110 protein-coding genes and 6 pseudogenes (1 of these 116 cut by a window edge) are annotated in these 114,103 nt (G+C 68.8%); 48 read left to right on the forward strand and 68 right to left on the reverse strand.

Annotated features, from left to right (window positions below):
• The coding region (locus tag ON21_RS16080; protein WP_245562626.1) for a heme o synthase at positions 1-788 on the reverse strand (788 nt) is incomplete at its 3' end.
• 907 nt (positions 789-1,695) lie between these two features.
• On the opposite strand from ON21_RS16080, the gene tkt reads away from it, so the two are divergent.
• The 7 genes from tkt to ON21_RS16115 all read left to right on the forward strand — a co-directional run bounded on the left by tkt (position 1,696) and on the right by ON21_RS16115 (position 11,164).
• Positions 1,696-3,837, forward strand: a complete 2,142-nt coding sequence (gene tkt, locus ON21_RS16085) for a transketolase (protein ID WP_039798836.1) — start codon at positions 1,696-1,698, stop codon at positions 3,835-3,837.
• 6 nt (positions 3,838-3,843) lie between these two features.
• Positions 3,844-4,980 carry a transaldolase gene (tal, locus tag ON21_RS16090; RefSeq protein ID WP_039798838.1) on the forward strand — a complete coding sequence of 379 codons (1,137 nt, stop codon included), beginning with the start codon at positions 3,844-3,846 and terminating at the stop codon, positions 4,978-4,980.
• A 3-nt stretch (positions 4,981-4,983) separates the two neighbouring features.
• Positions 4,984-6,558: a glucose-6-phosphate dehydrogenase gene (zwf, locus tag ON21_RS16095; protein ID WP_039798840.1), complete on the forward strand. Its 1,575-nt coding sequence runs from the start codon at positions 4,984-4,986 to the stop codon at positions 6,556-6,558.
• On the forward strand, positions 6,555-7,463 hold the full coding sequence (opcA, locus tag ON21_RS16100) for a glucose-6-phosphate dehydrogenase assembly protein OpcA (RefSeq protein ID WP_174372176.1): 909 nt from the start codon (positions 6,555-6,557) through the stop codon (positions 7,461-7,463). Before zwf ends, opcA begins: the two co-directional genes overlap by 4 nt.
• A complete protein-coding gene (gene pgl, locus ON21_RS16105) occupies positions 7,456-8,211 on the forward strand; it encodes a 6-phosphogluconolactonase (protein ID WP_039798844.1) in 756 nt (251 codons plus the stop codon). The genes opcA and pgl overlap by 8 nt, the downstream gene beginning before the upstream one ends.
• A 115-nt stretch (positions 8,212-8,326) precedes the next feature.
• Positions 8,327-10,636, forward strand: coding sequence for a thiamine pyrophosphate-dependent enzyme (locus ON21_RS16110; RefSeq protein WP_083880659.1), 2,310 nt, complete (start codon positions 8,327-8,329; stop codon positions 10,634-10,636).
• Positions 10,637-10,684: 48 nt separating this feature from the next.
• Positions 10,685-11,164 (forward strand): SRPBCC family protein, encoded by a 480-nt coding sequence (locus ON21_RS16115; RefSeq protein ID WP_039798846.1) that lies wholly within the window; start codon positions 10,685-10,687, stop codon positions 11,162-11,164.
• 9 nt (positions 11,165-11,173) lie between these two features.
• Here the strand turns inward: ON21_RS16115 and ON21_RS16120 are convergent, their stop codons facing one another.
• Together ON21_RS16120 and ON21_RS16125 are read right to left on the reverse strand one after the other, a co-directional pair.
• Positions 11,174-11,776 carry a DUF7691 family protein gene (locus ON21_RS16120; protein WP_039798849.1) on the reverse strand — a complete coding sequence of 201 codons (603 nt, stop codon included), beginning with the start codon at positions 11,774-11,776 and terminating at the stop codon, positions 11,174-11,176.
• 61 nt (positions 11,777-11,837) lie between these two features.
• Entirely contained in the window at positions 11,838-12,827 is a 990-nt protein-coding gene (locus tag ON21_RS16125) for an alpha/beta fold hydrolase (protein WP_039798851.1), read from the reverse strand.
• A gap of 54 nt (positions 12,828-12,881) precedes the next feature.
• Between ON21_RS16125 and ON21_RS16130 the strand changes: the two genes are divergently transcribed.
• Positions 12,882-13,730 carry an SDR family NAD(P)-dependent oxidoreductase gene (locus ON21_RS16130; protein WP_039798853.1) on the forward strand — a complete coding sequence of 283 codons (849 nt, stop codon included), beginning with the start codon at positions 12,882-12,884 and terminating at the stop codon, positions 13,728-13,730.
• 6 nt (positions 13,731-13,736) lie between these two features.
• On the opposite strand, the gene ON21_RS16135 is transcribed toward ON21_RS16130, so the two are convergent.
• Positions 13,737-14,570 (reverse strand): LysR family transcriptional regulator, encoded by an 834-nt coding sequence (locus ON21_RS16135; RefSeq protein WP_039798854.1) that lies wholly within the window; start codon positions 14,568-14,570, stop codon positions 13,737-13,739.
• Between the two features lie 69 nt (positions 14,571-14,639).
• Here ON21_RS16135 and ON21_RS16140 point away from each other — a divergent pair, with 69 nt between their 5' ends.
• Positions 14,640-15,776 (forward strand): YbfB/YjiJ family MFS transporter, encoded by a 1,137-nt coding sequence (locus ON21_RS16140; protein ID WP_051020856.1) that lies wholly within the window; start codon positions 14,640-14,642, stop codon positions 15,774-15,776.
• On the opposite strand, the gene secG is transcribed toward ON21_RS16140, so the two are convergent.
• Genes secG through ON21_RS16155 form a run of 3 tightly spaced genes read right to left on the reverse strand, consistent with a single transcriptional unit; the run spans position 15,763 to position 18,606 of the window.
• Entirely contained in the window at positions 15,763-15,996 is a 234-nt protein-coding gene (gene secG, locus ON21_RS16145; RefSeq protein ID WP_039798855.1) for a preprotein translocase subunit SecG, read from the reverse strand. The genes ON21_RS16140 and secG overlap by 14 nt on opposite strands.
• A 56-nt stretch (positions 15,997-16,052) precedes the next feature.
• Positions 16,053-17,651, reverse strand: coding sequence for an MFS transporter (locus ON21_RS16150; RefSeq protein WP_039798857.1), 1,599 nt, complete (start codon positions 17,649-17,651; stop codon positions 16,053-16,055).
• 10 nt (positions 17,652-17,661) lie between these two features.
• Entirely contained in the window at positions 17,662-18,606 is a 945-nt protein-coding gene (locus tag ON21_RS16155) for an EamA family transporter (RefSeq protein WP_039798859.1), read from the reverse strand.
• A 285-nt stretch (positions 18,607-18,891) separates the two neighbouring features.
• On the opposite strand from ON21_RS16155, the gene ON21_RS16160 reads away from it, so the two are divergent.
• Positions 18,892-19,674, forward strand: a complete 783-nt coding sequence (locus ON21_RS16160) for an META domain-containing protein (protein WP_039798861.1) — start codon at positions 18,892-18,894, stop codon at positions 19,672-19,674.
• Positions 19,675-19,683: 9 nt separating this feature from the next.
• Here the strand turns inward: ON21_RS16160 and ON21_RS16165 are convergent, their stop codons facing one another.
• From ON21_RS16165 to ON21_RS16210, 10 genes are all read right to left on the reverse strand, one after another.
• Positions 19,684-20,328 (reverse strand): DUF1579 family protein, encoded by a 645-nt coding sequence (locus ON21_RS16165; RefSeq protein WP_051020858.1) that lies wholly within the window; start codon positions 20,326-20,328, stop codon positions 19,684-19,686.
• 145 nt (positions 20,329-20,473) lie between these two features.
• Positions 20,474-21,259: a triose-phosphate isomerase gene (gene tpiA, locus ON21_RS16170; RefSeq protein WP_039798862.1), complete on the reverse strand. Its 786-nt coding sequence runs from the start codon at positions 21,257-21,259 to the stop codon at positions 20,474-20,476.
• A 2-nt stretch (positions 21,260-21,261) separates the two neighbouring features.
• On the reverse strand, positions 21,262-22,476 hold the full coding sequence (locus tag ON21_RS16175) for a phosphoglycerate kinase (protein WP_039798863.1): 1,215 nt from the start codon (positions 22,474-22,476) through the stop codon (positions 21,262-21,264).
• Positions 22,477-22,481: 5 nt separating this feature from the next.
• On the reverse strand, positions 22,482-23,501 hold the full coding sequence (gene gap / locus ON21_RS16180; protein WP_039798864.1) for a type I glyceraldehyde-3-phosphate dehydrogenase: 1,020 nt from the start codon (positions 23,499-23,501) through the stop codon (positions 22,482-22,484).
• A 199-nt stretch (positions 23,502-23,700) separates the two neighbouring features.
• The gene (gene whiA / locus ON21_RS16185) at positions 23,701-24,684 is read right to left on the reverse strand and encodes a DNA-binding protein WhiA (protein ID WP_039798865.1); all 984 of its coding nucleotides are present in this window, start codon (positions 24,682-24,684) and stop codon (positions 23,701-23,703) included.
• On the reverse strand, positions 24,675-25,721 hold the full coding sequence (locus tag ON21_RS16190; RefSeq protein ID WP_039798866.1) for a gluconeogenesis factor YvcK family protein: 1,047 nt from the start codon (positions 25,719-25,721) through the stop codon (positions 24,675-24,677). Before ON21_RS16190 ends, whiA begins: the two co-directional genes overlap by 10 nt.
• Entirely contained in the window at positions 25,718-26,698 is a 981-nt protein-coding gene (rapZ, locus tag ON21_RS16195; protein WP_039798867.1) for an RNase adapter RapZ, read from the reverse strand. The genes ON21_RS16190 and rapZ overlap by 4 nt, the downstream gene beginning before the upstream one ends.
• A gap of 110 nt (positions 26,699-26,808) precedes the next feature.
• Positions 26,809-28,818, reverse strand: coding sequence for an excinuclease ABC subunit UvrC (uvrC, locus tag ON21_RS16200; protein ID WP_039798868.1), 2,010 nt, complete (start codon positions 28,816-28,818; stop codon positions 26,809-26,811).
• A gap of 57 nt (positions 28,819-28,875) precedes the next feature.
• Positions 28,876-29,301, reverse strand: coding sequence for a hypothetical protein (locus ON21_RS16205; RefSeq protein ID WP_039798869.1), 426 nt, complete (start codon positions 29,299-29,301; stop codon positions 28,876-28,878).
• A gap of 128 nt (positions 29,302-29,429) precedes the next feature.
• The gene (locus ON21_RS16210; protein WP_039798870.1) at positions 29,430-30,119 is read right to left on the reverse strand and encodes an HAD family hydrolase; all 690 of its coding nucleotides are present in this window, start codon (positions 30,117-30,119) and stop codon (positions 29,430-29,432) included.
• Between the two features lie 152 nt (positions 30,120-30,271).
• On the opposite strand from ON21_RS16210, the gene ON21_RS16215 reads away from it, so the two are divergent.
• Positions 30,272-32,224: a gamma-glutamyltransferase family protein gene (locus ON21_RS16215; RefSeq protein WP_039798871.1), complete on the forward strand. Its 1,953-nt coding sequence runs from the start codon at positions 30,272-30,274 to the stop codon at positions 32,222-32,224.
• Between the two features lie 85 nt (positions 32,225-32,309).
• Here the strand turns inward: ON21_RS16215 and ON21_RS16220 are convergent, their stop codons facing one another.
• From ON21_RS16220 to ON21_RS16240, 5 genes are all read right to left on the reverse strand, one after another.
• A complete protein-coding gene (locus ON21_RS16220) occupies positions 32,310-32,849 on the reverse strand; it encodes a GNAT family N-acetyltransferase (RefSeq protein ID WP_039798872.1) in 540 nt (179 codons plus the stop codon).
• 64 nt (positions 32,850-32,913) lie between these two features.
• Positions 32,914-33,405 (reverse strand): PH domain-containing protein, encoded by a 492-nt coding sequence (locus tag ON21_RS16225; protein WP_051020859.1) that lies wholly within the window; start codon positions 33,403-33,405, stop codon positions 32,914-32,916.
• 2 nt (positions 33,406-33,407) lie between these two features.
• Positions 33,408-33,887: a 6,7-dimethyl-8-ribityllumazine synthase gene (gene ribH / locus ON21_RS16230; RefSeq protein ID WP_039798873.1), complete on the reverse strand. Its 480-nt coding sequence runs from the start codon at positions 33,885-33,887 to the stop codon at positions 33,408-33,410.
• Positions 33,888-33,918: 31 nt separating this feature from the next.
• A complete protein-coding gene (locus ON21_RS16235) occupies positions 33,919-35,163 on the reverse strand; it encodes a bifunctional 3,4-dihydroxy-2-butanone-4-phosphate synthase/GTP cyclohydrolase II (protein WP_039798874.1) in 1,245 nt (414 codons plus the stop codon).
• A gap of 279 nt (positions 35,164-35,442) precedes the next feature.
• A complete protein-coding gene (locus tag ON21_RS16240; protein ID WP_039798875.1) occupies positions 35,443-36,066 on the reverse strand; it encodes a riboflavin synthase in 624 nt (207 codons plus the stop codon).
• Positions 36,067-36,702: 636 nt separating this feature from the next.
• Between ON21_RS16240 and ON21_RS16245 the strand changes: the two genes are divergently transcribed.
• Entirely contained in the window at positions 36,703-37,098 is a 396-nt protein-coding gene (locus ON21_RS16245; protein ID WP_245562622.1) for a hypothetical protein, read from the forward strand.
• Between the two features lie 6 nt (positions 37,099-37,104).
• Here the strand turns inward: ON21_RS16245 and rpe are convergent, their stop codons facing one another.
• Positions 37,105-37,761 (reverse strand): ribulose-phosphate 3-epimerase, encoded by a 657-nt coding sequence (rpe, locus tag ON21_RS16250; protein WP_039798977.1) that lies wholly within the window; start codon positions 37,759-37,761, stop codon positions 37,105-37,107.
• Between the two features lie 96 nt (positions 37,762-37,857).
• Here rpe and ON21_RS16255 point away from each other — a divergent pair, with 96 nt between their 5' ends.
• Together ON21_RS16255 and ON21_RS16260 are read left to right on the forward strand one after the other, a co-directional pair.
• Positions 37,858-38,280: an ATP-binding protein gene (locus ON21_RS16255; RefSeq protein ID WP_039798878.1), complete on the forward strand. Its 423-nt coding sequence runs from the start codon at positions 37,858-37,860 to the stop codon at positions 38,278-38,280.
• Positions 38,280-39,143, forward strand: coding sequence for an RNA polymerase sigma factor SigF (locus ON21_RS16260; protein WP_039798879.1), 864 nt, complete (start codon positions 38,280-38,282; stop codon positions 39,141-39,143). Before ON21_RS16255 ends, ON21_RS16260 begins: the two co-directional genes overlap by 1 nt.
• A gap of 6 nt (positions 39,144-39,149) precedes the next feature.
• Here the strand turns inward: ON21_RS16260 and ON21_RS16265 are convergent.
• From ON21_RS16265 to ON21_RS41005, 5 genes and pseudogenes are all read right to left on the reverse strand, one after another.
• Positions 39,150-40,481 (reverse strand): annotated as a pseudogene (locus ON21_RS16265) (RsmB/NOP family class I SAM-dependent RNA methyltransferase); the annotation flags it as partial.
• Between the two features lie 332 nt (positions 40,482-40,813).
• Positions 40,814-41,737: a methionyl-tRNA formyltransferase gene (gene fmt / locus ON21_RS16270; protein WP_039798880.1), complete on the reverse strand. Its 924-nt coding sequence runs from the start codon at positions 41,735-41,737 to the stop codon at positions 40,814-40,816.
• Positions 41,737-42,303: a peptide deformylase gene (def, locus tag ON21_RS16275; RefSeq protein WP_039798881.1), complete on the reverse strand. Its 567-nt coding sequence runs from the start codon at positions 42,301-42,303 to the stop codon at positions 41,737-41,739. The genes fmt and def overlap by 1 nt, the downstream gene beginning before the upstream one ends.
• Before the next feature lie 531 nt (positions 42,304-42,834).
• Positions 42,835-43,629, reverse strand: coding sequence for an MFS transporter (locus tag ON21_RS39625; RefSeq protein WP_218004096.1), 795 nt, complete (start codon positions 43,627-43,629; stop codon positions 42,835-42,837).
• A 55-nt stretch (positions 43,630-43,684) separates the two neighbouring features.
• Positions 43,685-44,320 (reverse strand): annotated as a pseudogene (locus ON21_RS41005) (MFS transporter); the annotation flags it as partial.
• A gap of 67 nt (positions 44,321-44,387) precedes the next feature.
• Between ON21_RS41005 and ON21_RS16290 the strand changes: the two are divergent.
• Complete coding sequence (locus ON21_RS16290; RefSeq protein ID WP_051020861.1) at positions 44,388-45,047, forward strand: TetR/AcrR family transcriptional regulator; 660 nt, start codon at positions 44,388-44,390, stop codon at positions 45,045-45,047.
• A gap of 737 nt (positions 45,048-45,784) precedes the next feature.
• Here ON21_RS16290 and ON21_RS16295 read toward each other — a convergent pair.
• On the reverse strand, positions 45,785-46,540 hold the full coding sequence (locus ON21_RS16295; protein ID WP_051020862.1) for a class I SAM-dependent methyltransferase: 756 nt from the start codon (positions 46,538-46,540) through the stop codon (positions 45,785-45,787).
• A 483-nt stretch (positions 46,541-47,023) separates the two neighbouring features.
• Here ON21_RS16295 and ON21_RS16300 point away from each other — a divergent pair, with 483 nt between their 5' ends.
• From ON21_RS16300 to ON21_RS16315, 4 genes and pseudogenes are all read left to right on the forward strand, one after another.
• Positions 47,024-47,614: a VanZ family protein gene (locus ON21_RS16300; RefSeq protein ID WP_083880662.1), complete on the forward strand. Its 591-nt coding sequence runs from the start codon at positions 47,024-47,026 to the stop codon at positions 47,612-47,614.
• Positions 47,615-47,700: 86 nt separating this feature from the next.
• A pseudogene (locus ON21_RS16305) lies at positions 47,701-48,345 on the forward strand (alpha/beta fold hydrolase); the annotation flags it as partial.
• A gap of 55 nt (positions 48,346-48,400) precedes the next feature.
• Positions 48,401-48,952: a TetR-like C-terminal domain-containing protein gene (locus ON21_RS16310; protein WP_051020864.1), complete on the forward strand. Its 552-nt coding sequence runs from the start codon at positions 48,401-48,403 to the stop codon at positions 48,950-48,952.
• Positions 48,953-49,784: 832 nt separating this feature from the next.
• The gene (locus ON21_RS16315; RefSeq protein WP_039798884.1) at positions 49,785-50,159 is read left to right on the forward strand and encodes a MerR family transcriptional regulator; all 375 of its coding nucleotides are present in this window, start codon (positions 49,785-49,787) and stop codon (positions 50,157-50,159) included.
• 391 nt (positions 50,160-50,550) lie between these two features.
• Here ON21_RS16315 and ON21_RS16320 read toward each other — a convergent pair whose 3' ends face one another.
• Together ON21_RS16320 and ON21_RS16325 are read right to left on the reverse strand one after the other, a co-directional pair.
• Positions 50,551-50,967 carry a YkvA family protein gene (locus ON21_RS16320; RefSeq protein WP_039798885.1) on the reverse strand — a complete coding sequence of 139 codons (417 nt, stop codon included), beginning with the start codon at positions 50,965-50,967 and terminating at the stop codon, positions 50,551-50,553.
• A 255-nt stretch (positions 50,968-51,222) separates the two neighbouring features.
• Positions 51,223-51,945, reverse strand: a complete 723-nt coding sequence (locus ON21_RS16325; protein WP_039798886.1) for a nucleotidyltransferase domain-containing protein — start codon at positions 51,943-51,945, stop codon at positions 51,223-51,225.
• 326 nt (positions 51,946-52,271) lie between these two features.
• Here ON21_RS16325 and ON21_RS16330 point away from each other — a divergent pair, with 326 nt between their 5' ends.
• Entirely contained in the window at positions 52,272-53,228 is a 957-nt protein-coding gene (locus ON21_RS16330; RefSeq protein WP_039798887.1) for a hypothetical protein, read from the forward strand.
• 821 nt (positions 53,229-54,049) lie between these two features.
• On the forward strand, positions 54,050-54,295 hold the full coding sequence (locus tag ON21_RS40130) for a tyrosine-type recombinase/integrase (RefSeq protein ID WP_281032674.1): 246 nt from the start codon (positions 54,050-54,052) through the stop codon (positions 54,293-54,295).
• 1,036 nt (positions 54,296-55,331) lie between these two features.
• Here ON21_RS40130 and ON21_RS38450 read toward each other — a convergent pair.
• A complete protein-coding gene (locus ON21_RS38450) occupies positions 55,332-56,129 on the reverse strand; it encodes a hypothetical protein (protein ID WP_157170857.1) in 798 nt (265 codons plus the stop codon).
• Positions 56,130-56,183: 54 nt separating this feature from the next.
• Between ON21_RS38450 and ON21_RS38455 the strand changes: the two genes are divergently transcribed.
• Both ON21_RS38455 and ON21_RS16355 read left to right on the forward strand, forming a co-directional pair.
• Complete coding sequence (locus tag ON21_RS38455; protein WP_157170858.1) at positions 56,184-57,908, forward strand: tetratricopeptide repeat protein; 1,725 nt, start codon at positions 56,184-56,186, stop codon at positions 57,906-57,908.
• A gap of 304 nt (positions 57,909-58,212) precedes the next feature.
• Positions 58,213-58,893 carry a hypothetical protein gene (locus ON21_RS16355; protein ID WP_039798891.1) on the forward strand — a complete coding sequence of 227 codons (681 nt, stop codon included), beginning with the start codon at positions 58,213-58,215 and terminating at the stop codon, positions 58,891-58,893.
• A gap of 175 nt (positions 58,894-59,068) precedes the next feature.
• On the opposite strand, the gene ON21_RS16360 is transcribed toward ON21_RS16355, so the two are convergent.
• The gene (locus ON21_RS16360; RefSeq protein WP_039798892.1) at positions 59,069-59,944 is read right to left on the reverse strand and encodes a helix-turn-helix domain-containing protein; all 876 of its coding nucleotides are present in this window, start codon (positions 59,942-59,944) and stop codon (positions 59,069-59,071) included.
• 196 nt (positions 59,945-60,140) lie between these two features.
• Here ON21_RS16360 and ON21_RS16365 point away from each other — a divergent pair, with 196 nt between their 5' ends.
• From ON21_RS16365 to ON21_RS16380, 5 genes are all read left to right on the forward strand, one after another.
• Positions 60,141-61,163 (forward strand): zinc-dependent alcohol dehydrogenase family protein, encoded by a 1,023-nt coding sequence (locus ON21_RS16365; protein ID WP_039798893.1) that lies wholly within the window; start codon positions 60,141-60,143, stop codon positions 61,161-61,163.
• A gap of 84 nt (positions 61,164-61,247) precedes the next feature.
• Positions 61,248-61,643: a (R)-mandelonitrile lyase gene (locus tag ON21_RS16370; protein WP_039798894.1), complete on the forward strand. Its 396-nt coding sequence runs from the start codon at positions 61,248-61,250 to the stop codon at positions 61,641-61,643.
• A gap of 145 nt (positions 61,644-61,788) precedes the next feature.
• Positions 61,789-61,935 (forward strand): hypothetical protein, encoded by a 147-nt coding sequence (locus tag ON21_RS38460; protein WP_157170859.1) that lies wholly within the window; start codon positions 61,789-61,791, stop codon positions 61,933-61,935.
• Between the two features lie 39 nt (positions 61,936-61,974).
• Positions 61,975-62,952 (forward strand): NAD-dependent epimerase/dehydratase family protein, encoded by a 978-nt coding sequence (locus tag ON21_RS16375; protein WP_039798895.1) that lies wholly within the window; start codon positions 61,975-61,977, stop codon positions 62,950-62,952.
• Positions 62,953-63,016: 64 nt separating this feature from the next.
• Positions 63,017-63,364, forward strand: coding sequence for an ArsR/SmtB family transcription factor (locus ON21_RS16380; protein WP_039798896.1), 348 nt, complete (start codon positions 63,017-63,019; stop codon positions 63,362-63,364).
• A 38-nt stretch (positions 63,365-63,402) separates the two neighbouring features.
• Here ON21_RS16380 and ON21_RS16385 read toward each other — a convergent pair whose 3' ends face one another.
• Positions 63,403-64,335, reverse strand: coding sequence for an alpha/beta fold hydrolase (locus ON21_RS16385; RefSeq protein WP_218004097.1), 933 nt, complete (start codon positions 64,333-64,335; stop codon positions 63,403-63,405).
• 238 nt (positions 64,336-64,573) lie between these two features.
• Positions 64,574-64,966, reverse strand: coding sequence for a MerR family transcriptional regulator (locus ON21_RS16390; protein ID WP_039798898.1), 393 nt, complete (start codon positions 64,964-64,966; stop codon positions 64,574-64,576).
• Positions 64,967-65,033: 67 nt separating this feature from the next.
• Between ON21_RS16390 and ON21_RS16395 the strand changes: the two genes are divergently transcribed.
• Both ON21_RS16395 and ON21_RS16400 read left to right on the forward strand, forming a co-directional pair.
• Complete coding sequence (locus ON21_RS16395; RefSeq protein WP_039798899.1) at positions 65,034-65,864, forward strand: LLM class F420-dependent oxidoreductase; 831 nt, start codon at positions 65,034-65,036, stop codon at positions 65,862-65,864.
• 153 nt (positions 65,865-66,017) lie between these two features.
• Positions 66,018-66,884 carry a TIGR03619 family F420-dependent LLM class oxidoreductase gene (locus ON21_RS16400; RefSeq protein ID WP_051020865.1) on the forward strand — a complete coding sequence of 289 codons (867 nt, stop codon included), beginning with the start codon at positions 66,018-66,020 and terminating at the stop codon, positions 66,882-66,884.
• A 30-nt stretch (positions 66,885-66,914) separates the two neighbouring features.
• Here ON21_RS16400 and ON21_RS16405 read toward each other — a convergent pair whose 3' ends face one another.
• The gene (locus ON21_RS16405; protein WP_039798900.1) at positions 66,915-67,388 is read right to left on the reverse strand and encodes an RICIN domain-containing protein; all 474 of its coding nucleotides are present in this window, start codon (positions 67,386-67,388) and stop codon (positions 66,915-66,917) included.
• Between the two features lie 214 nt (positions 67,389-67,602).
• On the opposite strand from ON21_RS16405, the gene ON21_RS16410 reads away from it, so the two are divergent.
• From ON21_RS16410 to ON21_RS16420, 3 genes are all read left to right on the forward strand, one after another.
• Positions 67,603-67,959 carry a hypothetical protein gene (locus ON21_RS16410; RefSeq protein WP_039798901.1) on the forward strand — a complete coding sequence of 119 codons (357 nt, stop codon included), beginning with the start codon at positions 67,603-67,605 and terminating at the stop codon, positions 67,957-67,959.
• A gap of 136 nt (positions 67,960-68,095) precedes the next feature.
• Positions 68,096-69,553: a flavin-containing monooxygenase gene (locus tag ON21_RS16415; RefSeq protein WP_039798902.1), complete on the forward strand. Its 1,458-nt coding sequence runs from the start codon at positions 68,096-68,098 to the stop codon at positions 69,551-69,553.
• 47 nt (positions 69,554-69,600) lie between these two features.
• Positions 69,601-71,343: a GMC family oxidoreductase gene (locus tag ON21_RS16420; protein ID WP_039798903.1), complete on the forward strand. Its 1,743-nt coding sequence runs from the start codon at positions 69,601-69,603 to the stop codon at positions 71,341-71,343.
• A gap of 49 nt (positions 71,344-71,392) precedes the next feature.
• Here the strand turns inward: ON21_RS16420 and ON21_RS16425 are convergent, their stop codons facing one another.
• Positions 71,393-71,710, reverse strand: coding sequence for a maleylpyruvate isomerase N-terminal domain-containing protein (locus ON21_RS16425; protein WP_051020866.1), 318 nt, complete (start codon positions 71,708-71,710; stop codon positions 71,393-71,395).
• Between the two features lie 14 nt (positions 71,711-71,724).
• On the opposite strand from ON21_RS16425, the gene ON21_RS38465 reads away from it, so the two are divergent.
• Entirely contained in the window at positions 71,725-71,892 is a 168-nt protein-coding gene (locus tag ON21_RS38465) for a hypothetical protein (RefSeq protein ID WP_157170860.1), read from the forward strand.
• Between the two features lie 156 nt (positions 71,893-72,048).
• Complete coding sequence (locus ON21_RS16430) at positions 72,049-73,581, forward strand: acyl-CoA synthetase (RefSeq protein WP_039798904.1); 1,533 nt, start codon at positions 72,049-72,051, stop codon at positions 73,579-73,581.
• A 12-nt stretch (positions 73,582-73,593) separates the two neighbouring features.
• Here the strand turns inward: ON21_RS16430 and ON21_RS16435 are convergent, their stop codons facing one another.
• Positions 73,594-74,535 carry an alpha/beta fold hydrolase gene (locus ON21_RS16435; protein ID WP_051020867.1) on the reverse strand — a complete coding sequence of 314 codons (942 nt, stop codon included), beginning with the start codon at positions 74,533-74,535 and terminating at the stop codon, positions 73,594-73,596.
• A 185-nt stretch (positions 74,536-74,720) separates the two neighbouring features.
• Entirely contained in the window at positions 74,721-75,578 is an 858-nt protein-coding gene (locus tag ON21_RS16440) for a TetR-type transcription factor C-terminal domain-containing protein (protein ID WP_051020868.1), read from the reverse strand.
• A 158-nt stretch (positions 75,579-75,736) separates the two neighbouring features.
• Here ON21_RS16440 and ON21_RS16445 point away from each other — a divergent pair, with 158 nt between their 5' ends.
• Positions 75,737-76,951 (forward strand): acyl-CoA dehydrogenase family protein, encoded by a 1,215-nt coding sequence (locus ON21_RS16445; RefSeq protein WP_039798906.1) that lies wholly within the window; start codon positions 75,737-75,739, stop codon positions 76,949-76,951.
• Positions 76,952-77,160: 209 nt separating this feature from the next.
• Positions 77,161-77,388, forward strand: coding sequence for a hypothetical protein (locus ON21_RS16450; RefSeq protein WP_039798908.1), 228 nt, complete (start codon positions 77,161-77,163; stop codon positions 77,386-77,388).
• Between the two features lie 135 nt (positions 77,389-77,523).
• On the opposite strand, the gene mbp1 is transcribed toward ON21_RS16450, so the two are convergent.
• Positions 77,524-77,769 (reverse strand): microaggregate-binding protein 1, encoded by a 246-nt coding sequence (gene mbp1 / locus ON21_RS16455; RefSeq protein WP_039798909.1) that lies wholly within the window; start codon positions 77,767-77,769, stop codon positions 77,524-77,526.
• 137 nt (positions 77,770-77,906) lie between these two features.
• Here mbp1 and ON21_RS16460 point away from each other — a divergent pair.
• Both ON21_RS16460 and ON21_RS38470 read left to right on the forward strand, forming a co-directional pair.
• Positions 77,907-78,179 (forward strand): annotated as a pseudogene (locus ON21_RS16460) (DUF5134 domain-containing protein); the annotation flags it as partial.
• 260 nt (positions 78,180-78,439) lie between these two features.
• Complete coding sequence (locus tag ON21_RS38470; protein ID WP_157170861.1) at positions 78,440-78,721, forward strand: hypothetical protein; 282 nt, start codon at positions 78,440-78,442, stop codon at positions 78,719-78,721.
• Between the two features lie 62 nt (positions 78,722-78,783).
• Here the strand turns inward: ON21_RS38470 and ON21_RS16465 are convergent, their stop codons facing one another.
• The 5 genes from ON21_RS16465 to ON21_RS16485 form a co-directional block, all read right to left on the reverse strand.
• Positions 78,784-80,007 (reverse strand): NADH:flavin oxidoreductase, encoded by a 1,224-nt coding sequence (locus tag ON21_RS16465; RefSeq protein WP_039798911.1) that lies wholly within the window; start codon positions 80,005-80,007, stop codon positions 78,784-78,786.
• Positions 80,004-80,594 carry a TetR/AcrR family transcriptional regulator gene (locus ON21_RS16470; RefSeq protein ID WP_373281133.1) on the reverse strand — a complete coding sequence of 197 codons (591 nt, stop codon included), beginning with the start codon at positions 80,592-80,594 and terminating at the stop codon, positions 80,004-80,006. The genes ON21_RS16465 and ON21_RS16470 overlap by 4 nt, the downstream gene beginning before the upstream one ends.
• Positions 80,595-80,693: 99 nt before the next feature.
• A complete protein-coding gene (locus ON21_RS16475) occupies positions 80,694-81,632 on the reverse strand; it encodes an esterase/lipase family protein (protein ID WP_039798990.1) in 939 nt (312 codons plus the stop codon).
• A 129-nt stretch (positions 81,633-81,761) separates the two neighbouring features.
• Positions 81,762-82,403: a PadR family transcriptional regulator gene (locus ON21_RS16480; RefSeq protein ID WP_039798913.1), complete on the reverse strand. Its 642-nt coding sequence runs from the start codon at positions 82,401-82,403 to the stop codon at positions 81,762-81,764.
• A gap of 103 nt (positions 82,404-82,506) precedes the next feature.
• Positions 82,507-83,085, reverse strand: coding sequence for a TetR/AcrR family transcriptional regulator (locus ON21_RS16485; protein WP_039798914.1), 579 nt, complete (start codon positions 83,083-83,085; stop codon positions 82,507-82,509).
• Positions 83,086-83,159: 74 nt separating this feature from the next.
• Here ON21_RS16485 and ON21_RS16490 point away from each other — a divergent pair, with 74 nt between their 5' ends.
• A complete protein-coding gene (locus tag ON21_RS16490) occupies positions 83,160-84,002 on the forward strand; it encodes an SDR family oxidoreductase (RefSeq protein ID WP_039798915.1) in 843 nt (280 codons plus the stop codon).
• Between the two features lie 79 nt (positions 84,003-84,081).
• Here the strand turns inward: ON21_RS16490 and ON21_RS36530 are convergent.
• The 14 genes and pseudogenes from ON21_RS36530 to pyrR all read right to left on the reverse strand — a co-directional run.
• A pseudogene (locus ON21_RS36530) lies at positions 84,082-85,720 on the reverse strand (primosomal protein N'); the annotation flags it as partial.
• 606 nt (positions 85,721-86,326) lie between these two features.
• Positions 86,327-86,662 (reverse strand): annotated as a pseudogene (locus tag ON21_RS38475) (primosomal protein N' family DNA-binding protein); the annotation flags it as partial.
• An 88-nt stretch (positions 86,663-86,750) separates the two neighbouring features.
• Complete coding sequence (gene metK / locus ON21_RS16500; protein WP_039798916.1) at positions 86,751-87,962, reverse strand: methionine adenosyltransferase; 1,212 nt, start codon at positions 87,960-87,962, stop codon at positions 86,751-86,753.
• Between the two features lie 229 nt (positions 87,963-88,191).
• Positions 88,192-89,415 (reverse strand): bifunctional phosphopantothenoylcysteine decarboxylase/phosphopantothenate--cysteine ligase CoaBC, encoded by a 1,224-nt coding sequence (gene coaBC / locus ON21_RS16505; RefSeq protein WP_039798917.1) that lies wholly within the window; start codon positions 89,413-89,415, stop codon positions 88,192-88,194.
• 43 nt (positions 89,416-89,458) lie between these two features.
• Positions 89,459-89,740, reverse strand: coding sequence for a DNA-directed RNA polymerase subunit omega (gene rpoZ / locus ON21_RS16510; protein ID WP_039798918.1), 282 nt, complete (start codon positions 89,738-89,740; stop codon positions 89,459-89,461).
• Positions 89,741-89,876: 136 nt separating this feature from the next.
• Positions 89,877-90,461 (reverse strand): guanylate kinase, encoded by a 585-nt coding sequence (gene gmk / locus ON21_RS16515; RefSeq protein ID WP_039798920.1) that lies wholly within the window; start codon positions 90,459-90,461, stop codon positions 89,877-89,879.
• 8 nt (positions 90,462-90,469) lie between these two features.
• The gene (gene mihF / locus ON21_RS16520; protein WP_028476708.1) at positions 90,470-90,790 is read right to left on the reverse strand and encodes an integration host factor, actinobacterial type; all 321 of its coding nucleotides are present in this window, start codon (positions 90,788-90,790) and stop codon (positions 90,470-90,472) included.
• A 569-nt stretch (positions 90,791-91,359) separates the two neighbouring features.
• The gene (pyrF, locus tag ON21_RS16525; protein ID WP_039798991.1) at positions 91,360-92,184 is read right to left on the reverse strand and encodes an orotidine-5'-phosphate decarboxylase; all 825 of its coding nucleotides are present in this window, start codon (positions 92,182-92,184) and stop codon (positions 91,360-91,362) included.
• Between the two features lie 25 nt (positions 92,185-92,209).
• On the reverse strand, positions 92,210-95,518 hold the full coding sequence (gene carB / locus ON21_RS16530; RefSeq protein WP_039798921.1) for a carbamoyl-phosphate synthase large subunit: 3,309 nt from the start codon (positions 95,516-95,518) through the stop codon (positions 92,210-92,212).
• A complete protein-coding gene (carA, locus tag ON21_RS16535) occupies positions 95,518-96,630 on the reverse strand; it encodes a glutamine-hydrolyzing carbamoyl-phosphate synthase small subunit (RefSeq protein WP_039798922.1) in 1,113 nt (370 codons plus the stop codon). The genes carB and carA overlap by 1 nt, the downstream gene beginning before the upstream one ends.
• On the reverse strand, positions 96,627-97,148 hold the full coding sequence (locus ON21_RS16540) for a PH-like domain-containing protein (protein ID WP_039798923.1): 522 nt from the start codon (positions 97,146-97,148) through the stop codon (positions 96,627-96,629). The genes carA and ON21_RS16540 overlap by 4 nt, the downstream gene beginning before the upstream one ends.
• Positions 97,149-97,186: 38 nt before the next feature.
• Entirely contained in the window at positions 97,187-98,503 is a 1,317-nt protein-coding gene (locus ON21_RS16545; RefSeq protein ID WP_039798925.1) for a dihydroorotase, read from the reverse strand.
• A gap of 19 nt (positions 98,504-98,522) precedes the next feature.
• On the reverse strand, positions 98,523-99,482 hold the full coding sequence (locus ON21_RS16550; RefSeq protein ID WP_039798926.1) for an aspartate carbamoyltransferase catalytic subunit: 960 nt from the start codon (positions 99,480-99,482) through the stop codon (positions 98,523-98,525).
• Between the two features lie 43 nt (positions 99,483-99,525).
• Positions 99,526-100,158, reverse strand: coding sequence for a bifunctional pyr operon transcriptional regulator/uracil phosphoribosyltransferase PyrR (pyrR, locus tag ON21_RS16555; protein WP_039798927.1), 633 nt, complete (start codon positions 100,156-100,158; stop codon positions 99,526-99,528).
• Between the two features lie 362 nt (positions 100,159-100,520).
• Here pyrR and ON21_RS16560 point away from each other — a divergent pair, with 362 nt between their 5' ends.
• Genes ON21_RS16560 through ON21_RS16570 form a run of 3 tightly spaced genes read left to right on the forward strand, consistent with a single transcriptional unit; the run spans position 100,521 to position 102,411 of the window.
• Positions 100,521-101,147, forward strand: coding sequence for an alpha-ketoglutarate-dependent dioxygenase AlkB (locus ON21_RS16560; RefSeq protein ID WP_039798929.1), 627 nt, complete (start codon positions 100,521-100,523; stop codon positions 101,145-101,147).
• A gap of 57 nt (positions 101,148-101,204) precedes the next feature.
• Entirely contained in the window at positions 101,205-101,654 is a 450-nt protein-coding gene (locus ON21_RS16565; protein ID WP_051020871.1) for an SgcJ/EcaC family oxidoreductase, read from the forward strand.
• A 43-nt stretch (positions 101,655-101,697) separates the two neighbouring features.
• Positions 101,698-102,411, forward strand: a complete 714-nt coding sequence (locus tag ON21_RS16570) for an HD domain-containing protein (protein WP_039798932.1) — start codon at positions 101,698-101,700, stop codon at positions 102,409-102,411.
• Positions 102,412-102,599: 188 nt separating this feature from the next.
• On the opposite strand, the gene ON21_RS16575 is transcribed toward ON21_RS16570, so the two are convergent.
• Complete coding sequence (locus ON21_RS16575) at positions 102,600-103,175, reverse strand: TetR/AcrR family transcriptional regulator (protein ID WP_039798934.1); 576 nt, start codon at positions 103,173-103,175, stop codon at positions 102,600-102,602.
• A gap of 84 nt (positions 103,176-103,259) precedes the next feature.
• On the opposite strand from ON21_RS16575, the gene ON21_RS16580 reads away from it, so the two are divergent.
• Positions 103,260-104,246: a quinone oxidoreductase family protein gene (locus tag ON21_RS16580; RefSeq protein ID WP_039798992.1), complete on the forward strand. Its 987-nt coding sequence runs from the start codon at positions 103,260-103,262 to the stop codon at positions 104,244-104,246.
• A gap of 35 nt (positions 104,247-104,281) precedes the next feature.
• The gene (locus tag ON21_RS16585) at positions 104,282-105,448 is read left to right on the forward strand and encodes a serpin family protein (RefSeq protein ID WP_039798935.1); all 1,167 of its coding nucleotides are present in this window, start codon (positions 104,282-104,284) and stop codon (positions 105,446-105,448) included.
• 3 nt (positions 105,449-105,451) lie between these two features.
• On the opposite strand, the gene ON21_RS16590 is transcribed toward ON21_RS16585, so the two are convergent.
• From ON21_RS16590 to ON21_RS16605, 4 genes are all read right to left on the reverse strand, one after another.
• Positions 105,452-106,678: an FAD-dependent oxidoreductase gene (locus ON21_RS16590; RefSeq protein ID WP_039798936.1), complete on the reverse strand. Its 1,227-nt coding sequence runs from the start codon at positions 106,676-106,678 to the stop codon at positions 105,452-105,454.
• A 117-nt stretch (positions 106,679-106,795) separates the two neighbouring features.
• A complete protein-coding gene (locus ON21_RS16595) occupies positions 106,796-107,329 on the reverse strand; it encodes a DUF4334 domain-containing protein (RefSeq protein ID WP_051020872.1) in 534 nt (177 codons plus the stop codon).
• 89 nt (positions 107,330-107,418) lie between these two features.
• Positions 107,419-107,925 carry a DMT family transporter gene (locus ON21_RS16600; protein ID WP_039798937.1) on the reverse strand — a complete coding sequence of 169 codons (507 nt, stop codon included), beginning with the start codon at positions 107,923-107,925 and terminating at the stop codon, positions 107,419-107,421.
• 64 nt (positions 107,926-107,989) lie between these two features.
• Positions 107,990-108,478 (reverse strand): DMT family transporter, encoded by a 489-nt coding sequence (locus tag ON21_RS16605; RefSeq protein WP_039798938.1) that lies wholly within the window; start codon positions 108,476-108,478, stop codon positions 107,990-107,992.
• A gap of 210 nt (positions 108,479-108,688) precedes the next feature.
• On the opposite strand from ON21_RS16605, the gene ON21_RS16610 reads away from it, so the two are divergent.
• Positions 108,689-109,939, forward strand: a complete 1,251-nt coding sequence (locus tag ON21_RS16610; protein ID WP_083880670.1) for an ArsB/NhaD family transporter — start codon at positions 108,689-108,691, stop codon at positions 109,937-109,939.
• Positions 109,940-110,211: 272 nt separating this feature from the next.
• Here the strand turns inward: ON21_RS16610 and ON21_RS16615 are convergent, their stop codons facing one another.
• The 4 genes from ON21_RS16615 to ON21_RS16630 are packed head-to-tail and all read right to left on the reverse strand — an operon-like array spanning position 110,212 to position 112,754.
• The gene (locus tag ON21_RS16615) at positions 110,212-110,475 is read right to left on the reverse strand and encodes a YciI family protein (protein WP_218004098.1); all 264 of its coding nucleotides are present in this window, start codon (positions 110,473-110,475) and stop codon (positions 110,212-110,214) included.
• Complete coding sequence (gene nusB, locus ON21_RS16620; RefSeq protein ID WP_039798998.1) at positions 110,472-110,981, reverse strand: transcription antitermination factor NusB; 510 nt, start codon at positions 110,979-110,981, stop codon at positions 110,472-110,474. The genes ON21_RS16615 and nusB overlap by 4 nt, the downstream gene beginning before the upstream one ends.
• Before the next feature lie 33 nt (positions 110,982-111,014).
• Positions 111,015-111,578: an elongation factor P gene (gene efp / locus ON21_RS16625; protein ID WP_039798939.1), complete on the reverse strand. Its 564-nt coding sequence runs from the start codon at positions 111,576-111,578 to the stop codon at positions 111,015-111,017.
• 48 nt (positions 111,579-111,626) lie between these two features.
• Positions 111,627-112,754: a M24 family metallopeptidase gene (locus tag ON21_RS16630; RefSeq protein ID WP_051020873.1), complete on the reverse strand. Its 1,128-nt coding sequence runs from the start codon at positions 112,752-112,754 to the stop codon at positions 111,627-111,629.
• 223 nt (positions 112,755-112,977) lie between these two features.
• Between ON21_RS16630 and ON21_RS16635 the strand changes: the two genes are divergently transcribed.
• Positions 112,978-113,451, forward strand: coding sequence for a prepilin peptidase (locus tag ON21_RS16635; RefSeq protein ID WP_039798942.1), 474 nt, complete (start codon positions 112,978-112,980; stop codon positions 113,449-113,451).
• Positions 113,452-113,678: 227 nt separating this feature from the next.
• A protein-coding gene (locus ON21_RS16640) for a universal stress protein (protein ID WP_039798999.1) crosses the window boundary here: on the forward strand, positions 113,679-114,103 show its 5' portion. The gene runs 439 nt beyond the window's last position; 425 of the gene's 864 nt are visible here — the first part of the coding sequence; it begins with the start codon at positions 113,679-113,681; its stop codon lies beyond the right edge, outside the window.

Raw genomic sequence — 114,103 nt, forward strand, 5'->3', positions numbered from 1 at the left:
AGCGGCTTCACCGACTCGCCGCGCCGCACGCCCGCGTACAGCTGGTGCGCCATGAGCAGGAACCACGCTCCGGCCACCAGCGCCACGGCCGCGTAGATCACGCCGGTGGCGGGCACCAAGGCGAGCGTGGCGAGCACCGTCAGCCAGGTGTAGACGACGATCTGCTTGGTGACGGTCCGCTCGGTGGCGACCACCGGCAGCATCGGCACGCCCGCCGCGCGATAGTCCTCCTTGTAGCGCATGGCCAGCGCCCAGGTGTGCGGCGGCGTCCAGAAGAAGATGACGCCGAACAGCGCGATGGCGGGCCAGCCGATGCCGCCGGTCACCGCCGACCAGCCCACCAGCACGGGCATGCAGCCCGCCGCGCCGCCCCACACCACGTTCTGCGAGGTGCGTCGCTTGAGGCCGAGGGTGTAGACGAAGACGTAGAACAGGATCGTCGCGACGACGAGCAGGCCGCTGAGCAGGTTGGCCTGCCACCACAGCCAGGCGAACGAGCCGACGCCCAGCGCGACGCCGAACACGAAGGCGTTGCGGGTCGGCACCGCCTCCCGGGCCAGCGGCCGCTTGGCGGTGCGCTTCATGACCTTGTCGATATCGGCGTCCGCGACGCAGTTGAGGGTGTTCGCGCTCGCCGCGCCCATCCAGCCGCCGAACAGGGTCGCGAGGATCAGGCGGATGTCGACGGTGCCGCGGTCGGCCAGCAGCATGGTCGGGATGGTGGCGACGAGCAGCAGCTCGATGACCCTGGGCTTGGTCAGCGCGACATAGGCCAGCATCCGTCGCATCAGCCGGGACGGTAGGCCGGGACCCGTGAACCGGTCGGCCAGCGCCGTCGCGGAGGAGCCGTGCGCACCATCGCCACCCGGCTGTTGCCCAATCCGCACTGTCTCTCCTCGCACGCTGTGCATCGCATCCGGCATCGACCAGCAGTGCACTCGTCCCGGTGGTACGGGTGCGCCCGCGCCGGACTTCCGTCCGCCCCGGCGCCCCTTCCGACCGGTGCGGCGCGACTACTACTACAAAGGATGGTAGACCCCCGCCGCGCTCGCCCCTCCCGTCGCCCCCGCGCTACCGCACCGGAATGTGACGGGCCCTACGGCTCTTTTCACGCCGCCGCGGCAGCTTTCCCAGGAACATTCGACTCGTTCGCGCCATCCGCTCGCCCCTCCTCCTCGACGTCCACGACTCCCACGAGAGCCGTGGGCCGCTCGATACCGATCCGGTGCCATGAAAAATTTCGTCGACCCCGCCGAACCTGGCGAACCCACCGCGTGCACCGATCCGGGTTTCGTAGCAACTCTCCCGACCGCACCGGCGCATACCCAAAGCAGTCGCTTGCTCAGCAACGTCCCCCCGCACCGAAGGCGCGTCCTACGTGGGTGTTCGCGACCGGTCCGGCGTTCCGCGCGAGCGCGCCGCCAGCGCCGAAGACGCCCGCCCGACCCGCTTCGACACCCGACCTGCAAGGCCGCCAACACACCGCCGCCGCGGTCCCGGCCTGCGAAAAACCACCTGCGAACACGCAGCGCAATGGGCGCCGCGAAACCAACACAGGGTTAATGGTGTGCCGGTCAACGGGCACATCTAGGGTAGGTGGGTATACCCGGTTAGCACGCCGTAGCTGCCGCGCGATCATCGCCGTCAGAAACCCCACCCGCCGCCGACGAAACCAATGTCAGGAGAACCTCGGTCGTGTCGATCACAGACGACATCCGCGCCCTCACTCAGCCGAACCACCCGGACGACTGGACGGATCTGGACACCAAGGCTGTCGACACCATCCGGGTCCTGGCCGCCGAGGCGGTGCAGAACGCCGGCAACGGTCACCCCGGCACCGCGATGAGCCTGGCGCCGCTGGCGTACACGCTCTACCAGCGGACCATGCGCATCGACCCGAGCGATCCGAGCTGGGTCGGCCGGGACCGGTTCGTGCTGTCGGCCGGTCACTCCAGCCTGACCCAGTACATCCAGCTGTACCTGGCGGGTTACGGCCTGGAACTCGACGACCTGAAGAACCTGCGCAAGTGGGGTTCGCTCACCCCGGGCCACCCGGAATTCCGGCACACCGACGGCATCGAGATCACCACCGGCCCGCTCGGCCAGGGCCTGGCCTCGTCGGTCGGTATGGCGATGGCGGCGCGTCGCGAGCGCGGCCTGTTCGATCCCGCCGCCGCGCCGGGCACGAGCCCGTTCGACCACTTCATCTACGTCATCGCCTCCGACGGTGACCTCGAGGAAGGCGTCAGCTCCGAGGCGTCGTCGCTCGCGGGCACCCAGCAGCTGGGCAACCTCGTGGTGATCTACGACGACAACAAGATCTCCATCGAGGACGACACGACCATCGCGTTCACCGAGGACGTCGCCAAGCGCTACGAGGCCTACGGCTGGCACGTGCAGGTGGTCGAGGGCGGCGAGGACGTCGTCGCGATCGAGGCCGCGCTGGAAGCCGCCAAGGCCAAGACCGGCAAGCCCTCGATCATCGTGCTGCGCACCATCATCGGCTACCCCGCCCCCAGCAAGATGAACACCGGCACCGCCCACGGCGCGGCGCTGGGAGCCGACGAGGTGGCCGCCACCAAGAAGATCCTCGGCTTCGACCCGGACAAGAGCTTCGACGTGGACCCGGCCGTCATCGAGCACACCCGCAAGGCCATCGAGCGCGGCCGGAAGGCGCATGAGCAGTGGCAGCAGTCGTTCGACGCGTGGGCCGCAGCCAACCCGGAGAACAAGGCGCTGTTCGACCGCCTCTTCGCGCGGCGGCTGCCGGAGAACTGGACCGCGAATCTGCCCAGCTACGAACCGGATCCGAAGGGTATGGCCACCCGTAAGGCGTCCGGCAAGGTGCTCGCCGCGCTGGCGCCGGTGCTGCCGGAGCTGTGGGGCGGTTCGGCCGACCTGGCCGAATCCAACAACACCACCATGCCCGACCAGCGCAGCTTCGGGCCGGAGTCGATCTCCACCGGCATGTGGAAGGCCGATCCGTACGGCCGCACCCTGCACTTCGGTGTGCGCGAGCACGCCATGGGCGCGATCCTCAACGGCATCGCGCTGCACGGCCCGACCCGTCCCTACGGCGGCACGTTCCTGGTGTTCAGCGATTACATGCGCCCCTCGGTGCGCCTGGCCGCGCTGATGCGGGTGCCCGCGATCTACGTCTGGACCCACGACTCCATCGGTCTCGGCGAGGACGGCCCGACGCACCAGCCGATCGAGCACCTGGCCGCGCTGCGCGCCATCCCGGGCCTGAACGTGGTCCGTCCGGGTGACGCCAACGAGACCACCTACGCCTGGCGCACCATCCTGGAGCGCGACAGCAGCGAGCACAGCTCGCACTTCTCGGTGTCCGAGCCGCCGCACCAGGACGGCCCGTCCGGTCTGGCGCTGACCCGGCAGGATCTGCCGATTCTCGAGGGCACCAGCTACGAAGGCGTGAAGAAGGGCGGCTACATCCTGGCCGAGGCGTCCACGGGCACACCGCAAGTGATCCTGATCGCCACCGGCTCGGAGCTGCAGCTCGCCGTCGCCGCCCGCACTACGCTGGAGGAGCAGGGCATCGCCACCCGCGTGGTGTCGATGCCGTGCATGGAGTGGTTCGACGCGCAGGACAAGGCTTACCGGGACGAAGTGCTTCCGCCCGCGGTCGCCGCGCGCGTCGTCGTCGAAGCCGGTATCGCGATGCCGTGGCACCGGTTCGCCGGTGACGCGGGCGAGATCGTGTCGATCGAGCACTTCGGCGCCTCCGCCGACTACAAGACCCTGTTCCGCGAATTCGGTTTCACTCCGGAAGCCGTCGTTGCCGCCGCGCAGCGCACGCTCGAGAACGTGAAGGGATAAGCGCTCATGGCTCAGAACGAGAATCTCGCCGCCCTCTCGGCGGCGGGAGTGTCCGTATGGCTCGACGATCTGTCCAGGGACCGGATCCGCTCCGGCAACCTGCTCGAGCTGATCGAGACCCGGTCCGTCGTCGGGGTCACCACCAACCCGACGATCTTCCAGGGTGCGCTCAGCCAGGGTCACGCCTACGACGGCCAGCTGAAAGAGCTTGCCGCCCAAGGCGCCGACGCCGACGCCGCGATCCGCACCATCACCACCGATGACGTCCGCGCGGCCTGCGACGTGTTCGCTCCGGTCTTCGAGGCGACCGGCGGCGTGGACGGCCGGGTCTCCATCGAGGTCGACCCGCGCCTGGCGTTCGACGCCGACCGGACCATCGCGCAGGCGGTCGAACTGTGGAAGATCGTCGACCGCCCCAACCTGTTCATCAAGATCCCGGCCACCGAGGAGGGCCTGGCCGCGATCACCGCCGTGATCGCGGAGGGCATCAGCGTGAACGTCACGCTGATCTTCTCGGTGCAGCGCTACCGTGCGGTGATGGGCGCCTACCTGGAGGGCGTGAAGAAGGCCAAGATCGCCGGGCACGACCCCGCCAAGATCCACTCCGTCGCCTCCTTCTTCGTCTCCCGCGTGGACACCGAGATCGACAAGCGGTTGGAGGCGCTCGGCACCGAGGATGCGCTCGCGCTGCGCGGCAAGGCCGGCATCGCCAATGCCCGCTTGGCCTACGCCGAGTACCAGGACGTGTTCGACGGCGGCAAGCACACCTCCACGTTCCTGAACCTGGCCGCGTCGGGCGCGAACCGCCAGCGTCCGCTGTGGGCGTCGACCGGCGTGAAGAACCCGGAATACCCGGACACGATGTACGTCACCGAGTTGGTCGCCACCAACACCGTGAACACGCTGCCGGAGAAGACGCTCCAGGCGGTCGCCGATCACGGCGCGATCTCCGGCGACACGGTCAGCGGCAAGGCGCAGGAGGCCGAGGAGGTCTTCGATCGGCTCGCCGCGGTGGGTATCGACCTCGACGACGTGTTCGCGGTGCTCGAGCGCGAGGGCGTGGACAAGTTCGAGAAGTCCTGGGAGGAGCTGCTTTCCGCCACCGCCGACGAGCTGAAGTCGGCGTCGACCGGGAACGGCTGATCGATGGCCGGGACAGCGCCCGAGGATCGGCCCGACGCGGCCGAATGGCACAACCCGCTGCGGGACAAACGGGACAAACGGCTTCCGCGCATCGCCGGACCGTGCAGCATGGTCATCTTCGGCGTCACGGGTGACCTGTCTCGGAAGAAGCTGATGCCGGCCATCTACGACCTGGCGAACCGGGGGCTGCTGCCCCCGGCCTTCGGCCTGGTCGGCTTCGCGCGCCGCGACTACGCGGACGAGGACTTCGCGCGGGTGGTGCTGGAGGCGGTCAAGGCGCACGCGCGTACCCCCTTTCGCCAGGAGGTCTGGGATCAGCTTCTGGAGGGCATCCGGTTCGTCCAGGGCACCTTCGACGACGACGCGGCCTTCGATCGGCTCACCGACACCCTGACCACGCTGGACAAGGAGCGCGGCACCGGCGGCAATCACGCGTTCTATCTGTCGATTCCGCCGAACATGTTCCCGCTCGTGCTCGACAAGCTCTGCGCGCACGGTCTGGCCCAGACCACCGGGCCCGACGCCGCACGCAAGCCCTGGCGGCGGGTGGTGATCGAGAAGCCGTTCGGACACGATCTGAAGAGCGCGCAGGAACTCAACGCGCTGGTCAACGGGGTGTTCCCCGAGGAGCGGGTCTTCCGCATCGACCACTACCTGGGCAAGGAGACAGTGCAGAACATCCTCGCACTGCGCTTCGCCAACCAGCAGTACGAGCCGATCTGGAACGCCAACTTCGTCGACCACGTGCAGATCACCATGGCCGAGGACATCGGTCTCGGCGGACGCGCGGGCTACTACGACGGCATCGGGGCCGCGCGGGACGTGATCCAGAATCACCTGCTGCAACTGCTGGCCCTCACCGCCATGGAGGAGCCGATCAGCTTCGAGCCCAAGCAATTGCAGACCGAGAAGATCAAGGTGCTCTCGGCGACCAGGCTCATCGAACCGCTGGACGAGACCACCGCGCGCGGCCAGTACACCGAGGGCTGGCAGGGCAGCGAGCACGTGGTCGGGCTGTTGCAGGAAGAGGGCTTCGACCCGAACTCGAAGACCGAGACCTACGCCGCGATCCGACTGGAGATCGACACCCGCCGCTGGGCGGGTGTTCCCTTCTTCCTGCGCACCGGAAAGCGGCTCGGCCGCAGGGTCACCGAGATCGCGGTGATCTTCAAGCGGGCGCCGCACCTGCCGTTCGATCAGACCATGACCGAGGAACTCGGGCAGAACGCGCTGGTCATCCGGGTGCAGCCGGACGAGGGCATCACCACGCGTTTCGGCTCGAAGGTGCCTGGCTCCAGCATGGAGGTGCGCGACGTCAACATGGACTTCAGCTACGGCGAGGCGTTCACCGAGTCCTCCCCCGAGGCCTACGAACGCCTGATCCTCGACGTGCTGCTCGGGGAGCCGTCGTTGTTCCCGGTGAACGCGGAGGTCGAATTGTCCTGGCGCATCCTCGATCCGGTGCTCGACCACTGGGCAGGCGACGGTAGGCCGGAGCCGTACGAGGCGGGCACCTGGGGTCCGTCGTCCGCAGACGAGATGATCGCCCGCACCGGGCGGGAATGGCGGCGCCCGTGATCGTCGACATGCCCGACACCAAGACCAGCGAGGTCACCAAGCGCCTCGTGCAGTTGCGCGAGAGCAACGGCGTGATCACCATGGGCCGCGTGCTCACGCTGGTGGTATGCACGCTGGACAGCTCCGAGGCCGAGCACGCGATCGAGGCGGCGAACGAGGCCAGCCGTGAGCACCCGTGTCGGGTGGTGGTGCTCGCGCGCGGCGACCGGGAGGCCGCCACCCGGCTGGACGCGCAGATCCGGGTGGGCGGTGACGCGGGGGCGGCCGAGGTCATCGTGCTGCGGCTGCAAGGCGAGCTGGTCAGCCATGAGAGCAGCGTCGTCACTCCGTTCCTGCTGCCGGATACGCCGGTGGTGGCCTGGTGGCCGCGCGGCGCGCCGGAGTTCCCGTCCAAGGATTCGGTGGGCCGCCTTGCGGGCCGCCGCATCACCGACGCCACCTTCGCGGCCGATCCCCAGGCGACGATCAAGCGACGGCTGCAGTCGTATGCCAGCGGCGACACCGATCTGGCGTGGAGCCGGATCACGTACTGGCGGGCGCTGCTGGCGGCGGCCATGGACGAGCCGCCGTTCGAATCGGTGGACTCGGTGACGGTGTCCGGGCTGCGCGACGAGCCCGCCCTGGACATGCTGGCCGGTTGGCTGTCCGCTCGGCTGGGCTGCCCGGTATACCGGCGCACCGGCCCGCTGCGGGTGGAACTGCATCGTCCCACCGTCTCCATCGCGATCGAACGACCGCAGACCGGCCGCACCGCGACGCTGACCCGCACCGGCGAGCCGGTGCAGCGGATCGCGCTGGCGCGCAGGGAAACTCGTGACTGCCTCGCCGAAGACCTACGCAGGCTGGACGCCGACGAGATCTACGCGGAGGCGCTGGCCGGAATCGAGAAGGTGATCTATGAGTGAGCACACCGATTCACCGTTTCCCAGTGACACCGTCGAGGTACATCTCGACACCGAGTCGCTGTTGGCCGCCGCTGCGGCCCGCTTCGTCTCGATCGTCGTCGCCGCGCAGGCCGAGCGCGGGTCCGCGTCGGTGGTGCTGACCGGCGGCGGGACCGGCATCGCCTTGCTCGAACAGGTGCGCAAGTCGCCCGGCGGCATCGACTGGTCCAGAGTCGAGGTGTTCTGGGGTGACGAACGTTTCGTGCCCGCGAACGATCCCGAGCGCAACGACCTGCAAGCCAGGCAGGCGCTGCTCGACCATGTGCCGGTGGATCCGGCTCGGGTGCATCCGGTGGCCGTTTCCGACGGCGAGTACCCCGATCCCGTGGAAGCCGCCGCCGAGTACTCCGCGACGGTGCACGCCCACCTCGCCGAACACGGCGCGTTCGATCTGCACTTGCTCGGTATGGGCGGCGAGGGCCACGTGAATTCGCTGTTCCCGGATACCGACGCGGTGCGGGAAGCCCACGAACTCGTCGTCGCCGTGACGAATTCGCCGAAGCCGCCGCCGGTGCGGGTCACGTTGACCTTGCCCGCGGTCCGCCGCAGCAGGCACGTCGTGCTGGTGGTCAGCGGTGCCGGAAAGGCCGAAGCGGTCGCCGCGGCCATCGGCGGCGCGGATCCGGTGGACGTGCCCGCGGCCGGTGCGACCGGTACGGATTCCACCACCTGGTTGCTCGATCAGGAGGCCGCGTCCGCCTTGCGCTGAGCGGTCGCCGCCGTCACCGATCATCTCGTAAATTTGCCCGCCACCACACTAGTTTTTCGGAAGATCACCGTCGGATAATCCCGACGAACGGCGCAGTTTACGAGATGATCGGTCGGTGACCGATCAGGCAGTGGAGTTGGACGAGCGGTTTCGCACCGCCGTCGCCGCACTCGAACCGCGCCCCAGCCGTGCGGCGGATCAGCCGATCGCATCCGGCAGCGCGATCACCGGTGCGGCGTGCCTGGAGCTGTTCGAAGCACAAGCGACGAGCAGGCAGCTCGATCTCGCGGCACGCCGCCTCGGCCGCGCCCGGCGCGGTTACTACAGCATCGGATCGTCCGGTCACGAGGGCAATGCCGCCCTGGCGGCGGCCCTGCGGGTCACCGACCCCGCGCTGCTGCACTACCGTTCGGGGGCCTTCTTCGTGCACCGGGCCCGGCGCGTGCCGGGGCTCGACCCGATCCGAGACATCCTGCTCGGCGTGGTGGCCGCGGCGGCGGATCCGATCTCCGGCGGGCGGCACAAGGTGTTCGGCAGCGCCGCCGCCAACGTCATCCCGCAGACCTCGACCATCGCCTCACACCTTCCGCGCGCCGTCGGGTTGGCGTTCGCGATCGATCGCGCGGCCCGGTTGGGTGTGGCCGGTCCCTGGCCCGCCGACTCGGTGGTGGTGTGCAGTTTCGGCGACGCGTCGGCCAACCACTCCACCGCCACCGGGGCGATCAATGCCGCGATACACACCGCCCGCCAGGGGGTCGCGGTGCCGATCCTGTTCGTCTGCGAGGACAACGGCATCGGGATCAGCGTTCCCACGCCGCCGGATTGGATCCGGCAGGCGTACGGCAGCCGCCCGGGCCTGGCCTACTTCCACGCGGACGGATGCGCCGCCCTCGACGCGCTGACCACCGCGAACACCGCGGTGCGGTGGGTGCGGGAGCGCCGCGCGCCCGCCTTCCTGCGGCTGCGGACCGTGCGCCTGCTCGGTCACGCGGGATCCGACGTCGAAACCGCCTACCGTCGCCCGGCCGAGATCGCCGCCGACCTCGCCCGCGATCCGGTCCTGGCCACCGCACGGGTGCTGATCGAGTCCGGCGTGGCCACACCCGCCGACGTGCTCGGCCGCTATGCCGACATCGGCCGCCGCGTCGCCACGGCCGCCGAACTCGTCTCGGCGGAACCGAGACTCGCCTCGGCGGCGGCCGTGATCGCGCCGATCGCTCCCGCGCGCCCGGCGCTCGTGCGCGCCGACGCGCTGCGGACGGTCCCCATCCCGCGCGACGAGCGCGAACACGCCGACACCGGGAATGCCGTCGGTTCGCCGCACCGCCTCGACGGCACTGCGCGTACCGAGCCGATGACGCTGGCGCAGGCGATCAACGACACCCTCGCGAGCCTGCTGGCGCGCGACCGCGATGTCCTCGTCTTCGGCGAGGACGTCGGCCGCAAGGGCGGTGTGTACGGCGTGACGAAGGGTCTGCAGAAGACGTTCGGCGCCCGCCGGGTGTTCGACACCCTGCTGGACGAGCAGAGCGTCCTCGGCACGGCGCTGGGCTCGGCGTTGGCCGGCTTCGTGCCGATCCCGGAGATCCAGTACCTCGCCTACCTGCACAACGCCGCCGATCAGATCCGCGGCGAAGCCGCCACGCTGTCGTTCTTCTCCGACGGCCGCTACCGCAATCCGATGGTGGTGCGGATCGCCGGATACGCCTACCAGAAGGGCTTCGGCGGCCATTTCCACAACGACAACTCGGTGGCCGCGCTGCGTGACATCCCCGGTGTGGTGCTCGCCTCCCCGGCCCGGGCCGACGACGCCGCTGCGATGCTGCGCACGTGCGTGTCGGCGGCCCGCGTGGACGGCAGGGTGTGCCTGTATCTCGAGCCGATCGCGCTGTATCACACCCGCGACCTGCACCAGCCCGGCGACGACGCCTGGCTGGCGCATCCGTCTCCGGCCGAGCACGTCGAAATCGGACGCGCCCGCGTCTACGGCGACGGCGCAGACCTGACCCTGGTCGGCTTCGCCAACGGCGTGCCGATGAGCCTGCGCGCGGCGCGGCGCTTGGCCCGCCACGGAGTTCACGCGCGCGTACTCGACCTGCGCTGGCTCGCTCCCCTGCCGGTGGCGGATCTGCTGCGCCATGCGCGCGCGACCGGACGGGTGCTCGTCGCGGACGAGACCCGCCGCAGCGGTGGCGTGTCCGAGGCGGTGTGCGCCGCGCTGGTCGACGCCGGTTTCACCGGTCGCCTCGGGCGCGTCACCAGCGAGGACAGCTTCGTGCCGCTGGGTCCGGCCGCCGCGACGGTGCTACTCGACGAGGACCGGATCGAAGCCGCGGCCCTCCGCCTGGTGAGCGAGGCGACCGGCGCACCGCCGCGGCGCGCCGAGGCACGGTATTCCCCGGAATTCGATTCGGCCGGGGAATAGTGGAAATACAGTGACCACGACGGTGACCAGCAGCGGAAAGGACTCGCGATGACCACGGTGTCCATGCTCGGCGAGGTACGACCGGAGCACGAGCACACGGCAGACGGCGATCTCGTGCTCTTGCACTACCTGCGGTCGTTCCACAAGCCTGTGCTGGACGTGTGGTCGGCGGCCACCGAGCGGGGCCAGCTCGCCCGCTGGCTCGGCGCCGTCTCCGGCGGCAACGGCAATCTGACCATCGACCTGTTCGACGGTCCCGTCTCCGGCCCGGTCGCGGTGCGGGTCGACCACTGCCAGGCGCCGCACGAACTGGTCGTGCACATCGACGGCTGCCTGCTCGAAGTCCGGATGGCCCAGGTCGGCGTGGTCACCACCGTGGAACTGACCCGCCGCCACGTCTGCCCCGCCGACGCGGGCGCGATCGGCCCGCGCTGGCAGTACCTGCTCGACCGCCTCACCGCCTACCTCGACTACCAGCCGCTGCCGCGGTGGGCGGACTACCCGAAACTGGCCGGGGAATACCGCTAGGCCCGCGGCTCAGTAGAAGAACCCGGCGATACCCCAGCCGGGGCGAGCCTGCGCCTCCCGGATCCACTCGACGCAGGACTCGATGGCGGCGAGCACTTCGTGGTCGACCTCCTCGCGCTGCGGCGGCGTGGTCGACTCCCACTGCACGAGCGCTTCCGCGCACTGCTCCGGTGTCCATTCGCCGTAGCCGGGCAACTCGTCGGGCTGCGGCAGCGACGACGGCAGCGAGTGGTACATGAACGCGCGGACGCTCACCGCTTTGATGCCGAGCGTGGCCAGGCCGTCGTCGATGTGGTCCAGCCAGCGGCCGCGGAACGCCGAGAAGTAGCGGTTGTCCACGAACCGGCCGTAGAACTGGCAGATCGTCTGGTAGGCGTAGCCGTATTGGAAACCGTAGGCCGGGTCGAACGGGCCGCCCTCGATGACGGCGCGCACGGCCTCGTAGCGGGTGGGCGCGCCGGCCGCGATCTCGTCGGCGAACCAGTCGTCGTCGTGGGTGAGCTGGGCTTTGAATCGGCCGCCGATCATCCGCCGGAGCTTGTCGTCCTTGCAGCCGATGGCGCCCTTGATCCGGTCCAGCTCGACGACGTAGATGCTCAGGCTATAACTCATTCACCGAACATTAGCGGTGCCCACCGACACCGAACGCCGCTGAGCCCGAATACCTTTCGGCTCAGGCCGGAAGCCCGGCCGGATGCGCGGCCAGATGGGCGAGATGATCGGTGAGCAACGCGTTCACCTGCTCGGTCCGCTCCAACTGGACGAGGTGTCCGGCGCCGCCGATCTCGGTCACCGCGCGCAGGTCGGCGACGTGCCGACGCATGGTCGCCAACGGATCGCGGCCGCTGAAACCTTCCATGTCGGGATCCCGGTCGCCGTACAGGAAATACGTGGGCACAGTGACTTTCGCGTCCGCGAAGTCGGCGGTGAGCTCCCAGTTGCGATCCAGGTTGCGGTACCAGTTCAGTCCGCCGGTGAACCCCGTGTGTTCGAAATCCCTTGTCAGCACGTCCAACTCTTCCGCGCCGAGCCACCGCCACGGCAGCGCGGGCGCCTCCGGCAGCACGTCGAGGTAACCGGTGCCCTCGGCCGGGAAACGCCAGGTGTCCAGGTAGTGATAGTCGGCGCTCAGCGCGTGGTACACGCGGGCGAGGAATTCCCTGGGACGCGCACCGAGTTCCTCGTCCGCCACGCCGGGGGTCTGGAAGTAGTGCAGGTGCAGGAAGTGCCGAGCCGCCGCCTTGGCCCACAGCTGCGACGGAGCACGCGGCGGACGTGGGGCGAACGGGTTGTTCAGGACGATGACGCCACGCACCCGCTCCGGCGCGCGCAACGCCAGTTCCCACACCAGCGCCGCGCCGAAATCCAAGCCGACGAACACCGCCTGTTCGGCGCCGATGTCGTCGAGCAGAGCGAGCAGATCACCGCAGACCGCGCGATTGGTGTACGCCCGCGGATCGGCCGGGACATCGGTCTGTCCGTAACCGCGCAGATCCGGCGCGATGGCGCGGTACCCGGCCGCCGCGACCGCGGCAAGCTGGCGGTGCCAGATGTACCAGGTGTGCGGGAAGCCGTGGCAGAAGACCACCGGCTGCCCCGTTCCCTGCTCGGCGACGTGCATACGGACCTCGCCGGTCGTCACGAACCGGTGCGTCAGCTCCACTCGGGCCTCCAAAGCCTAGAACACGTTATCGTTTCACGGTAATGTTCCGGTTTCGTGAGCGGAATACCCGAAAGGCTCGAAGGCAAGGTAGCGGTGGTCACCGGCGCCAGCCGCGGCATCGGCAAGGGCATCGCGCTGGAGCTGGGCGCCGCGGGCGCCACGGTGTTCGTCACCGGCCGCTCGACGGCGCAGGGACGGCTACCCGGCACCGTACACGCCACGGCCGCGGAGATCGATGCCGCGGGCGGGATCGGGATACCGTTCGTGTGCGATCACCGCGACGACGACGCGGTGGAGCGGCTGTTCGAGCTGATCCGCACCGAGCACGGCAGGCTGGACGTGCTGGTGAACAACGTCTACAACTCCCCCGCCGCGGCCCGCTGGCTGGGCAAGCCGTTCTGGGAGGTCCCGCCGACGGCATGGGACGAGTCGTTCGACGTGGGCGTCCGGTCTCATTACGTGGCAAGCTATTTCGCCGCGCCGCTGTTGCTCGAGTCCGGCGGGCTGGTCGTCAACATCTCGTCGCCGGGCGCGCGCCGGTACATGCACAACGCGGTCTACGGCGTGGCGAAGACCGCCGTGGACCGGCTCACCGCCGACCTGGCGCACAATCTCGCGGGCACCGAGGTCACCGTGGTCTCGCTCTGGCCGGGCATCGTGGACACCGAACTGCTGCAATCGATTCCGGCCGACGCCGACGGCAGGCGGCTGGTCACGCTGCCCGGCGAGGGCACCTTCGACCTCGGCGACGCGCAGACGCCGCGCTTCACCGGCCGCGCCGTCGTCGCACTCGCCACCGACCCGGGGCGGCGCTCCCGCACCGGATTGCCCTGGCCGGTAGCGGATCTCGCCGAGTACTACGGGTTCACCGACATCGACGGGCGCGTTCATCGCCTCGACTGACTCCGATCAGAGCACACCGAGGAAGCGCTGCACCGAGCGTGGCGGGATCGGCCGGGAGCGCCACGCCACGTACACGTGCGACGGTGGCGCGTCGAGAATGTCCAGATAGACCACGCCGGGATGCGGCGCCCTGGTACGCGCCAGATCGGGAACCACCCCGATCCCGCGATCGGCCGCCACCAACTCGATCCATTCGTCGAAATTGGTGCAGCTGATGACGGGTCGGGTCGGGTCGACCGGCCGCCACGACGCCGCGTCGGTGGTGCCGGAAACGGTGTTGACCACCAGCGGCCGATCGGCCAGTTCCGACCATGACACGCGCGTCGCGCTCGCCAGCGGCGAGTGGGTGGCCACCGCGAGCACCCGCCGTTCGGTGGCGATGATCCGCGACGCCAGGTGACGCGGTAGCCGGGTCTCCTTGCGGTAGATCGCGATGTCGACCGTCCGCTCGCCGAGCGCGGCGAGCGGATCGTCCACGCGCCGCGGGGTGATCCGGCCACCCTGTTCCTCGTACCGACGACGGGTCGCGGCGAACCACGCGTCCGGCAGCAACCACGAGAATCCGACTTCCAGCGTGGCGCGCGAGCGCAGTTCCGCGGCGACCCCGTCGACATCGGCCAGGATGCGGCGGGTGTGGGCCAGCAATTCGGCGCCCTCGGAGGTGAGCGCGAACCGCCGCGACGTCCGCTCCACCAACCGGCAGTCGACCAGACGCTCCAGCTGCTGGATCGTCCTGGTCAGCGCGGGTTGGCTCAGGTGCAGCCTGCTCGCGGCACGGGTGTAGTTCGCCTCCTCGCACAATGCGAGGTAGGCCCGTAGGTGCCGCAGCTCCATATCCATGCGTCGAGCGTATACATCGTGCGTGGAAAGCATTTCCGGAGCGCTGCCCGGCACTCGTACGGTCGAACCGTGACCACTGTCGCCCTCGCCGCACCCCAGCGCCGCGGCCTCGCTCCCGCCGTGGCCGCGGCATCCGGCCTGGCCGCCGCGATGGGGGTCGGACGCTTCGTCTACACCCCCTTGCTGCCGCTCATGGTCGACGCGCACCGCATCACCGCGTACGACGGCGCCCTGATCGCGACCGCGAACTACGCCGGCTATCTGCTCGGCGCGCTGCTGCTCACCTGGCGTCCGGCGCTGCACGATCGCAGGGTCTTCCTGGCGTCGGCGGGACTGCTGATCGCGAGCGAGGCGTTGATGGCCGTGCCGGGGCCGATCCTGTTTCCCGCCGTCCTGCGCCTGGTCGCGGGCATCGCCAGCGCGGTGATCTTCGTCGCCTGCGCGAGTTTCGCGAGCCGTCCCGGCAGCGGCGGGCAGTCGGCGGGAATCGTCTTCGGTGGCATCGGGTTCGGCATCGCGTCGACCGGCTTGCTGGTGCTGGCGTTGCGACCGGTGCTGTCCTGGCAGCTGCTGTGGCTGGTCTCCGCGGCGCTCACCGCCGCCCTCTTGATTCCTGTGTGGCGTCTCGATATCCGCGCTGGGCACCGCGTCCCACGCGGCGCGGCGCGCGTCTCACGCTCCTGGCGTGCCCTGCTCGCCGCCTACTTCCTCGAAGGCCTCGGATACATCGTGATCGGAACCTTCTCGGTGGCGGCGGTGAGCGCGGAGCGCGGGCCGGTGACCGGCTCCGCGATGTGGATCGTCGTCGGCGCGGCGGCCGCGGTCTCGACCGTGCTGTGGGCGGCGGCCGCCCGGTGCTGGTCTCCGGCGGCGCTGCTGCCCGTCGCGTTGGGTGCGCAATGCGTCTCGGCGATGCTCCCGGCCGTGTCCGGTGCGCTCTGGGCCGCGGTGACGGCGGCGACGCTGTTCGGCGGGACGTTCGTCGGCATCGTCATGCTCGCGATGCGGGTCGGCGCCGAGTTGACCGATAGCGCCGCGGCGGCGCCGCTGACCGCCGGTTACGGCGCGGGACAGATCCTCGGCCCCGTGGTGGTGGCCCCGGTGCTCGGGACGAGTTACTCCGCCGCGTTCGTGATCGCCGCGGTGGTGCTCGGCGCGGCGGCGCTCACGGCGGGCGCGGTGACCGCCGGGATCAGGCGAACTTGATCTCCAGGCCGATGCCGAGGATGGCGATCAGCCAGATGACGCCGGTGAAGATGGTGACGCGATCGAGGTTCTTCTCCACGACGGTGGACCCGGACAGGCTGGACTGCACGCCGCCACCGAACAGGCTGGACAGACCTCCACCCTTGGCGCGGTGCAGCAGCACCAGCAGCACCAGCAGCACACTGGTGATGATCAGGAGGATATCCAGGAACATCCGCATGCCGGACAGTGTATGCGGTCGGTGCGACGGCACCGAATCAGGCACTCGGCCGGACCCTAGCGCCGATCGACCGCGACCAGATGGGTGACCTGTTCCGCTTCGTCGGCGCGGAACTTCGCGACGGCCTCTTCCCGTAGCTGATCCTGGGCGGTGAGCCGGACCTGATGCTGGTGCATGTGCTCGGCCCAGGACCGCACGACGAACGCCTCGACATAGCGGTCGATCACCCCGACGTCGCGATACAGGCGCCATTCCATCGCACCGGTGCGCTGCCGGGACCGCCCGACGAAGGCCATCGCGGCGAGGAACTCCTCGACGCACTCCTCCGAGACGTCGTAGTTGCGCAGGATCAGCACCGGACCGTCGTCCGGATCGGGTTCGACCACCAGCTCGGGTTCCGGCCAGAACGCCGACGGGGTGAGATCGAGCAGCTCGGGATCGTTGCGGATGGGCAGCCACACCGTGCTCACCGCGCAGAACGCCAACAGCGCGGCGGCCCACAGCAGCGCGGGCACCGAGCCGATCGCGTCGGCGACCAAGCCCCAGACCAGCGAGCCGATCGCCTGTCCGCCCATGAAGACCAGCAGGTACACCGACAGTCCTCGGGCACGCACCCAGGACGGCAGCAGCAACTGCATGGTCGAATTCATGGTGGACATCGCCAGCAGCCAGGCCAGGCCTGCGAACACCAGCAGGAGAAGCACCACCGGGACGACGCGCAGCAGCGCGGTGCCCGCCGACGCCAGTCCGAACAGGGTCGCGGCGGTGGTCAACCGCTGGGTGGGGGTCAGCCACGCGCGCAACCGCGACAGCGCCGCGGCTCCGAGCACCGCGCCGATGCCCAGCGCGCCGAGCATCAGACCGTACCCCGACGAGGACAGTCCGAGCCGATCCCGTGCGATCACCGGCAGCAGCGCCCACACCGCGCTGGCGGGTGCGATGAACAGGATCGAGCGCAGCAGCACCCGGCGGATGGCGGGCGCCGCGCGGATGAACCGGGTGCCCGCCTGCAAGGCCGCCAGCGGACGCTCGGTGGGCAGGCGCCGATCGGTCGCCGGGCGACGCCAGACCGTCAGCACCGCGACGATCCCGACGAACGACACCGCGTTCAGCGCGAACACCAGCGTCGGCCCGGACAGCGACACCAGCACCCCGGCCAGCGCCGGGCCCACCGCCCTTCCGATGTTGATGTTCATGCTGCCCAGCGCCGACGCCGCCGGGATCTGCTCGCGCGGAACGAGTTCCGGCTGGATCGCCTGCCACGCCGGCGCGGTCAGCGCCTGACCGCAGCCGAGCAGGAACAACAAGGTGAGCAGGACCGCGGGCGTGGTGTGCCCGGTCGCGGTCGAGACCGCGAGAACCATGGCCAGCACCGCCATCGTGGACTGCGCGCCGAGCAGCAACCTGCGCCGATCCAGCAGGTCGGCGATCACTCCGGACGGAATGGACAGCAGCATCACCGGAAGCGTGATCGCCGTCTGCACGAACGACACCAGCGCCGCCGCGTTCGGCTGATCGACCATGATCCATTGCGCGCCGACGGTCTGCATCCAGGTGCCCAGGTTCGACACCAGTTGTGCCACCCAGAGGGCTCGATAGACCGGCGAACGCAGCGGCGCCCAGGTGGAAATCGGGATCGTCGCGGCAGTGGTCACTCGGCGAAGCTTAGTCGCGGGACGAACACCGCCCGGACGCCACATCCGATGCCTGCGCCGCCGGTCGCGCCTGGGTCGCCGCGAGCAGCACCGCCGCGATGAGCAAGGCGGCGCCAGCCAGCCCCGCCGCGGTGAGGCGTTCACCGAGGACGATCGCCGCCAGCACCGCCCCGGTGAGCGGTTCGAGCAGGGCGAGCACCGCGGCGATTCCGGGACCGGCCGCCGTGAGCCCGCGGAAGTACAGGGTGTAGGCGACCGCGGTCGGCGCCAGCCCCAGCAGGAGAACCAGCGCGAGACTGCCGGGCGTCGGGTCGAACGCCACGCCGCTCGCGGCCGCGAGCGGAGCCAGCAGCAGAGCGCCTCCGGTGAAACCGAGGCCGGTGGTGGTCATCGCGTCGAGCCCTGGTACCGGCACCGCGTTGATCACGGTGACCGTCGCGAACGCCGCCGCGGCCGTCGAGGCGAGCACCGCACCCGCCAGTAGCCCGCCGGTACTCGTGCGGCCGGTCGGCACGCCGACCAGCAGAGCCAGTCCGCAGAGGGCGATGCCGATGGTCGCCGCCCGGCGCCGGTCCACCGCACGCCTTCCGGTGCAGTGCTCCAGCACGGCGACGACCACCGGCGACATGCCGATCGTGAGCAATGTGGCAAGGCTCACCGACGAGATCGTCACGGCGCCGAAATAGGCCGCCTGGAAGATCGCCGCGAGCACGGCCACCGCGCCGATCCGTTGCCAGGCCAATGGATCTCGCGGCCACGGCCGCCGCGTGCCCACGAGCAGGACCACCAGCAGCAGCCCGCCGATGGCCAGGCGGCAGGTGGCGACCGCGACGGGCGGGAGCCCGGTGGCCCGGTGCAGCAGTGTGCCGAGCAGACCGCCGGTGCCCCAGAGGATTCCGGCGCCGACGAGGTGGGCCAGCCCGGAACGGCCGGCCGAGGAGACAGATGAGGACATGAAAGATCGCGCTCCTGCGACGAGAGGGAGGGGGTCGCGGAAGCGAGGTGCGCAGCGATGCCGAAAAGGCGCGCTCACCGTCGGCGGCGCGCCGGATACCTACACCTCGCTCAGGAGGCGGGCGGCGGGGTGATGGGGAAGCATCGGTGCACGGCAACAGATACTAGTACGAGGCGCGGCGAGTCATCCCATGAGTTCCGTTTCCGCCTCGGTACGCTGCCGTCGCCGGGCCGCCGCGACGGGCGAAATCCGGGCGAGACGGCGCATCCTCGGTAGCATCGCCGCATGGTGGCACACTTGGCGCGGCTGGGGCCCGTCGTCCTGCTCGCCCTCTGCGCGATCACCGGGTGCTCGAGTGGCGAACCGAAGCGCGGCGCCGATGAACCGACCCCGGCGGGCCGCACCTTCATCTCGACCGAAGTCCAGGGCACTCCGATCCCCGGAGGCGGACCGCTCACGCTGGGCTTCACCGACAGCCGCATCTCCGCGGACGCGGGGTGCAACAAGTTCACCGGCGCGGTCTCCTTCGACGACCACGTCCTGCACGTCTCCGGGCTGGCCACCACCCTCATGGCCTGCGAGGACGATCGGCGCGGCGCCGACGAGTGGCTCAGCGGGCTGTTGAATTCCGAGCCGAGCTGGCGGCTCGACGACGCGCAGCTCGTGCTGCACAGCCCCGACCGCACCGTGACCTTGCTCGACAAGAAGATCGCCCGCCCGGACAAACCGGTCAAGGTCACGCCGTGGCTGGTCACGGCGCTCATCACGGACAACAGCCAGATCCGCTCACGCGCGCTCGACGAGGCGCAGCCCACGCTCGTCATCGCCGAGGACAACGGCGTCTCCGGTAACGCCGGATGCAACCGCATGACCGGCAGCGCCGAGGTGTCCGGCACCCGGATCACCTTCCGGATCGCCACCACGAAGATGATGTGCTCCCCGGAGGTGATGGAAGTCGAACAGGCCGTCCTGAAAACCCTGGACGGCAAAACCGCCGCCACGGTGGACGCCGACACGCTGACCCTGCGCAACGACAACGGCGCGGGCCTGGTCCTGCACGCGCAGTGAGCGCGCCCGCTACTTCTTCCGCGTGAGCACCACGCGATCGGCCACCCGTTCCGCCTCGCCGGGCGGCGCGAAGTAGATCTCCATGACCACCCGATCGGCCGACTCCGGCCGGATCACCGTGCGCATCGGGATGGTCTTACCCACGAACTGCGGGCCCAGGACACCCGGATCGGTGAATTCCCCGGCCATGACGATATCGGGATCGCCGCCACTGTTCTTCGCACCCTTGTAACTCATCGTCATCGGCGTGACGCTGTCGACGGTCGTCCATTCGTAGCGGTTGTCCGTCGGTGCGAATCCGAGCAGACCGAGCCGGTAGTACGGCTTGTCGCCGAAGGCTCCCTCCGCTTCCTCCCGCAGGAAATTGCCGCCGGTCTCGGCGATCCATCCCCACCGCGAGACGATCTCGCTCCTGATCGGATTCTCCGCCGTGCCACCCGCGATGTAGGTCGATTTCTCGCCCTTCCACTCCCCCACGAGCTGGTTCAGCCTGCGGTGCCCGGCGTCCTGCTGCTGCGGCTGCACCGCCGTCGCTGTGGCCGACGTCGCGTCGTGGTGGGTGTGCTCGTCAGCCGAGGTGTCCCCGGAACAACCGGAGAGGGTGGCCAGCGCGACGAGCGCGATCGGGAGTGCGGCGTACAGCTTGCGTGGCATCACGGAAGTCCTTGTCCGACTGAGAAATCGAGCCGCGTCATCATCGCACGGCCGGATCGCGTCCGTGGTTCACCGCTGGGAAACGCGCGACAGCCCGGTATCGCTGGAGGAGCGACACCGGGCTGTCATATGTAGTGCCCGTGTGTCAGGGCAGCGGGCCGCCCGCGGCTATGGCGGAGAGGGTGGCGAATTCGTCACCCTTGAGCGAAGCGCCGCCGACCAGCGCGCCGTCGATGTCGCTCTGCGCGACCAGTTCTCCGACGTTCTTGGCGTTCACCGACCCGCCGTAGAGCACGCGGACGCCCGCGGCGATCTCCGGCGAAGCGAGCTTCTCCAGTTCCCCGCGGATCGCGCCGCAGACCTCTTGCGCGTCGGCGGGGGTGGCGACCTTGCCGGTGCCGATCGCCCACACCGGCTCGTAGGCGATGACGATCTTCGAGATCTCCTCCGCCGTAAGGCCTTTCAGCGATCCGCGCAGTTGTTCGAGGTTGTACTCGACGTGCGTGCCCGCCTCGCGGATGTTCAAGCCCTCGCCGATGCACACGATCGGGGTGATCCCGTGCTTCAGCGCCTGCTTGGCCTTGGCCAGCACGGTCGCGTCGTCCTCGTTGTGGTACTGCCGCCGCTCGGAGTGCCCGACCACGGCGAAGGTGCACCCCAGCTTGGCGAGCATGCTCGCGCTGATCTCGCCGGTGTAGGCGCCCGACTCATGCACCGAGACGTCCTGGCCGCCGTAGGTCAGCAGGAGCTTGTCCCCTTCGACCAGCGTCTGCACGCTGCGGATGTCGGTGAACGGCGGGATCACCGCCACGTCCACCTTGTCGAAGTACTTCTCCGGCAGCGCGAACGCGATCTTCTGCACCAGGGCGATGGCCTCGAGGTGATTGAGGTTCATCTTCCAGTTGCCCGCGATGAGCGGTTTGCGTGCCATGCTCAGTCCTCCAACACCGCGATGCCGGGCAGCTGCTTGCCCTCCAGGTACTCCAGCGACGCGCCGCCGCCGGTGGAGATGTGCGAGAAGCCGTCCTCCGGCAGGCCGAGCGCCCGCACGGCCGCGGCCGAGTCGCCGCCGCCGACCACGGTGAACGCGCCCTTGCCGGTAGCCGTCACGATCGCTTCGGCCACCCCGCGGGTGCCCGCCGCGAACTTCTCGAACTCGAACACGCCCATCGGCCCGTTCCAGAACACGGTCTGCGCCTCGGTGAGCAGCGCCGAGAAGCGGCCCACCGAATCCGGGCCGATGTCCAGGCCCAGCCAGCCGTCCGGGATCTCATGCGCGGGCACCACCTTCGACTCCGCGTCGGCGGCGAACTTGTCGGCCACCACGATGTCGCGCGGCAGGTGGATGACGTCGGCGTACTGCTCGAGCAGCCGCTTGCAGGTGTCGACCATCTCCTCCTGCAGCAGCGAGGCGCCCACCGAAAGGCCCTGTGCGGCAAGGAAGGTGAAGCACATGCCGCCGCCGATCACCAGCGTGTCGACCTTCGGAGCGAGCGCTTCGATGACCGCGAGCTTGTCGGAGACCTTGGATCCGCCGAGCACGACCGCGTACGGCCGGTCCGGGTTCTCCGTCAGCTTGGCCAGCACCTCGACCTCGGCCGCGACCAGCTTGCCCGCGTAGTGCGGCAGCGACTGCGCGACGTCGTACACCGACGCCTGCTTGCGGTGGACCACACCGAACCCGTCGGAGACGAACGCGCCGTCGTCGCCGACCAGCTCGACCAGCGCCGCGGCCAGCTTGGCCCGATCGGCGTCGTCCTTGCTGGTCTCGCGCGGGTCGAAGCGGATGTTCTCCAGCAGCAGCACGTCGCCGTCGGTGAGGCCCTCGGACCGCGCCAGCGCGTCCTGGCCCACCACGTCACCGGCGAGCTGCACGTTGCGGCCCAGCTCCTCGGCGAGCCTGGCGGCCACCGGCGCCAGCGACAGCTTCGGATCCGGCCCGCCCTTCGGCCTGCCGAGGTGCGCGGTCACGACGACCTTGGCGCCCGCCTCGGCGAGCGCCTTGATGGTCGGCGCCGAGGCGATGATGCGGCCGGGGTCGGTGATCTGTCCCTGGTCGTCGAGGGGCACGTTCAGGTCGGAGCGCACCAGCACGCCCCGGCCCTCGACCCCCTCGCCGAGCAGGTCCGCGAGTGTCTTGACAGCCATGCGCGTCAGAGCGACTTGCCGACGAGGCCGATGAGATCGGCGAGACGGTTGGAGTAGCCCCACTCGTTGTCGTACCAGGAGACGACCTTGACCTGGTCGTCGATCACCTTGGTCAGCGGCGCGTCGTAGATCGACGAGGCCGGGTCGGTGACGATGTCGCTGGAGACGATCGGGTCGGTGTTGTACTTCAGGATGCCCTTCAGCGGTCCCTCGGCGGCGGCCTTGTAGGCGGCGTTGATCTCGTCGATGGAGGCCGACTTGCGCAGGGTGGCCGTGAGGTCGGTGACCGAGCCCGTGGGGACCGGCACGCGCAGCGCGTAGCCGTCCAGCTTGCCCTGCAGTTCGGGCAGCACCAGGCCGATGGCCTTGGCGGCGCCGGTGCCGGTGGGCACGATGTTCAGCGCGGCGGCGCGGGCGCGGCGCAGGTCGCTGTGCGGGCCGTCCTGCAGGTTCTGGTCCTGGGTGTAGGCGTGGATGGTGGTCATCAGGCCGCGCTCGATGCCGAACTCGTCGTTGAGCACCTTGGCCAGCGGGCCGAGGCAGTTGGTGGTGCACGAGGCGTTGGAGATGATGTTCTGGCTGCCGTCGTACTTGTCGTCGTTGACGCCCATGACGATGGTGATGTCCTCGCCCTTGGCCGGGGCGGAGATGACGACCTTCTTGGCGCCCGCGGCCAGGTGTCCCTTGGCCTTGGTGGCGTCGGTGAAGATGCCGGTGGACTCGACGACCACGTCGACGCCGAGGTCGCCCCAGGGCAGCGCGGCGGGGCCCTCCTTGATGGCCAGCGCCTTGATCCGCTGGTCGCCCACCACGATGGTGTCGTCGCCGTCGAGCGAGACGTCCTGGGGCAGCCTGCCCAGGATCGAGTCGTACTTGAGCAGGGTCGCGAGGGTCGCGTTGTCGGTGAGGTCGTTGACCGCGACGATCTCGATGTCGGTGGTGCCGAGCGCCTTCTGCGCCTCCACCGCCCGGAAGAAGTTACGTCCGATACGACCGAAGCCGTTGATGCCTACCCGGACAGTCACGTTATCGCTCCTCAACTTTCCAGCGGATCATTCCGATGTCCATTCACACTAACGTCCTGCCGTGACCTCTCCGACACGCACCTGGCTTTCGTGAGGACGCGATGCCTGGTCAGACGCCCGACCAACACGGGTACGGCCGCCGGAAAAACGCCGCGATCCCCGCGACGGAGGCGTCGCGGGGATCGCGCAGAGCGTGAACTCAGGCTTCGTCGAGCAGTTCGGCCGTGACGGCCGATTCGGTGTCCGGCACGCCCAGTTCCTTGGCGCGCCGGTCGGCCATCGACAGCAGCCGCCGGATGCGGCCGGCGACAGCGTCTTTCGTCATCGGCGGGTCGGCGAGCTGGCCGAGTTCCTCCAGCGACGCCTGCCGGTGCTGCACCCGCAGCTTGCCCGCGGCGGCGAGATGATCGGGCACATCGTCGCCGAGGATCTCCAGCGCGCGTTCCACCCGCGCCGCCGCGGCGACCGCGGCCCGCGCCGAGCGGCGCAGATTGGCGTCGTCGAAGTTGGCCAGCCGATTCGCGGTCGCGCGCACCTCGCGGCGCAGCCTGCGTTCCTCCCACACCATCCGGGTGCCGTGTGCGCCCATCCTGGTCAGCAGCGCGCCGATCGCCTCACCGTCGCGCACCACCACGCGATCGGTGCCGCGCACCTCCCGCGCCTTTGCCGTGATGCCGAGCCGCCGGGCCGCGCCGACCAGCGCCAGCGCCGCCTCGGGGCCGGGGCAGCTGACCTCGAGCGCCGAGGAACGTCCGGGTTCGGTGAGCGAGCCGTGCGCGAGAAACGCGCCGCGCCAGGCGGCTTCGGCGTCGGCGATGCTGCCGCCGACCACCTGCGCAGGCAGGCCGCGCACCGGACGGCCGCGGACGTCGAGCAGACCGGTCTGTCTGGCCAGCGCCTCGCCCTCCTTCGAGACCCGCACCACGTACCGGGAAGTCTTGCGCAGTCCACCCGCGCCGAGCACGTGCACGTCGGAGCCGTAGCCGTAGAGCTCGAAGATCTCCCGGCGCAGCCTGCGCGCGATGGACCCCATGTCCACCTCGGCCTCGACGATCACCCGGCCGCCGACGATGTGCAGGCCGCCCGCGAAACGCAGCAGAGCGGACAGTTCCGCCTTGCGGGAACTCACCTGCGACACCGTGAGCCTGCTCAGCTCGTCTTTCACATCGGCTGTCATCGCCACGGGACGCGCTCCTTTCCACCCAACCCGGAACGCACATCCTGACCCATGTGCCGTCCCTCGACTCGAAGCCCTGCCATTTGCGGCCGAGGTTGCCGGATCAGTTGATCCAGTGCGGCGGCAAGCTTTCCGGGGTGATGCCGGGCCGTTCCCGCTTCGGCGACATCGGAGAAGGTTACTCGCGCCCGCAACTGTTCGGCAGCCCTGGCCACATGTTCCCGCTCGCGGCCCTCCGGCACGGAGCCGGAATCGACCAGCACCTCATCGACGACGAATTCCGGTGCGTGCTGGGACAATACATGCAAATGCCGCTCCGCGGAGAACCCGGCGGTCTCCCCCGGCTCCGCGGCGAGATTGAGCACGAGGACTTTGCGAGCCCTGGTGTACACCAGGGCTTCCCGTAGCTCGGGGACGAGGACGTGCGGAATCACGCTGGTGAACCACGATCCCGGGCCGAGCACCACGACATCGGCGTGTTCGATCGCCGAGGTCGCCTCCGGACTGGCCGGTGGGTCGGACGGAATCAGCCGCACCCGCCGCACCTTACCCGGCGTCGTGGCGATGGCAACCTGACCGCGAATGCAGCGACTCACCCGCGGATCGGCCTCCAGCCCGGACACATCCGCCTCGATGTCCAGCGCGATCGGCGACATGGGGAGCACCCGGCCGGTGATGCGCAACATGCGGGCGACTTCGTCGAGCGCGGCCACCGGGTCGCCGAGCACCTCGGTGAGCCCGGCCAGGATCAGGTTGCCGACGGAGTGCCCGGCCAGCGCGCCGGTACCGCCGAACCGATGCTGCACGGTCCGCGTCCAGACGCCGTCGGCGTCCGCGGCCAAGGCGGCCAGAGCCATCCGGAGATCGCCGGGCGGCAGCACCCCCAGCTCGGCGCGTAGCCGCCCCGAGGAGCCGCCGTCGTCGGCGACGGTGACCACCGCGCAGATCTTCCTGGTCAGCCGCCGCACCGCGGTCAGTGTCGCGTACAGGCCGTGGCCGCCACCCAGCGCGACGATGCTGGGATTCGATTCCCAACCGGTCATTCTCGCCCCAGATCTCGATGCACGACCCGGACCACGTCGGCGGACTCCTCCGCCCCGCCGGTGACCTCGCTCATCAACTCGCCCAGTGCCTCGGCAATCGCGACGCTCCGGTGCTTGCCTCCGGTGCAGCCCACTGCGACCGTCATGTATCGCTTCCCCTCTTGGCGGTAACCGTTCGTGGTCAGCTCGACCAGGTGGTGGCAGGTGCGCAGATAATCCTCCGCACCGGGACGCGACAGCACGTACTCGCTGACCACCGTCTCCTGACCGGTATGTTCCCGCAACTCCGGTATCCAATGCGGATTGGGTAGAAAACGGACATCCAACACCATGTCCGCGTCCAGCGGAACCCCGTACTTGAAGCCGAACGACTGCACGGTGAGCTGCAACGTGGTGGGCGCACCGCCGCCGTAGGCCTCCTCCATCTTGCGGTGCAGCTGATGGATGGACAGCTCGGTGGTGTCGATCACCAGGTCGGCGGCGGCCTTCACGGCGGACAGCCGCACTCGCTCGGCGGCGATGCCCGCCGACAGCGTGCCGTCCTTACTCTCGCTCTGCAGCGGATGCCTGCGTCGCGCGAAACCGAAACGGCGGATCAGCACGTCATCGGACGCCTCGAGGAACAGGACCCTGGTGCGCACGCCGAGCGCTCGCAGTTGCTCGGTGACCACCGACAGATCCCCGGTGAAGAACCGGCTGCGCACGTCCATGACCAGCGCGAGGCGGCGGATCGGCGGCTTCGCGGAAGCGCCCAGCTCCACCATCCGGCCGAACAGCTCGGGCGGCAGGTTGTCGGCCACGTACCAGCCGAGGTCCTCGAGCACGCGGGCGGCGGTGCCGCGGCCCGCGCCCGAGAGCCCGGTCACGATCACGACCTCGACCTGCGGGTTCGCCCCGCCGACGGCGCTGGACGATGCCGCTCGTCCCGCGCTCGTCGGCGGGTTGCCCGCACTGCTGTTCGATTCGACGCGTGTCATGTCCTACCGGATCCGTCTCTGGGTGCCTTCCGATCATCGCGCACCGGTATCGGTATCGGCCGCAGACACAACGTACGCGAAACCGAAACTTCCGGTGCACTGTCGACTGACTATTCGGACTCGAGCGCCGCAAGGACCGCTTTCGCGGTCGCCAAACCGATGCCGGGCACCTCGGTGATCTCCTCCACAGTGGCCTGCTTCAGTTTGGCCACCGATCCGAAATGGGTGACCAGCGCGGTCCGGCGCGCCGTGCCGAGCCCCGGTACCGAGTCCAGGGCCGAGGCGGTCATCCGGCGGGAGCGTTTGCTGCGATGGAACGTGATGGCGAAGCGGTGCGCCTCGTCGCGGACCCGTTGCAGCAGATACAGCGCCTCGCTGGTGCGCGGCAGGATCACCGGGTCGCTCTCGCCGGGCACCCACACCTCCTCGAGCCGTTTGGCCAGGCCGATCACCGCGACATCGGTGATGCCCAGCTCGTCGAGCACCTCCGCGGCCGCGGCGACCTGGGGTGCGCCGCCGTCGACGACGAACAGGTTGGGCGGATAGGAGAACTTGCGCGGGCGTCCGGTACGGGGATCGATGCCGGGACGGGAGGTGAGGTCGAGCGCGTCGTCGTCGCTTCCGGTCGCGGCGAGGTCCTCGTGCTCCATCATGTCGCGCTCGCGGCGCAGCTTGAGGAACCGGCGGCGAGTCACCTCGGCGATGCTGCCGACGTCGTCGGAGCGGCCTTCGCCCGCCGCTTCCCGGATCGTGTAGTGGCGGTACTCGGACTTGCGGGCCAGGCCGTCCTCGAAGACGACGAGCGAGGCGACCACATCGGTCCCCTGCACGTGGCTGACGTCGACGCACTCGATGCGCAGCGGCGCGGTGTCCAGTTCCAGGGCGTCCTGGATCTCTTGCAGCGCTTGCGATCTCGAGGTCAGATCGCCCGCACGCTTGAGCTTGTGCTGGGCCAGCGCCTCCATCGCGTTGCGCTGCACGGTCTCGGCGAGCGCCTTCTTGTCCCCGCGCTGGGGCACCCGCAGCTTCACCGCCGAGCCGCGCAGGTCCGACAGCCACTGCTGCAGCTGCTCCACGTCGACGGGCAGTTCGGGCACGAGCACCTCGCGCGGCACCACGGCGGCGGGCTGCTCGTCGGCGGCCTGCTCGACCACCGCGACCTGCTCGCCGTAGAACTGGGTGAGGAACTGCTCGACCAGCGCGGCGAGCTCACCGCCCGCCTCAGGGACGTCGACGGCGTCGCCCGACTTGTCGACGACCCAGCCGCGCTGGCCGCGCACCCGGCCGTCGCGCACGTGGAAGACCTGCACCGCCACTTCCAGCTCGTCGGTGGCGAAGGCGATGACGTCGGCGTCGGTGCCCGTGCCGAGCACCACCGCCTGCTTCTCCAACGCCCGGCGCAGCGCCTGGACGTCGTCACGCAACCGGGCGGCGGTCTCGAAGTCCAGGTCTTCGGCGGCCTCGTGCATGCGGCGCTCCAGCTCCCGGACCAACCGATCGGTGCGGCCTGCGAGGAAGTCGCAGAAGTCGTCGACGATGGTGCGGTGCTCCTCGGCGCTCACCCGCCCGACGCACGGGGCCGAGCATTTGTCGATGTAGCCGAGCAGGCAGGGACGCCCGATCTGACTATGCCGCCGGAAGACTCCGTTGGAGCAAGTGCGCGCGGGGAACACCCGCAGCAGCAGATCGAGCGTCTCGCGGATGGCCCACGCGTGCGCGAAGGGGCCGAAATAGCGGACGCCTTTGCGGCGCGCGCCGCGGTAGACGAACAGTCGCGGGTATTCCTCGTTCAGGGTGACGGCGAGCACCGGGTAGGACTTGTCGTCGCGGTAGCGGACGTTGAAGCGCGGATCGAACTCCTTGATCCAGTTGTATTCCAGCTGCAGCGCCTCCACCTCGGTGGAGACGACCGTCCACTCGACGCTCGCGGCCGTGGTGACCATCTGCCTGGTACGTGGATGCAGCCCGGCGACGTCGGCGAAATACGAGTTCAGCCTGCTGCGCAGGCTCTTGGCCTTGCCGACGTAGATGACCTGCCGATGGGCGTCCCGGAATTTGTAGACACCGGGTTCGACGGGGATCGTGCCCGGCGCGGGCCGGTACGTCGCTGGATCTGCCACCCATCCAGGGTATAGACCGGGACCGACAGCCCGGCCGACGGCGGCTCTCGGCGGCGATCAGGGCACGGGGACGCCGAACCACGCCTTGGCTTCCGGGCGGCACAGCAGGTGCACGACGGCGACCGACGTGGCGAGCGAGTACCCCGCGGCGACGAGTCCGACAACGGGCGGGACGGTCGCGAGGTCCCTGATCGCCCAGCACCCGACGACCGCCTGCAGGAGCGCCAACGCGATCGTCAGCCTGCGCACTGTGGGCGCGCCCTCGGCGAATCCGAGCACGAGCAGACCCAGCGCCCACGCGACGCAGAACTGGGTGGACGCCGTGGCGGCCGCGTCGCCGCCACGCGTCAGATTCATCAGCACGGGATAGGCGAGACCGAATCCCGCCATCCCGGCGACGGCTTCCCGCACGTCCCGAACCGCCTCCGGCATGGCCGTTTCCACGCCGACGGAGGGCTCCTCACCGGAGAACGCCAAGCTCACAGCCGTACCCCCGTTGGTACCGAACCTTCCGGCGCATCTGCGAACACGCCGGAATCGCACGGTAACACGGTGACCTGGCGCCCAACTCGGACTTCGGCAAATGAGCAGGCGCGGATCGACCGGCCGGGCTACTCCACGAGACCGTGCCGCCGCAGCGCGGCCAGCAGCGCGTCCGGACGCTCGGCGGTGGGCAGGGCCTCGACCAGAGCGAAGCGGCTGCCCAGCGCCTCGGCGCCGCCGTCGGCCTCGGCGCTGTCGCCGATCATCAGGGCGGCCTCGGCGGGCACACCCAATTCCCCCAGGGCGGAACGGAAGATCTCCGGATCCGGCTTCATGGCGCCGACCTCGTAGGAGAGGGTGAACGCGCCGACCAGCCGATCCCACCCGCGCGCCGCGAACGACGGACGGATGTCGAACGGGATGTTGCTCACCACCGCGACCGGAACTCCCTGTGCCGCCAGCAGATCGAGGACGGCCGCGCTGTCGGGGTACGGCGTCCACTCCAGCGGGTCCAGCAGCCGGGAATACAGTCGTTCGGCGTCCTCGTCGGTGGGCACTCCCGACGCGCGCAGCACTTTCATCATCACCTTGCGATGCAGTGCGGGGTCCAGGTCGCGATGGTCCCAGGCGTACTGCGTCTCGTCGTCGAATTCGACGACGTGGTGGACCGGCGCCGTCATCCGCCGCATGATCTCGGCCTTCTCGTCCACGTCGAACGCCTGCCCATCCGGCCGGGTCAGGTCCGCGTACCAGGATTCGTCGGCCTCCAGGCGGAACAAGGTCCCGGAGAAGTCGAACAGCACCGCCTCGATCGCCACGCGGCCAGCCTACCGGCCGAGCGTGGCGCACCGCCGGGTCCCACGGTGACCATCCATACCGTCTCGACCTCGACACACGCTGCCGCCAGGGCGATTTCGCCGGTGGGAAGGAAACCGGCGCGGCTGTCGGCACCGGGGGTTAGAGTCCCGGCATGGGGCGCAAGCGAGGAACTTGGGTCGCCGCAGCGGCGGCGTTCGCACTAACCGTCGGGATGGCCACCGCCTGTTCGTCCGGCGAAAGCCAGGCAGGAGGTGTCTGCGAGACGGTGCCGAACGGCACACCGGTGACGGCCACCGCGGCCGGGTCCGCGGGCAGCGGCACCAAGGATCTCAGCACCAACCCGGAAATAGCGAGCGGCTATCGCGCGAACATGACGCCGGTGCGCACGCATACCTTCGCGGTGTCCACGGCGAATCCGGTGTCGACCAAAGCCGCGTGTGAGGTACTCCGTGACGGCGGCACCGCGGCGGACGCGCTGATCGCGGCACAGACGGTGCTCGGCCTGGTCGAGCCGCAGGCCTCCGGTATCGGCGGTGGGGCGTTCCTGGTCTACTACGACGCGAACACCAAGAGCGTGGACGCATACGACGGCCGCGAGGTGGCTCCCGCAGCCGCTACGGAGAACTATCTGCGCTGGATCAGCGATACCGATCGCACCGAGCCCAAACCGAACGCGCGGGCCAGCGGCCGCTCCATCGGCGTCCCCGGCGTGCTGCGGATGCTCGAACTGGCGCACCACGATCACGGCAAGACCGCCTGGCGCGAGCTGTTCGACCCCGCCATCGCACTGGCCGATCAAGGCTTCCCGATCAGTCCCCGCCTCGCGGGACAGATCGCGGAGTCGGCCAAGGACCTCGCCGCGGACGAGGACGCCAAAGCGTATTTCCTCAACCCGGACGGCAGCCCGAAGACCGCCGACACCGTCCTGACCAATCCCGCCATGGCCAAGACGCTCGGCGCCGTCGCCACAGAGGGCGCGCAGGCCTTCTACACGGGTGCCATCGCCCAGGACATCGCCGCGGCGGCGGGCCGGTCCTCCGGCGGACGCACTCCCGGCCTGATCACCACCCAGGACCTGGCCGGTTACCAGGCGAAGAAGCGCACCGCGCTGTGCACGGGATATCGCGAGCACGAACTCTGCGGCATGCCGAGTCCCTCCTCCGGCGGTATCACCGTCGCCGCGACCTTGGGCATGCTGGAGAACTTCGACCTGGCCGCCCTGCGGCCGGACAACATCGACCGCAACGGCGGCAAGCCCAACGCCCAGGCCGTGCACCTGATCTCGGAGGCCGAACGCCTCGCCTACGCCGATCGCAACAAGTACGTGGCCGACACGGATTTCGTTCCACTGCCGGGCAATTCGGCGCAAACCCTGCTGAATCGTGATTATCTGCGGCAGCGTGCCGGGCTGATCGATCCGAACCACAGCATGGGCACCGCGCAGCCGGGCGACTTCGGCCCCGTGCCGCTCGGCGCGGGCCCGCAACCGCCCGAGCACGGCACCAGCCACATCTCGGTGGTCGACAAGTACGGCAACGCCGCGGCGATGACCACCACCGTGGAGTCGGCGTTCGGTTCCTTCCACCTGGTCGACGGCTTCGTGCTGAACAACCAGCTCACCGACTTCAACGCCGATCCGCTGGGGGCCGACGGCGTGCCGATGGCCAACCGGGTGCAGCCGGGCAAGCGCCCGCGCAGTTCCATGAGCCCGACGCTGATCTTCGACAAGGCGCCCGACGGCTCGCGCGGCGAACTGACGCATGTCGCGGGCTCGCCCGGCGGTTCGGTGATCATCCAGTTCGTGGTGAAGACGCTGGTCAACATGTTCGACTGGGGCCTGGATCCGCAACAGGCGGTCTCCGCGGTCGCGTTCGGCGCCGGGAACAGTCCGTCCACCGGGATCGGCGGCGAGCATCCGGCGATCGACGCCACCGACAACGGCGACCACGACCCGCTGGTGCTGCGGCTTCGGCAGCTGGGCCATCAGGTCTCGGTGGCGCCCCAGTCCAGCGGACTCAGCGCCCTGAAACGCAACGGCGCCGACGGCTGGATCGGCGGCGCGGATCCGCGCCGGGAAGGCGCGGTCCTCGGCGATACGCACTGATCGAACCAGCGAACTGGTCGTAGTCGCTGACTGCTATCCCGCTGTGGCACGCCGAGCAATCGGCGTGCCCACGGCAGGCACGCGGCTATCTACTCCGGGTCATCGGATACACCACCGGGCCCCGGCCGATCGGCAGCTCACCGCGCGGCTCGAACCCGAATCGCTCGTAGAAGGGCACGGTGCCGCTGGTGTTGGAGATGAGGAAGCAGTCCTGCTCGGCCGACGCCAATCGCCGCTCGAGCAGCGAGGTCGCCAGCCCACGGCCCTGCGCGCCGGGCAGCGTCCCGATGGCGGCCAGGTACAGATGCGGCGTCGCCGGTCGGGCTTGCTCCATCCGCCGCCCGGCGGCCAGTGCCCGTGCCGCGCGCGGCCCCAAGGCGCGCAGCAAGGTCAACGGCTTCGCCGTCGGCGACACCACGTGCGCCGGTTCCCACAGCGCCACACAGGCGAGGTTGCCCTCGGCGTCGTGCCCGAGGTCGACCAGACCGTTCTTCCGGCGCGACGCGATGCGCGAATCCCAGAACAGGGGCAATGCCGCGCGCCGCCGATGCTCCCCCGGCCAGAAGTAGGTCATCAGTGGGTCGTCGGCGAAAGCCGCCGCGAGGACGGACGCACCTGGCTCCATGGCGGCGAGGCTAGACCAGCATGCGCACCCGCGCGAGCCGATAGCGGTCGCACACCGCGGCCGCTCACTGCCTCCCGGAGTACTTCGCGCCGAGTTCACGCAGGCGAGCCATCGCCTGGGCCGCATGTTCCTTGTCGTTCGAGCGGATCGCCAGCAGCGGCACGTAGTCGTCGTCGACCAACTCCAAGCGAGCCCAGGACTTCCGGTCCGGGAACGACACGCCTCGGATGTAGTCCCAGGGGAAATCGTTGTCGCCCAGGATGTTCCGCACGGACACACCCCGCGCGCCGGCCCGCACCCTCGGCCTGGTCAGCAGCAGCACGGCCGCGGCGCCGAGCAGACCTATCCCGATCATCGCGATCTGATCGGCCACCCGGAAGTTGACACCGGTCGACCCGCTGCGCAGCCAGATACCGCCCACGATGAACGCGGCCGCCACCAGCACCGCCGCGATCCAGGCCGTCCGCACCGCGCGCCGCGGCCGCACCTCGAAGTCCCACTCCGACGTATCGTCGGCCGGGCCCACGTTCCTCCGGAAGATACGGACGACCGGCATCGCTACGCGGACTGTCGCAGGGCGCGCAGCGTCAGCGCGGCGTCCAGCGCCGCGGCGGCCGCCTGCTCGCCCTTGTTCTCATGGGAATCCGGCAGCCCGGCCCGATCCAGAGCCTGCCGCTCGTTGTTGGTGGTGAGCACCCCGTTCGCGACCGGCGTGCCCTCGTCCAGCGAAACCCGGGTGAGCCCCGCGGTCACCGCGTCGCAGACGTACTCGAAGTGCGGCGTGTCACCACGGATCACCACACCGAGCGCCACCACCGCGTCGTGCGACTTGGCCAGCTCCTGGGCCACCACCGGCAGCTCCATCGCGCCCGCGCACCGCACCACCGTGATCTGCTGGACGCCGGCGTCCTTGGCCACCCGCTCGGCGTTCGCCAGCAGGGTGTCGCAGATCTGGGTGTGCCAGCGCGAGGCGACGATGCCCAAGGAGAGGTCCTTGGCGTCCGCCAGCGCGAAAGTCGGTACCCCGGTACCGCTCATCGATGTCCGCCTTTCGGAGTCTGTTCGCAGTTCAGTGCGCGGTCTCGCCGAGATCCAGCTCGTCGAGTCCGATCAGGTCGTGGCCCATCCGGTCCCGCTTGGTGCGCAGGTAGCGCAGGTTCTCCGCGTTCGCGCGCAACGGCATCGGCACGCGCTCGGTGATCCGCAGGCCGTAGCCGTCCAAGCCGACCCGCTTGGCCGGATTGTTGGTGAGCAATCGCATCGACCGGATGCCCAGATCCACCAGGATCTGCGCGCCGGTGCCGTAATCGCGGGCATCCGCGGGCAGGCCGAGTTCCAGATTCGCGTCGACCGTGTCGTGGCCGGAATCCTGCAACTGGTAGGCCTGCAACTTGTGCATCAGGCCGATGCCGCGGCCCTCGTGACCGCGCATGTACAGCACCACGCCGCGCCCTTCGGCCGCGACCATCTCCAACGCGGCATCCAGCTGCGGACCGCAATCGCAGCGCAACGACCCGAACACGTCACCGGTCAGGCACTCCGAGTGCACACGGACCAGGATGTCGTCACCGTCGCTGATGTCGCCGCGCACCAAGGCGACGTGCTCGACCTCGTCGTAGATGCTCTGGTAGCCGACGGCCATGAACTCGCCGTGCGCGGTGGGAATGCGCGCCTCGGCCACGCGCACCACGTGCTTCTCGTGCCTACGCCGCCACGCGATCATGTCCGCGATCGAGATCAGCGCGAGCTCGTGCTCGTCGGCGAAAACGCGCAGCTCCTCGGTGCGGGCCATGTGGCCCTCGTCCTTCTGGCTGACGATCTCGCAGATCACGCCCGCCGGACGCAAGCCGGCCATGCGCGCCAGATCCACGGCGGCCTCGGTGTGACCGGGCCTGCGCAGCACGCCACCGTCCTTGGCGCGCAACGGCACCACGTGGCCGGGCCGGGTGAAATCGTCGGCCTTCGCGTCGGCGTCGGCCAGCAGCCGCATCGTGGTGGCGCGGTCGGCGCCGGAGATACCGGTCGTGACGCCCTCGCGCGCGTCCACCGAGACGGTGTAGGCGGTGCCGTGCTTGTCCTGGTTCATCGCGTACATCGGCGGCAGGCCGAGCCGATCACAGTCGTCGCCGGTGAGCGGCACACAGATGTAACCGGAGGTGTAGCGGATCATGAAGGCGACCAGTTCCGGGGTGGCCTTCTCCGCCGCGAAGATGAGGTCGCCCTCGTTCTCGCGGTCCTCGTCGTCGACGACGACGACCGCCTTACCGGCGGCGATATCGGCGACTGCGCGCTCGATGCTGTCGAACCTGGTCACGTCTGCTGTGCTCCATCTCGAAATAGGTGCCTCACCACAGTACTGTGTCGTTTTGCCGCGACTTCGTCGCGGCGTGTTCGCGGCGCATGCTCGGTCTCGCTTCGCTCGAAAGACGTGGTCGCGGTCGAGACGATGCTCATCGAACCCGTACGGTCGGCGATCACCGTGACTCCGCGTGAGGGTGACGGCTCGGATGACGGCGTCGCGGCAGCTCTATTACGCATGCGATCTCCGCCGCGCGGCCTCGTGGGCGGGCGGGGACGAGCGAGGCGGCCACGGTCAGCCGCGCTGCTGGAGGCGTTCGACGTACTTGGCGATCACGTCGACTTCCAGGTTGACGGTGGTGCCGACGGTGGCGAAGCCGAGGTTGGTCAGGGAGAGGGTGGTGGGGATGAGGGAGACCTCGAACCAGTCCCGGCTGCCGGTTTCGGCGGGCCCGTCGGAGACGCCGAGGCCGGACACGGTGAGCGAGATGCCGTCCACCGTGATCGAACCCTTTTCCACGACGTAGCGGGCGATGTTCTCGGGCAGCGAGATCCGCACCACGTCCCAGTTGTCCGACGGGGTGCGCGAGAGCACGGTGCCGGTGCCGTCGACATGTCCTTGGACCAGGTGGCCGCCGAGTCTGCTGTTCAGCGCCGCGGCGCGCTCGAGATTCACTTTGGCGCCGACGTCCAGCTTGCCGATGCTCGAGCGGTTGAGCGTCTCCGCCATGACGTCGACGGTGAACGAGTCGCCGCCGACCACCTCCACGACGGTCAGGCACACTCCGTTCACGGCGATCGAATCACCGTGCCCGGCATCGGAGGTCACCAGCTTGCCCTTGATCGTCAGCCGCGCGGCGTCGGTCAGCTGCTCGCTGGCGACGATCTCGCCGAGCTCCTCGACGATGCCTGTGAACATGTGGTCTGACTCCTGTCGCGTCGTTGTCTTCCGGTTGCGGAACAGCCCGGGACCCGGCCGCTATTCCCGCACTCCTCAGCCTAGTGACGCGGGGTCGCGGTAGACAGCCGCGTTCCGGCCTGCCGAGGGCGGACGGGGCTCAGCCCCGGAACAGACCGCGTGGCGGGCCGAGGCGGGCGGAACCGGCCGGTCCCATCGGAAATGGAACGGAATATGTCCACACCCGCCGCGATCACCCCGGCGGACGGGGTAGCGAAAATCATTCGTAGGCATTCGGCGTACCGCACGAATTAATTTACCCCGCGGGGAGGTTGCCGATTCATGCTCGATACCCGAACGAAACACGGTTATAACGCAGATTCCGCGCTCGGACGACACCGGAGGCGATATCGTTACGCGGCCGACTTCCCACGTTCAACTTTCCCGACCATGCAGTCCGATGAGGCGTTCTACCAGGGAACATTTCGGGCGAACGGGAAGCCTGCCGCACGATGTTCACTCCTCGAGAAAGCCGGAGGACACAGTGGAAGAAATTGGGTTGTACACAGCTGGGGGCGCAGTGTGACCACATTTCTCGATTCGACGCCGGAAGTTCGCTGCTCACGGTATCGGCGCGAATTCCAGCTGCCAGCATCGATGGATCCCGGTTCGCACCGCATTCTCCTGCACATCGGCGTCGACTACGGCGCCGTCACCATGCCCGCCGAACTCGGCGAGCAGGTGCTGCGACAACTCGTCCAGGACGGAATCGCCGGGCCCGTCGTCGACCATCCGCGAGCCAGGCACTGGACCTTCCTCACCGGGCCCGCCGGGCCGGACGCGGTCAGCCCGGCGGTCTCGGCCGAATTGTTCCGCCTCTACGCGGCGGTGGCCTGCACGGGCAGCCAAGTGGTGCTGCCTTCACCGGACGACGAGCGCACCGGGTATCGCGTGTGGATCCGGTCACCCGAGGCCGGTGCCCGCCGCCCGTCGATCAGCGCGGTGATCGAGACGATCCGCGCGGTCGCCGGGCGCGCGACGCGGGCCCACTAGCCCCGTTCAGTGGGACCAGGCCGATGCCGCCTGGTTGCGCAGCTTCTCCACGGTGGCCGCGGGGTCGGCGGTGCTGTAGACCGCGGAGCCTGCGACGAAGCAGTCCACACCCGCCTCCGCGGCCGCCTCGATGGTGTCGGCGTTGATACCGCCGTCGATCTCGACCAGCAGCCGCAGCTCACCGGCATCGACCAGGTTCCGCACGATGCGCGCCTTCTGCAGCACGTCCGGGATGAAGGACTGCCCGCCGAAGCCGGGTTCCACGCTCATCACCAGCAGCGTGTCGAATTCGCGCAGGATCTCCAGGTACGGCTCGATCGGTGTGCCCGGCTTCACCGAGAGACCCGCCTTGGCGCCCGCGGCGCGGATGTCGCGGGCCACCGCGATCGGGTCGTCGGTCGCCTCCGCGTGGAAGGTCACGTTGTGCGCGCCCGCCTCGGCGTACGGTGGCGCCCAGCGGCCCGGATCCTCGATCATCAGGTGGCAGTCCAGGGGGATCTCGGTCGCCTTCAGCAGGCTCTCCACCACCGGGAGGCCGAGCGTGAGATTCGGCACGAAGTGCGCGTCCATCACATCCACGTGCAGCCAGTCGGCGCCTGCGACGGCCCGCGCTTCGTCCGCGAGGTGCGCGAAGTCTGCGGACAGGATGGAGGGGGCGATCATCGGAACGGCCGGACGCGGGTGAATCGGGTTGGACACAACGCCGGAGTCTAACGGTACCCAGGGTTGCCCAGCGCGGGAGTGGGTAGCCTGCATAGGGTGATCAATATTTCGGCGGAACAGGGGCTCTACAGCACCCCGGTGGAGATTCGGGTGGCGGCGTCGGTGACACAACTGCCCATCGTGCGTGGGCTCGCCGAAACACTCGTCCTACTCAGCGATTTCACGCTGGACGAGGTGGCCGACATCCGGCTGGCCGTCGACGAGGTCTGCTCGACCCTGATCGCGGTCGCCGCCCCGGAAACGAGCCTGAACTGCCGTTTCACCGTCGGCGACACCGAGTTGCTGGTCCGGGTCGACGGGCTGGCGGAAAAGCCGGGACTGCCCGATCAGCGCAGCTTCGGCTGGCATGTGCTGCGCACCCTCACCGACGCGGTGGAGGCGACCCAGGATTCGTTCGACGCGACGGTCTCCGGATATCCGACGACGGTCGAGTTCCGTCGGGTCCGGGGGAAGGCGTAGTGGCGGACGAAGACACCGTGTACGACTCCCAGCGCGACGACGACGCCGACACGCTGACCACAGAGGACGAGGTCGATGCCGAGGAGACCCTGGACGCGGCGGGCGCGGTTCCCGGCTACGACGACGTCGGATTGCTCTTCGAGCAGCTATCGGCCAGCGAAGCCGGAACGGCGCGGCACAGCGCGCTACGCGCGGAACTGATCAGTCGCTGCATTCCACTCGCCGACCACATCGCCCGCAAGTTCAGCGGGCGCGGTGAACCGTTCGACGACCTGACCCAGGTGGCACGGGTCGGGTTGGTGCACGCGGTGGATCGATTCGACGTCGAGCGCGGCTCCAACTTCCTGTCTTTCGCGGTGCCCACCATCATGGGCGAGGTCCGCCGGTATTTCCGCGACAACACCTGGGCGATGCGAGTGCCACGGCGCGTCAAGGAGACTCACCTACGCATCGGCGCGGCGATCGACAGTCTCTCCCAGTCCCTCGGCCGCTCTCCGACGGCGAAGGAGATCGCCGCCGAGCTGGATGTCGACCCGGACGAGGTGACCCAGGCGGTCATCGCGGGCAACGCCTACCAGCCGAGCTCGATCGACGCGGCCACGCTCGGCCGCGACACCGACGCGTCGCTCCTGGACACTCTCGGCGAGGAGGAGTCCCAGTTCGACCGGGTCGAGGAGTACGTCGCGATCCGTCCGCTGCTGGCCGGGCTGCCGGAACGGGAACGGCGCATCCTCACCATGCGATTCTTCGAATCGATGACCCAGACCCAGATCGCGCAGCAGATGGGCATCTCCCAGATGCACGTCTCCCGCATCCTGGCCAAAACCCTCGCCCGCTTGCGGGAGCAATCCAGCCGGGAATGACCGCGGTCAGCGGGGCTTGCGCAACGCGGCCAGGAACATGGCGTCGGTACCGTGCCGGTGTGGCCACAGTTGTGCCCCCGGCCCGTCGCCGACATCGGTGACACCGGGTAGCAGCTCGCGCGTGTCGAGCTGCTCGGCGCCGAGGCGGCGCACGGCATCGGCGACGATGGACACCGTCTCCGGCAGATGCGGGGAGCAGGTCGAGTACACCACCACCCCGCCTGGGCGCAGCAGATCGTATGCGGCGCTGAGCAATTCGCGCTGTAACACCACGAGTTCGCGGACATCCGCCGGCGTGCGCCGCCACCGCGCCTCGGGCCTGCGGCGCAGCGCCCCGAGGCCCGTGCACGGGGCGTCGACGAGGATGCGGTCGTAGCCCGGGGCCAGCCCACTGGCGCGGCCGTCGGCGACGTGCACGTCCACCGGCAGGTCGTGCACGGCCTTGCGCACCAGTTCGGCGCGATGCGCGGCGGGCTCGACGGCGTCCACCCGGAAACCGTCGATCGCGGCGATCGCGCCCAGCAGCGCGGCCTTGCCGCCCGGTCCGGCGCACAGGTCCAGCCAGCGCCCGGTGTCGGGGCCGTCGAGCGCGGCCCTGGTCAGCGCCAGCGCCACCAACTGACTGCCTTCGTCCTGCACCGCGGCCATGCGCTCGCGGACCGGCTCCAGCTTGCCCGGATCACCGCCTTCGAGATAGACCGCGTACGGCGACCAGCGGCCCTCCTCGCCACCGGTGACCAGCGCGAGTTCCTCCGCCGTGATATCGCCGGGGCGGGCCACCAAGTGCACCAGCGGGCGGGCGTCGTCGGCGGCGAGCACGTCGCGCAGTTCCGCCGCTCGCGCGCCGAGCGCGTCGGCGAAGGCCTGCGCGATCCAGGCCGGATGGGCGTACTCGAAGGCCAACCGGCCGACGGGATCGGCGGGCGCGAGCGCGTCGACCCACTGCTCGGGCGTCTTCTCGCCCGCACGCCGGAGCACAGCATTGACGAAACCGGCTTTGCCCGCGCCGAATTCGGCGCGTGTCAGTGCGACGGAGGTGTCGACGGCCGCGTGTGCGCCGATCCGGGTGCGCAGCAATTGGTAGACGCCGAGCCGGAGCACGTCGAGCAGGGGTCCGTCGATCTCCTCGACCGGACGGCCGGCGCCTGCGGCGATCACCGCGTCCAGCAACCCCAGCGACCGGCACGCGCCGTAGGCGAGTTCGGTGGCCAGCGCGGCGTCTCGACCCGACAGCCCCCGTTCTCGCAGCAATCCGGGTAGGACGAGGTTGGCGTAGGCATCGCGCTCCCGGACTGCCCGCAGCACATCCCTGGCGACCGATCGCGGCGGATCGGCATCGCCACGGTGTGATCGTCCAGCGGATTTGGCTCCTTGACGCGGCGCGGTCCGCGAACCCGCGCGCCCTCCGGTGGAACGATCCGATCGGCCCGCTGCCGAGCGTCGGCCGGTGGAGCCGCGCCGTTCTTCGTTATCACGACCGCCCGCCTCGGCTCGCCCGCCGCCGGCACGCCGTCCGGTGGCGCGTGTCCTGTCCGCACCGTCGCGATCCTGCTGCCGCCCGCCACCCTGCGCGCGCCCGCGGCCCGGCTCGCCGGAACGATTCGGCGCGGACTCTCGGTCGTCGCGCCGCCGGTCGCGTGCGTTGCCGTCACCGGGCCGATTGCCGCGCGTCATTCGACCACCGCGCCCGGCTGCAGGCGGGCGCCGCGCGCCCAGTCGAGCGCGGCCATCATGCGCTTGCCCTGCGGCTGAACCTGATCGAGCCGCACGGCAGTGGTCGCGGTGCCGACGAAGACGCCGGACTTGCGCACCTCGATCACGCTCTGCGGCAACTCCTCCTCGACCAACTCGACCGGCCCCAGCTTCAACCGGGTGCCGCCGACCTCGGTCCACGCCCCCGGCGCGGGGGTGACCGCGCGGATCCGCCTGCCGATGACCAGCGCGGGCAGATCCCAGCGCACGTGCCCGGCCTCGACGCCGACCTTGGGCGCGTACGAGACGCCGTCGGTGGACTGCGGGACCGCTTGCAAGCTCCCGTCCTCGACCCCGTCGAGCGTCGCTTCCAGCAGGCGGGAGCCGCTGTCGGCCAACCGCTGCAAAAGACTGCCCGCGGTGTCGGTGACGGCGATCTTCTCGGTCACCATGCCGAAGACCGGGCCGGTGTCCAGCCCGGCCTCGATCTGGAAGGTGGAGGCGCCGGTGATCTCGTCGCCCGCGTCGATCGCCGCCTGCACCGGCGCCGCGCCCCGCCACGCGGGCAGCAGCGAGAAATGCAGGTTGATCCAGCCGAAACGCGGGATGTCGAGCACCTGCTGGGGCAGCAGCGCGCCGTAGGCGACGACGGGACAGCAGTCCGGCGCCAACTCGGTGAGCCGCGCCACGAAATCCGGCTCCGACGGCCGCCGCGGGGTGAATACCGGGATGCCGTGTTCGTCGGCCAACCGGCCGACCGGCGATCTGGTCACCTTCCGGCCGCGCCCCGCGACCGCGTCCGGCCGCGTCACCACGGCGATCACCTCGTGACGCGCCGATTCCAGCAGACGCCGCAGCGACGGAACCGCCGGTTCCGGAGTCCCCGCGAAGACGACGCGCATCAGCGGCCCACCCCGAACGGGTTGGGCCGGCCCGCGGCGCTCATCGAGCGGGCCGGACGCACCGTCAAGCCCGCTGCGAACCAATCGGATTCGCGGATCACCCGCATCGCCTCCTTGCGCTGAGCCGGGTCGAGACGGTCGATGAACAGGACCCCGTCGAGATGATCGGTCTCGTGCTGCACGCACCGCGCCAGCAGCCCTTCGGCCTCCAAGGCGACCGGCGCCCCGTCGACGTCCACACCGGATGCCCGCACCCGCAGGGCCCGGCGCGTGTCGTAGCGCACCCCGGGAATCGACAGGCAGCCTTCCGGCCCGACCTGTTCCTCGTCGCCGACGACCTCCCACTGCGGGTTGACCAGATGCCCCGCGGCGTCGCCCGTGTCGTAGACGAATACGCGCAGGCCGACCCCGATCTGCGGCGCGGCCATCCCGACACCGCCGTCGTCGTGCATCGTCTCGGTCAGGTCGGTCACCAGCTGCCGCAGATCACGGTCGAACGCGGTGACCTCCGCGGCGCGGGCACGCAGGATGGGATCGCCGAACAGGCGAACGGGCTGGATGGTCACGGCTGGCTCCCGAAGGCGGACGAATACGGTCGCCCCATTCTAGTGAGACGACCGGAAATCCCCGATTCACCAGCCGGAAGCTGGTACAACTCCTATGCGGTCCGGGCGGGGTGTCGATCCCTCCGCCCGGCCGCCCGGAAAAGCCCTGGTCAACGGCCTGTCGGTGACACCTGACTTCCTTCTCACCTGCAGGTTCACAACGCATCGATGCATTTCAGTACCGAAGGTAACGGGATTGTGGTGACGGCGCCAACGGCCGAGGTCAGAGCAGTTTTGGTTGCTATGGCCGCAACGTCGGCGAAGGCAGCCGCCGCCAGGCTATCCAGTCGAGCACCTGCGGCCGTCGAATATTTTGAGCTCGAGCTTGCTCGACGTTTTTCGATGCCTTGACCGGCTGCACCTCACGGGTGGGGCGATCTCATCGAGGAAGCCATCGAGTTCGGCGAGCATCCGGCGCCATCCTGATATCCGCCAACCCCTGCACACCAAGCCCGTCGACCACAATGTGCAGCCGCGCTCTTCGTCGCCGCCTTATGTACGGTTCGGCGTGCCAGGGGCATTTCCGCGGCGAGTCCGCATCTCCAGGACAGCCATGAGCGCGGTCGGCACGACCGCCAGCACCGACGCGGCCAGTACCCAAGCGAAGGTCACCGCAAATGCCGACGCCGGATCGGGATGCTCGACGCCCTTGTCGTGCAGGTGTTGCTGCAGAACGACCACGAAGGCGGCGGTTCCGATAGAGCCACCGACGCGCTGCATGACGGTGAGTTGCGGTGTGGCGTCGATGATCTGGGACGGAGTGAGATTCCGCAGGGCGGCGGTCATGGCGGGCATGGCCGCCAGGCCGATGCCGAGGCCGCGCACGACCATCGCACAGCCGAGCAGCCAGTACGGGGTGTCGTCGGCGATCAGCATGAACGGAATGGTCGCAACACAGCCGACGAGCGCACCGAGCAGGCAGGTGAGTGCGCCGACCCGATCGTAGAGCCGAGCGGACATCCCCATGGCGACGGCCGCACCGATGCCCTGAGGCGCCATGAGCAGGCCGGTGTGCGCAGCGTCCTGATGCCGAACCAGCTGAAAGTACAAGGGCAGCAACACCATCGCCCCGAAAGTCACGGCTCCGATCACGAAGGTCGAGACGGTACCCGCCGTGAAGAAACGATCCCGCCACAACCTCAGGTCCAGCACGGGGTTCGGGATGCGTAGCGAGCGCAGCACGAACAGGGCGGTGCACACCGTTCCTCCGCACAGCGTGACGAGCACTCGCGTCGCCGTAAGCCCGTGTGACGCTGCCTCGGAGAGCCCGTAGGTGATGCCCACCATCCCCCCCCGAAACCAGGATCAGTCCCAGTGTGTCCAGGGCACCGGCCGGTTCGCCCGGCTCGTCCGCGGGCAGCAGCCGTGCGGCGAGCACCAGTCCGATGACACCGATGGGCGCGTTGATCAGGAAGATCCACTGCCACCCCGCGTATTCCAGCAATAGCCCGCCGATGGTGGGTCCGACGATCGGCGTCAGCACCATGGGTATGCCCGCGGCCACCATGGCTCTGGCAATGCCCTGCCGCCCAGCAGCGGTGACCAGGATCATCTGCCCGACGGGGATCATGACCCCGGCTCCGAGGCCCTGCGCGACCCGGGCGAGGATCAACAGGCCGACGCTGTTCGCGGCCGCACATGCGACCGAGGCGAGGGTGAACGCCAGCAGCGCACCGATATACAGCCGTTTGGCCCCCACTCGGCGTGCCGCCCATCCGGTCACCGGCAGCACCGCCGCCTGTACCAGCAGATACGCGGTGACGACCCACTGGATAGCGTCGAGGGCGCCGCCGAGGTCGGCGGCGAGTGATTTCACGGCGACATTGACGACGGTGGCGTCCAGGAACGCCAGAACCGCGCCGAACAGCACAACCACGACGGCCCGTCGCGCCTGCGGGCTGAGTGTCGGCCGCTCGACGGTCGCTTCCGATGCATTCGAGATGGTCACCGCTGAAGTGTCATCCATCTGGATGAACATGTCAACCAGATGGATGACAATGTAGCCGTTCAGATGACTCAATCATCCAGCGAGTTAGGATGTGCGAATGGCGACCGAGCCCCACACCACCGCGAACTCCACTCCTTCCGCCGCGGGCCGTCGTCCCCGCCGCGCGCCCAGCGCTGCAGATCGCCGCCGCGATGCCGAACGCTCGCGTCAGGCACTGCTCGACGCCGCGCTGGACGAGTTCGCCGCCAAGGGTTTCGACGGCGCCCGGGTGCAGGAGATCGCGGACCGGGCGGGAGTCAACAAGCAGCTGATCACCTATTACTTCGGCGGCAAAGAGGGCCTTTATCGAGAGATCCAGCGCGGCTGGCCCGCGGCCGAGGCCGAACGCGCGGACCCGGAGCTCCCTCTCGAGGAGGTCGCCGTGCGCTACCTCTCCGCAGTGCGGGAAGATCCGAGACCTGCGCGGCTGCTGGTGTGGCGGGGGCTCACCGGAAGCGGTGCCGCCACCGACTATCTCGAAGGGGCCGACACGGTCGAGACCGACCTGGCCAATCTGGCCAGAGCCCAGGAACGCGGAGAAATCCACCCGGACTTGGATCCGGCCTTCGTGCGCATCGCGGTCATGGGCATGATCCTGGCTCCCGTCATGCTGCCCGAGACCGCTTCGCAGGCGACCGGAAAACAGCCTGGCTCAGCGGAATTCGAGGAATACTACAGCGGGCAGTTGCGGACGCTGCTCCGTCTTCTAGGGCGGTGACACCGAGTTTCGTCGAGGCTTCGTCGCCGGCGCCGACGCGGCGCCGCGTGTGGGGCGAGGTGCAGACCTTGCGCTGACGCCCCGGGCGCTGGACCACTCGGTCAGCGCCCGGTCGACCCGCGAACTGCTGTCCCGGCGCCCGCCACGGCCTCACCGCCGTTTCCGAGTGCGTGGCTGCGCGATCACTGGCGACCGGGATTTCCTCGCCCCGTATGTGCAAGAGCGACAAGGCGAAATTGCCCCGGTGGCCCGGGTGCGAGAGCCGGTAGCCGACCGACAGGAACTGCGGACGAAGGCGGGTGATTGTCTATCAACATCAGTGCGCCGAACCCCATCCGGGCCCGCGTTAGGATCAAGGTGATTCGCGGCTGGCTGCCGATCGGTCGGGGGCGATTCTTTCGAAAGTCCTCGAGATCTACACCATAGCCGCGGGCGCGCAGCGCCTCATCCTCCTTTCGCTGGGGCGCACTGCCTGTACCAGTTCGAATTCTCTCGGCCTGCCCCGAAAAAGGATGACGGGGACTATCGATTACTGGGACGCGAAGCGCGTCCAGGACGAAATTCACCATTTCGCCGGCACACTCACACCGCGACCATTCAACGCGAACACATCGACGTCGCCAGCGACAGAACCGACCTGCCGCGGGGCCGGTGCGGGATCTGCTCGTGGACTACCTCGACGAGATCCGGCCCAGCGTGGACTACCTGTGGTCCAGTCCGCAGATGCGCGGTGGCGGTCAGCTGGTGTGCAGGACGAAGAAGAGGAAGCACAGGAAGCGCATGCCGGTTTCCTCGTCGTAGCCCTCGGGGAACAGCTCGCGGGCGGCGGGCAGAGCCGGAGGTTCACTGATGACACCAATACGGAATCCCGCGGTGGTGAACGCGTCGGTCATCGCGTGCAGCGGGCGGTCCCAGAAGCTCAACCGGGCGGTCTGTCCGCCCATGGTCCATTCCTCGACGCGGTTGCGGGTCTGAAAGTAGTTGGTGTCGCGCCCAGTCAAGCGCTGGCCGAGGAAGTTTGCGAAGGGATGCTCGACCGAGACCAGCAGCCGTCCGCCGGGAACCAGAACGCGCCGCAGCTCGGTCAGGGTCGGACCCCAGTCGCGCAGGTAGTGCAGAACCAAGGATGCCACAACATCGTCGAACGCATCATCGGGAAAAGGCAAGGGTTCGGCGAGATCAGCGACGTGTAACTCCGCGTCAGCGCCGAGGCGTTGTTCGGCCAGGGCCAGCATGCGGGGGCTGGCATCGATGCCGGTCATCCGCGCGCCGCGTGCCCGCAACGCGGCGAACAATGCGCCCGCGCCGCATCCCGCATCCAGAATCCGGCGCCCGCTCACCTCGCCGGCGAGGTCGAGCAGAGCAGGCAGGTTGTAATAGGCGTTGTGCAGGCCGGTCTCGTTCTGCGCGGTGTAGCCCTCGGCGAAGGCATCGTAGGCATTTGCCGGAGGTGGGTCGGTAGGGAACAGCTGACTTTCGGGGACCGGGAACATGAATCCATCGTGGCATGCGGTGCTCGCTCTCCACCTCGGGCGCGCGCCGTGCTGGCTTTCGCGCCCGACGGCACATCACCCCGGACCGCAGTGCCGACGGGCCGCAAGTACCGAATCCACCACGCGAACTTGCCAAGTTCAGAGAAGCATCCCGTCCCATTTCATCTCGATCGCCCACCGGCCTGGAGCATCGGGCGGCCGACCAGCGGTCGCGAGCATCGGCGCGGGCACGGACACACCCTCAGCGTATTCCTAGCGAATACCGACCCGCTGGTGTTGTTCGCTACGCTCAGGTACTGCGCCGACAGTCCAGGGCACCAGCCGAATCGCTTGACACAAAATGTCTTACGCTGAATATGGCGCATTTTGCGCTCACCTGACTTCAGGGACCTCCGCTGGATGTGGGTGGCGATGAGTGCAGGCTGCGTGGGTGGGGATTTCGGCCAGGTCTGTGGCGCTGGTGATTTGGGTGATACTGGCGGGGTGAACGGGACGTGGGAGGCGTGGGGTGGGGTCGCGGTGGCGGCGATCGCCGCGATACCGGTAGCCGGTCTCGTGGCCTGGTGGCTGGCTGGGCGGCGCGGGTGGCGGGCGGCGCTGTGCGATGTAGGGATGGTGACGGGTACCGCGCCGTGGTTGTGGATGATTCTCACGCCGACCGGAAGAGATCGTTCGGTGAATCTCGTGCCGCTGCGTGATCTGGCCGAGCAACTGGCCGACGACCGGGTAATCGAGCAGTTCGGCGGGAATCTGTTGGTCTTCGCCGCACTCGGCTTCCTGTTGCCGGTGCGCCGACCGTGGTTCGCCCGCTCGTACCGCATCCTGTTGGCGGGAGCGGCAGCTTCGATCGCGGTGGAGACTGCACAGTTCGCCCTCGCTATCGGCCGTCACTCATCCGTCGACGACGTGCTGTTGAACGCGGCCGGTGCATGCCTGGCGGGCCAGCTCTCACGACATCTGTGGGCGTCGCGCGCCGTTACCGACGACCGGTCCGAGCCGGCATTGCCCGAAGAGCCGACACAAGGCATCGTCTCCGAGCGATACGGCGTCGGCCAGCCGACCTTCTCCGAGTAGGGAGATCATCGAGAAGTGCGTGGCGAGGGCGCCGCGACCGACTTCCGCTCGATCACGCTCTGGCACCCTGATCAGAAGCCGGAAACCGGGTGGCTGTCATGGATATCCGGGGTCACGGCGACTCCAGCGCCGACTGGCCGCAGTACGATCCCACCGCCGTCGGACACGACATCGCCGCCGTGATCCGTCATCTCGGCGGGCCGGCCGTGATCGTCGGCCACTCGTTCGCAGCGAAGTCCGCCGGGCAGGTCGCCGTCCGCGAACCCGAGTTGGTGCGCGGGCTGGTGCTCGTGGGTGCCGCGGTGCGGCACGAGAAGCCCGGCTTCGTCATGGGGCTGGCCGCCAAACTCGTCACCGGCAATGCTTCGCTGTGGACGATGTTCCTGAAGACGCTGTACCCGGGCACCAAGCCCGCCGACTTCGCCGAATATCTGGCCGCGAACAAGGCGATGCTGCGCCGCAAGGGACACCTGGCAGCCTTGAGCGCCCTCACCGATTCGCTGCCCGCCGACCCGTCCCTGGACCTGTCGGACATCACCGCCCCGACCTTGATCGTCATGGGAACCAAGGACGGCGACCTCGCCGACCCAGCCGCCGAGGCGCAGCGGATCGCGAACGAGGTCTCCGGACCGTCCCGGGTCGCGATGGTGGACGGATCGGGGCACTACCCGCACGCCGACAACCCGGAATTCGTCGCGCGCACCCTCGTGATGTTCCTGAAGGAGCTGTGATGCCCCACGTGGGACACCTCCCCGTCGCCTCGACCTCCGCCGCGAAGGAGCCGTGATGCCACGCGCAGGACTCTCCCCCACCGCGGTGGTGGACGTCGCCGTCGCCGTCGCCGACGAGGGCCGGCCCCGCACCCTGACCCTCGCCGCGGTGGCCGCCCGCGCCGACGTGGCCACCCCGTCGCTGCACAAGCACGTCAAGAACCTGGACGAACTGGTGGACCTCGTCGGTGTGCGCGTCCTCGACGAACTCACCGAACGGGTGACCCGCTCGGTGGTCGGGCTCGGCGGCCCCGAAGCGGTGGGCGCTCTGTTGCGCGCCTACCGCGACTACGCCGTGGAACACCCCCACCGGTACGCGATGCTGCCCCAGAACCCGCGCGCGACACCAGGCTGGGACACCGCCAGCCACCGCCTGATGGACACCATCTTCGCTGTCCTGACCGGTTGCGGCGTCACCGGCGCAGACGCCGTGCACCTCACCCGCTGCATCCGCGCCGCCGGACACGGCTTCGCCACCCTGGAATCCCAAGGAGGCTTCCAGCTCGCCGAAGACATCGAGACGTCCTTCGCCACCTTGACCCGCATGGTGCTCAGCGCGCTGCCGTAACGATCGGTTCTCCGACACCCGCCCCTCCGGCGGTGTGGTCCAGATGCTCAGGTCGGTGGATCCGCGCGGCGGGTGCGGCACCGCGGTGGATTCCCCGGCCGGGGGATGTCCGGCCAGGATCCGGTTCAGCTCGACGCGCATCGGGACTGTCGGAACTCGCCCGCCCGCGATCGGTCAGTTCGGTGAGGATCCGCCCGGCCGGCTCGCAGAGTCGCACAGTGGTGTGCTGCGAGCAGGACCGCAACAGCGCGAACACTTGCCGCTCACCGATCCCCGCACACCAGCATCACCATCCTGTGGCCTGCTCGATCACCGAACGGCCGCCCTCGAACGCGAACCGATCGGCGTCACCAGCCGATCGGGGCTGTTCGATATCCACACCACACCCCTACCCGAGGTGCGGCGTGCAGAAAAAGAGGGGCGGCGTGCAGAAAACACGTACCCGGCAGGCGGGAAAATCTGTATCGCGGGGTGTAGACATTCGGGAAGACGGGGTGTAGTTTCTGTGTCGTTGGAGATGAGATGTCTGGTTGGCCGGGCAGGTGAACTGCACCGGAAGCAAGATCCACCATCCCCTCCGGCGGAGAAGAGAATCCGGTGCAGTCGGCCGGACCGCCGGAGGGGATGACGAACCCCCGCAGACACACCCCGGCAGCCCAGGAGGTGGTGACTGAACAGCTCTTCCCAGATTCCGCGTCCCGGCCTGTCACCGGGCGCGGCCCCCGCGGTCGGCGCTACCACCCGACCCGCGGGATCGACGTGAAACCCCCTCGATCCCAGGCCCCGGCGCAACAGGCGCCGGGGCCTGCCGACGTTGACCCCCAGAGGTGTTGTGCAGCCACCGAACGACCCCACCCACCCCACCGACCCCGCCGACGCTTCCAGCGCCGCCGACCGGCTCGATGACGAGGACTACCCCGCCTACAGCATGGGCAGAGCCGCGGAAATCCTCGGCGTCACCCCCGCCTTCCTACGCGGCCTGGACGCCGCCGACCTACTGACCCCGCAACGCTCACCCGGCGGGCACCGCCGCTACTCCCGCTCCCAGCTACGGATCGCCGCGCGGGTCCGCGCCCTGGTCGACGCCGGCACACCCCTGGAAGCCGCATGCCGCATCATCGTCCTGGAAGACCAACTCACCCAAGCCCGCGAACTCAACACCCAACTCACCCGACAAAACCCGCCCGCGCCCGACCCCGACAGCTGACCTCCGCTCAGCCGCCACCGCAGGCGCCCAACTCGGCCCACACCGTCTCGCCGCACCCGCGGCAGCCCACACCCCAACAGCAGCTGCCCAACCGATCAACCAAGATCAACCCCCGCCCCGCCGGTGCGATCCGGTCGCCGCACCCGCGCCGGCGCGGGCGAAGCATCCTCGACCCCCACCCGCACCCAGCCGCCGTGACCGGCCACCATCAACCGCCAACCCCGCGGCGCACGGGCACGCACCACAACACTGCCGGCCAACTCATCACACACCCCCACCACATCCTCCACGCCGACACCCGCGAGCGGGGCGAGCAGGCGCCGCACCGCAGCCCGCAGTCACCCCAACGACACCACCTCCAGACGCGTGAGGTGTCGAGAATCGAATCGATCTACGACACCGGTAGCCCGGTGAGCCGGGCGAGCGCGGCGAATCCATCGTCGGTGCCCGGCCAATGCGCGCGGACCGCGGCGCCGCCAGCGGTGCGGACGACGCTGCGCAGGACCGCGGTGATGATGATGGCGTCGTCGGCGTAGCCGATGACGGGGATGAAGTCCGGTATCAGGTCCAGCGGTGAGGCGAGGTAGGCCAGGACCAGCCACAGCCGGATCCGCACGCCGCGGGGCAGCGATCGGTCGGCGGCCAGGCGGCGGATCAGGCGCAGGGTGTCGGGCAGAATTCGTAGCGCTTCCCGAAGCATTCCGCCGCGTGGACGCACAACCACCAACGCGACGACCAATGCGAGCCAGGCCAGCAAGAGCGCGGCCGCGACACCGATCAGCAGATCCCACCAGAACGAACCGGTCACGTTCGATAGTCCACCATCTCGTGGTCCGTCACCGAAATCGACCTTCCAGCCAGCATAGCGTGTCGAGGACTCACCTCGACCTCCCCTCCGTGCGGCCCACGCGCACCTACCATCGCCGCCGCGCCAGACTGCCGAAGTGTTCAAGAATCGGTGAACCTCTACCGCTGGGTAGCGAGATTCCCGGTGTGATTCGCAGCGATGGGTGGCGGCGTTCTCGCGCGGTTGGATGGCGTTGGTGCCGGCGTGGCTGCGTGGTCAGCTGGGACCCTCGGCCCTGAAGCCGTCGAAGAGTCGGCCGCCGAATGTGCTCAGTGCCTGGGTGACGATGTCAGCCATCGGTTCGATGGCACCGAGTGCAACCGCCCGCACCCCGTCCGCCAGTGTCTGTGCGTAGTCCGTGCCGGTCTCTCGATCGAGGGAGCACAGCTCGCGGTGCAGCCATTTGCCGCTGCCTGTCCAGTGGCCGTGCCCGGTGAGCAGTAGGTCGGCGGTGGCCCGCCACAGGTTGACCGCGATCAGCAGGCGTTCGTTCTCGTCCGGAGAACTCGTGAGATCGTCGAAGAGATCGGTGATCCCGTAACGCGCGGCTTGCATTTCCTCAGCGGTGAGCGGTTGCGGACCGGCGGCCAGCTGCGCCGCGCATCTTTCCCGCAGATGTTTACCGCTGCCGTCGTTGTCGAGCAGGATGTGGCTCTGGCCGATCAGTCGCAGAGTGGCTGGCCGCCTGGCCTCGCGCTCTTTGGCGATGAAGTGCTCCATCGACGTATCGGTTTGCACAAACAGTTCCACTGGCCACCGGTGATAGAGCAGCGACTCGCGGTACGGTGCCGGCGGGCCCGAGAGCAGTACCGTGATGTCCAGATCCGATGTTGCCGTGGCGATCCCGAGCGCTGTGCTGCCGCCCAGCCAGGCTGCCCGTGCCTGGGGGAACCGCTCACACACCAGTTCCCGGGCGATCTCAAGTCCGTCGAAGCTCATGCCCCATCCGATCGCAGAGTCGATGGGCAGGCAACAGGAGTCTCGCGAACGATCGTTTGCGCACACCGACCTTCGGCATCAGCATCACTGAGCGGTCTGTTCGATCAGTTCGCGGCTCAGACCTCGCCGCGCGGAGATGGCACGGGAGATTCACCCATATCCGGGGGAAGAACGTCCCGCTCAGCTGCTCATACGCTGCACTGTGCGAATAGAAGAGCGCTGTGAGCCGTAGGCCGGTCACCGCTCTCGGTGACTTGGCATGTGCGGCCGCGCGAGTCCTCAGATAGGTCTGACCGGCAACCTGACGGCTGGGAAGGGGAGATGACATGGGTCAAGATTTCAGTGTCGACATCACCGCTGCTCCGACGGTGAGCGGGAGTTTGGCTCAGGCGTTCGGCAGTACGTCGCACACCATCACTGATCAGGAAGTGAGCGCGTTCGGGCTGACCAGTTCGAACATGAGGCAGAGCTTCGCGAAGGTCATGGGCAGTGGGTCGTATCTGCCCGACTATGTCTGGCTGCGTGCCCCCACCCCGCCGGAGGGCAACAAGTACAACGACTTTCATTGGGACGAGGTCAGCACCACCCTCGAGGCGGTCGATGCGCAGGTCATCAGTGTCAACAGCAAGCCTGTGATCGCGCACCATGTCACGTGGACGAACAACCTCGACCACTCTGTGCACTACCACGCGGATATGTCGATCAGTAAGACGGTCTCCACCAGTCAGAGCTGGTCGCAGAGCCAATCCGTCTCGGTCAACCAGGAGATCACCTACGGGATCAAATTCGCCGACATCGGGGGCAGCATCGGCGGAGAAACAGGTTTCACGTATACGAACAACTGGGGTGAGACTCGAGGACAAGAACAGAGTGTCACGGTCGGTGTCAGCGAAGGCGCCGACGACGATGTACCCGCGCACTCGGCAGAGACCGCGTATCTCTTCGCCAACCTCGGATCGCTGACAGCCCGCGTGACCTACAGGGCCACCCTGGCCGGTACGGTCTGCGGCTGTTACGAGCACAAGTACAACGGTCACTGGTTCTGGGGTATCGACCCGAACGCCTTGCTGGACAACGCCGGCCTGGCCACGTCCGTACTGATCACGCAAGACGTCAATGTCGATTTCTACAGCGACGCAAACGTCGAAGTCGACCCCGGACCTTTCGACCCGAACAAGCAACCCAGCCAGAAGACAACAATGCACTTCTCGCGGGTACGCCCAGGAGCCGGCGAACCGAAATCAGCCCTGGCTGCCGCTGGAGCTGGATCCACCAATCGGTGACCGCGGACTGAGGACAGCTACGCACAAACGGCCCGCTCGGCATCTTCCTCGCCGGGCGGGTCTGCGAGTGATCCGCTGCCTGTCTCCCGCGATACAACCCGCATGATCGGCCACCTGCTGTGGCGTCAGCCTCGGAGTCACAGTGGTGTTGAGAATCGTTCGGTTCCCGGACACCCCGGCACCTTCTGCTCCAGAAGGCTCGATCACCTGCACCGGTCGGTGTCGATAAGACCTGTCGGAAAGCATTGGGTCCTCACCGACCTGGCCAACGCCAACTAGCCCGCCACTACCATCCTGCATACCGCGGCGACCTGGGTGTCTTCGCCGAGCACTACGACGGCGACCTGGCGGTGATGGGCGTGGAGCCGGTGCGGGCGTTCCTGTCCGGGATCGCCTCACAGTCGTCGGCCACCCGCAAGCGGAAGCGGGCCGCAGTCTCGGCGTTCTGTCGGTGGGCCTCCGGCATGACCGGCTAGCGGCGAATCCCATGGACCGCGTCGACACGATCACTGTGCCCAAGCGGCTGCCGCGCCCGGCCCCGGCCGCCGACGTGCGCCGAGTACTCGACGGGATCTGCGCGCGGCGGCCGCGTAAGGACTATGTGTGCGGCGCCCGCGCCAGCGAGGCGGGTGGGCTGTATGTCGAGGACTTCGACCTCGCCCTCGAGGACGAACACGTCCGCGTGCACGGCAAGGGCGGCAGCGTACGCACCGTGCTGCTGGACGACCGCGGTTACGTCGCCCTGCTGCGGATCTACCTGACCCGGACCGATTCATCTCGGGGCCGATGTTGCGCGCCAGCATCAACGGCCGCGGGGGTCGCTGTCCTATTCGGCGGCATATCACCGGTGGCAGCGCTATTGCGCCGCAGTAGGAGTCGGCATCGATATACACCAGTTGCGCCACACTCACGCGACCGAGCTGATCAACGGGGGTGTCTCGATCGAGGTGGTACGCAGGCGACTCGGGCACGCCTCCACCGAGACCACTCAGGTGTACGCCTTGCTCGCCGACAGGGTCGCCGACCACGAGATCCGCGCCGCCCGGCGACGGAGGACCATTGTCTGAGCTGCGAAACCATCGCTGGACGCCGGGAGGACATGAGGTCAGCGGGGTGCCATTCGTCATGGTCCCCGCATCGGGCAGTCCAACAAGTCGCGTCCGCACCCGTACTCGTGGCCCTGAGCAGGCGATGAGGATATGGCGCCGGGCGGGCGAAGTTGGTTCAGTGGTGTTGTGACCGGTACCAGCGGGAGGGGTCGACGGGGTGGAACCGATGGCGGTGGTGGCGGCCGCGGTCGCTGCTGGAGCGGATGGTCGGAGTGATGCGGGGAGGACGGAAACGTTCGCCGCGCTGAAGGATTGGCTTGGTGACCATTACCCGGGTGTGGACACACGGGTCGTGGAGCGTGAGCCACGGTCGGCTGAGGGGCAGTTGGCGCTCGCGGAGGAGTTGTTGCGGGCAGGCGGCGCCGATGATGGGGAATTGCTCGCGCGTGCCCGGCGTGTTCTTCAATTGTCGGCGGAGTCGGTGGTGGGTGTGCGGTTATCGCGTACGAGTGTCGAGGGGGGTATCGATATCGACTCGGTGAGGTCCATCGGGCACGGTGTCGTCGCTGAGGACACGGTCGCCGATTCCTTGCGGATCAGTGGCATCCAGGCCGGAGCGCAGCACACATCGGAGCCGTTGCCAGGGGTGGCGCAGAGTGTTGCCTCCGCGCAGGTCCTGCCGATCACTGTGATTCTGTCGAATGTTGTCGCGGGTGGCGATATCGAGATCGACGGCGCGCCGGCGCCTGCCGGCCTTGCCGAGTTGGTCGAGCGTTTGGCTCCCGATGGCGGACTCCCGACCATCGACGATCTGGATCCGTACCAATTGGGTGCGACCCCGTCTCGGTATGGCGAGGTGGGCTCTCACGGTGTCGCCGATCCATACGTGCCGCGCACCGCGGGGGATGTCGAACGGCGCGTGGCCGAGGCGTTGACCGGTGAGCGTCTGGTGGTCGTGACCGGTCCGTCGAAGGCCGGGAAGTCCCGCACTCTGTTCGAAGCGGTGCGTGCTGGTCTGCCGGGTGCCCGGGTGTTGGTGCCGACAGTGGATGCGCTACATCGTGTTCCGTCCTGTGTGCAGGTGCGGGAGTGCGACGCTGCCATTGTCGTGTGGCTCGACGACCTGGACCGCTTTCTCACCACACGTCATCCGCTGACGCCGGCGTTGCTGACGCGTATCACTGATCGCGGTGGGCCGACGGTCGTGGTGGCGACATTGCGTAGCGAGGCCCGCGACCGGCTGCGTGACGACATCGGCGACCTGACCCGTGACATCCGCGTGCTGCTGCAGCAAGCGACGACGATCGAACTGCGATCCACTGCGGACGAACAGGTCGAACACGATTCCGCGGTCGCGGCCTATCGGTCGTTGGATCTCGAACGGTATCGCGACCGGGGATATGGGTTGGCCGAGGTTCTGGCGGGCGCGCCGGAGTTGTTGGACCGATACGACAATGCCGAGCCTGTCGTGCGTTCGATCATCGAGGTGGCTGTCGATTGGACGCGGATCGGTCGCCGAGACCTCATCCCTGAACCCGTACTGGTCGATCTCGCCTTCCGGGCTGTACGCGATCGTCGACCCGATCTCGAGCTCGATCCCGACGCCATCGCCGCGGCGATCGCCAGTGCGCGCCGACCTGTCGAGGACGCAGGCCGCGTCGCCGCGCTGGGCACGGAGTGGTTGACCGACGACGTTCGTGGATACCGAGCTTTCGACTACCTGGTCGCCGCGGACGACGGCCACCACGATCGGCGACCACGTCCCATCGCCGACTATTTCTGGTCCGAGGCGACCCGCGACGCGGACACCGACGCGTTGGTCGCGGTCGGGTTCGCCGCGCACTTGCGGCACCGCAGCGACCTCGCTATAGCGATTACTCGACGTGCTGCAGAGACCGCCGACCCCATGGCAGCGCTCAATCTCGGATCCTTCCTCGCTCAGGAAGGCAGCAATGCTGAAGCCGAAACCTGGCTGCGACGCGCGGCGAGGGCGGGCTATCAGGAAGCGATGACCTATCTCGGTGTGGTACTGCACATGAGAGGCGAGAACACCGAGGCCGCACAGTGGTGGCGTCTACTCGCCGAGGCCGGTAACACTGCCGGAATGGCCAATCTCGGCATCATCCTCCAACAGAACGGGCAGTCCGCCGAGGCGGAAATGTGGATGCGGCGGGCCGCGGACGCCGGCTATGAAGGCGGTATGTACTCGCTGGGTACGTTGCTCTACTACCAGGGCCGCACCGACGAGGCCGAGATCTGGCTCCAACGCGCCGCCGCAGCCGGTTTCCCGCCGGCCAGGATCCATGTCGGTCTCACCCTTTACCGGGCAGGCGCGACTGCGGACGCGGAGAGGATGTTCGGCGAGGGCGCAGAGGCGAGTGACCCGGAAGCGATGTTCTGGCTTGCGAACCTTTTGTTCCTCCGTGATGAGTTGACCGAGGCCGACCGGTGGTGGCAGCGTGCGGCAGAGGCCGGTAATCGTGACGCGGCCGTCCAACTCGCTTGGTCGCTCGACCGTCAGGGATCAGTCGTCGAAGCCGAGCAGTGGTGGCTTCGCGCCGCCGAGGCAGGTGATGCGCGAGCGATGGCAACCCTCGCCGCCGCCCTGCACAAGCGGGGCGATGACGCCGAGGCAGCGGTGTGGGCCCGACGCGCCGCCGCAGGCGACATTCCGAACCGCGTATTCAAATCCGTGTACGGACGTGAGGACGGCTCGACCATCGAATCATTCGGGGTAATGCTGGCAGAACCGCGCGATTCGGCCGACGCCGAGGACTCTGTGCGCCGCGACGCCGAGGCGGGAGATCCCAACGCGATGAACGATTTCGCGGCCGCACTCCACGATCGTGGAGAACATGCCGAGGCGGAAGCCTGGTGGCGTCGCGCAGCCGATACCGGCCAGCCCAACGCGGCCATCAATCTCGGCGTTCAGCTCTACACTCGCGGTGAGTTGGCTGAGGCGGAGGCCTGGTGGCGCCGCGCCGCCGAAGCTGGGAACCTCGACGCGATGTCCCGCCTCGGACATGTGCTGCGAGAGCAAGGCGCCGAGCCCGAGGCCACACAGTGGTGGCGGCGCGCTGCCACACAAGGACACGCCAACGCCATGCATCGGCTCGGAGCCATGTTCTACGAGCGCCACGACCTCACCGAGGCCGAAACCTGGTGGCGCCGCGCCGCCGAAGCGGACGACAGACCCTCAATGGCCGGCCTCGCAGCCATCCTGCTGGACCGAGGCGAGACCGACGAAGCCCTGACGTGGTTCCGCCGATCTGCTGACTCGACCGGGCCGGCAACCGCATACGCCCTCGGATCGACCCTGCTGCGGAACGGAGCGAAGGACGAAGCCGAAACCTGGCTGCGGCGCGCCGCCGAGGCGGGCAACCACGACGCGATGGGCGAACTCGGGGTGATCCTCTACGAGCAGGGGGCGACAACCGAAGCCATGAAATGGTTCCAGCTGGCCATAGACACCAATCCACAGGCTGCCGACGCCGATGTCCTGATCTTCCAAGCCGGCGACACCTCGATCACCTGGGTCCGCGAACACGAACCCGAACAGTCGTCCGCACGCCGCGACGACTCGGGACCGCGCAGATGGTGGCGCCGCAAACGGCGGCGAACGCAAGGCTGAACCGGCCAAGCTCTCCACCAGCGGCGACACCGATCACATCTCGAACCAATCCGACTTCGCGTGGTGCGCCGAGCACGAGCTGCCGCCATGACGGTCGATCGTCGACGAGTTGACGGCCGAACCCGTCGAATTGTCCAGATAGCTCCGCCGAAGCGGTGAAACCCGTTCGAGCGGACATCCGGAAGATGCAGGCCCACGTGTCGCCTCGGGCACGACAGCAACCTCTGGGCGTTCTGCGCACCCGCTCGGCGGCAGTCCCCGGCGGGCATGCCGCCGTGTCGGATGTCGTCGTTAATCTGCGGGTATGGTCAACCCGGATACAGCACTGCGCCGCCTTCTGCGCGAAACAGGAAAACTGCTCCAGCCGTACGGGTTCCACGGCACCGAACCCACTTGGACGCGCGTCGAAGCGCGCGGTGTCGCCTCCGTCGGCCGGACTCGGGTGACCCGCACGTGGACCGACGGACAACAGGTCCTCGGGTTCGGGCTGACCTTGACGGCCACCCCCGCCCCATGGTGGGAGTACTGCAATTGGCGCAACACACGACTGGGCCTGCCCCACGTGCCGCTGGAATCGGCCACCGGCCCCGGCCTGATCGACTTGCACTCACTGTCCGACGAACTGACCACGCCGTGGACCCTGCGGGTCGACCCGGCACAACCTGGTCAGCACGCGCTGCAATCCGACATCGACACCATCCGCGACCAACTTCCCCGCCGCGTACACGCCTACGCCCGCAGAGCGCTACGCCTGGTGGACGCCGATCGCTATCTCGAGGAGCTGACGGCCCGACCCGATCCCGGGATCCGGACTCGAGAAGCGATCATCGTCTTGCTCGCCGACCGCGGACCAGGACCGCGCCTCGACGAGGCGATACACCGCTTCCAACAGTGCATCGCGGGACCGGACGCCTCGACCTACGCGGAGGATGTCATCACTTACGCACGCACTCGAACAGCGGTCGGCCAAGTCGTCGAGCGATGAGTTCTCATTCTCGGCGAGGTCGGGCGATCATTCCGCCGATGCGGTTGGAGCCGGAGGACATTCGGCTCGCCAGGGTGCAGGCACGACCGCGACGAGCGGACACCGACGGACCGGTCGGAAGAGACCGTGGCACCGTGATCGCCGGACGCCCTGTTCGGCAGCGTCTCGGCGCCGGTCAGGAATTCTGTTCGGCCGAGCGCGGGGCGCGAGCCCAGGAGGCGAGGATCTGCAGGCGCTGAGCGGAGGGTGAACCGGGTTCCGGGGTGTAGATCATGAGGATGTGGCCCGGTTCGGCGGTGATGGCGAGTTCTTCGTAGGCGAGGACGAGGTCGCCGACATCGGGATGGCGGAAGCGTTTGGTGCCCGAGCCGTGGGTGCGCACGTCGTGAGCGCCCCAGAGCCTGCGGAAGGTCTCGCTGCGGGTGGACAGTTCTCCGACCAGGCTCTGCAGACCCCGGTCGTAGGGGTCGCGGCCTGCTTCGGTGCGCATGATCGCGACGCACATCTCGGCGAACACCTCCCAGTCGGGATAGAAGTCGCGGGAGGCCGGGTCCAGGAACTGGAATCGGGCGAGGTTGGGGGTGTGCCCACCGTCGCCGAGGAGGGGTGCGTAGAAGGCGCGGCCCAGTTCATTGGTGGCCAGCAGGTCCTGCTGGGGGTTGCGGACGAAGGCGACCGCGTCGCGAATGCTGTCGAGAGTCCACTGCAGGTTCGGGCGGATGGCGCCGGGGCGGCCGGCGCGGCGCCCGAGCCGGGCGGAGGTCGGGATGCCGTCGCAGGCGCGGGCGAGGTCGAGCAAGTGCGCGCGTTCGGTGTCGTCGAGCTGCAGCGCGGTGGAGACGGCGTCGAGTACCGAGGCGGAGGCGCCTGCGATGGCGCCGCGCTCGAGTTTGGCGTAGTACTCCACACTGACCCCCGCCAGCGCGGCCACTTCGGAGCGGCGCAGGCCGGGGACCCGGCGGTTCGGCCCAGCGGGAAGACCGGCTCGGTCGGGGGTGAGCTTGGCACGTCGGGACATCAGGAACTCGCGTACTTCCTCCCGGTTGCTCATAGTCCCAGCGTAGGGCGGCCGCAGCGCTGGGGGGGTGGCCTGCTGGTACACCCATCGAGCGGGACTCCCTCGCGGCGCGGGTCGGGGGTTGACTGGGCAGTGCCGCTTCGACAGCGAGGTGTGCGTCGAGCCGTCGGCGGTAATACCGGCGCGGAGCCGATCGACAACGGACATCGTTTGGAAGGAGGACCGGATCATGCGCGGAGTCGTCATGCATGCCCCCGGTGACGTGCGCGTCGAGCAGCGGGAGGACCCGCGGATCGTGGAGCCCACCGACGCGGTCATCAGCATCGCCGCGACCTGCATCTGCGGGTCGGACCTGTGGCCCTACCGCGGCATCGAGAAGCTGAAGGGACCCACCCCGATGGGTCACGAATACGTAGGCGTGGTCACCGAGATCGGGCCGGAAGTGAAGACCCTCGCAGTCGGCGACTTCGTCGTCGGTTCCTTCTTCGCCTCCGACAACACCTGCGAGATCTGCCGGGCCGGCTATCAGAGCCGCTGCGTGCACAACGTGCCGATCGGCATGATCGGCACGCAGGCCGAGCGGGCCCGGATCCCGTTGGCCGACGGCACCCTCGTCGTGGTCCCCGCCACCCCCACGCCGGAGCAGGTCCCGCACTTGCTCGCCGCCTCCGACGTGCTCGGCACCGGCTGGTTCGCCGCCGTGGCCGCCGAGGCGGGTCCCGGCAAGACCGTCGCGGTCGTCGGGGACGGCGCGGTCGGACTGCTGGCCGTGCTCGCCGCAAGGCAACTGGGCGCCGACCGCGTCATAGTCATGAGCCGCCACGCCGACCGCCAAGCTCTGGCTCGCAAATTCGGCGCCACCGATATCGTCGCCGAACGCGGTGATGCCGGTGTGGCCAGGATCAAGGACCTCACCGGCGGGCTGGGCGCGCACTCGGTCGTCGAAGCCGTCGGGACCCAGGAATCGATGGAACAGGCCATCCGGTCGGCGCGCCCCGGCGGGCACGTCGGCTACGTCGGGGTCAGCCACGATGTCGCGCTCGACGGCATGGAGCTGTTCTTCTCCGGCGTACACCTGCACGGCGGCCCCGCCCCGGTGCGCCGCTTCCTGCCGGAATTGATCGACCTCATCCTGCGCGGCGACATCCATCCCGGCGAGGTCTTCGACCGCACGCTGCCGCTCGACGAAGCCGCCGAAGGCTATCGCGCGATGGACCAGCGCCGCGCCACCAAAGTCCTGCTCACCCTCTGACCCCTCGGACCGCGTACCGCCTGCTCGATCCGGCATCGCACGCATCCCGACCCCGACCACGACGAACGCGAGGAACATTCGCTGATGGACATCGTGCACAGGCCGCCCACCACGCAAGCGCCGACGAATATGTTCACCGGCGCGGTCTGGTTCGACACCCTGTATCGAGGCGAGTCCCCCTCCCGCGCCCGCCTCAACGCCGTGCACTTCGCGCCGGGTGCGCGCACCAACTGGCATACCCACGGCCTCGGCCAAGCCCTGCACGTGACCTACGGCACCGCACTGGTGGTCACCCGCTCGGGTCAGGTCGAGGTCGTCCGCCCGGGACAGACCGTCTGGTGCCCACCCGGCGAGCAACACTGGCACGGCGCAGGCCCGGACCACTTCACGACCCACCTCGCGCTGTGGGAAGGCGACGACGTCGACTGGGCCGAACCCGTTGCCGACGAGGACTACCGAAGCGCCGCCACCCGTCTGTGAGCCGGTGGTGGCGATCCGCCCCGTGCGCTTCCTCCGTCTCCGTGATGGCGACCCCCTGCGCTCTGCCATGGATTCCGGACGACGCATCGGAGATTCGTTTCCCCTCACCGCGCGTGAAGACGACATCGGTGGGTAGGCCACGCACGTGACCGAACCCGGAAACAAGAAGGCACCCGAACTGGGCGATCCGACCGATACGTCCCACCCTGACGACCTCGATCTCGAAACCTACGAGACCCCGCGGGACGAGGACAGCGACGAGGAGGCAGGCGCCGTCGAACCGCCCGACTGAGCACCGTTTCACGCACGGGGGAAAGGGAATTCGGGCCCCATGGGTATCACTGTCGCCGTCACCGGGCCGACCGGCGAGATCGGCATCTCCGCTCTCACCACACTCGAACGACACCCGGCGGTGGACCGGATCCTCGGAATGGCCCGCCGACCCTTCGACCCCGCCGCGCACGGCTGGACGAAGACCGAGTACCGGCGCGGCGACATCCTCGACCGAGCCGCCGTGGACGCTCTGGTCACCGACGCCGACGTGGTGATCCACCTGGCATTCGTGATCATGGGCTCGCGGCAGGACAGCGCGCGGGTGAATCTCGAGGGCACCCGCAACGTCTTCGAGGCCACGGTAGCCGCCGAACGAGCCCGCCGCCTCGTCTACACCTCCTCCGTCGCCGCCTACGGCTACCACCCGGACAATCCCTCCCCCATCACCGAGGACGTGCCCCCGGAGGGCTCGACCGAGCACTACTACTCGCAGCAGAAAGCCACCTGCGAGGCCGCCCTCACGGAAATCACCGCGGGCTCCGACCTCGAGGTGTTCGTGCTGCGACCGTGCATCGTGGCCGGACCGAAGGCACCGGCCCTGCACGACCTGCCGTGGGAGAAACTCCCCGGCCCGCTTCGTGCTCTGGCACGATCCAATCCGCTGTTCAAGCCGCTGGTTCCCGACCCGGGCCACCCCCTGCAACTCGTCCACCACGACGATGTGGCCGCCGCCATCGCGCTGGCCGCCACCGCGGACGCGCCGCCCGGGGCGTACAACATCGCGGGCGACGGCACGCTCAGCCTGTCCGACGTGGTGGCCGCGCTGGGCGGCCGACCGGTGCGCGTCCCCGCCGTCGCCGCCACGGCCGTCTCAACGGCCCTCACCTACCTCCCCTTCGTGCCTCCCACCCTCGAGTGGCTGCACATCGTCCGCACTTCCGTCGTCATGGACACCCACCGCGCGAAGCAGCATCTCGGCTGGAAACCGGCGCATACCTCCGCGGAGACCCTCGCGGCGCTCGCCGCCGCTCGCTGATCCGGCTGCCGCGGACGAGCACTCGGCAGCATGACCGAACAAACTGTCGACCTACAATCGAACAATGGCGCTCGTGCATCCCGCCCCTGAACAGCTCCGGATCGACACCGTGTTGTCGGCGTTGGGGAATCCGACTCGTCTCGCGGTGGTCCGGGTGCTCGATGCCGGTGGCGAGTACAACTGCACCGGAGTGCTGAACGTCCTCGGCATCGGCGCGAAATCGACGATGACACATCATTGGCGGGTGCTGCGGGAAAGCGGTGTGATCCGGCAGACTCCCTCGGGCAGGGAGTTCCTCCTCGAACTCCGTCGCTCGGATCTCGATGCCCGCTACCCGGGACTGCTGGACACCGTTCTCGCCGGTGCGCGTGTCGACGAGGTCTCCGCGACCCGGGCGAGAGAGCGGGTGTAGCGGGCCATCCGATACCTCCGCTCGCCCGAGGGTCGCACTCAGGAGACGGGATAGAAAGTGTCGATCTCGTCGACCACGCAGTCGGGCTGCTGGTCCACCAGCCAGTGCCCGGCGCCGTCGACCTCGCTGCCCGACACCGCGGGAGCCGCGTCCCGCACGGCGGGCACCATGACGTCGCTCAGCCCGTCCTGGGTCAGCATCCGGACCGGGACGGTGAGCGGAGTCTCTTGCAGCCGCGCGTTCTCGACCTCGTCGGCGCTCCAGGTCCGATACAACTCGAAGCCCGCGTGCAGGACTTGTGGGCGCGAGTACACCCGGACGTACTCCGCCAGCGAGTCGGATCCGATGGGCAGTTCGTGCGTGGAACTCGCGCGTGCCTGTTCGGACACTTCGCTGTGGCGGAAGAAGTAGTCGAGAAACGCGGTGACCCGGCCGCCGACCAGATTCTCCGCCAGCGGGTTCTGCACGTTGAAGGAGAAGTGCCAGGACAGCGGTTGCACCGTCGCGAAGGCGAGATTCTTGCCGACCAGAGGGAAGTCCATCAGCAACAGTCCGGCGATCTGGTCGCGGTGTTCGGCGGCGAGGGCGTAGGCGACACCGACACCGAAGTCGTGCGCGACCACCCGCGCGTCGTGCTGGACACCGATCTTCGCCAGGAGCGATGAGACATACCCGGCCATGGTCGTTTTCGTGTATGACGGGGGTTCACCGGTGGTGTCCCCCAACCCCGGCAGGTCGATCGCGATCACGGTACGGCCGGGGAGCAGTCGTGGCATCACCGCGTGGTACTCGTACCAGCTCTCCGGCCAGCCGTGCAGCAATACCAGCGGCTGCGGGCCCGACCCTCCGATGACGTAGTGCATCTGCACACCGTCGACGGTCGTGAAGCAGTGCCGGAACGACTTCGCGAGAACGGGATCGTCCTTGGTCGCCGCGTCGTAGCCGCGGCTGCGTGGTTCCTCCCCTGCCACACATGCAGGCGCCGAGGAGGAGACCGGCACCGGTCGCTCATCCGCTCGCCAGATCGACACTGTCACAACCGCTGTGACAACGACCAGAACCGCAGACCACCAGATGAAGTGCCGCCACCGGCGAGCAGGCGACGATATCGGCATGACAGAAAACCTCCATTTGTACGTATATCCACGTACAAACGTATCATTTTAAGCGAACGTCGAGTTCGACCGGTGTCCGACCTCGACTCGGAAATCACGCCTCGGTCGTACGCCGATCCGGACGACTCGTGTGGGCGCGCACGGCGTCGAGGTATTCGGCGATAGCCGCCCGGTTGCGCGTGAGGCAGTCGATGCGCTGAGACATGCGCGTCAGCTCATCCTCCAGCAGTGCGAGCATTTCCGGTGTGGCCGAGTCGAACACGATGGAGCAAGGCTCGTCGAGGCAGGGCAGGATCTGTTTGATGATGCGGGTGGGCAGGCCGGCGTCGAGCAGTCCCCGAATCTGGCGAACACGGTCCACCAGACGCTCGTCGTAGGTGCGATAGCCGTTCCCGCAGCGCTGCGCGACGATCAGGCCCTGCTCTTCGTAGTAGCGCAGCAGCCGACGGGACGTTCCGGTCCGCTCGGACAGCTCTCCGATACGCATATGTGTGCCACCTCATACCGACCCGGGTTGACCATCACATAGATGTGAAGGTTCGAGCATAGGACTCATGAAGATAGGCATCACCACCTTCGTCACCGACGAGGGGATCTCCGGTCCGAAACTCGGTGCGGCGCTGGAGGAACGAGGGTTCGAGTCGTTGTTCCTGGCCGAACACTCCCATATTCCCGCGAGTCGGAGGTCCCCCGCCCCGGGCGGAGGCGAATTGCCGCGGCCGTACTACCGCGCGGTGGATCCGTTCGTCGCCCTGGCCGCCGTCGCGGCCGTCACCGAGCGGCTGATCCTCGGAACCGGCGTGACCCTGCTGGTCCAGCGCGACGTCATCCACACCGCCAAACAGGTCGCGACGCTCGACCTGATCTCCGGCGGACGCTTCGTCTTCGGCGTCGGCACGGGCTGGAATCGCGAGGAGATGACCGATCACGGCACCGACCCCCGCACCCGCGGCGCACTGCTGGACGAGCAACTCGACGCCATCCGGGCGATCTGGACCGATGAACTCGCCGAATTCCACGGCCGCTTCATCGATTTCGAGCCGATGTACGCTTGGCCGAAACCCGTGCAACAGCCGCATCCGCCGATCTTCCTCGGCGGCGCAGCCGCGGCGGCCGAACGCGCGATCCGCCACGGTGTCGGCTGGATTCCCGCCGCGGTGACCGATCCCGCCGAAATCCCCGCTCAGCTGTCCCGACTCCACGGGCACGACCTGCCCGTCACGGTCGCGTTCGTCGCGACGGATCCCGCCTTGATCGACGGCTATGCCGAAGCCGGAGTGCAGCGATTGCTCTTCGGCCTGCCGACCCTCCCCGAGCCGGAAACCTTGCATGCCCTCGATGCGATCGCGAAGGTAGCCGGCCAGTACCTGGTGGGAGGGCCGTAGCGCCGGACTTGCCTTGACGTCGGCGACAAGGTTTACCGTTGCGACGCCGGTGTGGTGCGGAGGTCGCCGATACAGCGATGCGGGATCACACCGGCTCCGCTCCTCTGGCGAAATCCTCTGCCGCCGGATCCGCGCCGACGCGCATACGAAGGGATGTCTGTGAAATTCGCGATCAGCTACAGCACGCCGTTCAACGGGACCGATCCCGATCGGCTCATAACGTTCGCCCAGCATGCCGAGGAGTGTGGTTTCGAGGCGCTGTACGTGCAGGACCACATCGCGCTGTACCCCGGCGCGTCCTACGGCGCCGGAGAACTGCCCGCGACCTTGCCCTACTTCGATCCACTCGACTGCCTGAGTTTCGTCGCCGCGGCCACGCGACGGCTGCTGCTGGGCACCGGTGTCCTGCTGCTGCCGTATCGCCACCCCGTGGTGCTCGCCAAACGCCTGGCCACCATCGACGTCTTGTCCAAGGGGCGCATGCGGCTGCTCACCGTCGGACTCGGCGCCCTACCGGGCGAGGCGCGGGCGGTGGGGGTGGACTTCCGCACCCGCGGTCGTCGCGCCGACGAGGCGATCGACGTGCTGCGACTGCTGTGGTCGGGCGGCCCCGATGGCGTCGGCTTTCACGGTGAGTTCTACGACTTCGATGATCTGTGCAGTTACCCGAAACCCCTCGAGGCGACCGAGCTCCCCATCCACGTGGGGGGATCCAGCCGCGCGGCCGCCCGCCGTGCCGGCCTGCGCGGCAACGGCTACTTCGCGGGCGGAATGCTCGACGAGGCCGAGCGCGCTCTGCAGATCGAGCTGGCGCGTAAGGCGGCCGCCGAAGCCGGCCGTGACCCGGCCGCCCTGGAGTACACCCGCTGGGGCTCGTCCGATCTGTCGACCGAGGAGGTTCGGCGACTCGAAGAACACGGTGTGACCCGGATCGTGGTCAATCCGACCGCGGCGAGCGCCGCTGAGCAGCACGACAAGATGTCGGAATTCGCCGAACGGTTCGATCTCGCAACGCAGTAGTCGGCGGCGATCACCGCGGTACCCGTGCGCTCACACCTTACGGAAGATCCACTTCTCCCGATCACTTTCCCGGTTGATCAGCAGCTGCGGCTGGTCGTTCCCGACAACGCCGATGACGAATTCGTCGTCGCTGGTCGCGATCGGTGATATCTCCGGGAAATCCGGCATGTCCCAGCCGCAATGCTCATCGCTGCACACCAGGTGCCCATTCGCGCGGATCGCGGCGAGATGGCCGCCGGTTTTCTTGTTGACGATGTCGAAATCGCCTTCTTCAGGATTGACCGGACAGGTCCACAGCTGCGCGTCGTCGTCGGCGGCACGCTGCCGCATGGTCACGCTGTCCGCGGTACCGTCGACCGCCAATGCTCGTCCGGTCTCGTAGTTGATGATCTGGTATGTCGTGGCAGTCTTTTCGGCCATGGTCTCGTCCTCACTGTGTGAGCGCACCGCTACCGGGCTCGACACCGCCCGTGACGCTGCGCTGATCTCGTAGTCGTCGTCCAAGGCGAATCGCCACCAGCAAGTACACCAGAAACGGCTCCGCACCGGAGCGGATTCCCTCAGCTGGATTCCGATCGTCGTCTCCGCTCCTCGATGCGGAAGTAATTCATCCGAAAGGGGTGAGGGAGTCCCGGCCGCCAATTCATATGCTGCACCGGGGGACCGAGGTTCACGCCATCGATTCCTGTCGAGCGCACGACCTGAAGGGAGACGACCGATGACCGATACCGGCATGGGTGCCAAGCAAAAGATCGTGCCTTTGTCCTCGCTGACCGAGCAACCGCAGGCCCAGAAGAGCTCGCCGGGCTGGTACAAGTTGTACAACGACACGGACGTATACGTTTCGGTCTACCGGCAGGAATGGGACAAGCCCAAATCGCTGTTCATTCTCGCCCCCGGTCAGACCAGCTCGGAGTACGAGGCCGGGCACGAGATCTACATCCTGTGGATAACGCATGTCGGCACCGAGTCGACGCCGATCACCTGGGATGATTCCGGCGGTTTCAGCTGCGAGTACGTGTGGAGCGGATACACGCAAGCGAACCAGGTGAACAACGTGAGTTCTTTCGGGTAGGTGAAGCGCGACCACCGCGATCCTGCCCAACGGATGAGCTGCGGGATGTGCGCGGGCGCCGATTTGGCCGAAAGTATGGATTTTCTGACCTCAGGTGTTTGGCATCGGTCTTTGTCCAGGTCATAGCGTTGTCACCATGAGCACACCTTCGATCGTCATCATCGGCACCGGTTTCGGGGGGCTCGGCATGGCGATGGAACTCCAGCGTGCGGGCCTGCACGATTTCACGATCCTGGAGCGGGCCGAGGACGTCGGCGGCGTCTGGCGGGAGAACACCTACCCCGGCGCAGGCTGCGACATCCCCTCGCCGCTGTACTCCTACTCCTACGCGCCGCGCAGCGACTGGCCGAAGCGGTTCTCCCGGCAGCCGGACATCCTCGCCTACCTGCGCGGCATCGCCCGCGATCACGACCTGCTGCCCAAGATCCGCTTCCGCACCGAGGTCACCGAGGCCGAGTTCGACGACGCCACCGGACGGTGGACCGTGCGCACCGCCGACGGCGCCGAGCTGACCTGCGATGTGCTGATCTCCGCGGTCGGGCAGCTCTCGCGGCCGGCGCTTCCCGACATCCCGGGTGTGGAGACCTTCCGCGGCACGGCCTTCCATTCCGCCGAGTGGGATCACGAAGCCGAGCTGACCGGCAAGCGGGTGGCCGTCATCGGCACCGGCGCGAGCGCGGTCCAATTCGTGCCCGCGATCGCGCCCTCGGTGGCGCGGCTGACGCTGTTCCAGCGTTCGGCCGCGTGGATCATGCCGAAACCGGACGTCGAGTACAAAGCCTGGCATCATCGCGCCTTCCGGCTGCTGCCGGTCACCCGCCTCACCGAGCGCTTCGCGTTCTGGCTGTTCTGCGAGTTCCTCGCGCTGGGCATCGTCGACGTGCCGGTCATCCGCAAGCTGGTGACGCGGATCGGCCTGCGGCATCTGAAGCGTCAGGTGGCCGACCCGGACCTGCGAGCCAAGCTGACTCCGGACTATCCGGCCGGCTGCAAACGCGCGCTGTTCTCCAACGACTACCTGCCCGCGCTGACCCGGCCCAACGTGACGGTGGAGACCACCGCGATCGCGGAGATCACTCCGGAGGGCGTACGCACCGCCGACGGTGTGCTGCACGAGGTGGACGCGGTGGTCTACGGCACGGGCTTCAAGGGCACCGAATTCCTCTGGCCGATGCGGATCTCCGGACGGGGCGGGCGCAAGCTGGCCGACGAGTGGTCACAGGGCGCTCGGGCATACCAGGGCATCACGGTGCCCGGCTACCCGAACCTGTTCCTCGTCTACGGACCGAACACCAACCTCGGTGTCGGTTCGATCGTCTACATGATCGAATCCCAGGCGCGCTACATCCGCCAGGCCGTCCAGCGTCTCGCCGAACGGCCGGGCCACGTGCTCGAAGTGCGCCCCGACGTCGAGGCCCGGTTCGATCGCAGGCTGCAGCAGCGCCTCGACCGCACACCGTGGAACTTCTGCTCGAGCTGGTACCGCAACGCGGCGGGGCGGATCACCAACAACTGGCCGGGCACGGTCACCAGCTACCGGTGGCACACGCGCAAGGTCGACTTCGCGGACTACGACTCGAGGCTCGTCTCTTGACGCGACTCCCTCTACGGCAACAACTTCCGACAAGTGGTGGAGATCAGATGACGTTCGACTACGACGTGGTGGTCGTCGGTTCCGGGTTCGGCGGCAGTGTGACCGCGCTGCGGCTCACCGAGAAGGGTTACCGGGTCGGCGTACTCGAGGCGGGACGGCGTTTCGCCGACGACGAGTTCGCCGAAACCTCCTGGGACGCACGCAAGTACCTGTGGGCTCCGGCACTGGGTTGCTTCGGCATCCAGCGGCTGACGCTGCTGAAGGACACCTTCATCATGGCGGGCGCGGGCGTCGGCGGCGGCTCGCTGGTGTACGCGAACACCCTCTACGAACCGCCGGACAAGTTCTACCGCGACCGCCAGTGGGCCCACATCACCGACTGGAAGGACGAGCTCGCTCCGCACTACGACCAGGCCAAACGGATGCTGGGCGTGACGACCAACCCGGCGACCACGCCGTCGGACCGCGTGCTGGCCGAGATCGCCGAGGAGATGGGCGTCGGCTCGACCTACCGCAGTACTCCCGTCGGTGTCCTGTTCGGCGGGAACGGGGCGCGGCCCGGACAGGACGTGCCCGACCCCTTCTTCGGGGGCGTCGGCCCAGACCGCAATACCTGCACGCACTGCGGCGAGTGCATGACCGGCTGCCGCCACAACGCCAAGAACACCCTGGTCAAGAACTACCTCTACCTCGCGGAGCGGGCCGGCGCCACGGTCCATCCGCTCACCACGGTGACCGATGTGCGCCCGCTGCCCGGCGGCGGCTACGAGATCTCCACCGTCCGCACCGGACGCTGGGTCCGCAAGGCGCGCCGGAAGTTCACCGCCGAGCAGGTCGTCTTCGCCGCGGCCGCACTGGGCACCCAGAGACTGTTGCACCGGCTCCGTGATCGCGGTTCGCTACCGGACATCTCCCCGCGGCTGGGCGAACTCTCGCGCACCAACTCCGAGGAACTGCTCTCGATACGTAGCCGCCGCAAGGACTCCGATTTCACCAAAGGCGTGGCGATCACCTCATCGATCCACCCGGACGACGACACGCATATCGAGCCGGTGCGCTACGGCAAGGGCAGCAACGCCATCGGACTCATCGGCACCGCCATGATCGACCCCGACGGGCACACTTCGAAGCTGCGACTGTGGGCGCGAACCATGCGCAAGCTCGGACGCGACGCCTTCCACATCCAGAATCCGCGCGGCTGGTCGGAGCAGATGATCGGGTTGTTGGTGATGCAGTCGGTCGACAACTCCATCACCACCTACACCACACGCGGTCTGTTCGGTCGCAAGATGACCACCAGACAGGGTGTGGGCGAGCCGAATCCGACCTGGCTTCCAGCCGGGCACGAGGTGGCCCACCGAGTCGCCGACAAGATCGACGGCATCCCGGGCGCAGGCTGGAGTGCCCTGTTCGACATCCCGATGACCGGACATTTCATCGGCGGCTGCGTCATCGGTGACTCTCCGGACGCCGGGGTCGTCGACCCCTACCACCGCATGCACGGGTACCCGGGACTGCACGTCATCGACGGTTCGACCATTTCCGCCAATCTCGGAGTGAACCCTTCCCTCACGATCACCGCCCAGGCCGAGCGGGCCACCGCCCTCTGGCCGAACAAGGGCGAGCCGGATCCGCGTCCCCAGCCGGGCGCGCCCTACCGGCGCATCTCCCCGGTGCCGCCGCGCAGCCCGGTTGTCCCGGCTGACGCACCGGCCGCGCTCCGGTTGCCGATCGTCGAGATCAAAGGGCCCGCCGACCGATCCGAGCCGACCGCGGACACACGCGGCTGACCCGCGGGAAACGGCGGGCCCCGCCTACGCGGGCCCGCCGTTTCAGCGATCAGCGTTCGGTCAACGGCGCGACGCCCGCGCCCACCAGGTCGTGCAGCCGCGCGGTACGTCCCGTGGCGAGCAACAGCAGCGCGGCAATCGGGCCGCGAACCTCGGGCCCGGAACCGTGACACCAGTCGATGTCGGTGGCGCGCAGGCGAATCGCCAGATGCGCGGCCACGTGCCGGGCTCGCCACCCGGCGCAGAGTGAAGGATGGTCCCACTCTTCCGGGGACAATTCGGCCAGCAGGCCGGCAATCGCGCGGCGCTGCTGCTCGATGACCTGCCGGCTGCTCTCACGATCGAGGGTGGTCGATTGGGCCGACATGGCCGCACCTCCTCGTGTGCCTGACCGACCGCGGCAGGCAGGTGGCGGAATTCGCCAACTCGGTCGCCGAGAGCGTCGAGCGGGAATGGTCGGCACATCTGGGCGCTGAGGGGATGCGGCACCTGCGGCAAACGCTGAATCGCCTGCGCGAGATCACCCGGGGCCCGCAGCGCGAATTCTAGTGAAAGAACCAGAACCGCCGTTTACTTTCAGCTATCGTCGGTGGCAGAGCAACCGCTCTGTGGACACCAGGGATGCCGGCGCGGCCGTGGATCCCAGCGTGCCCGCGCAGGCCCGGGCGGTCGGACCACGACCGCTCTGTTCCACCGAGGAGCCGCATGTACCCCGGCGCACACGTCGACCGATTCGCTGACAAACCGGCTGTTGTCGTCGCCGAGAGCGGCGAAGTTCTCACCTACCGGGAACTCGAGGAGAACTCGGTTCGACTGGCCCGGCACCTGCACGACGCGGGGTTGCGCAAGGGCGATCACGTCGCGCTGCTGTCCGGCAACGACCCGAAGATCTACGAGGTCTACTGGGCGGCATTGCGAACCGGGCTTTACATCACCGCGGTCAACCGGCATCTGTCACCCAGCGAGATCAGCTACATCGTCAACGACTGCGGGGCCAAGGCGCTGATCGTATCGGCCGGTCTCGCCGACGCGGCCGAACAGATCGTCCCGGAGACACCCGCGGTCGAGATCCGCCTCGCTTTCGACGGCCCGGTGCCGGGGTACAAGTCCTACGAGGAGGCCAGGGCGGCGGCGTCGCCCGAACCACTGCCGGACCAGCCGCGGGGCGCGGACATGCTCTATTCCTCCGGCACCACCGGACGGCCCAAGGGGATCAAACAGCCGCTGCCGGACCGGCAGGTCGGCGATGCGCCCGGTGACACGTACACCGCGATCTTCGGACCGCTCTACGGATTCGACACCGAGACCGTCTATCTCTCTCCCGCTCCGCTCTATCACGCCGCGCCGCTGCGCTTCGGCGGCGTGGTCCACGCGCTGGGCGGAACGCTGGTGATCATGGAGAAGTTCGACGCCGAACAGGCCTTGGCCGCGATCGAGCGCTATCGGGTGACCCACAGCCAATGGGTGCCGACCATGTTCGTCCGGATGTTGAAACTCGACGAGGCCGTCCGCGCTCGCTACGACGTGTCCAGCCTGCGCGTCGCCGTGCACGCGGCCGCGCCGTGTCCTGTCGACGTGAAGCGGGCGATGATCGACTGGTGGGGCCCGATCCTCTACGAGTACTACGCCTCGACGGAAGCCAACGGCGCCACCTTCATCGACAGCGAGCAATGGCTGCGCAAGCCCGGCTCGGTCGGCACGGCCGGTCTCGGCAGCATCCGGGTGTGCGGCGACGACGGCGCGGAACTGCCCACCGGGGAGATCGGGACCATCTACTTCGAACGCGAAGAGGCCCCCTTCGCCTATCACAACGACCCCGCGAAGACGGCCGAGGCGGTCCACCCGGACCATCCGACCTGGACCACCACCGGCGACATCGGCTATGTCGACGAGGACGGCTATCTGTTCCTCACCGACCGCAAAGCCTTCATGATCATCTCCGGCGGGGTGAACATCTACCCGCAGGAGGTGGAGGACGCGCTCGCCCTGCATCCCGAGGTGCTCGACGTGGCGGTGATCGGCGTGCCGGACGAGGAGATGGGCGAATCGGTCAAGGCCGTCGTCCAGCCGGCCCCGGGCGCCGAGCCCGGCCCCGACCTGGCCGCGGAGCTGCGCGAATATCTGCGCGACCGCATCGCCCACTACAAGGTGCCGCGCAGTTTCGACTTCGCCGACGAGCTGCCCCGGACCCCCACCGGGAAGCTGGTCAAGGGCAAACTCCGCCAGCGGTACCTGTGAGGTTCCCTGGCGCTACGCGACGCAGGTGAGGTCGGCGGGCTCGCCCGCGCGCGTCATCAGGCGCGCGACGGCCTCCGCCACCAGGCCGGGCTGCTCCAGGATCACGGAGTGACCGGCGCTCTCGACGATCACGAAGTCCGAGTACTCGACGGCGGCGGCCATCTCGACGGAATGCGACGGGGGCGTCATCAAGTCGGCGGAGCCGCACAGCACCAACGTGGGGATCCTGGAGAGCAGCGCGAGCGCGTCGGTTCGGTCGTAGACCATCAGGTCGCTCAAGAAGCTCGCCATCGTGACGATCGGCGTCTCGTTGCGCATGGCGTTGGCGAGCGCGAGCACCCGTGAGCTCACCTTGCGATCGCCGAATTCGGCGGTACGGACCAGCGGGGCGAACAGTCGACAGGCCAGCAGCTTCGCATGGTGCATCGCCCCCGGCGCGAGCCGGACGGCGGCCTGGAACGCGGAGACGACCGGGCTGCGCAGGAGACGGCCGAACCCGGCGTCGCTGAGGCCGCCCGCAGCGGTCGCGAGGAGGGCGACACCGACCACGCGGGTGCCGATCTCGTGCGGATTCTGGCCGGCGTAGGTCAGCGCGGTCATGCCACCCATCGAGTGGCCGACGAGGACGACCGGTCCGGTGGGGGCGACGGCGTCGAGAACCTCGCGCAGGTCCCGGCCGAGCTGGTCGATGTTGTAGGTCCGCCGGGGCGCTGTGGCGGACTCGCCGTGGCCGCGGTGGTCGTAGCAGACGATCCTGGCGCCGGCGTATCGGCGCAGCAACTCGGCGCGAACGTAGGTCCAGGACTCGCTGCGCAGGCAATGTCCGTGCAGCAGGACGACGGTGAGGTCCGCGTTTCTCGGGCCGTATTCGCGAACCGCGAGCGCCACGCCGTCTTCGGTCCGGACAGTGGTACGCCGTTGGGCCTCGGCGGCGATTGTGCTGAGAATCGACATGGGATGCTCCGGTTCACTGGCGATGACTCGTCCTACTCTCCGCCGTACGCGCCGCCGTCAGCAGGCCCCCGAGTGCTGAGCTGCGATCCCCAAGGGGTATGCCCATCACCACCAAGGTGGGGGTGGCCGCCGGAGCGCGGTCCAGCCACCAGCGCGGATCGGCGTGCGAAGTTGCGAACGCGCAGCTAACGCACCGGATCGACCCCGAGCATCCCCAGGGCGAAATCGCCGTACCGCGAGGCCACCTCCTCCGGCGTCGCCGGGCCGGACTCGCGAAACCACTGGGGGATGGCGGTGCACATGGTGGCTATGGCACGACCCGCGGCCCGGACCTGGGGAACGGCGATGCGGCCCTCGGCGTGGGCCTCGCCGATCGCGTCGTCCAGGATGGCTTGGATATCGCGGCGGGAGCGGGCGATGCGCGCGCGTTCGCTCGGGGACAGACTGCGCATCTCACTGGCGCCGATGAAACCGAGGTCGCGGCGATGGGTGTGGAACAGGGCCAGCGCTTCCACGATCAGGCGCACCCGGTGGACGCTGTCGCGGCCTTCGGCGCGGGCGGCGCGCACTCGCCAGTGCAATTCGTCCATGGTCAGATCGAGAATGCGGACCAGCAGGTCGTGCTTGTCGCGATAGTGGTGGTAGAGGCCGGGAACGCTGGTGCCCGCCCGCCGGGCGATCGCGCGGACGGTCGTGCCGTGGTAGCCGATCTCGACGAACGACGCGAGCGCCGCGGCCAGCACCGGGTCGACGTCCAGCGGAGCGAATTCGCGCCAGCCACCCCGCGGGCCCGGCTCGGCATCGGCCCGGTCGTAGCTCGGCCGCGCAGCGAACGACGCCTCGCCGAGCAGTTGCGCGACCGGCACACCGAGCACATCGGACAAGCGAGTGAGCCGCGCGATCGAGATACCGGTCTTTCCCGTCTCCACGGCGCTGAGCGTCGCCGGACTCACCTCGAGACGGCGGGCCACTTCGCGCAGCGTCAGACCCGCAGCGCGGCGCGCGCGACGGATCGCCTCGTGTGGAGCCGCCTTGTTGTCCATTATGTTCAGAATATCTGAACACCACAATTCCACCGTTCGCGCCTGACAACTGGGTCTTCAACGCTTTTTGACACCACTCGTGCCCAGTGGGACAGTGTTCAGGACAGAGCGATCGTTCGGTCAGGGACGAGGCTCCGGATGTCGAGGAGGAATGCGCGATGCCGATCGATCTGACCTATTCCGACGAGGTTCGGGCGCTGATCGACCGCACCCGTGAATTCGTGCGGGAGACGGTGCTGCCGATCGAAGACGAGCACCACGGCGACATCACCGCGGCCGGCGGTGACGGACTGCGCGTCACCCTGAACAAGCTGGCGCGTGAGGCCGGGGTCTTCGCACCGCACGCGCCCGTCGAGTACGGCGGTCACGGACTGTCGATGTCGGATCGCGCGCCGGTGTTCGAGGAAGCGGGCTACTCGCTGTTCGGCCCGACGGCGCTCAATATCGCGGCGCCCGACGAGGGCAATGTGCACATGCTCGCCCACATCGCCGACCCGGAGCAGAAGTCGCGCTACCTGGAACCACTCGCCCGCGGCGAGGTACGGTCGGCCTTCGCGATGACCGAGCCGGCCCCCGGCGCCGGTTCCGACCCGGCGGCGCTGGCCACTCGGGCCGTCCCCGTCGACGGCGGCTGGCGGATCAACGGCCACAAGCACTTCATCACCGGCGCCGACGGGGCCGGCTTTTTCATCGTGATGGCCCGCACCTCCGGCGAACCGGGACAGCGGGGCGGGGCGACGATGTTCCTCGCGCCCGCTGACACCCCCGGCCTGCGGGTCGGCAGGCATATCACCACGCTGGACCGGGCGATGATCGGCGGCCACTGCGAGGTCTTTTTCGAGGACATGTTCGTACCCGACGAAGCGGTGCTCGGCGCCGTCGACCGCGGCTTCGAATACGCCCAGGTGCGGCTCGGCCCGGCCCGCATGACGCACGTGATGCGCTTGCTGGGAGCGGCGCGCCGGGGCCACGACATAGCCGTCGCGCATGTCGCCCAGCGCGAAGGCTTCGGTGCGCGCATCGGCGATCTGGGCATGGCGCAGAAGATGATCGCGGACAACGAGATCGACCTCGCCGCCACCCGCGCGCTGCTGGTACGCGCCTGCTGGGAACTCGACAACGGAGAGCACGCGGGCAATGCCACGTCGATCGCGAAGACCTTCGCCGCCGAAGCGATCTTCCGCATCGTCGACCGGAGTATCCAGTTGTGCGGCGGGCTCGGTGTTTCCGACGACCTGCCGCTGGCGCGCCTGTCCCGCGAAGTGCGACCCTTCCGCATCTACGACGGGCCCTCGGAAGTGCACCGCTGGGCTATCGCCAAGCGTGCGGTCAGCGCGGCCCGCCGGGCGGCGGCCGACGCGTCCTCGCGCTGATCCGCCGGGCAAGCCGTTCGCCATCGACGAGCGGCGCCTCTCGAGCGCTGTCGGGTCGATCGGCCGCGCGTGCGATCACGAAAGCGAGGCTCCGCGTAACATGCGGACTTCGTGGCTCCGCCGAGACATCCGAAGGCGGAGGTTCGCCGGGCTCACGTGGCGAACACCCTGATCGATCGCGTTCCCGGAATGATCGAAAGGAGAGCCGTATGCCAGCGCAAGACCGCCGATACCTCGTCCTTCTGAATCCGGGCGACCTCGGCGATGCCACCGCTCTCACGGCGATCCGTACGGAGTTCTTCGACTGGCTTCAGGAATCCGGCGCGGAAGTCGTCGAGGACGGCGGCGCCAACCGATTGGTCATCATGTCGTCGCCGGAAACGGCGGCGCGCCTCACGGGGCTCGGATACGTGCGCACCGTTGAGCCCTACGCCTAGAAACACCGTCCGTCGAGCCATCCCGGAACTGTCGATTCCGGCGTCCGCGGCGCCGACGAATACCGCGAATACCGGTCCGCCGCCGCCAGGTCTGCTGACGGCGGCGGATGCCTGAGGTGGTCGAACCGGCGCGTATTACCGCCCGTGCTGATGGGCGGACTGGCGGGCCTCGTCGACGTCCGCTTCGGACCGCGCCTTCTCGGCCGCGGCTTCCTTCGCGGCCGCCTCGCGCTGCGATTCCGCCTTGTCCTGCTGCGCGCGACCTTCGTCCTTCAGGTCCTGGTGACCGGTGACGGTACCGGCCGCTTCCTTCACCTTGCCCTTGGCATCTTCGACGATGCCCTCGACGCCCTCGCGAGGACCGCTTCCATGTTCAGCCACAACAACCTCCTGGAATATCGGAACAAGCTGACATCTGGCGCATACCCGGGAGACCGGCCTCGAATCCGCAGCGATGAAGTTCGGCTCGTGCGCACGTCACGCCCGCAGGACGGGGCGGGCCAGCGCCCTGTGTCGCCGCGCTCGCGATGGTCTACGCGACGCTCGGTATCCAGGTGTCGCCACCCGAGCACGTCCACCCCGCCACCGCTCACGCGGCGGATCTGCCGTACCCGGCGGTCGGCTGGTTCCTCGCGGGCATGTTCTTGTTGGACGCGGTGGTCGTCGTGGTACGGCCGCCGGACGAGCGGCCGCAAGCGTGGCGCGATCTCGTCGTCACGGTGTTCCCGCACCTGGCCATGGACATCGCGATGGTGGCGATGCTCGTCACCGCGTTGATCCCGCTCGGCTGAGCTGGATTCACGGCCGCCTACGGGTGGGCCCCATCCTGACGACCAACGTCGACAGATACCCGCGAGAGGGGCGTGGCTCGCCGATAGAAAGATGCGATCGCGCACTCGATCCGTCTTCTGCCTGCTGGCTCCAGCGCCTCGGAAGTGCCAACGTGGGCGCGCGGCCACGCATCGCTATTGTCCGAACAGACTCCGTGGCAAGGACTTTCAGCGATCACCGCAGTGTCCCGAGCCCGAACGGCAACGACCACCGGAGAACGATGAGCCAGCCAACGAGCCCGACCGCCGCGGCCCGAAACTTCGTATCCGCCTGCTCGACGCTCACCAGCCTGATCGATCTGGCCGCGCACCCCGCGACGTCGCCACGATTGCGGGTGGCGCTCGCCGAGTACTGCCGCCGTCACCACACGACCGATCCCGGGCTGGCGGCGAGTCTGTCCTACTGGAAACGGCGCCGCGCTTCCTTGACGCCCGACGACCACGAGGCGATCCGGGCGATCCTCACCCGTGACGGCGCGATCCTGCACGCCTCCCGCCGCTGATCATCGCCGGAGCGAGCACCGGCCACGGCCCGCGCCCGATCTCCGGTCGGACCGGCGACCGGCTATGACTGCGTCTCGACACCGCCGAGTCCCGACAATGTCAGCTCGACGGGTTCGCGCGGCTCGCCGGGCCGGAACACGCAGCGCGTGCACGTGTAGATCGTGGGCATGCACTCGTTGCAGTGCACGCACGCCGACCGCGTCGACGCATCCGATTGGATGCGACGCAACAGATTCGGTTCGCGCAGCAGCGCACGGCCCATGGCGACGAACTCGAAGCCTTCCTCCCGCGCGAGCCGCATGGTGTCCAGGTTCGTGATGCCGCCCAGCAGAATCAGCGGCATCGACAATTCCCGACGGAAGTGCCGTGCGCGCTCGAGCAGATACGCCTCTCGGTACGGGTACTCCTTCAGGAAAGCCTTGCCGACCATACGGAATCCCCACCGCGCCGGCACCGGGAGAACGTCGCCGAAGGATTTCCGCGGCGCGTCACCGTGGAACAGCAGCATCGGGTTGAGCAGTGAACTCCCCGCCGTCAGTTCCAGAGCATCCAAGCTGCCGTCGGCTTCCAGCCACGCGGCGACCTGGATCGACTCGGGCACGGTGAGCCCGCCGTGCACTCCATCTTCCATATTCAGCTTCGCGGTCACCGCCAGTCGGCCGCCCACGGCTTCTCGGACCGCGGCGGCGATCTCGCGCGCCAACCGCGCCCGGTTCGCCAAGCTGCCGCCGTACCGGTCCGCGCGGCGGTTCAGCTTGGGGCTCAGGAACGAGCTGACCAGATAGTTGTGCCCGAAATGGATCTCCACCGCGTCGAAGCCCGCCTCCTCGGCCAGCTTCGCCGCCCCGGCATGAGCGGCCACGAGTTCGCGGAGCCCGTGCTCGTCCGGGCAGCGCATCATGCGCATCGAGAGGGGGCTGAACATCCGGCTCGGCGCCAGCGCCGGAGCCCTGTTGGACGCCGCGTTGGCCACCGGCCCGGCATGGCCGATCTGCGCGCTCACGGCAGCGCCTTCGCCATGGACGGCTTCGGTGAGTCTCCGCAGCCCCGGCACCGCATCCGGGCGCAGCCAGATCTGGTGCCGGTCGGTCCGGCCGCCGGGAGCGACCGCGCAATACGCCACGGTCGTCATCCCGACTCCACCGGCGGCGACCTCGCGATGGAACTCGATCAGCTCGTCGGTCACCAGGGCGTCCGGCGTGCGTCCCTCGAAGGTCGCGGCCTTGATCACTCGATTGCGCAAGGTGATCGGCCCGAGCTGGGCCGGTGCGAATACGTCGTTCATCGTTTCTCTCCTGTCGGCGCGGTCAATCCGGCCACGACGAATTCCCGGAGGGTGGCCACCGCCTCCTGCGACATCTCTCGGTGCTCCGCACTGCCGAATCGCATGATGAGGAGGTCGAAGGCCAACATCCAGCGGCGCCTGCTCTCGCGCTCGCTCAGGCCGGGCAACAGGCTCACCCACGCATCGATCCGGAACCACGGCTGCCGCCACTCGGTCACCTGCCTGCCGAGGACGAACTGCGCCAGCAGTCTCAGGTGCATCCGGCCCACCGGATCGTCGGCCAACTCGACGAACGGCTCGATCACCGCATCGACCACCTCGGCGATGGTCCCGTGCCCGCCGGTGACAGCCGCCAACCGGTCTTCCCACACCGGCCCCAATCGGTCCTCCAGCAGCGCGGCGACCAGAGCGTCCTTCGACCCGAAGTGGTAGTGCACCGCCGCCGGGTTCGCGCCGGCCTGCGCGCAGATGCCCCGTACGGACACCTCGTCGTACCGGCCTTCGAGCAGCAGGCGCTCGGCGGCCGTCAGCAGACGATCGCGGGTGGTCGCGGCTTCGGAGACCGGCTTCGGCATGCGCTCAGTCAATCACGTTTCCATCGTCGATTCAATCACTGATTGAATCGACGTTTCAGGCAGAACTCGACGGCGCCGCCGAGCTCGGCGCCTCGGGCCGTACCAGCTCCGTCAGGAATGGCCCGCGATGATCACTTGCGGAATACCGGTGCCGAGCGGAACAGGCCGGCACACCGGGGCCGGGCTGCCCGGATCCAGCACGGTGAGCAGCAACTCCTGCACGAACGGGTCGTACACCATGTGGAAGTGCCCGGTGAGGTCGGCGGGACACAGGTCTTGCAGGGCGATGTTGCGCGCGCCCGGCCCGCGCAGCGCGATGTTCTCGAACGGCTGGATCATCTCGTCGACACGGCTGCCGACGGTCACGTACCGCACCCCGGGCACCGTGTCGCCGCCCGCGTTGAGATCGAGCATGATCGGCGACCCCTCCGCCTGCTGCACGGCCGCCAGCGAAGTCACCTGGGCGAACGCATCGAGAGCGCCGGGGATCGCCTCGGCGACCGGCACCAGTCCGTACATCACTCCGCCATAGCTGGGCGATGCGAGGCCGACCCATTGTTCGACCTTGGGCGCACCGCCCAGCTTGTTGACGTAGTAGCGAGTCACGTTGGCGCCCTGCGAGAACCCGACCAGATCGACCTTGCCCGCGTGGGTCGCCGCGAGCACTTGATCGACGAACGCGCCTACCTGATAGGCACTGAGCACCAGATCCTCGGTGCCGTAACTGTGCGCGCCCGGCTTGCCGCCGTAGTTCAGCGCGAACACGCAGAACCCCGCCGCGGTCAGCTGCGGCGCGATCCCCGACCAGTCGGAATAGGCCGTGGAGTCGGTCCCGTGCGCGAGCACGACCGGACTAGGATGCCGGGCACTGGGCACGCAACCGAAATCGTTGGTACCGCTCGGGACCGCGTTCGGATGACTCTTCTGATACCACGCGGCGGCCAGGTGGTCCGGCTGCGGTGGAGCGGCGTATGTCGGCACGTCGGGCGGGCGGTAACCGAGCGGTTCGGCCGACGCCACGCCCGGGCCGAGCGCGGCCACGCCGGCCATCACGAAGGCCAGCACGGCACCACGCAAGTGTGAAACGCCCCAAGTTCCCGCACGGATCGACTGTCGCATCTCACAATGATCCCTCCGATCAGCTCGAAATGCGCGCGGTATAGGGGTGTTTCACCTCCCCTACTTCTCGGGGGTCTCATCCTCGGCGAGGATGCGGTAGAGGGACTTGCGGGTCTCGGTGAGCAGCTCCGCCGCCCGCGCCGCCTGCTGCGGAGTACCGGCCGCCGCGACCTGGGCCACCGCCCCCATCAGCTGGCCGACGAGTGCGCGCAGGTCCATCGCCTGAGCGCCGACGTCCTGCTGCACGTCCGCCCACGGATCGCCCAGCTCGTCCCGGTGCGCGGCGACGTACTCGGTGCCCGACTCGGTGAGCTTCGCGGTCTTGCGCCCGGCGACCTTCTCGATGAGAACGAGACCCTCGTCTTCCAGCTGCGCCAGCGCGGGGTAGATCGATCCGGGGCTCGGCCGCCAGATGTCGTTGCTGCGCTCGCGGATCTGCTGAATGAGTTCGTAACCGTGCATGGGCTGCTCGGTGAGCAGCAACAACACGGCGGCGCGAACGTCACCGCGCCTGCCTCGGCCGCCACGTCCGCGTCCGCGGCCGAAGTGCGGGCCGAAACCGGGCCCGAACCCCGGCCCGAACTCGGGGCCGAATCCGTGGCGCCCGCCGCGGCGGAAGCGCCGCCCGTGTTCGAAGCCCTCGTGACCGGGCAGCGGCCCGCGACCGCGCCGGCCGAATTCTCGATGTTCTCGGTGTTCCATGTCAGCCTCCCAAGGCTCTCGTGTTCGATTCATGCTATCGACGATATATCGGCAATGCATCGAGCGCAAGGGCCGGTTTTCGGCACCCTCGCCCGACCGGAGCTCAGCTCACCAGCGAGTCGATCCAGCGCGACAACCGCGCACCTTCGGTGACCATCAGTTCCGGATCGCGAAAAGTGTTGGTGAGCAGGGATATTCCTTGATATGCCGCGACATAGGCGATGGCGAGCTCCTTTGCGTCCGCGCGCCCCATCGCGGCGAACTGCCGTTCGGCCCAATCCACCAGCACGCGCATGACCTCGGCGGCCGCGGTGTCCAGCCCGTCGTCCCGCTTGTCCAATTCCGAAGACAGAGTGCCGAAGGGGCAGCCGTAACGCACAGTCTGCTCACGATCGGCCACCCATCCCGCGATCAGGGCCTTCAGGCGCCCGGACGGGGTCTCCTGCCGCTCGCTCGCGGCGATCACCGCGTCGAGGATGCGCGCGTGCGAGCCGATCGCCGCCTCGATGAGTTGGTCTTTCGTCTTGAAGTAGTAGTAGACGTTGCCGACCGGAACGTCCGCGGCGCGGGCGATGTCGGCGATCGTCGTCTTCTCCACGCCCTGGTGATGGAACACCCGCACCGCGGCTTCGACCAGCCGCTCCCGCTTGCCCGATCCGGCCTTCGCCTGTGAGTCAGTCACACAACTAACTGTAGACAGCGTGGCGGCGATCAGCTACGTTCTTTTTAGTCAGCCAACTAACTAAGGAGTTAACGATGATCGTGGTCACCGGAGCCACCGGAAATATCGGCGCGCCTCTCGTCCGCTTGCTGGCCGACGCCGGCGAGGAAGTGACAGCCGTGGCGCGGCATACGGACCTTTCGCTACCCGAGGGAGTCCGATCGGCTCGGGCCGATCTGGGCGAGCCGGAAAGCCTCTCCCCCGCTGTCAAGGGAGCCGACACACTGTTTCTCCTGATCGCCGGTGAGCAGTTGGTGGCGGGTCCGGAACCCGAGCAGGTGCTGAAAGTCGCGGCGGCGGGAGGCGTGCGGCGCGTGGTGTTCGTGTCCTCGCAGGGCGTTGCCACCCGCCCGGACGCGGCGGGCTACGCCCGGCTGTTCAACTACGAACAGGCGATCAGGGACTCGGGGCTGGCCTGGACCATTCTTCGGCCCGGCGGGTTCTTCTCCAACACTTACGCGTGGGCGGAGGCGGTACGCACGCAGCGTATGGTCGCCGCGCCGTTCGGCGACGTCGGTCTTCCCTCGATCGATCCGGCCGATATCGCCGCGGTGGCCGCGGCGGCGTTGCGCGACGACCGACACGCAGGACAGGTCTACACCTTGACCGGACCAGAACTCGCCACCCCGCGCGCTCAGGCCGAGGCGCTCGGCGCGGCGGTCGGCGAGCCGCTCCGTTTCGTGGAATTGACTCGAGCACAGGCCGGTTCGGCAATGCGCGAGTTCATGCCCGAGCCGGTGGTCGAGCACACGTTGACCATCCTCGGCGAGCCGACACCCGCCGAGCAGCGGATCAGCCCCGACGTGCCGCGCGTGCTCGGGCGCCCGGCCACGAGATACGCCGAGTGGGCCGTCCGCAATCGAGCGGCCTTTGCCTGAAGCTCGGCCGAGCGCTGCGCTGTCGCAAGATGATCGCCGGCTTCGACGGCAGCGGTGGAGCCACCGACTCCGGTCGCCGTCAGCCGATGTCGGCGGGGTCGATCTGCACGCGGAGGGGGGCGTCCGAGCGGTGCGTACTGCGCACCGCTTGGGCCGCGCGCAGGGCACGCGCGAGCGCGGCTCCGGATCGGCGGTCGACCCGCAGCAGCAAGCGCTCGACCTCAGCAGGCGCATCGCCGGAGGAAAACGGTTTACGGGCGCTGTCCGGCAGCGGCACCGGTCCGAGGCGGTCGACGGTGGCGGGCAGGTCCGCCGCCGAGAGCAGTTCGGCGATGGTGTCGGCGGTGCCGTCGATCGCGGCGAGACGGACGGCGGGCGGGAAGCCGACCTCGGCCCGCGCCGCGACCTCCGCACGCGCGGCGCCAACGGGATCCCACCGGACCAGGGCCTGCACCGTCGGGATCGAGGGCTCGGCCATGACGATGACCTGGCCGTGCGCGCGGACCAGCGCCGCGGCGGCCATCCAGCGGCGCAGCGCGTCCTCGGCGGCCCGCAGGTCGGCACGGCCGAGCAGCGCCCAGCCGTCGAGCAGCAGCGCTACGCCGTAGCCGCCGGGGACCACGGGCTCGGCGCCGACCGTGGCGACGACCACCTGCGGACCCGGCTCCACGGTGTCGAGCACGGCGCCGCCGCCGGAACCGCGGATCGGCACGCCGGGAAAAGCACGGCCGAGTTCCTCCGCCGTGCGCGTGGCTCCGATCACCACGGCGCGCAGTGCGCGCGACCCGCAGGTGGTGCAACGGAACGCGGCCTCGGTGATCCCGCACCAACGGCAAGCGGGACTCCGCGCGGTCGCGCCCGGGTCGGCTGCCGATCCGCGCGGTCCGCGAGCTTCCGGCAGGGCGAGCGGCCCGTTGCAGTGTCGGCATCGGGCAGGAGTGCGACATTTCCCGCAGGCCAGCGCGGGAATGTACCCGCGGCGCGGGACCTGCACCAGCACCGGTGCGCCTTCCTTCAGCGCGGCGCGGGCAGCCGCGAAAGCGACGCCGGGGACTCGGACCGCACGCGCGACCGGATCGCGTTCCAGCGCTATCTCGCTGTCACCGGGGGCACTGATGCGGGGCGCGGCCTTGCGTAGCATCGCGCGATCGGCGACCAGATCGTGCGCCCAGCCGGAATCGACGACCGCTTGGATCTCGGCGGTGCGCGCGAAACCCGCCGCGACGAAGGCCGCACCGGTTTCGTGCGCCCGCAGCATCGCCACCTCTCGCGCGTGCGGATACGGCGCGCGCGGTTCGGCGTAGGTGTCGTCACCGTCGTCCCACAGCGCGATCAGCCCGAGATCCACCGCCGGCGCGAACACGGCGCTGCGCGTGCCCACCACCACCCGCGCCGAGCCGCGCAGCACCGCGAGCCAAACGCCGGTACCGAGCCGCGGGACCGAGACCGGCGGACAGCCCGACAGCCGAGTCCCCCACCAACCGAACGCATTCCGTCAGGACTCGATCGAGATCGCGCTGGTCGGGGACCATGAGGATCGCGCTGCGCCCCTGCCGGGCCACCACAGCGGCGAGTTCCGCCAGCCGCCGGGGCCAGTCCTCGCCGGGCAGCGCCTGCCAAGCCGCACGCGCCCCTTTTCGTTGGGCGAGAGCATCGACGAACGCCGCACCGTGGACGTACCGTTCCCAGGGCGCGACATCTATCGCCGGAAACGCCGGATCGACACGGACAGTCGGGTTTTCGACGTCGCCGCTGGCCGCCCCCGCACCGCTGGCCTCCCCGGCACCCCTGACCTCCCCCGCGCCGCTGACCTCCCCGGCACCGCTTGCCTCCCCGGCGCCGATGACCGTCCTCGCACTGCCTGCCTTTGCGGCGCCGCTCGCCTCCCTCCCGCGGGCCTCACCGCGAACCTCCACGGCGCCGCTGCTCGTCTCCACCGCGCCGTTGGCCTCCCCCGCTCCGCGAGCCTCCCTGGTACCGCTTACCTGCCCCGCACCGCGAGCCGCCCCCACGGCGCTTGATCCCTCTTCCAGACGCGCACGTGGTGACGGCCCGGCGGCGAACCTCTCATCGCTCTCCGGCGCGGGCACATGTCGGCCGGTGCTCATGCTCGCGCGCTTCGAATCCGCCGCAGCGCCACCTTCCGAGGCAACGCCGCTCACGTCCGTCGAATCAGCTTGCATGACAGGGGATGCCGGCGATGCGACGGCCAACTCCCCGGCGGACACGGAACTTGCGGCGTCCGACTGCGCGGGACCGGTTGCGGTACTGGGGTTCTCGTTCGCGGAATCGGCTCGTGCCGCAGCGGACTTCGTCGCGCGACCGGATTCGGTGCGGGCGTGGCGCGGTGGTATCGCCAGACGCAGGACATCGGCGCGCGTGCCCGCGTAACGGGCGGCGACCTTGCCTGCCAAGTCCAGGATCTCCGGAGTCAGCACACGTTCGCCGGAGACGACGCGTTCCAGCTTGACCAGCTTGCCGCCGTGGTCGCTGTGCCGCGATCGGGCCAGGAGATAGCCGTCGACCAGCCGACCGGCGAAACGAACCCGCACCCGGACCCCCGGCTGGGCGAGTTCGTCCAGCTCGGGGGGCACCAGGTAGTCGAAGTCGCGGTCGAGATGCGCGGGCGAGAGCAGCGGAAGCACTCGGGCGATCGGCAGCTCGACGCCTGCGGGACCCGCGGCCGGATGGTCCGCCTCGGTGGCGGGGGCGTCCGCCGCGGGTTCGTTCACTCGGACCTGATCGAGGTCAGAGTCCGACGGCGGCGCGCAGCTTGTCCGCGCGGTCGGTGTGCTCCCACGGCAGGTCGACGTCGGTGCGGCCGAAGTGGCCGTACGCGGCGGTCGGCGCGTAGATCGGGCGCAGCAGGTCCAGATCGCGGATGATGGCGCCGGGACGCAGGTCGAAGACCTCGGTGATCGCGGTGCTGATGCGCGCCGGGTCGACCTTCTCGGTGCCGAAGGTCTCGACGAACAAGCCGACCGGAGCCGCCTTGCCGATCGCGTAGGCCACCTGGACCTCGACGCGGTCGGCCAGATCGGCCGCGACGACGTTCTTCGCGACCCAGCGCATGGCGTAGGCGGCGGAGCGGTCCACCTTCGACGGGTCCTTGCCGGAGAAGGCGCCGCCACCGTGGCGGGCCATGCCGCCGTAGGTGTCGACGATGATCTTGCGGCCGGTCAGGCCCGCGTCGCCCATCGGGCCGCCGAGCACGAACTTGCCGGTGGGGTTGACCAGCAGGCGGATGTCGGAGATGTCCAGGCTGGGCAGCTCGAGGTCGGCGAGCACCGCGTCGAGGACCTTCTCGCGGATGTCGGGGGCGAGCAGGTTGTCCAGGTCGATGTCGGCGGCGTGCTGGGTGGAGACGACCACCGTGTCCAAGCGGACCGGGCGATCACCGTCGTATTCGATGGTGACCTGGGTCTTGCCGTCCGGGCGCAGGTAGGGCAGCACGCCGGTCTTGCGCACCTCGGTCAGGCGGCGCGACAACCTGTGCGCGAGCGCGATCGGCAGCGGCATCAGCTCGGGGGTGTCCTTGGTGGCGTAACCGAACATCAGGCCCTGGTCGCCCGCGCCCTGCCGCTCGATTTCGTCGTCGGAGCCGCCGAGACGCGCCTCGTGGGAGGTGTCCACACCCTGGGCGATATCCGGCGACTGCGCGCCGATCGCGATATTCACACCGCAGGAATTTCCGTCGAAACCCTTTGCCGACGAGTCATATCCGATTTCCAGGACTTTTTCCCGGACAATTCGGGGAATATCGGCGTACGCCGACGTGGTGACCTCACCCGCGACATGGACCTGGCCGGTCGTCACGAGGGTTTCCACCGCGACCCGGCTGCGCGGATCCTCCGCGAGCAACGCGTCGAGAATGGAATCGCTGATGGCATCACAGATTTTGTCCGGATGACCTTCGGTCACGGACTCGCTGGTGAAAAGCCGGCTCCCGGACGTGCGCACAGTTCTTCCCTCTCCCTCAACGGGTTACTCGTATCGGCTTGCGACAGTAACGCGATGTCGTGACTGCGCAACCCTTATATCTCAGCCTATTCCAAATCACCGACAGGGCGGACCTCAACGCCGCGGCCATACCGGGCAGCTGAACTTCCGGTGTCCCGGCGGTGCCGAATCGATGACGGCGCCGCGAACGACGGACCGGATGGCAATCCTGGCAGGGCCGGAGCCCGGCTCAGCGCAGCAACACGCTCAGCGCGTCGAGCACGCGGCTGGCCAGCAATGCCTTGGAGCCGTGATCGAGCGCCTGTTCGGTGCCGTCCGCGCCGAGCAGCCAGCCGTCGTTGGTGTCCACCTCGAACGCTTTACCCTCGCCGACCGCGTTGACCACGAGCAGGTCGCAGCCCTTGCGTGCGAGCTTGGCCCGCGCGTGGGTGAGGACGTCGCCGTGCTCGTCACCGGTCTCGGCGGCGAAGCCGACGATCGCGGTGCCGGGCAACTGCCCGTCGCGTCGCGCCTGTACCAGCCCGGCGAGGATGTCGTCGGTCTTGGTCAGCGGAATGACGTCGGGCTCGCCGGCGCCCTTCTTGATCTTGGCGGCGGCGACGTTGGTCGGCCGGAAATCGGCGACCGCCGCGGCCATGATCACCGCGTCGGCGCCGACGGCGTGCTTGTCGACGGCGGTCTTCAGCTGTTCGGCGGTGGTGATGTGCACCAGGTCGACGGCGGCGGGCGCCGCCATCTCGATCGTGTTGCCCGCGATCAACGTCACGTGGGCGCCGCGCTGGGCCGCGACCCGCGCGAGCGCGTAGCCCTGCTTACCGGAGCTGCGGTTGCCCAGGAAACGCACCGGATCCAACGGCTCCCTGGTGCCGCCCGCCGTGATGACGACCCGGCGGCCCTCCAGATCCCGTTGAATCGCGTCGGCACGCTCCATGAGCAGCGACGCCAGACCGAAGATCTCCTCGGGCTCGGGCAGGCGTCCGGGGCCGGTGTCGGCGCCGGTGAGCCGGCCCGCCGCGGGCTCCATGACGATCGCACCGCGGGCGCGCAAGGTCGCGACGTTGGCGACGGTCGCGGGATGCTCCCACATCTCGGTGTGCATCGCGGGCGCGAACAAGATCGGACATCGGGCCGTCAGCAACGTGGCGGTGAGCAGGTCGTCGGCGCGGCCGGACGCGGCACGGGCCATGAGGTCGGCGGTCGCCGGGGCGATGACCACCAGGTCCGCCTCCTGGCCCAGGCGAACATGCGGGACCTCCGGCACGTCGGAGAACACACCGGTGTGCACCGGGTTCCCGGACAGTGCCTCGAAGGTCGCCTTGCCGACGAACTCCAGCGCCGAGGCGGTGGGGATCACCCGGACGTCATGTCCGGTCTCGGTGAATCGCCGGACCAGAGAGCACGCCTTGTAGGCGGCGATGCCTCCGGCCACACCGACGACGATCCTTGTGGTCACTACGCCTCCGGCCTAGTCGTGGTCACGGCGAACCGGGTTCGCCTCACTCGCCTTCGGAGTGCTCGAGCAGGTCGGAGTGGATTTCGCGCAGGGCGACCGACAGCGGCTTCTCCTGCAGACCCGGCTCGACCAGCGGGCCGACGTACTCGAGGATGCCGTCGCCGAGCTGGTTGTAGTAGTCGTTGATCTGCCGTGCGCGCTTGGCCGCGTAGATGACCAGGGCGTACTTGGACGACGTGCGCTCCAGCAACTCGTCGATCGGCGGGTTGGTGAGGCCGACCGGCGTGTCGTAGGCGGGCGCGGTCTTGGTGTCCGTACTGCTCACTAGGGAGACTCCTGCTGTGTGGTCTGTGGCATGAACGAGGTCACTCATGCTGGAGTGGATGGCGCATGCGCGAAGGGCCCGACGTCGTTACGCAGGCTACCTCCTCCGGGCCTGATCGCTCATGCGCAGGTGGGGGTCACGAACTCGAATTTGTGCTAACGAACAACGATACCAACTGCTCACAGGCGCTGGTCACCTCGTCGTTGACGATAACTATGTCGAACTCGTCACAGGCCGCCAGCTCGGTCCTGGCCGTTTCCAAGCGGCGCTCGATCACCTCGGGCGACTCGGTGCCGCGCGAGGTCAGTCGCGCGACCAACTCGTCCCAGCTCGGCGGGGCCAGAAAGACCAGGATCGCTTCGGGGATCGCCCGGCGCACCGATCGCGCGCCCTCGAGATCCACTTCGACCAGTACCGGAAGGCCCTCCGCCAGCGCGGCGCGCACCGGGCCCGCGGGAGTGCCCGAACGCTGCAACCCGCCGTGGATTTCCGCCCACTCGAGCAGTTCACCCGCCTCGATCATCGCGTCGAACTCCGCACGGGAGACGAAGTGGTAGTCGAGGCCGTCGACCTCCCCGGGCCGCGGGGCCCGGGTCGTTGCCGACACGCTGAAGACCAGATCGGGCAGTCGTTCGCGGACACAGCGGACCACGGTGGACTTGCCCACGGCCGAGGGGCCGACCAGTACGACCAGTCGACCCTTCCGCGTGTGTTCGATCACCCTCGTCGTCAGGCGTCGAAGTCGAACCGGGCCAGCAGCGCCTTGCGCTGCCGGTCGCCGAGTCCGCGCAGCCGCCGGGTGGGGGCGATCTCCAGCTCGCTCATGATTTCCGCCGCCTTGACCTTGCCCACCTTCGGCAGGGCCTCCAGCAGCGCCGACACCTTCATCTTGCCGAGGATCTCGTCGGTCTCGGCGTCGGTGAGGACCTGCTTCAGGTTGGTGCCGCCACGCTTCAAGCGCTCCTTGAGCTCCGCCCGAGCGCGGCGAGCGGCAGCCGCCTTCTCCAAAGCAGCGGCGCGCTGCTCGTCAGTCAGCTGGGGAAGGGCCACGGTTCCTCCGTCTCATCGTTCATTGCATCAACTCCTGCCGGTAACCCGGCAGTCTCAGCGACCGTACCCACGACGTCCGCCGATTGCGAACCCACCCCCCAGGTCAGCGCATGATTCCGGGTGGGGACCGCACCCCGGCGGCCCCGCGCCGGTCCCGTCCGCGCCACCGAGCGCATCGCGGTGCCGGACCAGCGAAATATGCCGCCAGCAGGGCGTTTTCGACAAACCGAATGGTTTGCGGAAGGGTTGCGGCACGGCAGCGCATCTCTCCAGCAACCCTGCGCGCGCCCTACCAGGAACTTTCTGGAAATTCTCCGCGTGTCGCGAGTTTTTTGCGCGTGTCGGGCGTCACATTGCAGCCATTCGGGCGGCGATGACTCGGCATCCGGTGCCGGATGGTTGCCCTGTACGTCGGCCCAGGAGCGGTGCCACCATCGGTGCACCGATCGGGCCAGAAATCAGCGCAGGAGCGCGCACAGACCCCGCTAATGGGCACGTGTGTGCGAACACCTGCACGCACAGAGACCCGAAACGACGAAGGCCGGCGCGGATGCGCCGGCCTTTCGCGGTCACTTCTGGAGGAACGCGAACGCGTCCTGGAAAGCGTGCACTCTGGCACGCAGTGCCGGAACGGTCGGTCCGTCCCGCAGCACCTCGCGCGAGACGTTCGGCACGACGGCCCCGAGCATCGGCTCGGGGACCAGGTCCCGGATCGTTTCCGGGCCGCCGCCCTGGGCGCCCACCCCGGGCATCAGGACCGGGCCGTTGAGCGCGGAGAGGTCGGGCGCCTCGCTGAGCGTGGCGCCGACCACCACGCCGACCGAGCCGAACTCCACGCCCGCGTTGCGAGCCGCCGCCTCGTCGACCATGGTCTGCGCGACCGTGCGGCCCTGCGCGGCGACCGCCCGCTGCACCTGCGCTCCCTCGGGGTTCGAGGTCGCCGCGAGCACGAAGACGCCGCGGTGGCCCACCTCGGCGAGCGTCAGCGCCGGTGCCAACGAACCGAATCCCAGGTACGGCGACACCGTGACCGCGTCGGACCCCAGCGGCCCGTCGGCCAACCAGGTCCGCGCGTAGGCGTCCATGGTGGACCCGATATCGCCGCGTTTGGCGTCGGCGAGCACCAGGGTCCCCGAGGCCCGCAACACCTCGATGGTGCGCTCCAGGACCGCGATGCCGCCGGAGCCGTGGGCTTCGAAGAACGCGACCTGCGGCTTGACCAGCGCGACGAGGCCGTCGAAAGCCTCCACGCAGATCTCGGCGAACCGCTCGAGCCCCTCGACGTCCTCGGTCAGTCCCCAGGACCGCAGCAGCTGCGGGTGCGGGTCGATACCGACGCACACCGGCCCCAGATGCCGCATCGCATGTCGCAAGCGGTCGCCGAAGGTCTTCATCTCACCCGTTCCGTCCGGCCGCGGCTCACCCACGCAGCACCGAGTGCAGTTCCTGCAGCGACCGCACGCCGATGCCACCGTTGATGCTGGCCTCGATGCCCTGCACCGCGGCCGCCGCACCCTGCACGGTGGTGATGCACGGGATGTTCACCCCGACCGCCGCGCTGCGGATCTCGTAGCCGTCCACGCGGGGGCCGGAGTTGCCATAGGGCGTGTTGAACACCATGTCGACCTCGCCGTCGCGGATCTGCTCCACGATCGTCGGCTCGTCGTCCGGCCGCACCTCGGAGTGCTTGCGCACCTGCTCGCACGGAATTCCGTTGCGGCGCAGCATTTCCGCCGTGCCCTCGGTGGCGAGGATGCGGAAGCCGAGGTCGTGCAGGCGCTTCACCGGGAAGACCATCGCGCGCTTGTCCCGGTTGGCGATCGAGACGAACACGGTGCCCTCGGTGGGCAGCGAACCGTAGGCGGCGGTCTGGCTCTTGGCGAAGGCGGTGCCGAAATCGGCGTCGATGCCCATCACCTCGCCGGTCGACTTCATCTCCGGCGACAGCAGCGAATCCACGCCGCTGCCGTCGGCGCGCCGGAAGCGGTGGAACGGCAGCACGGCCTCCTTGACCGCGACCGGTGCGTCCAGCGCGACGTGCCCGCCGTCGCCCTCGCTCGGCAGCATGCCCTCCTTGCGGAGTTCGGCGATGGTGGCGCCGAGCATGATCCGCGCGGCGGCCTTGGCCAGCGGCACCGCGGTGGCCTTGGACACGAACGGAACCGTCCGGCTGGCGCGCGGATTGGCCTCCAGCACGTAGAGCACGTCGTCCTTGAGCGCGTACTGCACGTTGAGCAGGCCGCGCACGCCGATGCCCTTGGCCAGCGCGACGGTCGAGCGGCGCACCGCCTCGATGTCGCTGCGGCCCAGCGTGATCGGGGGCAGCGCGCAGGCGGAGTCGCCGGAGTGGATGCCCGCCTCCTCGATGTGCTCCATCACGCCGCCGAGGTAGACCTCCTCGCCGTCGCACAGCGCGTCGACGTCGATCTCGATCGCGTCCTCCAGGAACCGGTCGACCAGCACCGGGTGCTCGGGGCTGAGCTCGGTCGCGCGGGAGATGTAGCCCTCCAGGGAGTTCTCGTCGTAGACGATCTCCATGCCACGGCCGCCGAGCACGTAGGACGGGCGCACCAGCACCGGGTAGCCGATGTCGGCGGCGATCTTGCGCGCCTGCGCGAAGGTGGTCGCGGTGCCGTACTTGGGCGCGGGCAGCCCGGCCGCGACCAGCACGTCACCGAACTCGCCGCGGTCCTCGGCCAGGTCGATGGCGGCCGCGCTGGTGCCGACCACCGGCACGCCCGCCGCGGTGAGCCGTTGCGCGAGGCCGAGCGGGGTCTGCCCGCCCAGCTGCACGATGACGCCCGCGACGGTGCCGGACTCGCATTCGGCGTGGTAGACCTCCAGCACGTCTTCGAAGGTCAGCGGCTCGAAGTAGAGGCGATCGGCGGTGTCGTAGTCGGTGGAGACGGTCTCGGGGTTGCAGTTGACCATCACCGTCTCGTAACCGGCCCGCGACAGCGTCTGCGCCGCGTGCACGCACGAGTAGTCGAACTCGATGCCCTGGCCGATGCGGTTGGGCCCGGACCCGAGAATGATCACCTTCTCGCGTTCGCGCTGCGGCGCCACCTCGGACTCGGCCGCGGGATCGAGCTCGTAGGCCGAGTAGTGGTACGGGGTCTTGGCCTCGAACTCGGCGGCGCAGGTGTCGACCGTCTTGAAGACCGGACGGATGCCGAGCCGGTGGCGCAGGGCGCGCACACCGCTCTCCCCCGCCAGCTCGGGCCGCAGCGCGGCCAGCTGACGATCCGACAGGCCGTAGTGCTTGGCCCGGCGCAGCAGCGGTTCGTCCAGCACGGGCGCGTCGAGGATCTCCTGGCGCAGCTCGACCAGACCGGCCACTTCGGCCACGAACCACGGGTCGATGCCGGAGGCCGCGGCGACGTCCTCGATGCTCGCGCCCAGTCGCAGCGCGCGTTCCACCTGGTAGATGCGCCCCTCGGTGGGCGTCCGCAGATCCTCGAGGATCGCCTCGACGTCGGTCCACGCGCCGTCGTCCTGGGTCCAGAAGCCCGCGGCCTTGGTCTCCAGCGAGCGCAGCACCTTGCCGAGCGCCTCCGAGAAGTTGCGGCCGAGGGACATGGCCTCGCCGACGGACTTCATGGTGGTGGTCAGTGTGCCGTCGGCGCCGGGGAACTTCTCGAACGCGAACCGCGGCGCCTTGACGACCACGTAGTCGAGGGTCGGCTCGAAGCAGGCCGGGGTTTCCTTGGTGATGTCGTTGACGATCTCGTCGAGCGTGTAACCGATGGCCAGCTTGGCGGCGATCTTCGCGATCGGGAAGCCGGTCGCCTTCGACGCCAGCGCGGACGAACGCGACACGCGCGGATTCATCTCGATGACGATCAGGCGGCCGTCGAGCGGGTTCACCGCGAACTGGATGTTGCAGCCGCCGGTGTCGACGCCGACCTCGCGCAGGATGGCGATGCCGAGGTCGCGCAGCTTCTGGTACTCGCGGTCGGTGAGCGTCATCGCCGGGGCGACGGTCATCGAGTCACCGGTGTGCACGCCCATCGGGTCGACGTTCTCGATCGAGCAGACCACCACGACGTTGTCGCGGCCGTCGCGCATCAGCTCGAGCTCGTATTCCTTCCAGCCGAGGATGGACTCCTCGATCAGGACGTTCGCGGTGGGTGAGGCGGCCAGGCCGCCGCCCGCGATGCGATCGAGGTCCTCCTCGTTGTAGGCCATGCCGGAACCGAGGCCGCCCATGGTGAACGACGGGCGCACCACCACGGGGTAGCCGAGTTCGGCGACCGTCTCGCGGACCTCGTCCATGGTGAAGCAGACGCGCGAGCGGGCGCTCTCGCCGCCCACCTTGGCCACGATGTCCTTGAACTTCTGCCGGTCCTCACCGCGCTGGATGGCGTCGAAGTCGGCGCCGATGAGCTCGACGCCGTACTTCGCCAGCACACCGCGCTCGTGCAGCGCGACCGCGGTGTTCAGCGCGGTCTGACCGCCGAGAGTGGCCAGGATGGCGTCCGGACGCTCCTTCTCGATGACCTTCTCGACGAACTCCGGCGTGATCGGCTCCACGTAGGTGGAGTCGGCGAACTCCGGATCGGTCATGATCGTCGCCGGGTTCGAGTTGACCAGCGACACCCGCAGGCCCTCGGCCCGCAGCACCCGGCACGCCTGCGTGCCGGAGTAGTCGAATTCGCACGCCTGGCCGATGACGATCGGGCCAGAACCGATCACCAGGATGTGCTCGAGATCCTCGCGGCGAGGCATCAGGCTCCTTCCATGAGACCGGCGAAACGGTCGAACAGGTACGCGGCGTCGTGGGGTCCGGCGGCGGCTTCCGGGTGGTACTGCACGGAGAAGGCGCGGCCGTCGACCAGCCGGACGCCCTCGACCGTGCCGTCGTTGGCGCAGACGTGACTCACCTCGGCCGTGCCGAAGGGAGTATCGAACCGCTCGCCCCGCTCGCCCTCCAGCGCGAACCCGTGGTTCTGCGCGGTGATCGAGATCCGGCCGGTTTCGTGCTCCACCACGGGGATGTTGATCCCGCGGTGGCCGAACTTCATCTTGTAGGTGCCCCGGCCGAGCGCGCGGCCGAGGATCTGGTTGCCGAAGCAGATGCCGAACAGCGGCAGGCCCTCGCCCAGCACGCCACGGGTCAGCTCGACCGCCGCGTCGGCGGTGGCCGGATCGCCGGGACCGTTGGACAGGAAGACCCCGTCCGGCTTCAGCTCGAGGATCTGATCCAGCGTGGTGGTCGAGGAGACCACGTGCACCCGCATGCCGCGCTGCGCGAACATGCGCGGGGTGTTGGTCTTGATCCCGAGATCGACCGCGACGACCGTGCGGCGGTGTTCGCCGTCCGGCTCGATCGTGTAGAGCGCGTCGGTGCTCACCTCGCCCGCGAGGTCGGCGCCCAGCATGGACGGCTGACCGTTGACCCGGTCCACCAGTTCCTCCGCGGCGGCCAGCGCGTCGCCGGAGAAGATGCCCGCCTTCATCGAACCCCGGGTGCGCAGGTGACGCACCAGCGCGCGGGTGTCGATGCCCGCGATGCCGACGATCCGCTGACGTTCCAGTTCGTCCGGCAGCGTCTTGGTGGCGCGCCAGTTGGACGCGCGCCGCGCCGGGTCGCGCACCGCGTAGCCGGCGACCCAGATCTTCGTCGACTCGTCGTCCTCGTCGTTCCAGCCGGTGTTGCCGATCTGCGGAGCGGCGGCCACCACGATCTGGCGGTGGTAGGACGGGTCGGTGAGGGTCTCCTGGTACCCGGTCATCGCGGTGCAGAACACCGCCTCACCGAGCGTCTGGCCCACGGCGCCGTAGGCCTGGCCGCGGAACACCCGGCCGTCCTCCAGCACGAGCGCTGCTTCTCCTGTCATCCCTCGTCATCTCCCGTCATCGTCCCGCTCTGATCCGCCGCGGGAAGCCTGCGCCAAGCCGGGTAGACCGACTTGTCGTCGCCGCGGAAACCCGTATCGATCTCGGTTCCGGTCGGCAGCTTCCAGCGAATGACCAGCACACCATCTTCCGTCATCACTTTGCCCGCATGGCCGCGCTCGGTGCGCACCGCGGTGACGGATTCCTCCGGAATCCAGATCACCGTCGCACCGTCGCGTTCGAGCAGAATTCCCTTTTCGAACCGCGTGAGTTCCGCGGTGGCCCGGAAACCCAGGTCGCCCACCGTGATCCGGTCCTGCCAGCTCGGCGCGATGGTGCTGCCCAGGTACAGGCCGGTGGTCGGCTCCAGTACCTGCGCGCCCAGTTCGGCGGGTACGGCGGGCAGCGCGCCGATGCGCTCGGCCTGTCGCGCCGCGCGGTTGCGCCAGCCCCGGTACATCAGCCAGAGGCAGGCCGCGAACAGCACCAGCAGCCCGACCACCCAGAGCGTTCTCTCCACTACGAACCTCCTCGAACGGCTGCGCCTCGGTCGCTCATCTACGCCTCCGCCCGGTCGGTCAGCGCCTTGCCGTCCCTGGCGGTGACCCGGCCGCGCAGCAGCGTCGCGGTCACCCTGGCCGGGAAGGTCATCGCCTCGAACGGCGTGTTGTTCGAGATGCTGGCCAGGTCCTCGCCACGCACCGTCCAGCTCGCCTTCGGGTCGACCAGCGTCAGGTTGGCCGGCTCCCCGACCTCGAGCGGCCTGCCGTGCTCGTCCAAGCCGACGATCGCGGCCGGGCGCTCGCTCATCACGCGGGCGACGCCGCGCCAGTCCAGCAGCCCCGGCTCGACCATGGTCTGCACGATGATCGACAGCGCCGTCTCCAGCCCCAGCATGCCGGGCCGCGCCGCGGCGAACTCGCAGCACTTGTCCTGCTCGGCATGCGGCGCGTGGTCGGTGGCGACGCAATCGATGATGCCCTCGGCCAGCGCCCGGCGCAGCGCGGCGGCGTCGGACGCCTCGCGCAGCGGCGGGTTGACCTTGTTGACCGCGTCGTAGGTCTCCAACCGGGAGTCGTCCAGCAGCAGATGGTGCGGGGTGACTTCGGCGGTGATCGAGATGCCCTGGGACTTGGCCCATTTCACCAGTTCCACGGTGCCTGCGGTGGAGGCGTGGCAGATGTGCACGCGGGCGCCCGCGTCCCGCGCGAGCAGGGCGTCGCGAGCCACGATCGACTCCTCGGCCGCGCGCGGCCAGCCGGCCAGCCCCAGCCGGGCCGCGGTCGGTCCCTCGTGCGCGATGGCGCCCTTGGTCAGCCTGGGCTCCTCCGCGTGCTGGGCGATCAGCACGCCGAGCGAGTTCGCGTACTCGAGTGCCCTGCGCATGATCAGCGGGTCGTAGACGCAGTGACCGTCGTCGGAGAACATGCGCACCGCGCCGACGCCCGCGGCCATGGTGCCCATCTCGGCGAGCTGTTCGCCCCGCAGCCCGACGGTGACCGCGCCGACCGGATACACGTCGACCAGGCCGACCTCACGGCCCCTGCGCCACACATGGTCGGTGACGACCACCGAGTCGGCGACCGGGCTGGTGTTGGCCATCGCGAACACGGCGGTGTATCCGCCGAGCGCGGCGGCGGCCGAACCGGTCTCGATGGTCTCGGTGTCTTCGCGGCCCGGTTCACGCAGGTGGGTGTGCAGGTCGACGAAGCCGGGCAGCAGGATCTGGCCCTGCGCGTCGATGATGTCGGCGTCGACCACGCCCAGATCGGTACCGATCTGACGGATCTCCCCGTCGGCGACGAGCACGTCGACCGGCTCGCCTTCGCCGTACAGCAGCGCGCCCTTGATCAGAACGGTCGTGTTCGCACTCATGCTGCGTCCTCTCCGGCCCTCATGCCACTGCCTCCTGAGTCCCGACCAGCAGGCGGAACAGCACCGCCATCCGCATGTGCACCCCGTTGGTGACCTGTTGCAGCACAGCGGCCTTCGGCGAGTCCGCGACGGAGGACGCGATTTCCATGCCGCGCAGCATCGGGCCGGGGTGCAGCACGACGGCGTGGTCTTCCAGCAGAGCCAGCCTGCGCTCGGACAGTCCGTAGGTCACCGCGTACTCGCGGGCCGACGGGAAGAATCCGCCGTTCATCCGCTCCGCCTGCACACGCAGCATCAACACCGCGTCGGCGCCGAGCAGTTCGGCGTCCAAGTGGTGCGAGACGCGGGCGGGCCAGGTCTCCACGCCGATCGGCAGCAGCGTGCGCGGGGCGACCAGCACGACCTCGGCGCCGAGCGTGGCCAGCAGGAACACGTTCGATCGCGCGACTCGGCTGTGCAAGATGTCACCGACGATGACCACTCGCTTGCCCTCGATGTCGCCGAGCCGCTGCCGGAGGGTCAGCGCGTCCAGCAAAGCCTGGGTCGGGTGCTCGTGCGTCCCGTCGCCCGCGTTGACGACCGCCGGGCCGGATCCGCGCCCCGCCGAGACCGCCCACTCGTCCATCCAGCGCGCGATCTGGTGCGCGGCGCCGGAAGCCGGATGCCGCACGATCAGCGCGTCCGCTCCCGCCGCGTGCAGCGTCAGCGCGGTGTCGCGCAGCGACTCACCCTTGGCGACCGAGGAACTGCTCGCGCTCACGTTGATCACGTCCGCGCTCATCCATTTGCCCGCCACCTCGAACGAGACCCGGGTCCGGGTCGAGTTCTCGTAGAAGACCGTCATCACGGTGCGCCCACGCAACGTGGGCAGCTTGTGCACCTCGCGGCCGAGCAGCGCCTGTTCGAACCGCTCGGCCTCGTCGAGCAGCTCGTTCGCGGCGGCGCGATCCAGCGCGGCGACCGACAGCAGATGCCTCACGCGCCTGCCTCCTGCCGTGAGCCGGCGTGTGGCAGCCGATTCATCACGCCTCCTCCTGGTGCAGGTAGACGCCGTCCCGGCCGTCGTGTTCGGTCAGCAGCACCGAGATGTCCTCGGAGCGGTTGGTCGGCACGTTCTTGCCCACGTAGTCGGCGCGGATCGGAAGCTCCCGGTGACCGCGGTCGATGAGTACCGCCAGCTGCACCGCGCGCGGGCGGCCCAGGTCACGCAGGCCGTCGAGCGCGGAGCGGACGGTGCGACCGGAGAACAGCACGTCGTCGACCAGGACCACCAGCGCGTCCTCGATGCCGCCTTCCGGTACCGAGGTGCGCTCCAGTGGCCGGTGCGGACGGCTGCGCAGATCGTCGCGGTAGAGGGTGATGTCGAGCGAGCCCAGAGCCGGGCGGACGCCGGAGAATTCCTCGATCTTGCCGGTGAGCCGCGCGGCGAGGGTGGTGCCACGGGTGGGGATGCCGATCAGCACCACGCGTGGCGCGTCCGGCTCGCCCGCGTCCAGCGCGGTCTTCTCGATGATCTGGTGCGCGATGCGCGCGATGGTCCGCCCGACATCCGAAGCCGACAACAGCTCTCGTCCCGCCGCCACCCATTCCGGGGTATGTCGCTGCGATGTCTCGGCAGCGCCGGACTTGGCGGCCCGTTCTTCGGGCACGGCCATGCCGACCTCCTTCCCCGCCTCACCGGACGGTCCGTTAAAGGATGTCTTACGGCAAGCAGCGTAGCAGCGCCTCGACCCCCGGTTTCACCAGGTATATCGCGCTGTGAGCGGGGCCACTGACCGATGTGTGGCAGCGGCCGCGCTACCGGCGGACCGCGAGAATCAGACCGAGATCCCGGCTGCCCGATGCGGCCGGACGGTCCAGGGGGTCGTCGTAGCGGCGGTCGAGGCGCGCGATTCCCAGGCACGGATCACCGCCACGCCGATCGCTGGCCTTGCAGTACGCGACATCCTGGCGATATCCGACCGCAGTGACCGAAAACCGCTAGCACATATGTTCGATAAGCGGTACGCTCGGCCGCATGTCCACACCGCTACAGGGATCGCTGCTCGACGGGTTCGGTGACACCGAACTCGGGCCGCTGCGCGACGCGCGCCGCACCGTGCTCGACCGCGGCGCCTGGGTGGATCTGCTGCCCGGCTGGCTTTCGGGCGCGGACGCGCTGTTCGACCGGCTGGTCGACTGCGTGCCGTGGAAAGCCGAGCGCAGGCCGATGTACGACCGCGTGGTCGACGTGCCCCGGCTGCTGCGGTTCTACGCGGAGCACGAACCGCTGCCGGATCCGGCGCTGGCCGACGCGCGCACGGCACTGACCGAGCACTATCGGCACGAACTCGGCGAACCGTTTCGCACCGCGGGCCTGTGCTACTACCGGGACGGGCACGACAGCGTCGCCTGGCACGGCGACAACATCGGCCGCGGCGCCACCCATGACACCATGGTCGCGATCGTGTCGGTCGGCGCGCCGAGAGCTCTGCTGCTGCGGCCGCGCGGCGGCGGTGCGAGCATCAAATACGTTGTCGGACATGGCGATCTGCTCGTCATGGGCGGCTCTTGCCAGCGTACCTGGGAGCACGCGGTGCCCAAGACGCGCAAACCCACCGGTCCGCGGATCAGCATCCAGTACCGCCCGCGCGGTGTCCGCTGACCCGGGCCGTGCGCGCCACCTTGACCTGAACCAACGTTGAGGTCGCAAGCTCGTCGCATGAGTACGACAGCATCCACACCCCCCTTGGTCGAGGACACCACGGTCGACCACTCGGACGACATCGTCGCGATCCGGCAGATCGTCGCCAACGCGGAGACCGGATTCAACACCAATGACGCCGACCTGCTGTCGGCGGATTTCACCGCCAACGCGGCAGTCGTCAACGCCATGGGCACGCTGATCACCGGATTCGACGCGCTGCTCGACTCCAGCCGCAGCGGGCTGGCCGGATTCCTCAAAGACCAGTACGCCCGCTATGAGATCGCCGATATCACGTTCCTGCGCCCGGACGTCGCGATCGCGCACAAACGCGCCTGGGCGACCACATCGGACGGCGAGCTCATCGACCGTGATCACGCCATGATCGCGCTGTATGTCTTCGTCAAGGAGGGCGAGCGCTGGCACATCGCCGCGCGGCAGAACACCTTGGTACCCGAGGCCGAGTGATCGTCGTCCGTCACGTGCCCCCCGCTCCGGTTAGCCTGGCATCATGAGCAATCCAGGGGCGGGGGTCTTGGCCGTGATGCCGCTGCACACGATCAGCGAGGTCTACGGCGAGGCCGGGCTGCGGGAACGACTACTGCTGGAAATCGCCGACCTGCCGGACACGCAGCGCTTGGCGGCGGCCCTCGATCTCGCGGCCGACCTGCATCGCGACGATCGGTACGGCCGCGAGCCGTACCTGAGTCACCTACTGCGCGTGTCGATCCGGATCATCAGCCACTACGAGGTCCGCGATCCCGACGTGGTCGCGGCGGGGCTGTTGCACGACTCGGTCGAGGACCACGCCGCCGAGTTGGCCGCCGATCGCCCCGGCCCCACCGTCGACGCGGCACTGAACGCGCTCACCGATCGGTTCGGTGCGCGAGTGGCCGATCTCGTGGCCGCGGTGACCAACCCCGAACCGGATCCGGCACGTGACCGGCAGGCGCAATACCGCGAGCATGTCGCGACGAATCTGGACCGCGACCCGTGGGCCCGCGTCATCAAGCTCTCCGACTTCACCGACAACGGCGTCGGCATCCTCTACGCCACCGGCCCCGCGATGGCGAAACTCGCCGCCAAGTACCGCCCCCTCACCGATGTGTACCGCGATCTGGTCACCCGGCCGGACACACCGTTGGCCGAACACGTCCGGCAGCACATCCTCGATCAGCTCGACCGGGCCGACGAACGGTTCGAGGCCATTCTGTCGCGAGACTGACGCCACGCGGGCAGGGGCGGATCGAAACTCATGCGGCACAAACCAATCGGTTGACCGAGCGCTCCCTTCTGCGTGCGCCTGCAACGCCCGCCGCGCACTGCTGTGCCGATCAGGACGACATGCCGCCGGAGCCCGGTCGGCACGCGAGCAGACCGTTCAACGCGCCGGTCGCACAGGCGCACGAGTCGTCACGGCGCGCGGAGCACTGATTCGACCAGCTCGCGCACCGCGGCCAGCAACCGTTCCGTCTCCCCCGCCCGGACCATGGTCGGCACCAACTCGGCGCTCAGCGCACCGAGCAGCAGCCGCCCGACCACCTCGGCGTCCAGGTCGGGACGCGCTTCGCGCAGCAACGTGGTGATGTGGTTGTCCCAGAACGCATGGAATTCGGCGGTTCGGGGATGCGGCGGCTCGGTGCGATAGGCGACCATCAGCTCGGAGTTGGCGATCACCAGCCGCGCCATCGCGTCGAAATAGGCGATCAGCCGGGCATCGGCCGGCGCGCCGGGACCGAGGGGCGGCGGGCCGCTGGTGATCGCATCCATGAGCGCCACCGCGCTCTGCGCGACCATCTCGTGCAACAGCCCAGCCCGGCTGCCGAAGCGATGGAAGATCGTGCCCTTGCCCACTCCGGCGGCGGCCGCCACGCGGTCCATGGTGATCGCTTCGGCGCCGTGCTCGGCCAGCAACGCGAAGGTGGCGTCCAATATCGCGCGCCGATTGCGCGCCGCGTCCGCCCGTTCTCTGGGCCGTCCGTCGCCCATCGCACCCGCTTCCTAGACAAGTTGACCGGCGGTCCATATCATCGGGGAGTCAATTGGACCGTCAGTCAACTTATGGAGTTCATGATGCAGGCAATCGTAATGACCGCGCCCGGAAGCCCCGATGTGCTGGTCGCCGCGGACGTCCCGGCACCGCGGGCAGGCGCGGGCGAAGTGGTGATCCGCGCCGAGGCGATCCCGGTGCTGTACCCCGAAACCAAGCTGCGCTCCGGTGAGTTCCCGCTCGGCGCGCCGCTGCCGCTGGTTTTCGGTTTCCAGGCCGCGGGAGTTGTCACCGAGGTCGGCGCGCAAGTCGATCCGGCGCTGATCGGACGGCGGGTCGTCGTTTCGACCCAGGGTTCCGGCGCCTATGCCGAATTCGTCGCGGCGCCCGCGGATTCCGTAGCGTCCATTCCGGACGGCCTGTCCTTCGTGGACGCCGCGGCGGTGCTGATGAACGGATCGGTGGCGATTCCACTGCTGGAGACCGCCGCGCTCACCGGCACCGAGACCGTCCTGATCGAAGCTGCCGCCACGGGCGTCGGCAGCGCTCTGGTCCAATTGGCGAAAGAATTCGGGGCGGCCCGTGTCATCGGGACCGCCGGTGGGTCCGACAAGGCCGCGCACGCGCGCAAATCGGGAGCCGACGAAGTGATCGACCACAACGATCCGGAATGGACCACCGGGCTGCGCGAAATACTCGACGGCGCGACCGTGGACGTGGTGTTCGATTCGATCGGCGGCGCGAGCGCTGCCGGCCTGCTCGATCTCATGACGCCCTTGCGCGGCCGCATGCTCGGCTACGGATGGCTGGCCGGAGCACCGGCGCAGGTGTCGGCGAGCGATCTGCTCATGCGCGGGCTCACCTTCACCGGCTGCGCCGGACCGGACTGGCTGAATCGAGTGGCCCAGGCGCGCACCGCGGTTCTGGCCCGCGCGGCGGCCGGCGGGCTCGACTCGCCGATCGAGGCGGTGCTGCCCCTGGACCAGGCGAGCCGCGCGCATCGGCTGCTGGAGGAGAGGGCGGTGCTGGGCAAGATCGTGCTGCGTCCGGGCTCCGCCGTGTCCGGCTAGCACCGCGCGGACCGCCTCGTGGCTAGGGTGGGCTCGTGCGGACTTCTCTGGAATCCCATGTCGGCGCCGCCAACGCGCTCACCGCACGGTGGTGCGCCGCGGCGGGCGAACGAGACTTCGTGGTGTCCGGCGCCGGGGTGTGGCCGCTGCTCGCCCTGCTCGCCTCCGCGGCGGACGGTCCGGCGCGCGACGAACTGACGGCCGCGACCGGCCTGCCCGCGGCGGACGGGCAGGACGGAGGGCTCCGGCTGCTGCACGACCTCGAGCACGCGGAGGCGGTGTCGGCCGCACTCGGCGTGTGGGTGCGCCGCGATCTTCCGTTGCACGAGGCGTGGTCACAGCCGCTCCCCGAAGGTGTGCTCACCCGGTTGGCCGGGCAGTCCGAACTCGACCGCTGGGCGGCTCAGCACACCGATGGGCTCATCGAACGGTTCCCGCTCACCGTCGATCCGGACACGCTGCTGGTGCTCGCCACCGCGCTGGTAGCGAAAACCCGGTGGCGAGCGCCCTTCGACGTCGGGACGCTGGCACCGGAGAACGGTCCGTGGCAGGGGCACCGCGGACCCGGGCTGACCCGTACGAGTCGCGACGTGGCGAACGCCGCGATCCTCGACGCGTCGGAGCCGGTCACCCGCGTCGTCGTCGAAGGCGTCACCGACCTCGACGTCCATCTCCTGCTCGGCACCGGGACACCCGGCGCGGTGCTCGAAACAGGCCTGGCGGCGCTGTCCGGCAGCGTGCCGATCCGCTCCGACCTGCCGGTCGACACGAAGGGACCTGGGCTGAACGTGCGTACCGAACCGGTGCTGCCCAACACCGGTCGACTGCGAATCCAACTGCCGCCCTTCGAGGTTCGCTCCACCCACGATCTGCTCACCCCGCCGGACCTGTTCGGGCTGACCGCCGCGACCGACTGCACCCACGGCCACTTCCCCGCGATCTCCCCGTATCCGCTGTGCGTCGGCCAAGGAGCGCAGGAAGTGCTCGCCCGGTTCAGCCACGAAGGTTTCGAGGCCGCCGCCGTGACGACCTTCGCGTTACGCGCGGCAGCGGCGGTCCTGCGGCACGACTACGCGCCTGTCGTCTCGGTGGTCTTCGACCGCCCCTTCGGTTTCCTCGCCGTACACCGCCCGACGGGGCTCGCGGTCGTCGCGGGATGGGTCGCTACCGCGCCTACGTCGTCCCCCGGCGCTCCGGCCTGAGCGCTATCGCCGGGCGAAGTACGGGGCGTGCTCCGGCAGCACACCGCGGGCGAGCAAGAAGGCCGGCACGCTGCGGATCACGGGGATACGACGCAGGACGCGGACCGGCAGTGGTGCGCGCGCGGAAGTCGCGATGTCCATTCGCCCGTCGAGGGCGGGAGCGATCGCGAAGGCGTGCAGGAGTCGCTGGATTCCTTGCGTCACCACGGTCGGGAACCGGCGCCGTCGCTGCACCTTCGCCAGTTCCCTGGTGCCCAGCGTTCCCGAGAGCAGCGGTGGAGCGAGGATCCTGGCCGCGGCTACGGCGTCCTGAACGGCCAGGTTGATGCCGACGCCGCCGGCGGGGGACATGGCATGGGCCGCGTCGCCGAGGCAGAGCAGGCCGTTGGTGTACCACTTGGTCAGCCGATCGAGTTTCACCTCCAGCAACTTGACCTCGTCCCAGCCGGTCAGGGCATCGAGCCGGTCGTAGAGCCACGGAGCGGCCTCGGCCAGGCTGCGCATGATGTCCGCCACCGGGCCGCGGCGGGCGGATTCGTCGGCGCCCTTGGCGATCAACGTGGCGCACTGCCAGTAGTCGCCACGGTCGAGCAGAACCGCCACCCGGCGGGCGCTGACGATCGGCAGCGCGCCCGCGGGATCTATGTCGGTGCGCGGCAGGCGGAACCACCAGACGTCCATGGGCGTCGACCACGTGCGGATCGGCAGGCCCGCGGCCGATCGCAGCAGCGAGCCGCGGCCGTCGCAGGCCACCGTGAGGTCGGCTTCGATCGAACCGGTCGCGCCGTCGACGGTCCGGTAGGCGACGCCACCCACCCGGCCGTCGACCCAGACCAGATCGGTGGCCTCGGTGTTCATCCGCAGCCGGAAGGTGGGTTCGGCGGCAGCGGCCCGCGCGAGCAGATCCAGCAGATCCCACTGCGGCACCATGGCGATGTATTTGTGCTTGCCCGGCAGGTGCGTCAGGGTGGCGAGTGTCTGCAAGCCGCCCGCGATCGGCAGTTGTACTCGATCCACTTTGCGGGCGGGAAGTTTCGCGAACTCCGCGCCGAGACCCAGTTCGTCGAGCAGGTCGAGGGTGGTGGGATGCACGGTGTCGCCGCGGAAATCGCGTAGGAAGTCCTTGTGCTTCTCCAGCACCGTGACCTCGACACCAGCCCTGGCGAGCAGCAGCCCGAGGATCATTCCGGCCGGTCCCCCGCCGACCACCAGGCAGGTCGTGCGCTCCATCGACTGTGTCTCCCTCGGTCACCACATCGCCGCAAGGTGTCGCCTGTTCGCGCAAATCCTAGTGTGGCGGGCGCCGCGCCGGACCCGATCGGCGACGGCCGACCGTTCCGCGACCCCTCAGCCGATATCCCGGCGCAGGACGAAGAAGTACGGTTCGGCCATACCGCGCAAATCCATCACGCCGAGCAGGGTGTGCTCGTCGGCGCGCCGGAAGTGATCGATGATCGGCAGGTGGTCGTAGACCATCGCGGCACTTGTCACGCCGCGGTATTCGACCTCACGCAGACGCGCGGTGTACTTGCGCGTGCGCAGCGCGGGACGCAGGACCGGCAGCAACTTACGCACGGCTCGCACCCCGGGCAGCGGTACCCGCCCGGCCAGAGCGACCGGGACACGGCGCGGGTCGACGGCGAACACCGTGCCGCCCGAGGTGAACAACAGCGGATGCACACTGTCGGGGCCGTCGAACTGCTTGCCGTACCAACCCGAAGCCACCAGCACGCCGTCCATCGGATGGCCGGTGTCCAATTCCTCGCCTTTCCAGCGCCCGGTCACGATCTCCTCGACCCGCGCGGCGGGGAGGCGGTCGAACAACGCCCACGCCTCCTGCGCGCTACGAATGTCCGTCACGGTCAGCTCGTTCGCGGCCATATCTCCCACTTCCCTCGGCGAGGCGACGTTGCGATAGCTACCCTATCTGTCTCTCAGGACACGCCGGTCGACCAGGTACACCCGGACATTCAGTAGGTCGCCATGAGATAGATCCCGGCGATGATCATGACGCAGGCGACCACACGCTTCGAACTCACCGTGCGCCGCGGGAACCCCATCAAGCCGAAGTGGTCGATGGCGAGCGCACCGAACATCTGTCCCGCGATGATGAGGGCATTGAAGGTGCCCGCGCCCACATCGGAGGCCACGGAGATCATCGCCAGGATCGCGGCCCCGCCGAGCAGACCGCCGAAGGGCGCCCAGCGGGGCATGCTCCGGATGTCGGCCTTCGTCGGCCACGGCCGGTTCCTGGTGACCACCAGCGCCACCGTGAGGAAGATCGCGAAGCCGGTGAACGCCACGGCGTAGGAGATCACGCCGCACAGCCAGACGTTCTTCAATGCCAGCTTCAGCGAGTTCTGACAACCGGCTTCGACGGAGCGCAGCGCGCCGCCGACCAGGATGAACGCGAAGATGAGTGCCATCGTGGCGCGGGGCAGCGCGGCACGGGTCTTTTCGGCGGTCTGAACCGTCATCGAGGATCCTCGGGAGGGTGCGAAGAGTGGATGGGCTGGACCGGCAGTGGTGGGCGACTTGCTGTCAGGTGACGCTGACCCTGGGCTCGTCGCCTGCGGGTTCGTCGGCCATCAGATAGATCGCGAGCGTGATCAGCCCGCAGGCCACCAGACGCGGAAAGCTGGCGGATCGCTCTTCGAATCCCATGAGTCCGAAGTGATCCATGATCACGGCGACCACCATCTCACCCACGATCACCAGCGCGCTGAAGGTCGCCACGCCGACATGCCGGGCCACGGCGATCATCCCCATCACCGCCGCGCCGCCAAGGAGGCCACCGAACGGCGCCCACCACGGCATGTGCCGCACGTCGTCGAGCGTCGGCCACGGCGTCTTCGACGACAGCGCCAGGAAGATCGAAAAGCCGGTCAGCGCAACGGCATACGATATGACGGCACAGAGCCACATGTTCTTCATGTGGTTCATCAACGTGTTCTGGCAGCCGGCTTCGGCCGACCGTAGGCTGCCTCCGACCAGGATGAACAGGAATACCAGTCCGATGACGACGCTCATGGGCAATACATCCTTGCTCGGCGGCGGGCGAACATCGAGATCGCCTCGGGCACAACGTCTTCCATCCGAACAATGGGGACCGGTTGCGCCGGAGCCGACGTCCGACCTTGTGACCTGCACAACGTACCATCATCTAACGGCACGTTCAATGGGTAAGCGGAACTGCCGCCCGCCCCGGCCGGGAAGGGCTGCGAACGCAGGGCTGCCATGATGGCACTCGTGCCCGAACTGGTCGATTCCTCCGCACGGAACCCGCCCGCGGCCACGTCGGAGCGGCGGCTGAGTGCCCTGGACCGGGTCCGGCTCGGCTTGCTGGCAGCCGGTGGGCTGTGCGTGCTCACCGGGCTCCTGCCCCGCGACGAGGCCGTCGCGAACATGCGCCGCATCGGTCCGCTACTGCTGTTTCTCGCCAGCGTGATCGTGCTCGCCGAGCTCACCAGGCAAGCCAAGGTCTTCGACGCCATCGCCCATCGCCTCGCGATCCTCGGTCGCGGCCACTACCCCGCGCTGTTCGGCCTGTGCGTACTGTTCGCCTCCGCCACGACGATCCTGCTGAACCTCGACACCACCGCCGTGCTCATCGCCCCCGTGATGCTGGCACTGGCGGCGCCCGCCCGGATTCCGCCACTGCCGCTGGCCATGACCACCCTGTGGCTGGCGAACACCGCGAGCCTGCTGCTGCCGGTCTCCAATCTCACGAATCTGCTCGCCGCCGACCGCGTGGCACTGACCGCGACCGGATTCGCGGAGCGGATGTGGGCACCACAACTGGTTTCGATCGCCGCGACGACGGTGTGCCTGTGGGTGTGGTACTGGCGGCGCGGACGCCGGGAAACCGACCGCTACCTACCGCCCGAGCCGATCCGGCCGGCGAACTTCCGGGAGCGCTCGCTGTTCTACACGACAGCGGGGGCCTGTCTGCTGTTCATCGTCGCGATACCCGTCGTCGGCGACCGGATCGGTGTCGCGGCGACGGTCGCGGCGGTCGTCGCGTCGGTGGCGTTCGCCGTGTTCGATCGCGGCGCCTTGCGGCTGTCGCTCATCCCGTGGCGGCTGCTCGTGTTCGTGGTCGGTTTGTTCCTGGTGGTGCCGACCCTGAGCCGATTCGGCCTCGGCGACTGGATGCATGCCTTGATCGGCACCGACTCGGGTGCTTCCGGCGCGTTCCGAGCTGCCGCGGCGGGCGCGGGTCTGTCCAATGTCGCGAACAACCTGCCCGCCTACACCGCGGGCGAAGCGGTGATCCCCGCGCACAACGGCGATCAACTCCTCGCGTTGCTGATCGGCACCAATGTCGGCCCGATCATCACGCCGTGGGGCTCGCTGGCCACCCTGCTGTGCTTGGAGTTCTGCCGTATGCACGGCGTACGGGTGCCCATGCGGCGTTTCGTCGTGACCGGTGTCGTGCTCGCAACGGTCGCCACCGCGGGCGCGGTCGCAGCGCTTTTGATGACGAGATGACCGATCGGGCGGCGGCACCCTTGACCTCGAGTGTGCTCGAGGTACGAGGATGTCGTCGAGATCGGGCGACATGCACGTGCAGGTCCGGTCTCACGCGCGGAACCACCGGTTCCGGTGCTCCCGCTGGTCATCCGTACACCCACCAGCGGGAGCCATGCGCGCGGTCTCGGCCAGAAGTCGCACGGGTGCCGCAACGACCGTCCTGCTCGTGCAGACGATCGCGAGCCGAGTCGGAAGCAGGAAAGCCGGGCGGGCTCCGACGCAGAGCCGAGTCAGTTCGGAGCCGTGACTTCCCACTCGTAGATCGTGAGTTCCGAACAGCCGGTGGTGTGCACCGGATCCGTGAACGCGATTTGCCTTGCGGCATCGAGGCTTTCGGCGTAGATGACGTACGCGCCTCCGCTGCCGTCGGTGAAGCCGCCACTCTCCTGCAACTGCCCCCGGTCGCGCAGCGACCGCAGGAACTGCCGATGCGGCTCGATCACGGCGGCATCGAAGCGCGGAGTGCGCATCGCCAAGACGAGGTACTTGGTCACGCCTCGGACTCCGGCCGCGGAGCCCTTGTCGCGGCCGCAGCGGCACGCACCTGCGGCGCGACCAGAACGACCTGCCCCAGCACGCCGTTGAGGAAGGACGGGGAGTCGTCGGTGGACAGCTCCTTGGCCAGCTCCACCGCCTCGTCCACGGCGACGACCGGGGGGACGTCGCTCGCGTGGAACAGCTCCCAGACCGCGATGCGCAGGATCGCGCGATCCACGGCCGGGAGCCGCGACAGGGTCCATTCCTTCAAGTACGACTCGATGGTTCCGTCCACCCGGTCGAGATCGTCGGCGACGCCCTCGACCAAGGTGCGGGTGTAAGCGTGCACCGGCGCGACCGACTGATCGCGAGCGGCGAGTTCGGCGCGCTCGTCGAGCAGATCGGCGGCGTCGACGTCCCTGGCCTCCGCCTCGAACAGCAGATCGACCGCACGGCGGCGGGCCTTGTGCCGCGCGCCGAGCTTCTTGTACGTGGACTTCTTGTCCACGGGCTGTTCAGCCACGGTCACATCATTCCGGATCGGCCGGCGCGCGGCTCAGGCGTTGACCCGGCCGAGGTAGCTGCCGTCGCGCGAGTCGATGCGCAGCTTGTCGCCGGTGTTGATGAACAGCGGGACCTGCACCTCGGCGCCGGTCTCCAGGGTCGCGGGCTTGGTGCCGCCGGTGGAGCGGTCACCCTGCAACCCGATGTCGGTGTGCTGCACCACCAGCTCGATCGAGACCGGGAGCTCGACGTACAACGGCGCGCCCTCGTGCATCGATACCTGCACGGTCATGTTCTCCAGCAGGAAGCGGGCGCCGTCGCCGATGGTGGCCTCGGAGATCGAGATCTGGTCGAAGGTCTCGCCGTCCATGAAGACGTAGTCCGAGCCGTCGTGGTAGAGGTAGGTCATGTCGCGGCGGTCGACAGTGGCAGTCTCCACCTTCACGCCGGCGTTGAAGGTCTTGTCGACCACCTTGCCGGACACGACGTTCTTCAGCTTGGTCCGCACGAACGCGGGGCCCTTGCCCGGCTTGACGTGCTGGAACTCGATGATCTGCTGGAGCTGACCGTCGATCTTCAGCACAAGGCCGTTCTTGAAGTCGCTGGTGTCCGCCACTGTCTTCGGATCTCCTCGTTCTACCGCTTGGTCTCGGGCAGACCGGCGTCAGTCGACGACGGTCAGGTCTTTGCTGGTGTGGGTGAGCAGCTCCGGGCCCCCTTCGCGCACCACGAGCGTGTCCTCGATCCGGACCCCGCCGCGGCCGGGAAAGTACACACCTGGTTCGACGGTCACCGCCACGCCAGACAGAAGTGTACCGGTTCCTGTTTTCGCGATTCCGGGCGCTTCGTGGATCTGCAACCCGACCCCGTGGCCGAGACCGTGCACGAACAGCTTGCCGTGCCCGGCCGACTCGATCACCGCCCGCGACGCGGCGTCCACGTCGGCCACCGGGGCCCCGGGCCGCAGCGCCTCGCGCCCGGCCCGCTGCGCCTCGGCGACCAGCGCGTACACCTCGCGCTGCCAGTCGCTCGGCGCGCCGAGCACGAAGGTGCGGGTCATGTCGGAGTGGTAGCCGCCGACCACCGCGCCGAAGTCCAGTTTGACGAAATCGCCCGCGGCCAGCACGGCGTCGGTCGGGCGGTGATGCGGGACAGCCGAGTTCACACCGGTCGCCACGATGGTCTCGAACGACACCGCTTCGGCTCCGTGCTCGAACATGGCCCATTCCAAGTCCCTGGCCACCTGACGCTCGGTTCGCCCCGGACGCAGTCCGCCGCGCCCCAGCAGCGCGGCCAGACCGGCATCGCCCGCCGCGCAGGCCGCCCGCAACTGCTCCACTTCGTAGGCGTCCTTGACCATGCGCAGCTGCTCCACCAGCCCCGGCGAGGCGACGAACTCCAAGCCGGTGCGCTGTTCGAGGAAGCCGCGGTGCTCGTCGACCGTGACCACGTGGCTTTCGAAGCCCACCCGGCCGACCTGCCATTCACCGGCCAGTTGCACGATCCGCCGCGCGGTGGCGCGTGCGATCTCGGCGCGCAGATCCGGAACCTGCTCGGCGACCTGGGTCCGATACCGGCCGTCGGTGCCGATCACGCTCCGTTCCTCGGCGGCGCGGGTGTCCCAGGAATGCACCAGCAACGCCGCGTTGGAGCCGGTGAAACCGGTCAGGTATCTGATGTTCACCAGATCGGTGACCAGCAGGGCATCCACCCCGTTCTCCACCAGCAGGCTGCGCAGCGCGCCACGCCGCGCCGCGTAGTCCGGCACATGACCCTGATGATCAGCACGCATGTATCAAAACTACCGCCGACACACCGCGCACCGACAGACAACACGTGATCGGCGAAGCCGTCCGGTTCGGCCCCAGCACCGAATACCGGTCGAAAATGTTGCGGCCCAGCATTTCTCGGCAATCGAAGACCTACTGACCCGCGGCCTGTTCACATCCGCGCGGGTTGCGCACATTCCGTGCCGGAGCCGGTGTCTCGCGCCGAGACCGGGCGAAGGTGGAGCCATGACTCCTCTCGCGTGCGCCGTGCTCATCGCCTGGTGCGCGGTACTGACCGTGTTCGACCTACGCGAACGGCGCCTACCGAACCGGTGGACGGGTTGGGGCGCGCTGACCGTCCTCGGATATGCCTTGTACACAGAGCAACTCACCGCCGCACTACTGGGCGCGCTGTTGCTTGCGGCGCCGTACCTGCTCGTGCACCTCGCCGCGCCCGCCGCGCTGGGCGCAGGCGACGTCAAGCTCGCGGTGATGCTGGGTGGTGCTGCCGCCTTGGGCGGTGCCCGGCCGTGGGTATGGGCGGCACTCGGCGCACCGGCGCTCACCGCGTGCGTCGCGCTCGGAGCGCTGGCCTGCCGGGGCGTACGCGGCTGGGGCGCCGCCGACCCCGGCGACAGGGGGCTCACGGTGCCGCATGGTCCCGCTATGTGCCTGGCGACAGTGCTGGCTCTGCTGCCATCGACCCTCGGCTCGACCTGAGTCCGACCGTCACCACTCGACGCCTCCGCGACGCGCGCTGGGCGTATCACGAAGCCAGCAAATCAATAGCAATTCATCGGTAGCATCAATCGTGGGCAACGACTTCTGCGAGCTGCCGCCGCATCGACGACGCGTGATCCAGCACCTCGGAGGAGTCGCCCCTCGAGTGCGCCAGTACAGCGGAAGCAGCGTCGAGAAGGAGCCGCCCAGTGAATTCGAGGTATCCGGTGCGGAGACCGATCGTCGTGGGAACCGACGGTTCGGAACAATCGATCGTGGCGGTCCGCTGGGCGGCGCAGACCGCCGCGCTGCACGACGCTCCCCTCCACATCGCACTCGTCGTCGAGTCGTCGCTCGGCTCCGACGACGACGATCCGCCTCGTCCGGCGGCGTTGTTGCGGGTACGCGAGGCGGACGAGGCGATCGAGCGCGCGGCGGACGCCGCCGTGGCGGCCGCACACGCCGTGCGCGACATCACCATCGGCACCGAGATCCGCACCGCGCACATCGCCACCGCCCTCATCGAGCGCTCCCGGAACGCGGCGATGCTCGTGGTCGGCACCCGCGGAATCGGACGCGTCCAGCGCGTCCTGCTCGGCTCGGTCAGCACCGCCGTCGCCAGGGACGCCGACTGCCCCGTGGCGGTGGTGCC

Source organism: Nocardia araoensis NBRC 100135, from assembly GCF_000308435.1.
Lineage (GTDB): Bacteria > Actinomycetota > Actinomycetes > Mycobacteriales > Mycobacteriaceae > Nocardia > Nocardia araoensis.

Excerpts from the sequence above, each read along its gene's own strand:
- ON21_RS16240 (WP_039798875.1), bottom strand. The coding sequence starts at position 36,066 with ATGTTCACAGGCATCGTCGAGGAGCTCGGCGAGATCGTCGCCAGCGAG.
- ON21_RS16465 (WP_039798911.1), bottom strand. The coding sequence starts at position 80,007 with ATGAACGACGTATTCGCACCGGCCCAGCTCGGGCCGATCACCTTGCGC.
- ON21_RS16380 (WP_039798896.1), top strand. The coding sequence starts at position 63,017 with ATGGCGCTCGTGCATCCCGCCCCTGAACAGCTCCGGATCGACACCGTG.
- ON21_RS16425 (WP_051020866.1), bottom strand. The coding sequence starts at position 71,710 with ATGTCGGCCCAATCGACCACCCTCGATCGTGAGAGCAGCCGGCAGGTC.
- ON21_RS16325 (WP_039798886.1), bottom strand. The coding sequence starts at position 51,945 with ATGAGCTTCGACGGACTTGAGATCGCCCGGGAACTGGTGTGTGAGCGG.
- ON21_RS16545 (WP_039798925.1), bottom strand. The coding sequence starts at position 98,503 with ATGAGTGCGAACACGACCGTTCTGATCAAGGGCGCGCTGCTGTACGGC.
- ON21_RS16580 (WP_039798992.1), top strand. The coding sequence starts at position 103,260 with ATGCAGGCAATCGTAATGACCGCGCCCGGAAGCCCCGATGTGCTGGTC.
- ON21_RS16160 (WP_039798861.1), top strand. The coding sequence starts at position 18,892 with ATGGTGGCACACTTGGCGCGGCTGGGGCCCGTCGTCCTGCTCGCCCTC.
- ON21_RS16355 (WP_039798891.1), top strand. The coding sequence starts at position 58,213 with ATGGTCAACCCGGATACAGCACTGCGCCGCCTTCTGCGCGAAACAGGA.
- ON21_RS16310 (WP_051020864.1), top strand. The coding sequence starts at position 48,401 with ATGCCACGCGCAGGACTCTCCCCCACCGCGGTGGTGGACGTCGCCGTC.
- ON21_RS16135 (WP_039798854.1), bottom strand. The coding sequence starts at position 14,570 with ATGGATATGGAGCTGCGGCACCTACGGGCCTACCTCGCATTGTGCGAG.
- ON21_RS16430 (WP_039798904.1), top strand. The coding sequence starts at position 72,049 with ATGTACCCCGGCGCACACGTCGACCGATTCGCTGACAAACCGGCTGTT.
- ON21_RS39625 (WP_218004096.1), bottom strand. The coding sequence starts at position 43,629 with ATGGTGGGCATCACCTACGGGCTCTCCGAGGCAGCGTCACACGGGCTT.
- ON21_RS16415 (WP_039798902.1), top strand. The coding sequence starts at position 68,096 with ATGAGCACACCTTCGATCGTCATCATCGGCACCGGTTTCGGGGGGCTC.
- ON21_RS16190 (WP_039798866.1), bottom strand. The coding sequence starts at position 25,721 with ATGACCGGTTGGGAATCGAATCCCAGCATCGTCGCGCTGGGTGGCGGC.
- ON21_RS16420 (WP_039798903.1), top strand. The coding sequence starts at position 69,601 with ATGACGTTCGACTACGACGTGGTGGTCGTCGGTTCCGGGTTCGGCGGC.
- ON21_RS16120 (WP_039798849.1), bottom strand. The coding sequence starts at position 11,776 with ATGAGTTATAGCCTGAGCATCTACGTCGTCGAGCTGGACCGGATCAAG.
- pgl (WP_039798844.1), top strand. The coding sequence starts at position 7,456 with ATGAGTGAGCACACCGATTCACCGTTTCCCAGTGACACCGTCGAGGTA.
- ON21_RS16445 (WP_039798906.1), top strand. The coding sequence starts at position 75,737 with ATGCCGATCGATCTGACCTATTCCGACGAGGTTCGGGCGCTGATCGAC.
- fmt (WP_039798880.1), bottom strand. The coding sequence starts at position 41,737 with ATGCGCGTCGTCTTCGCGGGGACTCCGGAACCGGCGGTTCCGTCGCTG.
- ON21_RS16375 (WP_039798895.1), top strand. The coding sequence starts at position 61,975 with ATGGGTATCACTGTCGCCGTCACCGGGCCGACCGGCGAGATCGGCATC.
- ON21_RS16450 (WP_039798908.1), top strand. The coding sequence starts at position 77,161 with ATGCCAGCGCAAGACCGCCGATACCTCGTCCTTCTGAATCCGGGCGAC.
- tpiA (WP_039798862.1), bottom strand. The coding sequence starts at position 21,259 with ATGGCACGCAAACCGCTCATCGCGGGCAACTGGAAGATGAACCTCAAT.
- rapZ (WP_039798867.1), bottom strand. The coding sequence starts at position 26,698 with ATGACACGCGTCGAATCGAACAGCAGTGCGGGCAACCCGCCGACGAGC.
- ON21_RS16165 (WP_051020858.1), bottom strand. The coding sequence starts at position 20,328 with ATGCCACGCAAGCTGTACGCCGCACTCCCGATCGCGCTCGTCGCGCTG.
- ON21_RS16400 (WP_051020865.1), top strand. The coding sequence starts at position 66,018 with ATGTCTGTGAAATTCGCGATCAGCTACAGCACGCCGTTCAACGGGACC.
- carB (WP_039798921.1), bottom strand. The coding sequence starts at position 95,518 with ATGCCTCGCCGCGAGGATCTCGAGCACATCCTGGTGATCGGTTCTGGC.
- rpe (WP_039798977.1), bottom strand. The coding sequence starts at position 37,761 with ATGATCGCCCCCTCCATCCTGTCCGCAGACTTCGCGCACCTCGCGGAC.
- pyrR (WP_039798927.1), bottom strand. The coding sequence starts at position 100,158 with ATGGCCGTGCCCGAAGAACGGGCCGCCAAGTCCGGCGCTGCCGAGACA.
- ON21_RS16635 (WP_039798942.1), top strand. The coding sequence starts at position 112,978 with ATGACTCCTCTCGCGTGCGCCGTGCTCATCGCCTGGTGCGCGGTACTG.
- ribH (WP_039798873.1), bottom strand. The coding sequence starts at position 33,887 with ATGAGCGGTACCGGGGTACCGACTTTCGCGCTGGCGGACGCCAAGGAC.
- ON21_RS16570 (WP_039798932.1), top strand. The coding sequence starts at position 101,698 with ATGAGCAATCCAGGGGCGGGGGTCTTGGCCGTGATGCCGCTGCACACG.
- ON21_RS16330 (WP_039798887.1), top strand. The coding sequence starts at position 52,272 with ATGGGTCAAGATTTCAGTGTCGACATCACCGCTGCTCCGACGGTGAGC.
- ON21_RS16370 (WP_039798894.1), top strand. The coding sequence starts at position 61,248 with ATGGACATCGTGCACAGGCCGCCCACCACGCAAGCGCCGACGAATATG.
- pyrF (WP_039798991.1), bottom strand. The coding sequence starts at position 92,184 with ATGAAGACCTTCGGCGACCGCTTGCGACATGCGATGCGGCATCTGGGG.
- ON21_RS16290 (WP_051020861.1), top strand. The coding sequence starts at position 44,388 with ATGGCGACCGAGCCCCACACCACCGCGAACTCCACTCCTTCCGCCGCG.
- ON21_RS16590 (WP_039798936.1), bottom strand. The coding sequence starts at position 106,678 with ATGGAGCGCACGACCTGCCTGGTGGTCGGCGGGGGACCGGCCGGAATG.
- ON21_RS16360 (WP_039798892.1), bottom strand. The coding sequence starts at position 59,944 with ATGAGCAACCGGGAGGAAGTACGCGAGTTCCTGATGTCCCGACGTGCC.
- ON21_RS16410 (WP_039798901.1), top strand. The coding sequence starts at position 67,603 with ATGACCGATACCGGCATGGGTGCCAAGCAAAAGATCGTGCCTTTGTCC.
- zwf (WP_039798840.1), top strand. The coding sequence starts at position 4,984 with ATGGCCGGGACAGCGCCCGAGGATCGGCCCGACGCGGCCGAATGGCAC.
- ON21_RS16365 (WP_039798893.1), top strand. The coding sequence starts at position 60,141 with ATGCGCGGAGTCGTCATGCATGCCCCCGGTGACGTGCGCGTCGAGCAG.
- ON21_RS16575 (WP_039798934.1), bottom strand. The coding sequence starts at position 103,175 with ATGGGCGACGGACGGCCCAGAGAACGGGCGGACGCGGCGCGCAATCGG.
- ON21_RS16560 (WP_039798929.1), top strand. The coding sequence starts at position 100,521 with ATGTCCACACCGCTACAGGGATCGCTGCTCGACGGGTTCGGTGACACC.
- secG (WP_039798855.1), bottom strand. The coding sequence starts at position 15,996 with ATGCGGATGTTCCTGGATATCCTCCTGATCATCACCAGTGTGCTGCTG.
- tal (WP_039798838.1), top strand. The coding sequence starts at position 3,844 with ATGGCTCAGAACGAGAATCTCGCCGCCCTCTCGGCGGCGGGAGTGTCC.
- ON21_RS16220 (WP_039798872.1), bottom strand. The coding sequence starts at position 32,849 with ATGGAGCCAGGTGCGTCCGTCCTCGCGGCGGCTTTCGCCGACGACCCA.
- ON21_RS16435 (WP_051020867.1), bottom strand. The coding sequence starts at position 74,535 with ATGTCGATTCTCAGCACAATCGCCGCCGAGGCCCAACGGCGTACCACT.
- ON21_RS16630 (WP_051020873.1), bottom strand. The coding sequence starts at position 112,754 with ATGCGTGCTGATCATCAGGGTCATGTGCCGGACTACGCGGCGCGGCGT.
- ON21_RS16480 (WP_039798913.1), bottom strand. The coding sequence starts at position 82,403 with ATGGAACACCGAGAACATCGAGAATTCGGCCGGCGCGGTCGCGGGCCG.
- ON21_RS16475 (WP_039798990.1), bottom strand. The coding sequence starts at position 81,632 with ATGGCCGGCGTGGCCGCGCTCGGCCCGGGCGTGGCGTCGGCCGAACCG.
- carA (WP_039798922.1), bottom strand. The coding sequence starts at position 96,630 with ATGACAGGAGAAGCAGCGCTCGTGCTGGAGGACGGCCGGGTGTTCCGC.
- ON21_RS38470 (WP_157170861.1), top strand. The coding sequence starts at position 78,440 with ATGAGCCAGCCAACGAGCCCGACCGCCGCGGCCCGAAACTTCGTATCC.
- ON21_RS16600 (WP_039798937.1), bottom strand. The coding sequence starts at position 107,925 with ATGACGGTTCAGACCGCCGAAAAGACCCGTGCCGCGCTGCCCCGCGCC.
- ON21_RS16155 (WP_039798859.1), bottom strand. The coding sequence starts at position 18,606 with ATGTCCTCATCTGTCTCCTCGGCCGGCCGTTCCGGGCTGGCCCACCTC.
- ON21_RS16225 (WP_051020859.1), bottom strand. The coding sequence starts at position 33,405 with ATGCCGGTCGTCCGTATCTTCCGGAGGAACGTGGGCCCGGCCGACGAT.
- ON21_RS16395 (WP_039798899.1), top strand. The coding sequence starts at position 65,034 with ATGAAGATAGGCATCACCACCTTCGTCACCGACGAGGGGATCTCCGGT.
- ON21_RS16245 (WP_245562622.1), top strand. The coding sequence starts at position 36,703 with ATGGATCCCGGTTCGCACCGCATTCTCCTGCACATCGGCGTCGACTAC.
- ON21_RS38455 (WP_157170858.1), top strand. The coding sequence starts at position 56,184 with ATGGCAGCGCTCAATCTCGGATCCTTCCTCGCTCAGGAAGGCAGCAAT.
- ON21_RS16295 (WP_051020862.1), bottom strand. The coding sequence starts at position 46,540 with ATGTTCCCGGTCCCCGAAAGTCAGCTGTTCCCTACCGACCCACCTCCG.
- ON21_RS16215 (WP_039798871.1), top strand. The coding sequence starts at position 30,272 with ATGGGGCGCAAGCGAGGAACTTGGGTCGCCGCAGCGGCGGCGTTCGCA.
- ON21_RS16115 (WP_039798846.1), top strand. The coding sequence starts at position 10,685 with ATGACCACGGTGTCCATGCTCGGCGAGGTACGACCGGAGCACGAGCAC.
- ON21_RS16610 (WP_083880670.1), top strand. The coding sequence starts at position 108,689 with ATGGCACTCGTGCCCGAACTGGTCGATTCCTCCGCACGGAACCCGCCC.
- ON21_RS16440 (WP_051020868.1), bottom strand. The coding sequence starts at position 75,578 with ATGGACAACAAGGCGGCTCCACACGAGGCGATCCGTCGCGCGCGCCGC.
- ON21_RS16595 (WP_051020872.1), bottom strand. The coding sequence starts at position 107,329 with ATGGCCGCGAACGAGCTGACCGTGACGGACATTCGTAGCGCGCAGGAG.
- ON21_RS16565 (WP_051020871.1), top strand. The coding sequence starts at position 101,205 with ATGAGTACGACAGCATCCACACCCCCCTTGGTCGAGGACACCACGGTC.
- ON21_RS16490 (WP_039798915.1), top strand. The coding sequence starts at position 83,160 with ATGATCGTGGTCACCGGAGCCACCGGAAATATCGGCGCGCCTCTCGTC.
- ON21_RS16605 (WP_039798938.1), bottom strand. The coding sequence starts at position 108,478 with ATGAGCGTCGTCATCGGACTGGTATTCCTGTTCATCCTGGTCGGAGGC.
- ON21_RS16390 (WP_039798898.1), bottom strand. The coding sequence starts at position 64,966 with ATGCGTATCGGAGAGCTGTCCGAGCGGACCGGAACGTCCCGTCGGCTG.
- ON21_RS16175 (WP_039798863.1), bottom strand. The coding sequence starts at position 22,476 with ATGGCTGTCAAGACACTCGCGGACCTGCTCGGCGAGGGGGTCGAGGGC.